The 99125-nt window shown below is 65.5% G+C and carries 91 protein-coding genes and 3 tRNA genes (1 of these 94 only partly in view); 57 read left to right on the forward strand and 37 right to left on the reverse strand.

The window, feature by feature from the left end; all coding sequences use genetic code 11:
* The 11 genes from ACIQXM_RS12020 to murA all read left to right on the forward strand — a co-directional run.
* A protein-coding gene (locus ACIQXM_RS12020) for a hypothetical protein (protein ID WP_400931709.1) crosses the window boundary here: on the forward strand, nucleotides 1–68 show its 3' end. The gene continues 208 nt to the left of window position 1, outside the view; only the last 68 of its 276 coding nucleotides appear in the window; the start codon falls outside the window, past its left edge; the stop codon is at nucleotides 66–68.
* A gap of 85 nt (nucleotides 69–153) precedes the next feature.
* Nucleotides 154–957 carry a F0F1 ATP synthase subunit A gene (atpB, locus tag ACIQXM_RS12025; RefSeq protein WP_400931711.1) on the forward strand — a complete coding sequence of 268 codons (804 nt, stop codon included), beginning with the start codon at nucleotides 154–156 and terminating at the stop codon, nucleotides 955–957.
* 73 nt (nucleotides 958–1030) lie between these two features.
* Complete coding sequence (atpE, locus tag ACIQXM_RS12030) at nucleotides 1031–1246, forward strand: ATP synthase F0 subunit C (protein WP_191807777.1); 216 nt, start codon at nucleotides 1031–1033, stop codon at nucleotides 1244–1246.
* A gap of 45 nt (nucleotides 1247–1291) precedes the next feature.
* Nucleotides 1292–1840 (forward strand): F0F1 ATP synthase subunit B, encoded by a 549-nt coding sequence (locus tag ACIQXM_RS12035; protein WP_400931712.1) that lies wholly within the window; start codon nucleotides 1292–1294, stop codon nucleotides 1838–1840.
* The gene (locus ACIQXM_RS12040) at nucleotides 1840–2655 is read left to right on the forward strand and encodes a F0F1 ATP synthase subunit delta (RefSeq protein ID WP_400931714.1); all 816 of its coding nucleotides are present in this window, start codon (nucleotides 1840–1842) and stop codon (nucleotides 2653–2655) included. Before ACIQXM_RS12035 ends, ACIQXM_RS12040 begins: the two co-directional genes overlap by 1 nt.
* 99 nt (nucleotides 2656–2754) lie before the next feature.
* Nucleotides 2755–4392: a F0F1 ATP synthase subunit alpha gene (atpA, locus tag ACIQXM_RS12045; RefSeq protein WP_400931716.1), complete on the forward strand. Its 1638-nt coding sequence runs from the start codon at nucleotides 2755–2757 to the stop codon at nucleotides 4390–4392.
* A gap of 97 nt (nucleotides 4393–4489) precedes the next feature.
* Nucleotides 4490–5383: a F0F1 ATP synthase subunit gamma gene (locus ACIQXM_RS12050; protein WP_400931718.1), complete on the forward strand. Its 894-nt coding sequence runs from the start codon at nucleotides 4490–4492 to the stop codon at nucleotides 5381–5383.
* A gap of 78 nt (nucleotides 5384–5461) precedes the next feature.
* The gene (gene atpD, locus ACIQXM_RS12055; protein ID WP_400931720.1) at nucleotides 5462–6925 is read left to right on the forward strand and encodes a F0F1 ATP synthase subunit beta; all 1464 of its coding nucleotides are present in this window, start codon (nucleotides 5462–5464) and stop codon (nucleotides 6923–6925) included.
* A gap of 5 nt (nucleotides 6926–6930) precedes the next feature.
* Entirely contained in the window at nucleotides 6931–7224 is a 294-nt protein-coding gene (locus ACIQXM_RS12060) for a F0F1 ATP synthase subunit epsilon (RefSeq protein WP_400931722.1), read from the forward strand.
* A gap of 9 nt (nucleotides 7225–7233) precedes the next feature.
* Nucleotides 7234–7662 (forward strand): DUF2550 domain-containing protein, encoded by a 429-nt coding sequence (locus ACIQXM_RS12065; protein ID WP_400931724.1) that lies wholly within the window; start codon nucleotides 7234–7236, stop codon nucleotides 7660–7662.
* Nucleotides 7663–7699: 37 nt separating this feature from the next.
* Nucleotides 7700–8965 carry a UDP-N-acetylglucosamine 1-carboxyvinyltransferase gene (gene murA, locus ACIQXM_RS12070; RefSeq protein WP_400931726.1) on the forward strand — a complete coding sequence of 422 codons (1266 nt, stop codon included), beginning with the start codon at nucleotides 7700–7702 and terminating at the stop codon, nucleotides 8963–8965.
* 187 nt (nucleotides 8966–9152) lie between these two features.
* Here the strand turns inward: murA and ACIQXM_RS12075 are convergent, their stop codons facing one another.
* Nucleotides 9153–9356 carry a cold-shock protein gene (locus tag ACIQXM_RS12075; RefSeq protein WP_104101230.1) on the reverse strand — a complete coding sequence of 68 codons (204 nt, stop codon included), beginning with the start codon at nucleotides 9354–9356 and terminating at the stop codon, nucleotides 9153–9155.
* Between the two features lie 298 nt (nucleotides 9357–9654).
* Nucleotides 9655–10350, reverse strand: coding sequence for an endonuclease NucS (gene nucS / locus ACIQXM_RS12080; protein ID WP_400931729.1), 696 nt, complete (start codon nucleotides 10348–10350; stop codon nucleotides 9655–9657).
* Between the two features lie 40 nt (nucleotides 10351–10390).
* Between nucS and ACIQXM_RS12085 the strand changes: the two genes are divergently transcribed.
* Nucleotides 10391–10750 (forward strand): hypothetical protein, encoded by a 360-nt coding sequence (locus tag ACIQXM_RS12085; RefSeq protein WP_400931731.1) that lies wholly within the window; start codon nucleotides 10391–10393, stop codon nucleotides 10748–10750.
* On the opposite strand, the gene ACIQXM_RS12090 is transcribed toward ACIQXM_RS12085, so the two are convergent.
* Entirely contained in the window at nucleotides 10747–12057 is a 1311-nt protein-coding gene (locus tag ACIQXM_RS12090) for an AI-2E family transporter (RefSeq protein WP_400931733.1), read from the reverse strand. The genes ACIQXM_RS12085 and ACIQXM_RS12090 overlap by 4 nt on opposite strands.
* Before the next feature lie 236 nt (nucleotides 12058–12293).
* Between ACIQXM_RS12090 and ACIQXM_RS12095 the strand changes: the two genes are divergently transcribed.
* From ACIQXM_RS12095 to ACIQXM_RS12130, 8 genes are all read left to right on the forward strand, one after another.
* A complete protein-coding gene (locus tag ACIQXM_RS12095) occupies nucleotides 12294–14090 on the forward strand; it encodes a hypothetical protein (RefSeq protein WP_400931734.1) in 1797 nt (598 codons plus the stop codon).
* Nucleotides 14091–14156: 66 nt separating this feature from the next.
* Nucleotides 14157–15113 (forward strand): co-chaperone YbbN, encoded by a 957-nt coding sequence (locus ACIQXM_RS12100; RefSeq protein ID WP_400931736.1) that lies wholly within the window; start codon nucleotides 14157–14159, stop codon nucleotides 15111–15113.
* 10 nt (nucleotides 15114–15123) lie between these two features.
* Nucleotides 15124–16233, forward strand: a complete 1110-nt coding sequence (locus ACIQXM_RS12105) for an NADH:flavin oxidoreductase/NADH oxidase (protein ID WP_400931738.1) — start codon at nucleotides 15124–15126, stop codon at nucleotides 16231–16233.
* A 176-nt stretch (nucleotides 16234–16409) separates the two neighbouring features.
* Nucleotides 16410–17204, forward strand: a complete 795-nt coding sequence (locus ACIQXM_RS12110) for an ABC transporter ATP-binding protein (protein WP_400931740.1) — start codon at nucleotides 16410–16412, stop codon at nucleotides 17202–17204.
* Nucleotides 17186–18757: a transporter gene (locus ACIQXM_RS12115; RefSeq protein ID WP_400931742.1), complete on the forward strand. Its 1572-nt coding sequence runs from the start codon at nucleotides 17186–17188 to the stop codon at nucleotides 18755–18757. The genes ACIQXM_RS12110 and ACIQXM_RS12115 overlap by 19 nt, the downstream gene beginning before the upstream one ends.
* An 85-nt stretch (nucleotides 18758–18842) precedes the next feature.
* Entirely contained in the window at nucleotides 18843–19154 is a 312-nt protein-coding gene (locus ACIQXM_RS12120) for a DUF3039 domain-containing protein (protein ID WP_400931744.1), read from the forward strand.
* A gap of 13 nt (nucleotides 19155–19167) precedes the next feature.
* Nucleotides 19168–20589, forward strand: coding sequence for an MFS transporter (locus tag ACIQXM_RS12125; RefSeq protein ID WP_400931746.1), 1422 nt, complete (start codon nucleotides 19168–19170; stop codon nucleotides 20587–20589).
* On the forward strand, nucleotides 20586–22373 hold the full coding sequence (locus tag ACIQXM_RS12130; RefSeq protein WP_400931748.1) for a DEAD/DEAH box helicase: 1788 nt from the start codon (nucleotides 20586–20588) through the stop codon (nucleotides 22371–22373). Before ACIQXM_RS12125 ends, ACIQXM_RS12130 begins: the two co-directional genes overlap by 4 nt.
* Nucleotides 22374–22778: 405 nt before the next feature.
* On the opposite strand, the gene ACIQXM_RS12135 is transcribed toward ACIQXM_RS12130, so the two are convergent.
* Together ACIQXM_RS12135 and ACIQXM_RS12140 are read right to left on the reverse strand one after the other, a co-directional pair.
* Nucleotides 22779–23402, reverse strand: a complete 624-nt coding sequence (locus ACIQXM_RS12135; protein ID WP_400931750.1) for a nicotinamidase — start codon at nucleotides 23400–23402, stop codon at nucleotides 22779–22781.
* Nucleotides 23403–23404: 2 nt separating this feature from the next.
* Nucleotides 23405–24730, reverse strand: coding sequence for a nicotinate phosphoribosyltransferase (locus tag ACIQXM_RS12140; protein ID WP_400931752.1), 1326 nt, complete (start codon nucleotides 24728–24730; stop codon nucleotides 23405–23407).
* An 86-nt stretch (nucleotides 24731–24816) separates the two neighbouring features.
* Here ACIQXM_RS12140 and clpS point away from each other — a divergent pair, with 86 nt between their 5' ends.
* From clpS to ACIQXM_RS12190, 10 genes are all read left to right on the forward strand, one after another.
* Nucleotides 24817–25149 carry an ATP-dependent Clp protease adapter ClpS gene (gene clpS / locus ACIQXM_RS12145; RefSeq protein WP_400931754.1) on the forward strand — a complete coding sequence of 111 codons (333 nt, stop codon included), beginning with the start codon at nucleotides 24817–24819 and terminating at the stop codon, nucleotides 25147–25149.
* 84 nt (nucleotides 25150–25233) lie between these two features.
* Complete coding sequence (locus tag ACIQXM_RS12150; protein ID WP_400931756.1) at nucleotides 25234–25791, forward strand: DUF2017 domain-containing protein; 558 nt, start codon at nucleotides 25234–25236, stop codon at nucleotides 25789–25791.
* A gap of 89 nt (nucleotides 25792–25880) precedes the next feature.
* Nucleotides 25881–26831 (forward strand): glutamate racemase, encoded by a 951-nt coding sequence (gene murI, locus ACIQXM_RS12155; RefSeq protein ID WP_400931758.1) that lies wholly within the window; start codon nucleotides 25881–25883, stop codon nucleotides 26829–26831.
* Nucleotides 26828–27679, forward strand: coding sequence for an MBL fold metallo-hydrolase (locus tag ACIQXM_RS12160; RefSeq protein ID WP_400931760.1), 852 nt, complete (start codon nucleotides 26828–26830; stop codon nucleotides 27677–27679). Before murI ends, ACIQXM_RS12160 begins: the two co-directional genes overlap by 4 nt.
* Before the next feature lie 110 nt (nucleotides 27680–27789).
* Nucleotides 27790–28386 carry a hypothetical protein gene (locus ACIQXM_RS12165; protein ID WP_400931762.1) on the forward strand — a complete coding sequence of 199 codons (597 nt, stop codon included), beginning with the start codon at nucleotides 27790–27792 and terminating at the stop codon, nucleotides 28384–28386.
* On the forward strand, nucleotides 28358–28726 hold the full coding sequence (locus ACIQXM_RS12170) for a hypothetical protein (protein ID WP_400931764.1): 369 nt from the start codon (nucleotides 28358–28360) through the stop codon (nucleotides 28724–28726). The genes ACIQXM_RS12165 and ACIQXM_RS12170 overlap by 29 nt, the downstream gene beginning before the upstream one ends.
* Nucleotides 28727–28941: 215 nt before the next feature.
* Nucleotides 28942–29736 (forward strand): ribonuclease PH, encoded by a 795-nt coding sequence (gene rph, locus ACIQXM_RS12175; RefSeq protein WP_400931766.1) that lies wholly within the window; start codon nucleotides 28942–28944, stop codon nucleotides 29734–29736.
* Nucleotides 29733–30365 carry an RdgB/HAM1 family non-canonical purine NTP pyrophosphatase gene (gene rdgB, locus ACIQXM_RS12180; RefSeq protein ID WP_400931768.1) on the forward strand — a complete coding sequence of 211 codons (633 nt, stop codon included), beginning with the start codon at nucleotides 29733–29735 and terminating at the stop codon, nucleotides 30363–30365. The genes rph and rdgB overlap by 4 nt, the downstream gene beginning before the upstream one ends.
* 149 nt (nucleotides 30366–30514) lie before the next feature.
* Nucleotides 30515–31240 (forward strand): DedA family protein, encoded by a 726-nt coding sequence (locus ACIQXM_RS12185; protein WP_400931770.1) that lies wholly within the window; start codon nucleotides 30515–30517, stop codon nucleotides 31238–31240.
* Nucleotides 31241–31345: 105 nt separating this feature from the next.
* Complete coding sequence (locus ACIQXM_RS12190; protein WP_400931772.1) at nucleotides 31346–32338, forward strand: exonuclease domain-containing protein; 993 nt, start codon at nucleotides 31346–31348, stop codon at nucleotides 32336–32338.
* Here the strand turns inward: ACIQXM_RS12190 and ACIQXM_RS12195 are convergent.
* On the reverse strand, nucleotides 32335–33453 hold the full coding sequence (locus tag ACIQXM_RS12195) for an ADP-ribosylglycohydrolase family protein (RefSeq protein WP_400931774.1): 1119 nt from the start codon (nucleotides 33451–33453) through the stop codon (nucleotides 32335–32337). The two genes, ACIQXM_RS12190 and ACIQXM_RS12195, sit on opposite strands and share 4 nt — an antisense overlap.
* Nucleotides 33454–33566: 113 nt before the next feature.
* On the opposite strand from ACIQXM_RS12195, the gene ACIQXM_RS12200 reads away from it, so the two are divergent.
* The 5 genes from ACIQXM_RS12200 to ACIQXM_RS12220 all read left to right on the forward strand — a co-directional run bounded on the left by ACIQXM_RS12200 (nucleotide 33567) and on the right by ACIQXM_RS12220 (nucleotide 40814).
* The gene (locus ACIQXM_RS12200; RefSeq protein ID WP_400931776.1) at nucleotides 33567–34565 is read left to right on the forward strand and encodes an MIP/aquaporin family protein; all 999 of its coding nucleotides are present in this window, start codon (nucleotides 33567–33569) and stop codon (nucleotides 34563–34565) included.
* Between the two features lie 150 nt (nucleotides 34566–34715).
* Nucleotides 34716–35882: an exonuclease SbcCD subunit D gene (locus ACIQXM_RS12205; RefSeq protein ID WP_400931778.1), complete on the forward strand. Its 1167-nt coding sequence runs from the start codon at nucleotides 34716–34718 to the stop codon at nucleotides 35880–35882.
* Nucleotides 35879–38992, forward strand: a complete 3114-nt coding sequence (locus ACIQXM_RS12210) for an AAA family ATPase (RefSeq protein WP_400931780.1) — start codon at nucleotides 35879–35881, stop codon at nucleotides 38990–38992. Before ACIQXM_RS12205 ends, ACIQXM_RS12210 begins: the two co-directional genes overlap by 4 nt.
* 126 nt (nucleotides 38993–39118) lie before the next feature.
* Entirely contained in the window at nucleotides 39119–40501 is a 1383-nt protein-coding gene (locus ACIQXM_RS12215; RefSeq protein WP_400931782.1) for an MFS transporter, read from the forward strand.
* Between the two features lie 139 nt (nucleotides 40502–40640).
* The gene (locus tag ACIQXM_RS12220; protein ID WP_400931783.1) at nucleotides 40641–40814 is read left to right on the forward strand and encodes a hypothetical protein; all 174 of its coding nucleotides are present in this window, start codon (nucleotides 40641–40643) and stop codon (nucleotides 40812–40814) included.
* Nucleotides 40815–40915: 101 nt separating this feature from the next.
* On the opposite strand, the gene ACIQXM_RS12225 is transcribed toward ACIQXM_RS12220, so the two are convergent.
* From ACIQXM_RS12225 to ACIQXM_RS12245, 5 genes are all read right to left on the reverse strand, one after another.
* The gene (locus ACIQXM_RS12225) at nucleotides 40916–41863 is read right to left on the reverse strand and encodes a serine/threonine-protein kinase (RefSeq protein ID WP_400931785.1); all 948 of its coding nucleotides are present in this window, start codon (nucleotides 41861–41863) and stop codon (nucleotides 40916–40918) included.
* Between the two features lie 227 nt (nucleotides 41864–42090).
* The gene (locus ACIQXM_RS12230) at nucleotides 42091–42891 is read right to left on the reverse strand and encodes an alpha/beta fold hydrolase (protein WP_400931787.1); all 801 of its coding nucleotides are present in this window, start codon (nucleotides 42889–42891) and stop codon (nucleotides 42091–42093) included.
* Nucleotides 42892–42894: 3 nt separating this feature from the next.
* Nucleotides 42895–43224, reverse strand: coding sequence for a biotin/lipoyl-containing protein (locus tag ACIQXM_RS12235; RefSeq protein WP_400931789.1), 330 nt, complete (start codon nucleotides 43222–43224; stop codon nucleotides 42895–42897).
* Nucleotides 43217–44182 (reverse strand): alpha-ketoacid dehydrogenase subunit beta, encoded by a 966-nt coding sequence (locus ACIQXM_RS12240; RefSeq protein WP_400931911.1) that lies wholly within the window; start codon nucleotides 44180–44182, stop codon nucleotides 43217–43219. The genes ACIQXM_RS12235 and ACIQXM_RS12240 overlap by 8 nt, the downstream gene beginning before the upstream one ends.
* 121 nt (nucleotides 44183–44303) lie before the next feature.
* Nucleotides 44304–45353, reverse strand: a complete 1050-nt coding sequence (locus tag ACIQXM_RS12245) for a thiamine pyrophosphate-dependent enzyme (RefSeq protein ID WP_400931791.1) — start codon at nucleotides 45351–45353, stop codon at nucleotides 44304–44306.
* Nucleotides 45354–45743: 390 nt separating this feature from the next.
* On the opposite strand from ACIQXM_RS12245, the gene ACIQXM_RS12250 reads away from it, so the two are divergent.
* On the forward strand, nucleotides 45744–45875 hold the full coding sequence (locus tag ACIQXM_RS12250) for a hypothetical protein (protein WP_400931793.1): 132 nt from the start codon (nucleotides 45744–45746) through the stop codon (nucleotides 45873–45875).
* A gap of 209 nt (nucleotides 45876–46084) precedes the next feature.
* Here ACIQXM_RS12250 and ACIQXM_RS12255 read toward each other — a convergent pair whose 3' ends face one another.
* Nucleotides 46085–47503 (reverse strand): amino acid permease, encoded by a 1419-nt coding sequence (locus tag ACIQXM_RS12255; protein ID WP_400931795.1) that lies wholly within the window; start codon nucleotides 47501–47503, stop codon nucleotides 46085–46087.
* A gap of 168 nt (nucleotides 47504–47671) precedes the next feature.
* Between ACIQXM_RS12255 and ACIQXM_RS12260 the strand changes: the two genes are divergently transcribed.
* From ACIQXM_RS12260 to ACIQXM_RS12285, 6 genes are all read left to right on the forward strand, one after another.
* The gene (locus ACIQXM_RS12260) at nucleotides 47672–48172 is read left to right on the forward strand and encodes an Lrp/AsnC family transcriptional regulator (RefSeq protein ID WP_400931797.1); all 501 of its coding nucleotides are present in this window, start codon (nucleotides 47672–47674) and stop codon (nucleotides 48170–48172) included.
* 116 nt (nucleotides 48173–48288) lie between these two features.
* Nucleotides 48289–49062: an NrtR DNA-binding winged helix domain-containing protein gene (locus ACIQXM_RS12265; protein WP_400931799.1), complete on the forward strand. Its 774-nt coding sequence runs from the start codon at nucleotides 48289–48291 to the stop codon at nucleotides 49060–49062.
* A 3-nt stretch (nucleotides 49063–49065) separates the two neighbouring features.
* The gene (gene nadA / locus ACIQXM_RS12270) at nucleotides 49066–50382 is read left to right on the forward strand and encodes a quinolinate synthase NadA (RefSeq protein WP_400931801.1); all 1317 of its coding nucleotides are present in this window, start codon (nucleotides 49066–49068) and stop codon (nucleotides 50380–50382) included.
* The gene (gene nadB, locus ACIQXM_RS12275) at nucleotides 50379–52043 is read left to right on the forward strand and encodes an L-aspartate oxidase (protein WP_400931803.1); all 1665 of its coding nucleotides are present in this window, start codon (nucleotides 50379–50381) and stop codon (nucleotides 52041–52043) included. The genes nadA and nadB overlap by 4 nt, the downstream gene beginning before the upstream one ends.
* Before the next feature lie 23 nt (nucleotides 52044–52066).
* Entirely contained in the window at nucleotides 52067–52957 is an 891-nt protein-coding gene (nadC, locus tag ACIQXM_RS12280; protein WP_400931805.1) for a carboxylating nicotinate-nucleotide diphosphorylase, read from the forward strand.
* Nucleotides 52954–54156 carry a cysteine desulfurase family protein gene (locus tag ACIQXM_RS12285; protein ID WP_400931807.1) on the forward strand — a complete coding sequence of 401 codons (1203 nt, stop codon included), beginning with the start codon at nucleotides 52954–52956 and terminating at the stop codon, nucleotides 54154–54156. The genes nadC and ACIQXM_RS12285 overlap by 4 nt, the downstream gene beginning before the upstream one ends.
* 34 nt (nucleotides 54157–54190) lie before the next feature.
* On the opposite strand, the gene ACIQXM_RS12290 is transcribed toward ACIQXM_RS12285, so the two are convergent.
* From ACIQXM_RS12290 to ACIQXM_RS12330, 9 genes are all read right to left on the reverse strand, one after another.
* Nucleotides 54191–54925, reverse strand: coding sequence for an MOSC domain-containing protein (locus ACIQXM_RS12290; RefSeq protein WP_400931809.1), 735 nt, complete (start codon nucleotides 54923–54925; stop codon nucleotides 54191–54193).
* A complete protein-coding gene (locus tag ACIQXM_RS12295; protein ID WP_400931811.1) occupies nucleotides 54918–55496 on the reverse strand; it encodes a GNAT family N-acetyltransferase in 579 nt (192 codons plus the stop codon). Before ACIQXM_RS12295 ends, ACIQXM_RS12290 begins: the two co-directional genes overlap by 8 nt.
* Before the next feature lie 107 nt (nucleotides 55497–55603).
* On the reverse strand, nucleotides 55604–56515 hold the full coding sequence (locus ACIQXM_RS12300) for an oxidoreductase (protein WP_400931813.1): 912 nt from the start codon (nucleotides 56513–56515) through the stop codon (nucleotides 55604–55606).
* A 45-nt stretch (nucleotides 56516–56560) separates the two neighbouring features.
* Nucleotides 56561–57028, reverse strand: a complete 468-nt coding sequence (locus tag ACIQXM_RS12305; protein ID WP_400931815.1) for a MarR family winged helix-turn-helix transcriptional regulator — start codon at nucleotides 57026–57028, stop codon at nucleotides 56561–56563.
* Between the two features lie 9 nt (nucleotides 57029–57037).
* Nucleotides 57038–58147 (reverse strand): LLM class flavin-dependent oxidoreductase, encoded by a 1110-nt coding sequence (locus tag ACIQXM_RS12310; RefSeq protein ID WP_400931817.1) that lies wholly within the window; start codon nucleotides 58145–58147, stop codon nucleotides 57038–57040.
* A gap of 107 nt (nucleotides 58148–58254) precedes the next feature.
* Nucleotides 58255–59082 (reverse strand): hypothetical protein, encoded by an 828-nt coding sequence (locus tag ACIQXM_RS12315; RefSeq protein WP_400931819.1) that lies wholly within the window; start codon nucleotides 59080–59082, stop codon nucleotides 58255–58257.
* 80 nt (nucleotides 59083–59162) lie between these two features.
* Nucleotides 59163–62315 (reverse strand): efflux RND transporter permease subunit, encoded by a 3153-nt coding sequence (locus ACIQXM_RS12320; protein WP_400931821.1) that lies wholly within the window; start codon nucleotides 62313–62315, stop codon nucleotides 59163–59165.
* 156 nt (nucleotides 62316–62471) lie between these two features.
* A complete protein-coding gene (locus ACIQXM_RS12325; RefSeq protein WP_400931823.1) occupies nucleotides 62472–63968 on the reverse strand; it encodes a malate:quinone oxidoreductase in 1497 nt (498 codons plus the stop codon).
* A 97-nt stretch (nucleotides 63969–64065) separates the two neighbouring features.
* Nucleotides 64066–65742: an ABC transporter substrate-binding protein gene (locus tag ACIQXM_RS12330; protein WP_400931825.1), complete on the reverse strand. Its 1677-nt coding sequence runs from the start codon at nucleotides 65740–65742 to the stop codon at nucleotides 64066–64068.
* Nucleotides 65743–65888: 146 nt separating this feature from the next.
* Here ACIQXM_RS12330 and ACIQXM_RS12335 point away from each other — a divergent pair, with 146 nt between their 5' ends.
* Nucleotides 65889–67688, forward strand: a complete 1800-nt coding sequence (locus ACIQXM_RS12335) for a dipeptide ABC transporter ATP-binding protein (RefSeq protein ID WP_400931827.1) — start codon at nucleotides 65889–65891, stop codon at nucleotides 67686–67688.
* 76 nt (nucleotides 67689–67764) lie between these two features.
* On the opposite strand, the gene ACIQXM_RS12340 is transcribed toward ACIQXM_RS12335, so the two are convergent.
* From ACIQXM_RS12340 to bcp, 6 genes are all read right to left on the reverse strand, one after another.
* Nucleotides 67765–68715: an ABC transporter permease gene (locus tag ACIQXM_RS12340; RefSeq protein ID WP_400931829.1), complete on the reverse strand. Its 951-nt coding sequence runs from the start codon at nucleotides 68713–68715 to the stop codon at nucleotides 67765–67767.
* Entirely contained in the window at nucleotides 68712–69716 is a 1005-nt protein-coding gene (locus ACIQXM_RS12345; RefSeq protein ID WP_400931831.1) for an ABC transporter permease, read from the reverse strand. The genes ACIQXM_RS12340 and ACIQXM_RS12345 overlap by 4 nt, the downstream gene beginning before the upstream one ends.
* A 94-nt stretch (nucleotides 69717–69810) precedes the next feature.
* The gene (locus ACIQXM_RS12350) at nucleotides 69811–71484 is read right to left on the reverse strand and encodes an ABC transporter substrate-binding protein (RefSeq protein ID WP_400931833.1); all 1674 of its coding nucleotides are present in this window, start codon (nucleotides 71482–71484) and stop codon (nucleotides 69811–69813) included.
* Between the two features lie 278 nt (nucleotides 71485–71762).
* Nucleotides 71763–72461 carry a fasciclin domain-containing protein gene (locus ACIQXM_RS12355; RefSeq protein ID WP_400931835.1) on the reverse strand — a complete coding sequence of 233 codons (699 nt, stop codon included), beginning with the start codon at nucleotides 72459–72461 and terminating at the stop codon, nucleotides 71763–71765.
* 282 nt (nucleotides 72462–72743) lie between these two features.
* A tRNA-Leu gene (locus ACIQXM_RS12360) sits at nucleotides 72744–72828 on the reverse strand.
* A 66-nt stretch (nucleotides 72829–72894) separates the two neighbouring features.
* Complete coding sequence (gene bcp, locus ACIQXM_RS12365; RefSeq protein WP_400931837.1) at nucleotides 72895–73362, reverse strand: thioredoxin-dependent thiol peroxidase; 468 nt, start codon at nucleotides 73360–73362, stop codon at nucleotides 72895–72897.
* Nucleotides 73363–73509: 147 nt separating this feature from the next.
* Between bcp and ACIQXM_RS12370 the strand changes: the two genes are divergently transcribed.
* On the forward strand, nucleotides 73510–74061 hold the full coding sequence (locus ACIQXM_RS12370) for a MarR family winged helix-turn-helix transcriptional regulator (protein ID WP_400931839.1): 552 nt from the start codon (nucleotides 73510–73512) through the stop codon (nucleotides 74059–74061).
* A gap of 156 nt (nucleotides 74062–74217) precedes the next feature.
* Here the strand turns inward: ACIQXM_RS12370 and ACIQXM_RS12375 are convergent.
* The 3 genes from ACIQXM_RS12375 to ACIQXM_RS12385 all read right to left on the reverse strand — a co-directional run bounded on the left by ACIQXM_RS12375 (nucleotide 74218) and on the right by ACIQXM_RS12385 (nucleotide 75068).
* Nucleotides 74218–74293: transfer RNA gene (locus tag ACIQXM_RS12375), tRNA-Lys, on the reverse strand.
* A 240-nt stretch (nucleotides 74294–74533) separates the two neighbouring features.
* Nucleotides 74534–74609 (reverse strand) — tRNA-Lys (locus ACIQXM_RS12380).
* A gap of 105 nt (nucleotides 74610–74714) precedes the next feature.
* The gene (locus tag ACIQXM_RS12385; RefSeq protein WP_400931841.1) at nucleotides 74715–75068 is read right to left on the reverse strand and encodes a hypothetical protein; all 354 of its coding nucleotides are present in this window, start codon (nucleotides 75066–75068) and stop codon (nucleotides 74715–74717) included.
* A 177-nt stretch (nucleotides 75069–75245) separates the two neighbouring features.
* On the opposite strand from ACIQXM_RS12385, the gene ACIQXM_RS12390 reads away from it, so the two are divergent.
* Nucleotides 75246–76202, forward strand: coding sequence for a 2-hydroxyacid dehydrogenase (locus ACIQXM_RS12390; RefSeq protein ID WP_400931843.1), 957 nt, complete (start codon nucleotides 75246–75248; stop codon nucleotides 76200–76202).
* A 59-nt stretch (nucleotides 76203–76261) separates the two neighbouring features.
* On the opposite strand, the gene ACIQXM_RS12395 is transcribed toward ACIQXM_RS12390, so the two are convergent.
* Nucleotides 76262–76702, reverse strand: a complete 441-nt coding sequence (locus ACIQXM_RS12395; protein WP_400931845.1) for a hypothetical protein — start codon at nucleotides 76700–76702, stop codon at nucleotides 76262–76264.
* Nucleotides 76703–76863: 161 nt separating this feature from the next.
* Here ACIQXM_RS12395 and ilvD point away from each other — a divergent pair, with 161 nt between their 5' ends.
* The 9 genes from ilvD (at nucleotide 76864) to metG (ending at nucleotide 89182) form a co-directional block, all read left to right on the forward strand.
* The gene (ilvD, locus tag ACIQXM_RS12400; protein ID WP_400931847.1) at nucleotides 76864–78567 is read left to right on the forward strand and encodes a dihydroxy-acid dehydratase; all 1704 of its coding nucleotides are present in this window, start codon (nucleotides 76864–76866) and stop codon (nucleotides 78565–78567) included.
* Between the two features lie 457 nt (nucleotides 78568–79024).
* Complete coding sequence (locus ACIQXM_RS12405) at nucleotides 79025–80932, forward strand: acetolactate synthase large subunit (protein ID WP_400931849.1); 1908 nt, start codon at nucleotides 79025–79027, stop codon at nucleotides 80930–80932.
* Nucleotides 80933–80936: 4 nt separating this feature from the next.
* Nucleotides 80937–81452, forward strand: a complete 516-nt coding sequence (gene ilvN, locus ACIQXM_RS12410; protein WP_400931851.1) for an acetolactate synthase small subunit — start codon at nucleotides 80937–80939, stop codon at nucleotides 81450–81452.
* Nucleotides 81453–81507: 55 nt separating this feature from the next.
* Nucleotides 81508–82533 (forward strand): ketol-acid reductoisomerase, encoded by a 1026-nt coding sequence (gene ilvC / locus ACIQXM_RS12415; protein ID WP_400931853.1) that lies wholly within the window; start codon nucleotides 81508–81510, stop codon nucleotides 82531–82533.
* Between the two features lie 152 nt (nucleotides 82534–82685).
* The gene (gene serA, locus ACIQXM_RS12420; protein WP_400931855.1) at nucleotides 82686–84281 is read left to right on the forward strand and encodes a phosphoglycerate dehydrogenase; all 1596 of its coding nucleotides are present in this window, start codon (nucleotides 82686–82688) and stop codon (nucleotides 84279–84281) included.
* Nucleotides 84282–84713: 432 nt separating this feature from the next.
* Nucleotides 84714–85445: an ABC transporter ATP-binding protein gene (locus tag ACIQXM_RS12425; protein ID WP_400931857.1), complete on the forward strand. Its 732-nt coding sequence runs from the start codon at nucleotides 84714–84716 to the stop codon at nucleotides 85443–85445.
* Nucleotides 85442–86818, forward strand: a complete 1377-nt coding sequence (locus ACIQXM_RS12430; RefSeq protein WP_400931859.1) for an FtsX-like permease family protein — start codon at nucleotides 85442–85444, stop codon at nucleotides 86816–86818. The genes ACIQXM_RS12425 and ACIQXM_RS12430 overlap by 4 nt, the downstream gene beginning before the upstream one ends.
* A gap of 546 nt (nucleotides 86819–87364) precedes the next feature.
* Complete coding sequence (locus tag ACIQXM_RS12435) at nucleotides 87365–87613, forward strand: hypothetical protein (RefSeq protein ID WP_400931861.1); 249 nt, start codon at nucleotides 87365–87367, stop codon at nucleotides 87611–87613.
* A 9-nt stretch (nucleotides 87614–87622) separates the two neighbouring features.
* Nucleotides 87623–89182 (forward strand): methionine--tRNA ligase, encoded by a 1560-nt coding sequence (gene metG, locus ACIQXM_RS12440; RefSeq protein WP_400931863.1) that lies wholly within the window; start codon nucleotides 87623–87625, stop codon nucleotides 89180–89182.
* Between the two features lie 105 nt (nucleotides 89183–89287).
* Here the strand turns inward: metG and ACIQXM_RS12445 are convergent, their stop codons facing one another.
* The 6 genes from ACIQXM_RS12445 to ACIQXM_RS12470 form a co-directional block, all read right to left on the reverse strand.
* The gene (locus ACIQXM_RS12445) at nucleotides 89288–89818 is read right to left on the reverse strand and encodes a hypothetical protein (RefSeq protein WP_400931865.1); all 531 of its coding nucleotides are present in this window, start codon (nucleotides 89816–89818) and stop codon (nucleotides 89288–89290) included.
* A 132-nt stretch (nucleotides 89819–89950) separates the two neighbouring features.
* Nucleotides 89951–92458, reverse strand: a complete 2508-nt coding sequence (locus tag ACIQXM_RS12450; protein WP_400931867.1) for an FtsX-like permease family protein — start codon at nucleotides 92456–92458, stop codon at nucleotides 89951–89953.
* 2 nt (nucleotides 92459–92460) lie between these two features.
* A complete protein-coding gene (locus ACIQXM_RS12455; RefSeq protein WP_400931869.1) occupies nucleotides 92461–93225 on the reverse strand; it encodes an ABC transporter ATP-binding protein in 765 nt (254 codons plus the stop codon).
* Nucleotides 93226–93294: 69 nt separating this feature from the next.
* Entirely contained in the window at nucleotides 93295–93609 is a 315-nt protein-coding gene (locus ACIQXM_RS12460) for an MmcQ/YjbR family DNA-binding protein (RefSeq protein WP_400931871.1), read from the reverse strand.
* A 39-nt stretch (nucleotides 93610–93648) separates the two neighbouring features.
* Nucleotides 93649–94329 carry a response regulator gene (locus ACIQXM_RS12465; protein ID WP_400931913.1) on the reverse strand — a complete coding sequence of 227 codons (681 nt, stop codon included), beginning with the start codon at nucleotides 94327–94329 and terminating at the stop codon, nucleotides 93649–93651.
* A 67-nt stretch (nucleotides 94330–94396) separates the two neighbouring features.
* A complete protein-coding gene (locus tag ACIQXM_RS12470; protein ID WP_400931872.1) occupies nucleotides 94397–95605 on the reverse strand; it encodes a sensor histidine kinase in 1209 nt (402 codons plus the stop codon).
* A 229-nt stretch (nucleotides 95606–95834) separates the two neighbouring features.
* Here ACIQXM_RS12470 and ACIQXM_RS12475 point away from each other — a divergent pair, with 229 nt between their 5' ends.
* The 3 genes from ACIQXM_RS12475 (at nucleotide 95835) to ACIQXM_RS12485 (ending at nucleotide 98869) form a co-directional block, all read left to right on the forward strand.
* Nucleotides 95835–96896 (forward strand): 3-isopropylmalate dehydrogenase, encoded by a 1062-nt coding sequence (locus ACIQXM_RS12475; RefSeq protein WP_400931874.1) that lies wholly within the window; start codon nucleotides 95835–95837, stop codon nucleotides 96894–96896.
* Between the two features lie 61 nt (nucleotides 96897–96957).
* Nucleotides 96958–98064 carry a branched-chain amino acid aminotransferase gene (locus tag ACIQXM_RS12480; RefSeq protein WP_400931876.1) on the forward strand — a complete coding sequence of 369 codons (1107 nt, stop codon included), beginning with the start codon at nucleotides 96958–96960 and terminating at the stop codon, nucleotides 98062–98064.
* 19 nt (nucleotides 98065–98083) lie between these two features.
* Nucleotides 98084–98869 (forward strand): MBL fold metallo-hydrolase, encoded by a 786-nt coding sequence (locus tag ACIQXM_RS12485; RefSeq protein WP_400931878.1) that lies wholly within the window; start codon nucleotides 98084–98086, stop codon nucleotides 98867–98869.
* Nucleotides 98870–99125 lie beyond the last annotated feature (256 nt).

Raw genomic sequence — 99125 nt, forward strand, 5'->3', positions numbered from 1 at the left:
GGCGCACCTCGGGTGCAGACCGACCCACCAGGGGCGGAAAACAGTCGGATACGGATAAATCGAATTGACTTCACAAAACCGAAATAACGGGCGCACCTCATGCGTGCCCGCCAATGACATGCCCAACGATGGACACAGCAGAGAGGAAACGCGTTGATCGCGCTTGCGCTTCCCGCCTCCAATGACGAGGGATTCGTTCCACCCACCCTCGAAGACATGCACCTCCCTGAGATCCTTCCCTGGGGCGCCCCGAGCGGTGAAGGATTTGGTAAGCAAATGCTGCTTATCCTCATCTCCATCATCATCATCGGGTGGTTTTTCGTAGCCGCAGCCCGCAAGGGGCAGCTGGTCCCCGGACGGTTCCAGTTCCTTGGTGAATTCGGATACAACTTCGTCCGGAACTCGATCGGCCGGGACATCATCGGTGAGAAGGACTTCAAAGCCTTCACTCCGCTGCTGTTCAGCCTGTTCTTCTTCATTCTGATCAACAACCTGTGGGGCACCATCCCGCTGGCGCAGCTGCCCACCACCTCACATGTGGGTGTGGCCTACGCCCTGGCCGGCATTGTGTACTTCACCTGGATCATTCTGGGCATCAAGAAGCACGGCTTGGCCTACTTCAAGTTCGCGACTGTGCCGTCCGGCGTGCCGATGGCCATTCTGCCGCTCGTGGTCCTGATTGAAATCATCTCCACCTTCCTGGTCCGTCCCATCACGCACAGCCTGCGACTCTTCGCGACCATGCTGTCGGGCCACCTCATTATCATGCTGGCGGGTGCCGGAACCTCGTTCCTGCTGGTGCATGCAGAGGGACTGCTGAAGCCGCTGGGTATCCTCACCCTCGCCGGCGGCGTCGCTATGTTCCTCTTCGAAGTTTTGATCCAGGTCCTGCAGGCCTATGTCTTCACCCTGCTGACCGCGATCTACATCCAAGGCTCCCTGGCCGAGGAACACTAAACCTCCCCTTCCGGGGAACCTCCCCTGAACCACACAACCTGCCCTTTCGGGCATCTTGAAAGGAACAAGCCAAATGATTGGTGAAATCAACGGCAACATCAACCTCGTCGGTTACGGCCTGTCGGCCATCGGCGGCGCCATCGGCGTGGGTCTGGTCTTCGCTGCGTACATCAACGGTGTTGCCCGCCAGCCGGAAGCCCAGCGCGTCCTCCAGCCCATCGCCTTCCTTGGCCTTGCACTGACTGAAGCACTGGCTATCCTTGGTCTGGTTTTCGCGTTCGTTCTGTAACTTCAGCGCGAATTTTCCTAACCAAGTAGATAGGACGGATGGTAAATGAACGAGGCACTAATCCTCGCCGCTGAAGAAGGCGCGAATCCGCTGGTCCCAAACATCTGGGAGATCCTCGTAACACTGCTTGGCTTCGCTGTGCTGATGTTCATCGTGGTCAAGTTCGTCGTCCCGATGTTCGAGAAGACGTACGCAGAGCGCACCGAGGCCATCGAAGGCGGACTTAAGAAGGCCGAAGCCGCACAGGCTGAAGCCAGCGCGGCCTTGGATGAATACAAGCAGCAGCTGATCGACGCACGCACCGAAGCCAACCGGATCCGTGAGGAAGCACGCGCCGAAGGCGCCCAGATCCTTGCAGACCTGAAGGCCAAGGCCGGCGCCGAATCCGCCCGCATCATGGAACAGTCCCACATCGCCATTGAGGCGGAGCGCCAGGCAGCTGTCGTTTCCCTCCGCAGCGAAGTGGGAACCCTCGCCACTGAACTGGCTAGCAAGATTGTTGGCGAGTCCCTCGCTGACGATGCGCGTGCCGGCCGTGTGGTTGACCGCTTCCTTGACGATCTGGAAAACCAGAACGCAGGTGCGGTTCAGTAATGGCAGGTATATCGAGCGAGTCACTGGCTGCGGCTCAGGTGAAGCTGGAAGCCCTGCTTCCCGGCGCAACCCTGTCCCTGGCCGAAGAACTCTTTGGAATTCTGGGCCTGCTGGACAGCGATGCTGGACTGCTGCGTGCCCTGACGGATCCGGCTCGTGAAGCCTCTGCCAAGGCGGCCCTGGTCTCCAAGCTGGTTCACGGCAAGGTTTCAACCGACGCCGAACAGTTTGTTGCTTCTCTGGTGGAGTCCCGGTGGCGGACCCCGCGTGACCTCGGCGATGCCCTGGAAACCCTGGGCGCAACAGTGGTTTCCGCTGTTGCGGAAAACAAGGGTCCCGGCCTGGCCGGACTGGAAGAGCTGGAGAACGATTTGTTCCGGTTCAACCAGGTGGTTGCAGCCAATCATGAGGTGCAGCGCGCCCTGCAGGAACCGCAGGCGTCCGCCCGGGCCCGCTCGGAACTGGCACTGAAGCTGGTGCCGGGTGTGGGAGCCGAAGCAAAGGTGCTGATCAAGCAGGCAGTAACCGCCCCGCGCGGACTGCGGCCCTCGGCACTGGTCAAACGCTTCATGGAACTGGTAGCGGCCCGGCAGCAGCGGTGGATTGCAGAAGTGCAGTCAAGCCGTCCGCTGACGCTGGAACAGCAGAAGCGTCTGCAGTCCTCCCTCAACGGACTGTACGGCCGTGAGCTGAAGATCAATGTCAACGTGGACCCGGCCCTTTTGGGCGGCATCCGTGTCACGGTGGGGGATGAAGTAGTTGATTCCACCGTTGTGACGCGACTGACTGAACTTCGCCGAAAGCTCGCTGTCTAGTCACCTTCGTGGCCGGAAACGGCCAGAGAAACAATTGAGAACCAATCACGGTCATCGGCAACAAGCGATGATCACAACATAGGAGAGCAGGGACTGCAGATGGCCGATTTGACCATCAACGCCGACGACGTCCGTAATGCGTTGAACGAATTCGCGGCGTCCTACGAACCCGGAAACGCAGAGCGCGTTGAAGTTGGCCGCGTAACAACTGCCAGCGACGGCATTGCCCGTGTGGAGGGCCTGCCCTCCGTCATGGCAAATGAGCTGCTTCGGTTTGAGGACGGCACGCTGGGCCTCGCCCAGAACCTCGACACCCGTGAAATCGGTGTTGTTGTACTCGGCGATTTCGCCGGGATCGAAGAAGGCCAGGAAGTTCACCGCACCGGTGAAGTCCTGTCCGTACCCGTAGGCGACGCCTTCCTGGGCCGCGTTGTTGACCCGCTGGGCGAGCCCATGGATGACCTGGGCCCGATCCAGGCCGAGGCACGCCGTGCACTGGAACTCCAGGCACCCGGCGTTACCCAGCGCAAGTCGGTTCACGAACCGCTTCAGACCGGACTCAAGGCAATCGACGCCATGATTCCGATCGGCCGCGGCCAGCGCCAGCTGATCATTGGCGACCGCAAGACGGGTAAGACCGCCATTGCCGTTGACGCCATTCTGAACCAGAAGGCCAACTGGGAGTCCGGCGATGTTGAGAAGCAGGTGCGCTGCATTTATGTAGCCATCGGCCAGAAGGCATCCACGGTCGCCGAGATCAAGCGCACCCTCGAAGACAAGGGCGCAATGGCGTACACCACCATTGTTGCTTCCCCTGCTTCGGACCCCGCAGGCTTCAAGTACCTGGCACCGTACGCCGGTTCGGCCATTGGCCAGCACTGGATGTACGGCGGCAAGCACGTTCTGATCATCTTTGATGACCTGTCCAAGCAGGCCGAAGCCTACCGCGCCGTCTCACTGCTGCTCCGGCGCCCGCCGGGACGCGAGGCATACCCGGGCGACGTGTTCTACTTGCACTCCCGCCTGCTGGAGCGTTGCGCCAAGCTGTCCGACGAGCTCGGTGCCGGTTCGATGACGGGCCTGCCCATCATCGAAACCAAGGCAAACGACGTCTCGGCGTACATCCCGACCAACGTCATCTCCATCACCGACGGTCAGATCTTCCTGCAGTCGGACCTCTTCAACGCCAACCAGCGCCCCGCCGTCGACGTCGGTATTTCCGTCTCGCGCGTCGGTGGTGCTGCACAGCAGAAGGCCATGAAGAAGGTCTCCGGTACGTTGAAGCTGGAACTGGCCCAGTACCGCGACATGCAGGCATTCTCCATGTTTGCTTCGGACCTGGACGCAGCCACCCGTCAGCAGCTCACCCGCGGTGCGCGTCTGATGGAACTCCTCAAGCAGGGTCAGTACGCTCCGTACCCCGTTGAAGAGCAGGTTGTCTCGATTTGGGCCGGCACCAACGGCTACCTGGACGATGTTCCCGTGGAAGATGTGCTCCGCTTTGAAGGCGAGTTCATCGACCACCTGAAGCACTCCACGTCCGTCCTGACCACCCTGGCCCAGACGGGCAAGCTTGAGGACTCCACTGTGGATGAACTCAAGTCCCGCGTTGTTGCGTTCAAGCAGGGCTTCTTCGGAGAAGGTGACAACCACATGGTTGCCGCCGGCAATGAAGAGCACTCCGCCTTGGGCGAAGACGCTGTTGACCAGGAAAAGATCGTCAAGCAGAAGCGCTAGCAGCTTTGCGTTCCGTGCCCGGGTTTTTGATCCGGGCACGGAACTCTAGGCCTATGCCTTAGCCCCTAGTAGAACGCTAGGAACTGAAAGGAAAAGTATGGGAGCCCAAATTCGGGTCTACCGTCAGAAGATCGCCTCGACGACGTCGATGCAGAAGATCTTCAAGGCGATGGAGCTGATTGCTGCCTCTCGCATTGGAAAGGCACGCACCCGTGTGGCTGCGTCATTGCCGTATTCCAATGCGATCACCCGTGCCGTTTCTGCTGTGGCGTCCCAGTCGGAAATCGACCACCCGCTGACTACCGAGCCGGAGCAAATCCGTCGGGCAGCCATGGTTGTTATGACATCCGACCGCGGTCTTGCTGGTTCGTACTCCGCCAGTGTGCTTAAGCAAAGCGAATCCTTGGCCGAATTGCTCCGTGAAGAGGGCAAAGAGGTCAAGACCTACCTGGTGGGACGTAAGGCGCAGGCGTACTACGATTTCCGGAGCCGCGAAACTGCGCGTGTCTGGACCGGAAACACCGATGCACCGGACTTCGAAACCGCCCGAGAAATCGGCCGCGCTCTTCTTGATGACTTCAACACAGACTACGAAGACGGCGGCGTGGATGAAATCCACATTGTCTACACGCGGTTCAAGTCGATGGTTGTCCAGGAACCCACGGTCATCCGTCTGCTTCCGCTGGAGGTAGTCGAGGAAGAAGCGCAGTCTGAGACTGAGCTGCTTCCCCTGTACGAGTACGAGCCCGAACCCGAAATGGTTCTTGACGCACTGCTGCCGCGCTACATCGAGTCGCGCATCTTCGCAGCCATGCTTCAGGCAGCCGCTTCCGAGCTCGCCGCCCGCCAGCGTGCAATGAAGTCCGCAGGGGACAACGCCACTGACCTTATTAAGAAGTACACGCGACTTCGCAATAACGCCCGTCAGGCCGAGATCACCCAGGAACTGTCCGAGATTGTGGCCGGTGCCGACGCGCTCAGCGCGTCCTAGCCCGGCTCTCAACAGGACCCGTTCCACCAAGAAGCAAACTTTAGTCCACACGCCATCTAACTGAGTGAAGTGAGAGAGATGACTGCCCAAACTGTCGAGCACGGATCTGATTCCGTAGCCTCGGGTGCCACCGGCCGTATCGCCCGTGTCATCGGCCCGGTTGTCGACGTCGAATTCCCGGCTGACGCAATCCCTACCATCTACAACGCGCTGACCACCGAGCTGACGCTCAACGGTGAAACCCGCACCATTACGTTCGAAACGTCCCAGCACCTCGGTGACAACCTCGTGCGCGCCATTTCCATGCAGGCCACCGACGGCCTGGTCCGCGGCGCAGCCGTCAAGGATACCGGCGCTCCGATTTCTGTCCCCGTGGGCGACGGCGTCAAGGGCCACATCTTCAACGTCCTGGGCAAGCCCCTGGACGTTACCGAAGAGCAGCTTGAGATCACCGAGCGCTGGCCCATCCACCGCAAGGCCCCTAACTTTGCGGACCTCGAAGGCTCCACCGAGATGCTGGAAACCGGCATCAAGGTCATCGACCTTCTGACCCCGTACATCAAGGGTGGAAAGATCGGCCTGTTCGGCGGCGCCGGCGTCGGCAAGACCGTGCTGATCCAGGAAATGATCACCCGTGTTGCCCGTAACTTCGGTGGTACTTCGGTATTCGCCGGTGTTGGCGAGCGTACCCGTGAAGGAAATGACCTCTGGGTTGAAATGGAAGAGGCAGGCGTCCTGAAGGACACCGCCCTTGTATTCGGCCAGATGGATGAGCCGCCGGGAACGCGTCTGCGCGTGGCCCTGTCCGGGCTGACCATGGCGGAGTACTTCCGCGATGTGCAGAACCAGGACGTGCTGCTGTTCATTGACAACATCTTCCGCTTCACGCAGGCAGGTTCGGAAGTTTCAACGCTTCTGGGCCGCATGCCGTCCGCTGTGGGTTACCAGCCGAACCTTGCCGATGAGATGGGTCTCCTCCAGGAACGCATCACGTCCACCAAGGGTCACTCGATTACGTCAATGCAGGCCATTTACGTGCCTGCTGATGACTACACCGACCCGGCCCCGGCCACCACGTTCGCGCACCTGGACGCCACCACGGAACTTTCCCGTGAAATCGCCTCGCGCGGCCTGTACCCGGCCGTGGATCCGCTGACCTCCACGTCGCGCATCCTCGACCCGCAGTACGTGGGCCAGGAGCACTACGACACGGCTGTCCGCGTCAAGCAGATCCTTCAGAAGAACAAGGAACTGCAGGACATCATCGCCATCCTCGGTATTGACGAGCTGGGCGAAGAGGACAAGATCGTTGTGGCACGTGCCCGCCGCATCCAGCAGTTCCTGTCTCAGAACACCTACACCGCCAAGCAGTTCACCGGCGTCGAGGGCTCCACGGTCACCATCAAGGAAACCGTTGAAGGCTTCAAGGCCATCTGCGACGGCGACGTTGACCACATTGCCGAGCAGGCCTTCTTCAACGTTGGCAGCATGGACGATGTCATGGCCAACTGGGCGAAGATCCAAGAGCAGACCGGGAAGTAAGCCCCATGGCGAACACTGCTGAACTCGAAGTTGAGATTGTCGCAGCGGACCACTTTGTGTGGTCCGGCGCGGCAACGACGGTCAATGCACGCACCAGCGAGGGCAGCGTCGGGATCCTTCCCGGCCACGCTCCGCTGCTGGCCATCCTGGCTGCAGGCGAAATGGCCATCGAGCCGGTCTCCGGTGCACGCTTCACGGTCACTGTTGACGGCGGATTCTTCTCCGTTGACAGCAACCGCGTGGTAATTGTCGCTGACAACGCTCAGTTGAACGACGCAGCCAACGCTGGGACTCGCTGACCCTTCCCAATGAGCAGCTCCTATGTGTTCATTGCGCTGGCAGGGCTCCTGTTCCTGCTGGTACTGGCAGTAGTTCTGTTCGGAGTGCGCCGCAGCCAGCTGCGGCGCACCCTGGGTACATTTGACGCCTCCATTTGCCTTCCGCCCCGCGGTTGGCAGATGGGGGTTTGTCGTTATACGGACACCCGTCTGGAGTGGCTGAGGCTCATCTCGCTCAGCCCGCGTCCGCCCCACAGCTTCCTCCGCAGTTCCCTGGAAATCGGGAGCTGGAGGGAGCCGACCGAAGCTGAGCGTGCCCGGATCCAGCCCGGCGCCATTATCGTCACCCTGTGTCACGAGGACAGCGAGTTCCTCCTGGCAATGAAGTACGAGGTCTACACCGGCCTCTCCTCATGGCTGGAAGCCGGCCCGGTCATCGGCATCGGCACCTGGCGCTGAGTCCGGGACCAGCCGTCGGCCACCTTAGTATTGAGGCATGGAAGACGTCATTGTTGTTACCGGCCCGGCCTCGCTCAACGGAGCAGTCAGTGTCCCCGGAGCCAAAAACAGCGTCCTGAAACTCATGGCGGCAACACTGCTTGCCCAAGGACGCTCCACCATCACCAACGTGCCCAACATCCAGGATGTCTGGATCATGGCCGAGCTGCTGCGCCGGCTGGGCTGCACCGTTGATTACGACGTCGACGCGGGCTCTGTCTCGATCGACGTTCCCGAGCTGCCCGGACACCAGGCGGACTATGACCTGGTGCGGGCCATGCGTGCCTCCATCTCCGTGCTGGGCCCGCTTGTGGCGCGCTGCCGGCAGGCCGAGGTGGCGCTCCCGGGCGGCGACGCCATCGGTTCCCGCGGTTTGGACATGCACCGCGCCGGGCTTGAGCTGATGGGAACCACCATCACCATTGACCACGGCTATTTGGTGGCGTCCGTTCCGGAAGGGCTGATCGGCGCCCGCCATCTGCTGGACTTCCCCTCCGTCGGTGCCACCGAAAACCTGATGATGGCCGCAACCCTGGCCGCCGGCACCACCGTGATTGACAACGCCGCGCGCGAACCGGAAATCACCGACATTGCCGAGATGCTCAACGAGATGGGTGCACGGATCTCCGGCATAGGCACCAACACCCTGGTGATCGAGGGGGTGGAGCGGTTGAACCCGGTGGTCCACCGGGTAGTGCCTGACCGGATCGTCGCGGGAACCTGGGCGTTTGCCGCTGCCATTACCGGCGGCTGCATCGAAGTCCGCAACGCCGATGCCTCCGCCTTGAGCGTTGTCCTGGACAAGCTCTCCCAGGCCGGCTGCACCGTCACGGTGGGGGAGGACAGCTTCACGGTCAAGGGCAATGACCGCCCGGAGCCCATCAATGTGTCGACGCTGCCCTACCCGGGCTTTCCCACCGACCTGCAGCCCTTTGTCGTGGCTATGAACGCAGTGTCCACCGGATCCGGGATGGTAACCGAAAACGTCTTTGAAGCGCGCTGGGGATTCACTTCGGAGCTGGCCCGGCTGGGGGCAGTGATTCGGCTCGACGGCCACCACGCCCTGATCCAGGGCGTTCCCCGGCTGTCCGGTGCACCGGTGGAAGCCAACGACATCCGTGCAGGAGCTGCACTGGTGATTGCCGGGCTTGCGGCGGAGGGCACCACGGAGGTCCGCGGGGTGGACCATATTGACCGCGGCTATGAGAACTTCATGGAGAACCTGCGCGGACTCGGGGCGCGGGTCGTGCGCCGGCGGAGCTGATTGCTGGTCCTTCGTTGCTGTCCCTGAGCCCGGGCCCCTGACCCGTTCCCCTGGCCCGTTGGACACCCCCGGACCGCACAAACTTCCCCCGGACCGCATAAACAAAGGAAGTCCCCGGCAGATGCCGGGGACTTCCTTTGTTTATCCGGGAACCCCCGGACAGGTAATGCTGAGTTTGTGGCGAAGCTTAGAGGGCGGTGACGCCGGTGGCCTGGGGGCCCTTGGCGCCCTGGCCGATTTCGAACTCAACGCGCTGGTTCTCATCAAGCGTCTTGAAGCCACCGGTCTGAATTTCAGAGTAGTGAACAAAGACGTCTCCGTCTGAATCATCGGGAGTGATGAAGCCGAAGCCCTTTTCAGCGTTGAACCATTTGACGGTACCCTGTGCCATTTTGTTTCTCCTCATAAGTGGAACTACCGGCCGCCACACCCCGCGGCGGCCTATTGTTACTGAAACGGGAAGGCTCAAGTTCCTTGCCATTCAGCAGTTCCTTGAGGAGCTTCACGCTCGCAACGGTCTTGCGAGCATGAATAACACCTACACAAAGACTGGTTATAGGATTACACACCCGTAATGGCTGGTCAACGAATTGGTCCGAAAAATTTCCCAGTATTTCGTCGAGTATTCTTCGGGGCCGTTTCAGGTGTTCCGATCACGGGCGAGGATTCCGCCGGTGAGCTAAAACAGCCTAAAAGAGGCGGGACTCCGAATCGTCCACGCCGCGCATGGCGTCGTAATCCAATGTCAGGCATTCGATGCCGCGGTCATTTGCCAGCACCCGCGCCTGCGGCTTGATCTGCTGCGCGGCAAACACGCCCTTAACGGGGGCGAGGAGCGGATCGCGGTTGAGCAGTTCCAGATACCGTGTCAGCTGCTCCACGCCGTCAATATCTCCCCGGCGCTTGAGCTCCACGGCCACGGTGGCCCCGGAGGCGTCACGGGCAAGAATGTCCACGGGTCCGATCGCCGTCATGTATTCCCGGCGGATCAGGGTGTAGCCCGCCCCCAGCTTGGTGATCTGCTCGGCAAGGAGCCGCTGCAGGTCAGCCTCCACTCCGTCCTTGATCAGGCCGGGGTCAACACCCAGGTCATGGTTGGTCTCGGAGAACCGTTCATAGATGCTGATGACCAGTTTGTCGTCGGTCTTGGCGCTCTGAACGTTCCAGGTTTCGATCACGCCCGTTTCGGCGTCGTCCTCGCCGGGCGCGGTGATGCGCAGGGTGGCCGGAGGGCTCATCCAGTTCAGGGGTTTGTAGGAGCCGCCGTCGGAATGGATCAGGACGGAACCGTCGGCTTTTACCATCAGCAGACGGACGGCGAGCGGAAGATGGGCACGGAGGCGGCCGATGTAGTCAACAGAGCAGCGGGCTATTACTAAACGCACAGTTGCACTTTACCGGCTCTGCTCGGGCAAAATGATCTATATGCCCCGTTCCAACCGACCCCGCCGCCCGCCGGGCGCAGCCAACGCCAATCTGGGCCGGAGTGCCCGCAGCAAGTGGGCAGTGCCTGCCGTGGAGCTGGACCTGGAGCGGACCCGCGCCGGCATTCCGCAGCGTGAAAGTGCGCCTGACGGTGAATGGTCAGTGCGGCAAATCACGGCACGCAATGCGGCAAAAGAGTACAAATGCCCCGGATGCGGCATGATCATCCCCCCGGGAATCCCGCACCTGGTGGTGTGGCAGGAGGATTCGCTCCTGGGCCGTGAAACCGCCGTCGCAGACCGCCGGCACTGGCACGAGCGGTGCTGGCGGACGCGGCGAACCGGCGGCCGGCGCCGCTAGAGCCGGTCCTGGCGCGAAATAAACACTTCCTTGAGCAGCAGCAGCACCGCGGCCGCGGTGGGAATGGCAATCAGGGCACCGAGGACGCCCAGCAGCGTTCCGCCTGCGATAACTGCGATGACGGCTACGGCGCCGGGTACCGCCACGGCGCGCTGCATGATGCGCGGGGATACAAAGTAAGCCTCGAACTGCAGGTAGGCCACATAGAACAGGGCAAACACCACGGCCGTCTGCCAGCTGACGGTAAGCGCCACCAGGGAAACCAGGACCAGTGCGATGGGCGGTCCCACCAGCGGAATGAAGGCCAGCAGGGCGACCACAAACGCCAGCAGGACCGAGAACGGCACTCCCGTGATGGACATGACGATAAAGGCGTACGTGGCGTCCAGCAGGGCCACCAGCCCCTGGCCGATGACATAATTGCCCACGCTGCTGGTGATTTCTTCTGACAATACCTCCACCCGGCGCCGCCGGCTGCGCGGTGCCAGCCGATAAGCCCATTTCTTCATGGAGGGCAGGGATGAGAGGAAATAGAGAGTCAGCACCAGGATGATCAGCGCACCGAAAAGTCCGTTGGCAATGACGGTGCCCACGGAGAGCACTCCGCCGAAAACTCCGCCGAGGGCGTCGGCATTGGTGAAGAATTTGTTGACCTCGTCTTCGATTCTCTCGCGCACATGGAACTGGTCTTCAATGCTGACGAAGAAATCGGATTCCAGGAACTTGTCCACGTACCCCGGCGCATTGGTGACGATTTCCGAGGTTTGCCGGACGATGGTGGGGATCAGGGTTGCGAAGAAACCAATAACGATGGCGGCCAGGCCCAAGACGGTGATGGCAATTCCGGCAGGCCGGGGTATGTGCCGTGCCCCCAGCCACCGGACCACCGGGTCCAGGCCCAGGGCAATGAACAGTGCTGCGCCAATCCACACCAGCAGTTCACCGACGTTGGTGAGGATGAAATATCCCAGCAGGGCAATTCCCACGCCCACCGAAAACATGAAGCCAAAGTGAATCGGATGGCCGTTCATGCCGCGGGGCTGATCATCGGTGCCCGCGCGGTCCACGCCGCCGGCCCGGGTTCCGGCTTTCCCGGGGGCTTCATCGGCTGCAGCGGCGGCTTCGGGCGGGATCTCAAACCGGGGCCGGGGGAGGGGTCCGGGAACACCGCGGGGCACCGCGTGCCGGATCCGCTCCGAAGCTCCGGTCAGGAACCGCCTTCCCGGGCGTTCCGGCGGAGCCGGTTCCCCTGCCTGCTGCGGCCCGGAAGGAGGCTGCTCAGCCGGCTGGTCCTGGTTCTCGGCCATAATTTTCCAAGTCTCCTAGCTCTGGCGAACGCCCGCCGTACGAAGCGTCACATTATCAGCAGGAGCCATGACGGGAGGGGGCCGCCGTCCGACACGGGGCCCCGAATGTGCCCCCAACATGTATTTCGTTACCATTGGGTTATAAACCGGTTACCGCCCCGACAGCCATGAGGCCACGTCCCGTTCCGCCTGCCCGCAGGTGAGGCGATTGCACCGAGACTGAAGATAGGTAAGTTGTGCGAAACAAAATTGCAGTTCCGCTGATTGTGATCGGCGTGCTCCTGATGCTCGTCGGCATCGGCCAGCGCACCATCTGGGCTCCTCCCACCACCCTCACCGCCGCAGCACCGTCCCAAGACCGCGAAGCACCTCTGACCGTCATCGGCTCGGACGTCCTCACCGAACATTCCGGGGGCGTGGACCTGACTGTTGCCGGGGACGGCACCTTCCTGATGGCCGTGGGCCGGGCCGACGACGTCGATGCCTGGGTGGGGGATGCCTCCGCGCTGCGGATTGGAGCCGACGGCGACTCCCTGACCTCGGAGATTGCGGACGGGACTGCGACAGTGCCCAACCCCGCCGGTTCCGACCTGTGGGTCTCGGAACAGGACATCGACGGTGAAACCACCTTCACCTGGGAAGCTCCAGCGGAAGGGGACTGGCAGATCCTGCTGGCCACTGACGGCACCGGCGCCGCTCCTGCGGATGTCTCCGTCACCTACGCCAATGATGCGTCCACCCCGTTCGCCATCCCGCTGATCGTTGCGGGCGCGCTCGTCGCCGTTCTCGGCCTGGCCCTGGCCTTTACCTCCGGGCGGGGCAGCAACGGACGCCCCTCCGGCGGCAACGGTCCGGCAAACGCCGGCCCGGAGACCAGGACCCCGGCGGGGGCCGCCCACCCGGCCACCGGAACCACCACGTCGCATCCGGCTGCCGACAAGCCGGCCACCGATAAGGCAGGCGCCGGCAAGCATGCCGGAAACTCCGGTTCCGTTTCCTCCTTTGCAGTCCTTCCCGCCCTTCGCCGCCGCGGCACGGCCTTCAGCGCCGTCCTGGTTGCTTCCCTCTCACTGGGCGCGGTGCCCGCGGTCGCGGCCCTGCCGCTGACAGCCAGCCCCACAGCGGAGGCGAACAGCGAGGCCACCCCTCCCGTGGTTCTGGACTCGCAGCTGGAGCGCATCCTCACCGAGGTGGCAGGCGCGGTCAACGAGGCAGATGCCGCCAAGGACGCCAAACTCCTGGCAACGCGGGCCGGCGGTGCCGCCGCCACCCTGCGGGAGGCCAACTACGCCACCGCGGCAAAGGTGCCGGAGAACGCGGCGCCGGAACCGGTGGTTGCTGATCCCCTGAAGACCGACCTGATCATGGGCGGGACCGAGTTCCCGCGCAGCATTGTTGCCGTCACCCAGGGAACGGACAACGAGGTTCCGCAGGCACTCCTGATGGTGCAGGAATCCGCCCGTGAAAACTACAAGCTGGTTTCGGCTATCAAGATGCTGCCCGGAACCACGTTCCCCGCCCGCCCGGCGGCCAACACGGGCGTCAGTCCCGCGCCGGCCGAGTCCTCCGACGGCCTGGCCGCGGCCCCGAAGACCGCTGTCGATTGCCTGGCGGACGCCCTGACCAACCCCGAGGGCTCCAACAAGGACACGTTCTCCGCCAACACCTTTACAGAGGCAGTCACCAAGTTCCAGGCCGATGTCCTGGCCAGCCCGGACAACAAGTTCGCCAAAATTGCGTTCAAGCACACCGCCAACCCGAGCGATACCCGTGCCCTGCGAACCCCGGACGGAGGTGCCATTGTCTTTGGCTACATGGACAGCACCTACACCAGCATTCCGCGCGAGGCCGGTGACTCCATCAATCTGGAGGGCACGATCTACGAGAAGCTGACGGGCAAGGCGAACACTGAAGCAGGAATCGACGTCAAATACGGCGAAGGTGTCATGCTCTACGTTCCGCCGGCCGGCAGCACGGACCAGGCTCAGGTCATTGGTGCCGTCCAGGAACTGCTGTCCGCAAACCTGAAGTAAGCCCACCCTCCGTCAGGGAGAGCCGGGGGATGCCGGTGACCCGAGACTGCGTATTAAGGTAAAGCCATGAGCACTCCGAATCACCGTCCCGCCCCGGCCGCTTCCTCGATGAACCTGCGGGGAGCCGTTGACCTTTCCGCCCTGAAGGCAAAGGCCACGGCACCCCCGGCAGCGGCTCCCGGACCGGCCGGCGCAGCGCCGGCAGCCTCCAGCCCCTACATTGTGGAGGTCTCCGAACAGTCCTTCCCGCAGGTGGTCCAGCTCTCCGCGCAGGTGCCCGTCATCATCGACCTGTATTCCCCGCGCAGCCCGGAGTCCGCCGAGGTCAGTGCCGTGCTCCAGAACGTGGTCACGGAGGCTGACGGCAAGCTGCTCCTGGCCCGCGTGGATGTTGACGCGCATCCGCAGATTGCCCAGGCCTTCCAAGCCGTTGCTGTTCCCACCGTCGCGGCGGTCCTCAAGGGCCAGCCCGTGCCGCTCTTTGACCGGGCGGTTCCCGAGGAACAGATCCGCGCCCTGGTTGCCGAGCTGCTCCAGGTGGCCGCAGCCAACGGCGTTACCGGAAGCCTGAACGAGGCCGGAGCGTCGGAACCGGCTGAAGAGGCGCCGCTGTCTCCGCTGCACCAGGAAGCGTATGACGCCATTGTTGAAGGGGATTACGACGGCGCCGCCGCCGCCTACCGGCGGGCGCTGGCGGAAATGCCCGCCGACGCCGAAGCCAAGGCCGGGCTCGCCCAGGTGGAGCTGATGGCCCGGCTCAAGGGAGTTGACGCGGAGAAGCTCCGCACCGCCGCTGCGGAAAACCCGAACGACGTCGACGCGCAGCTGGCAGTCGCGGACCTGGATATTTCCGGCGGCCATGTGGAGGACGCCTTCAACCGGGTGGTCCGACTGATTGCCCGCGTCTTCGGAGACGACCGGGAAAAGGCACGCCTTCGGCTGCTTGATCTGTTCGAGGTGGTGGGCGTGGCCGATCCGCGGGTAAACAAGGCGCGCTCCGCCCTCGCCCGGGCACTGTTCTAGGCGGGCCGGCATGACTGACTCTCCACAGAACCTGTTCCCCGGCCTGTTTGACCCGTTTGCACTCCGCGGCCTCGAGCTCGCCCACCGGGGCTGGGTGGCAGCAATGTGCCAGTACTCCGCCGATGAGGTCAACGCGCCCGGTGTGCCGAATGACTGGCACCTGATGCACCTGGGCTCCTTTGCCGCCGGGGGAGCGGCCCTGATCATTACCGAGGCTACGGCCGTCAGCCCCGAGGGCCGGATCAGTCCGCAGGACACCGGAATCTACACCCAGGAGCAGACGGACGCCTGGCGCCGGATCAACGACTTTGTCCACCGGTACGGCGCGGTGGACACAAAGATCGGCGTCCAGCTCGCGCACGCCGGACGGAAGGCCTCCACCTACGCTCCCTTTGCCGCCGGCCGCGGCAGTGTCCCGGCGGACCAGGGCGGCTGGGACACGGTTGGCCCCACCTCCGAACCCTTCGGCCATTACGAAGCACCGCGCGAACTTGATGAGGCGGGCATCGCCAGGGTTATCGAAGACTTTGCCCGCGGAGCCGAGCGGGCCGTGGAAGCGGGCTTTGACACCATAGAAATCCACGCCGCCCACGGTTACCTGCTGCACCAGTTCATGACCCCGCTGGTCAATACGCGCACCGACGGCTGGGGCGGTTCGGAGGAGGCCCGCAACCGCCTCACCCTTGAAGTCATTGATGCTGTGCGAGCCGTGATCCCGGAGTCCATGCCCCTGCTGCTGCGCATCTCGGCAACCGACTGGACCCCCGGCGGCCTGGACGAACACACCTCCGCCCGGCTGGCGGCCCGGGCACGGGAACGGGGTGTTGACTTCGTGGACGTCTCCACCGGCGGAGCCGTTCCGGCTGCTTCCATCCCGGTGGCACCGGGATACCAGACCGGATTCGCTGAGCACGTCCGCACGCACGCGGGGGTGCCGACGGGCGCCGTCGGCCTCATCCGTACCGCCGCCGAAGCGGAGGAAACGCTGCGCGCCGGCCGCGCCGATGCGGTGCTGATTGCCCGCGCCGCGCTGAGCGATCCGCACTGGTGGCTGCATGCCGCGGCCGAGCTGGACGCGAAGCTGCCCTGGGCGCCGCAGTATGAAAGGGCCCACCCCTGACGCCTGCCCCGGTGGACGCGCACGGCGCGGCTGAACGACCGCCGTTAACCGGCGCCGGAGGAGGGGAACGCTCTGGTCCGGAGGGCGGGTACGGGCCGGGCGGAAATGGTCCCTGCGGATGATCCCTGCCGGGCCGGTCGACGGTACGTTGGAGCCATGATGATCGTGGTGATGACATGACCGAGACCATGCCCGGGGAATCTCCCGCCGTCCCCTCCGCCCCGGCTCTGGCCGTGCGGGCACTGGGCAAGCGTTTTGGGGAAAAGATCGCAGTCAACGGGATCAGCCTGGACGTTCCGGCCGGGTCCTTCTATGGCCTGGTGGGGCCCAACGGTGCCGGCAAGACCACTTTGCTGTCCATGGCCACTGGCCTGCTGCGCCCGGGGCACGGCCAGGTGTGGGTGCACGGCACGGATGTCTGGGCCGAGCCGCTGAAAGCCAAACGCCTGATGGGCGTCCTCCCGGACGGGGTCCGGCTCTTCGACCGGCTCACCGGTGAGCAGCTGGTGACCTACGCGGGCCTGCTGCGCGGCATGGACCGCGCCACGGTGGCCAGCCGCGTGCAGGACCTGCTGGAAGCAATGGACCTCACCCGGGATGCCGGCACCCTGGTGGTTGACTACTCCGCCGGGATGACCAAGAAAATTGCCCTCGCCTCGGCACTGATCCATGCGCCGCGGCTGCTCGTTCTGGACGAGCCGTTCGAAGCAGTGGACCCGGTGTCCGCTGCCAACATCCGGGATATCCTGTCCGGCTACGTCTCCTCCGGCGGCACGGTCATTGTTTCCAGCCATGTCATGGACCTGGTCCAGCGCATGTGTGACCACGTCGCCGTCGTCTCCGGCGGCAACCTCCTGGCAGCCGGAACCGTGGACGAGGTCCGCGGCGGTGAAAGCCTGGAAGAGCGTTTTGTGCAGCTGGTCGGCGGACGCACCCACTCGGAGGGACTGCCGTGGTTGCGCACCTTCTGAGGCTCAAGCTCACGCTGCTGCGCAACTCCCTCCGGCGAAGCCCCTGGCAGATTGTGGGCATTGTCCTCGGTGCCCTGTACGGGCTCTTTGTCCTGACCGGGCTGTTCGCGGGCCTGTTCTTCCTGAGTACGACCGACCAGGAGCTGGCGCGCACCGCGATCGTCCTGGTGGGGGCGGCTGCTGTACTGGGCTGGGCCCTGATTCCGGTCCTGGCCACCGGGGTGGACCTGACCCTGGATCCGGCCCGGTTTGTCACCTTCACCGTTCCGCTGCCCAAACTGCTGGCAGGGCTGGCCATCGGCGGGCTCATCGGCATTCCCGGTGCCGTCACCCTGCTGGCAGCACTGGCAAGTGCAGCCGTCTGGTGGCGTTCTCCGGCCGCTGTTGCCGCAGGTGTGGTGAGCGCCCTCATTGCGGTGTTCACCTGCGTCATCGCGGCGCGGGTGACAGTGGCGGCGAGTACTTCGCTGTCCTCTTCCCGCAGGTTCAAGGACATCTCCGGGTTGGTGGCCATCATTCCGCTGGTGCTGCTGGGCCCTCTCATTGCCGGAATTGCCTCCGGCGTCAGCAGTGCCTCCGACTACCTGCCGTCCCTGGCCCGCACCGTGTCCTGGACCCCGCTCGGTGCCGTGTGGGCCGTGCCGGCAGACCTGGCGCTGGGACAGACGGGATCCGCGGCCGCCAAGCTGGGCATCGCCGTCGTCTTCATGGGACTGCTCGCCTGGGCCTGGAAGGTCCTCCTGGTGCGGGCGCTGGTGACGCCTCCGCACAACGCAGGAGCCAGACGCAAGGGTGGAAAGCTTGGATTTTTTGGAGTGTTCCCGGGCACCCCCACCGGCGCCGTGGCCGCCCGCGCACTGACCTACTGGATCCGCGATCCCCGGTACGGCGCCTCACTGCTGATCATTCCGCTGCTGGTGGTGGTGCTGTTGTTCCTGAACCGTACCGACGGGGAGCCGGTGCTGCCCCTGTTCCTGGGACCGCTGGTGGCTTTCCTGCTCGCCTACGGACTGTCGGCCGACGTCGCTTATGACAACACCGCCTTCACCCTGCATGTCAGCACCGGAGTCTCCGGTGCCGCCGACCGTGCAGGACGTGTCCTCGCGTGCGCCGTTTTCGCCGTTCCGGTGGTGCTCATCGCAAGCGTGCTGCCGTGCCTGCTGCTGGGACGGGCGGAACTGCTGCCGGTGGTGCTCGGTGTCTCGCTGGGGATGCTGCTGAGCGGGTTTGGCCTGTCCAGCGTGGTGTCCGCCCGTTACACCTACAACGTTCCGCTGCCGGGGGAGAACGCCTTTAAGACACCTCCGGGTTCCGGCGCGCGGACCTTCCTGGTGCAGGGGCTCGGCATGACGGCGCAGCTGGTGATTGTGCTGCCCGTCCTGGCTTTGGCCCTGGCAGCGGTCCTGACCGGGAGCGCGCTGTTGAGCTGGCTGACCCTGGCGGCCGGCCTGCTCCTCGGGGCCGGGCTGCTGCTGGCCGGGATCCGGATCGGCGGCCGCTGGATGGACCGGCGGGGACCGGAGCTGCTGCAGGCAGTGTCGGTCAACAAATGACGCGCCGGCGCCGGGCAGACGGGGCCGATGCCCCGCCCCTGCCCGGCGGCGGGGCATCGGCTCGCACAGGCCCCCTCGTACTAAGATGGAAACCATGAGTCTTCCTCCCGATCCTTTCGAAAATGACCCTGCCCGCCGCCTCGACGACGGCGGCGGCTCCACTGCAGTCATCGAGCGCGAAGAGCAGCGCGAGTACACCGAGCCCGGTGACAGCGAGCGGTTTGCCCACTACGTCCGCAAGGAAAAGATCATGGAGTCCGCGCTTTCCGGCGAGCCCGTGATTGCGTTGTGCGGCAAGGTCTGGACCCCGGGCCGGGATCCGAAGAAATTCCCGGTGTGCCCCACCTGCAAGGAAATCTACGAAGGGCTGAGCGCGCCCAAGGACGGCAAGAAGTAATTCCGGTGCAGGCATGAGCGGTTCGGCTGCGCAGCCGCGCCCCGCGGGCGCCATGTCCGCCCCCTACCGCGCGCTGACCCTGGGGATCCTGGCGATCATCACCTGTTCTGCCTTCGAAGCCATGGCGGTAACGACGGCGATGCCCGTGGTGGCGCAGGAGCTTTCAGCAGGTGCCGGGTACGGGCTGGCCTTCTCCATGTTCCTCACGGCATCGTTGCTGGGCACCGTGGTGGCCGGCAGCAGATGTGACCGGGACGGCCCGCTGCCGTCGCTGGGAGCGGGGATGGCACTGATGACCGCCGGGCTGCTGTTGTCCGCCCTGGCCGGTGAGTTCTGGATGGTCACCGCGGGCAGGGCCGTCTCCGGCCTCGGCGGCGGGGCCATGATCGTGGCGGTGTACGTCATCATCGGCGAGATCTATCCTTCAGCGCTGCAGCCCGTGGTGTTCGGCTGGCTGGCGGCCGCCTGGATCCTGCCGTCCATGGTGGGTCCGCTCGCTGCCGGCCTGCTGGCACAGTTCGTGAGCTGGCGCTGGGTCTTTGCTGCAGTCATTCCGATTGTGCTGGCCGCAGGGCTGCTGGTCTGGCCGCGGATCCGCAGACTCGGTCCGCCGGAAAACCCTGCACTGGATGCAGCGGCCGGGCGCCGCCGGGCACTGTGGGGCACCGTTCTGGCGGTTGCCGTGTTCGTTGCCCAGTGGGCGGGCAGTGCCGCTGCCTCCTCGCCGTCGGCCGCCGTGCCGGTCTGGGCCGCTGCCGTGCTGGGGACCGGAGCCGCCGTCGTCGCCGTGATCCGCCTGCTGCCTGCCGGCACTTTGCGCCTGGCCCGCGGGCTGCCCAGCGTGGTTGCCACCCGCGGACTGCTCAGCGCCGGATTCGTGGCGGCTGAAGCCTTCCTGCCGCTGATGCTGCTGGCCGCCTACGGTGTGGACCCCGCCACTGCCGGACTGGCCCTGACCGCAGGAGCGGTAGGCTGGGCTGTAGGTTCCTTCCTGCAGGCACGTGCCTCCGGTCGCCGCCACCGCCTCCTGGTGATTGGCGCAACCATGCTGGCCGCAGCCGTGGGAGGAATCGGGCTGCTAGCCTCACCGGCCGTCCCCTTCTGGGTGATCGTGGCGGTGTGGTCCTTCGCGGGAGCAGCCATGGGCCTGGCCCTCTCCAGTACCTCCGTGATGGTGCTGGCCCTGTCCACTTCCGCGGACCGGGGACGCAACTCCGCGTCCCTCCAAATTTCGGACCAGCTGGGAGCCGTTGCGGGAACCACAGTGGCGGGAATTCTTTTCGCCATCCTGCAGGACCCCGCTGCTTCCGGGCAAACCGGCGTGTTTCGCGTCATGTGGCTTGTTCTGGCCGTTTTCGCGTGCCTGGGGATTGTCTCCGGTGCCCGCAGTGCAATTGTTACCCCAAACACAGGAAAGGTGCCGTTCACAGCGTGAGCCCAGACACCCTCTTCGGCGGACCGGCCCTGCCGCCCGCCTACCCGGAACGAGCCGCGTGGGGCACAGCCCCGAAGCTTCGCCAGTGGCAGGCCGAAGCCCTCGAAAAGTTCTTTGCCGCCGACGCCGATGACTTCCTCGCCGTCGCCACCCCCGGCGCAGGTAAGACCACCTTCGCCCTGCGCGTCGCCACCGAGCTGGTGGACCGCGGGATCGTCAAGCGGATCACCGTCGTCGCGCCGACCGACCACCTCAAACGCCAGTGGGCCGATGCCGCCGCCAAGGTGGGACTGGCACTGGACCCCAACTTCAAGAACGCCGACGGCCGCCACGGCGACGGTTTCATCGGCGTGGCCGTGACCTATGCACAGGTGGCCTCCAAGCCCATGCTGCACCGGGCCAAGACCGAAGCTGCCCGCACCCTCGTGATCCTGGATGAGATCCACCACGGCGGCGATGCCCTGTCCTGGGGCGACGGCATCCGCGAGGCCTTCGAACCGGCCGTCAAGCGGCTGTCCCTGACCGGTACGCCGTTCCGTTCGGACACCGCGGCCATTCCCTTTGTGGAGTATGAGAAGGACCGTGACGGGATCCGCCGCTCCAAGGCGGACTACACCTACGGCTACGGACAGGCACTGAAGGACCACGTGGTGCGTCCGGTGATGTTCATGGCCTACTCCGGCACCATGCGCTGGCGGACCAGCGCCGGCGATGAAATGGCCGCCTCCCTCGGCGAAGCCGCCGTCACCAAGGACATCACCGCCCAGGCCTGGCGCACGGCGCTGAATCCCGCGGGGGAATGGATTCCTGCGGTGCTGGCCGCCGCTGACCGCCGGCTTTCCGAGGTGCGCCGGGCAGTGCCCGACGCCGGCGGGTTGGTGATCGCCACGGACCACGACGACGCGCGTGCCTATGCAGGCCAGCTCAAGAAGATCACCGGCGAGTCACCCACCGTCATCCTCTCCGATGACGCCAAGGCCTCGGACAAGATCGATGAGTTCTCCGCCGGGGACCGCCGCTGGATGGTGGCGGTGCGCATGGTGTCCGAAGGCGTGGACGTTCCGCGCCTGGCCGTGGGCGTGTACGCCACCTCCACAGCGACGCCGCTGTTCTTTGCGCAGGCTGTGGGCCGGTTTGTCCGTGCCCGGAAGCGGGGTGAGACGGCGTCGGTGTTCCTGCCGTCGGTGCCCAACCTGATGGCCCTGGCCAACCAGCTGGAACTGGAACGCGACCACGCCCTGGACCGGCCGGAGAACCACCTTGAGGAAGAAGGGTTCGCGCTGGAGGACAGCCTCATGGAGGCCGCCAACCGCGAGGAAAAAGCCTCCGATTCCCTCACCAAGCAGAAGTTCGAGGCACTGGAATCGCAGGCGTCCTTTGACCGCGTGTTGTTCGACGGCGGCGAGTTCGGGACCGGCGGAGAGCTGGGCAGCGAAGAGGAACAGGACTTCCTGGGAATCCCCGGCCTGCTGGACGCAGATCAGGTGGGCATGCTGCTGCGCCAGCGCCAGCATGAGCAGCAGTCCCGGCGCGGGCGCAAAGCAGCGGCCTCATCCGAGCCCGAGCCTGCCCCCGCGGTCATGGACCACCGCCAGCTCACCGAACTGCGCGGCCAGCTGGCAAAGAATGTGTCCGCATGGGCTGCCCGGTCGGGAATGCCCCACGGCATGGTGCACAGCGAACTGCGCCGTATCTGCGGCGGGCCGCCCGTGGCGCAGGCAAACGAGGAACAGCTCAATCAGCGGCTCAAGAAGCTGCAGGACTGGTTCATCGGGCGCAAGTAGGGGTTTCGCTGGAACCTTCGTGCAGCTGACGGGCCTTGAAGGGTCTGGCGCGGATCCTTCGTGCAGCTGACGGGCCTTCGTGGGTTCGGCGCAGATCCTTCGTGCAGCTGACGGGCCTTCGTGGGTTCGGCGCAGATCCTTCGTGCAGCTGACGGGCTCAAATCCGCAAATTGGGGCCGAATAAGCCCGGCATCTGTACGAGGGATTTTCTGAAGCCCCGTGACCTGCACGAAGGAATCCGGTAGGCAGCTCCGGGGCTCCGGAAGTCGGAGCACCATCCGGCACACCTAAGATGCTCAGCCCCGAATGCAGGCCCCGGAAGACGCAGAAGAGGTGCCGGAGCAACACGCTCCGGCACCTCTTCTGTCTTTGTGTTCTGCTCCGCGTATCCCGCCCGAACCGGTGTTACAGGTCCAGCAGCTCCACGCCGGCGTCCTCGAGCTCGGCCAGGGCCGCCCGGGTGTCCGCGCGGTCAATGCCGGCGCACAGGTCCGGAATGACGTAGGTGTCATAGCCGGCCCCGATGGCGTCCAGTGCGGTGGCCCGGACGCAGTAATCGGTGGCCAGGCCCACGATGACCACCTCGTCGACGTCGTTGTCCCGAAGCCAGTCATCCAGGCTCACCGTTTCGGCGGGGTCCACCGGTGCGGCGGCCGCGTCCAAATCGCCGGTGGGCACCTCATCCTCGGGTGCGAGGACGCCTTCAAAGCCCGAGTAGGCTGCCTCGTACTGTCCCTTGCGGAAGAAGGCATCAATGTGTTCGGTGTCCAGATCCGGATGCAGACTGGCACCGGTCGTGCCGGCGACGCAGTGCACCGGCCAGGACTCCTTGTAATCGGGAGTGTCGGAGAAGTGGGCGCCGGGCTCGATGTGCCAGTCCTGGGTGGCGGCGACGACGTCGTAGCGGCCCAGCGTCGTCTCGATGTAGTCGGTGATTTCGGACGCTGTGTCGGCTCCGCCGGAAACGGCGAGGGAACCCCCTTCACAGAAGTCGTTCTGGACGTCTACAACAATCAGGGCACGCGTCATTCTTACTCCTCGTATTCAGTGGGGATCACCGGTTCGCCGCGCTGCAGGCGGTTCACCGAACTGGGAAGTTCTGCCAGGGAGGCGGCATGGCGCTTGGCCGCCCGCTCCACGGCTCCGGCCCCGGTCCAGCCGGGAAGGATTTCACCGTCCGCAACAAACTGCTCCAGCAGCGGCCGGTCATTGCCGTCATCCACCGGGCGGTGGCCAATGCCAATGACCTCCGCTGTGGCGGTTCCGCGCTCGTTGAGCCGGCGCAGCGCGTACTTGCGTCCGCCCCGCGAGGCTTTGTTCTTGGCGGCCTTGGCCACGGAGACAAACTCGTGGTCGTCCCCTTCCCTGCTGACCAGCTTGTAGACCATGCCGGCAGTGGGTGCGCCGGAACCGGTCACCAGCGACGTCCCAACACCATAGGCGTCCACGGGAGCGGAGGCCAGGGCCGCAATGGCGTACTCGTCCAGATCGGAGGTCACCATGATGCGGGTTTCCGTGTTCCCCAGATCATCAAGGAGTTCGCGGACCCACCGTGCCTGCGCCACCAGGTCGCCGGAATCCAGCCGCACGCCGCCCAGCTTCTGCCCGGCGACGGCGACGGCGTTGCGCACGCCGGTTTCGACGTCGTACGTGTCCACCAGCAGCGAGGTGTTGGCACCGAGCGAGTCCACCTGCGCCTGGAAGGCGGCCTGCTCCGTGTCATGCAGCAGCGTGAAGGAATGCGCTGCGGTGCCTACCGTCTTCAATCCGTAGCGCCGGCCGGCCTCCAGATTGGAGGTGCTGTCGAAACCGGCAATGATGGCGGCACGTGCTGCAGCCACGGCTGCTTCCTCATGCGTGCGGCGCGATCCCATCTCGATGCAGGGGCGCCCGCCGGCGGCAGAAACCATGCGGGACGCCGCGGAGGCGATGGCACTGTCATGGTTCAGCACGGACAGGAACAGGGTCTCCAGGATGCAGGCCTCGGCGAAGCTGGACTCCACGGTGAGAATGGGCGAATTGGGGAAGTACGCCTCGCCCTCGGCATAGCCGAAAATGTTGCCGGAGAACCGGAAATCGGCCAGCCACTCGAGAGTGCGTGCGTCCACCACGGAGGTGCGCCCCAGGAACTCCAGCTGCTCATCGTCGAACCTGAAGGCCGCGAGGGCTTCGAGGATTCGGCCGGTTCCGGCCACGACGCCGTAGCGGCGTCCGTCCGGCAGCCTGCGGCCGAAGACCTCGAAGACTGAACGGCGGGAGGCGGTGCCCGAGTGCAGGGCAGCCTGCAGCATGGTCAATTCGTAATGGTCGGTATAGAGGGCGGCATTCGGCTGGCGCCACACGGTAGGACTGTTCACAGTCAAAACTCTATCCCCCGTTCGCTTATTGAGTAGAAGGCATCCGCTGGCGGTTCGGGAACCTCGTCCAACCTACAATTGGACTCATGACTTTGAGCACTGCAGCCGGCGCTGTGCTGGGCACGTCGCCCGGCACCGATACCCTCGAGCGCACCGGGACGGAGTCCCTGGTGGACAATGACGTGCCCTGGGTGGTCATTGTGTGGAATGACCCCGTCAACCTGATGAGCTACGTCAGCTACGTGTTCCGCAGCTATTTCGGCTACTCGGAAGCCAAGGCCAACAAGCTCATGCTGGAAGTCCACGAGCAGGGAAAGTCCGTGGTGGCAGCCGGCTCGCGGGAATCAGCGGAGCGCGACACGACGGCGATGCATTCCTTTGGGCTCTGGGCCACCTTCCAGAAGACGGACGAGCCGTAGGCCGCACCGCCGGCCCGGCATTCCAGCACCGAGCAGCACCAATGCGCAGCACAGACCGGCCCCTGGCCGGCGGATAGGACAAACGTGGCAACCGGATTCAAGGTCACCCGCAAGGGAATCTCAGCATCGCTGGAGGCGGGGGAGCGGGAGCTGCTGCGCAGCCTTTTTGCCGATGTGCTCGGGATGCTGGAGCCGGATACCCCTGCGGACACCGACCCGCTCGCCGCGATGGTGGGGTTGGACACCAGTGCACGTGTCCCGTCAGACTCCGCACTGCGCCGGCTGCTGCCGGACGGCGTGGTGGGCGACGACGACGAAGCCCTCGAATTCCGCCGCCTGACCGAGCGCTCGCTGCGGGAGAGCAAGACCGGTGCGCTGCGCGCATCTGCTCTGCTCCTGGAATCCAAGCCGCTGCTGCTGAACCCCGAACAGGCCCAGTATTTTGCCCGTGCACTCAACGATGTACGGCTGGTCCTCGCAGACCGGCTGGAACTGGAAACGGACGAAGATGCCGAGCGCCTGCACGGCATCACGGACCCGTCGAAGGCCCAGGACGTGGACGGTTACCTGGCCCTCGTGTACAACTTTGTCACCTGGCTCCAGGAGACACTCATGCAGGCAATGACCCGCTCCCTGCTGTGATCAAGAGCACTCCGGCCTAAGTGTGCGGCGGGCCGACCGGGGGCTATTGTCGTTACATTATGAGCTCTGACCCGGGTAGTTCCACGCTGATGACCGAATCGCCGAATGCACAGCGCCAGGACGCTCCCATTGGTATTTTCGACTCCGGCGTGGGCGGCCTGACGGTTGCCCGCGCGGTGATCGACCAGCTGCCCAATGAGTCGATTCTTTACGTGGGGGACACCGCCAAGGGGCCGTACGGTCCTCTTCCCATTGCCGAAGTCCGGGCCAATGCGCTGGGCGTGATGGATGAACTGGTGGATTCCGGCGTCAAGCTTTTGGTGATCGCCTGCAACACCGCCTCCGCTGCCGTCCTCCGGGATGCCCGTGAGCGCTACACCCGCCGCTACGGCATCCCCGTCATCGAAGTCATCCAGCCCGCAGTGCGCCGAGCCGTCTCCGCCACGCGCTCCGGCCGCGTGGGCGTGATCGGCACCGAAGCCACCGTTGGGTCGAGGGCTTACAACGACACGTTTGCCGCCGCTCCGCACCTGGAAATCTCCTCCGTCGCCTGCCCGGCCTTCGTGGAATTCGTGGAAGCCGGTGTCACTGCCGGACCCGATCTGCTGGCCACGGCCGAAGAGTACCTGGCCCCGCTGAAGGCTCAGGACGTGGACACCCTGGTCCTGGGCTGCACGCACTACCCGCTGCTGACCGGTGTGATCTCCTACGTCATGGGCGACGGCGTCACGCTGGTTTCCAGCGCCGAAGAAACCGCCAAGGACGTCTACCGCGCACTGATTTCCCACAATCTGCAGCGCACGGCTCAAACCGCTCCGGAGCATCATTTCGTGGCCACCGGGGATTCGACGTCGTTTGAACTGCTGGCGCGGCGCTTCCTCGGCCCCGAAGTCCTCAGCGTCGAGCATGTGGACAACGTGGCCGCCCACTATCCCACCGGCAGCATGGCCCGGATCACTCCGGACATGGTCGCCGCAGACCGCTCCACTCACCGCAACCACGGAAGGCCGCCCGGCGCCCTTCGGAACGGCACCTTATGAAACTGACCATTGTGGGTTGCAGCGGCTCCTTCCCGGGCCCGGCCTCACCTGCCAGCTGCTACCTCGTGACCGCCAACGACGGCGAACGCGACTGGCGCATCCTCCTGGACCTGGGCAACGGCTCCATGGGCGCACTGCAGCGCTACATGGACCTGCGCGACATCGACGCAGTCCTGCTCACACACCTGCATCCGGACCACTGCATGGACCTGTGCGGCCTGCATGTGGCGGTGCACTGGGACCCTGAGGGCTGGAACCGCGACCGCATCGCGGTGTGGGGTCCCAAGGACACTGCGGACCGGATGGCCACGGCCTACGGCCTGCCCGCCGATCCGGGCATGCATGAGGACTTCGAGTTCCAGCACTGGACCAGCCGCGAAGCCGTCACCATCGGGCCGTTCACGGTCACGCCGTACCCGGTCCGGCATCCCGCCGAGGAGGCGTACGCGCTGCGTGTGGAGGCGCCCGGCTTCGACGCGGAGGGCCTCCCCGTAGTGCACACTTTGGCCTACTCGGGGGACACGGACTCCTGCGACGGCTTGGAAGAGGCCGCCCGCGAAAGCGACGTCTTCCTGTGCGAGGCAGCCTTCCACGAAGGCCGCGACGACGCGATTGAAGGGGTGCACCTGACCGGAAAGCGTGCCGGCGCAGCCGCCTCGGCCGCCAGCGCCCGCCGCCTGCTGCTCACCCACCTGCCGGTGTGGAATGACGCGAACGCCTCCGTATCCGAGGCACGGGAAACCTACGCCGGAGACCTCGCAGTGGCCGTCGCCGGCGTCTCCTACGACGTCGGCAGCCCGTTTACCGCGGGACTGGCAGCTACCCGGGGCATCCTGCCCGCGGGCTGACCGCCCCGCAGCGGCCGGCCAGTTGGATCGCGGGGCGGCAGAGAGGGCATGCCCAGTACGTGTGCGGCGCTCACCCGTAGCGGGCAGGACAGCAGCTAGGCTGACCCGCAATGGATGAGGAACAGCTCGAAGAGATCGCCCGTCAGGCTGCGGAACTAGCCCGTGCCGATTCGGCCTGGTGGGAAATCGCCGCTGCCCTGAGCCCATTGGCCGTCCTGATTGGCGCTGGGATTACGTTGTGGATCGGGTTGGCCTCGGTCCGCCGGCAGAGGATCAATGCGGAAAATCAGTCTGAGGATAACCGGGAAGCCATGGCTGAACGCCGCCGGGCCGATGACCGGGCAGAATGGTGGAAGAGGGTTCAGTGGGCCCTGGACGCTTCCCTGTCCGATCAGGTCAAGCGGCAGGACCTTGGATTCAAGATGCTGGATCGGCTCACTGCGGCCGGCAAGGTCGATGATGAGGATCTGACACTGCTGGACCCGGCATGGCGTCCGACGGCAGCATCAAGCGCCGCCCAGGCAGAGGAGACCATGGATACAGCGTCAAGTGCGCTCCATGCCATGGCTGCCCAGGGCATCATAGGCGATGACTACTTGGCGGCGTACCAGCGGGTCATGGACGAGGCAGGCAGGGAAGAGCACAATGGGAACGACGCAGACGACCGAGAGGACGGCAATGAGCGAAGCGCACAAGCTGAGCCGTAATGAGGCAGCTGAATTCTTGGCCGAACTGGGCCGGGATATCTCGGCTGCGCGGTTGCGTGTCTCCCTCGACGGAAAGCTGGGCCGTGAGACCCCGGCTCCGGTGAAGAAGCTTGCCAGCTTGCCTGACCCGCCCTCCATCGACGTGTCGGGAGCAGAGGCTTCACCCGACAGGCAGGCCGCGGCATTCCGCCTGGCCACCGAGGCGGTACTGGAGAAACTGATGGTCGATGTCCCAGTACGGGCGGCAGGTGCCGTGTTGTTTTTCCCCATGGATGATGACGATGAGCCAGTGGTCGCATCCGGTGAAGCCGCGACGATCCGCAGCCGGCTCAAACAGTAGTCAGCTCCGTCGGACAGCCTGAACGTGTGGAGAAAATCGGCCGGTTGCATCTGACGAGGCCTTCCTGTTGGGTGGCCCTGAACAGGCGGCAGCAGATCCGTGTGACGGCACAACTTCAAAGGGATGTGCCCGGCAGGGAAGGCCGCAGGCGGTTATCAGCGACGCAGGGAAGCCGGGGCCCGCGGCTCCGAGGGGCCGGCCGATAGACTGGGCGCATGACTACAGCCGCAAACAGTTCTTCTTCCACGCCCTCCGCAGGCACCGCCGTCGTCCGATCCGACGGCCGCAGCCCCGACCAGCTGCGCGACATCACCATCACCCGCGGCTGGTCCAAGCAGGCCGAAGGGTCCGCGCTGATCGAATTCGGCAACACCAAGGTACTGTGCACGGCGTCCCTGACGGCCGGCGTTCCGCGCTGGCTCAAGGGCGAAGGCAAAGGCTGGGTCACGGCCGAGTACGCCATGCTGCCGCGCGCCACGAACACCCGCAACGCCCGCGAATCCGTGAAGGGCAAGCTGGGCGGCCGCACGCATGAAATTTCCCGGCTGATCGGGCGCTCCCTGCGCTCCATCATCGACACCAAGGCGCTGGGCGAAAACACCATTGTCCTGGACTGCGATGTACTGCAGGCCGACGGCGGCACCCGCACCGCCGCGATCACCGGCGCCTACGTGGCCCTCGCTGACGCCCTCGCCTGGGCCAAGGAGAACAAGCTCATTGCGAAGAACGCCTCGCCGCTGCTGGACACGGTCGCGGCCATCAGCGTGGGCATCATCGACGGGGTGCCCATGCTGGACCTGCCGTACGTGGAAGACGTCCGCGCCGAAACCGATATGAACGTTGTGGTGACCGGATCCGGAAAGTTCGTGGAGGTCCAGGGCACCGCCGAAGGTGCACCGTTTGACCGCGACGAGCTGAACGCCCTCCTCGACCTGGCCCTGCTGGGCACCTCGGAACTGGCTGAGATCCAGCGCCGGACCCTCGGCGAGGCCCTGGCGGAACGGGCATGACCGCCGTCGTTCCCGCGGAGGCCCGCCTGGTCCTGGCCACGCGCAACGCCGGCAAGCTGCGGGAGCTGCGCGAGCTGCTGCGCGGCCGGATCGAGGGGCTCGACGTCGACACGCAGGTGATTGACGCGGCCGCCGCAGGCGTTCCGGACGTCCCCGAAACCGGCGTCACTTTCGAGGCCAACTCGCTGCTGAAGGCGCGCGCGGTCGCTGAGGCGACCGGGCTGGCCGCCATCGCTGATGATTCCGGGCTGGCCGTGGATGTCCTGGGCGGGGCTCCGGGCATCTTCTCCGCCCGCTGGTCCGGCCGGCACGGCGACGACGCCGCCAACCTGGACCTCCTGCTCGCCCAGCTGTCGGATATTGCCGAGGAGCACAGAGGCGCAGCTTTTGTCTGCGCCGCAGCCTTGGCGCTGCCCGGTGGAGCCACCACGGTGGAGCGTGCAGAGCTCCGCGGGACGCTCCTGGCCGCGCCGCGCGGAGACGGGGGATTCGGCTATGACCCCATCCTGCAGCCCGAGGGACTGGACCGCAGCTGTGCCGAGCTGAGCTCCGAGGAGAAAAACGCCATCAGCCACCGCGGGCAGGCCTTCAGGGCGCTGCTGCCCGCCATCGTCGACGCCCTGGCCTGAGTGTCTCAGTGGGAGCCTGCGCGCACCGGCCACCGCGTGCCCGCAGGCTTCCGCCCCTTCTTCCCACAGCAGGGAAGAGGGGCCAAATGGCGCGCCCGGCGGTGCCGGGTTTCCGCCCCAGCCGCTCCTAAGGCAGAATTGAGGGCAATATGACTACACAGATTCTTGCCTCAGTTGCCACCGCCAATTCCGACGGATCGGCGCTGGGAGGGGTCGCCGACTGGGCCGTGAGCGTCATGGAGACCATCGGTGCTCCGGGCGCCGGTTTGGCCATCGCCCTGGAAAACCTCTTTCCGCCGCTGCCCAGCGAGGTCATCCTGCCGCTGGCGGGCTTCACCGCCAGCCAGGGCAACTTTTCCCTCGTCGCGGCCCTGATCTGGACAACGCTGGGTTCCGTTATCGGCGCCTGGGCGCTGTACGGACTCGGTGCCTGGCTTGGCCGGCGCCGCATGCGGGCACTGGTGTCCAAGGTTCCCCTGGTGGACCTTGAGGACGTGGACAAGGTGGAAGCCTGGTTCAACCGCCACGGAGCCAAAGCCGTGTTCTTCGGCCGCATGATTCCCATCTTCCGGAGCCTGATCTCCATTCCCGCCGGCATCGAACGGATGCCCATCTGGAAGTTCCTGGGCCTGACGACCGCAGGCAGCCTCATCTGGAACGCCATCTTCGTCTTTTCCGGCTACTACCTGGGCGAGAGCTGGCACGTGGTGGAGGAATACGCCGGCGTCTTCCAGAAGATCGTCATTGTCGCGTGTGTCCTGGTGGCAGCGTGGTTTGTGATCAGCAAGGTCCGCTCGCACCGCCGCAAGAAGTCGGCCGCGGCGCAGCAGCAGGACCGGCCGGTCCAGCCGGCCGAGCCGGTCGACGGCGAATAGTCCGGACCGGCCTTCACCCTCCGTTTCACCAACACCCCGGCACGTACAAAAACCGCATCACCGCAGCAGTGTCTGCAGGCAGAAATCTAAGGAACCGAACACCGCGTGGGAATTGAATTCACGGCCATTGACTTCGAAACGGCCAACGGATTCCGGGGTTCCCCCTGTTCGGTGGGACTGGTCAAGGTGCGGGACGGCGTCGTCGTCGATGAGGCGTCCTGGCTGATGCGCCCGCCCGCCGGCCACGACTTCTTTGACCGCCGCAACATCCGCATCCACGGCATCGAAGCGGAGATGGTGGCCGGGGCGCCACGCTTCGGCGAGCTGTTTCCGGAGATCGGTGCATTCATCGGCGAGGACCTTTTGGTGGCCCATAACGCCGCCTTTGACATGGGGGTGATCCGCTCCGCTCTGGAGGTCTCCGATCTGCCCGGCCCGGCCTATGACTACACGTGCTCGGTAGTCCACTCCCGCCGGACCTATTCCCTGGTGTCGCACTCGCTGCCGTTCGCGGCCGAGGCAGCCGGGGTGCCGCTGCAGAACCACCACGACGCCGTCGAGGACGCCCGTGCGTGCGCCGGCATCATGCTGGACATTGTGCGCCGCAGCGGTGCGGCGGACATGCCGGAGTTCTTCACGCGGCAGGGCATGGTGCCGTCCCGGCTGCCCGCCTACATCCCCGGTGTGGATGCCCTCTCCAAGGCAACCCGGGCAGCGCTGCAACGCGGAACCGGAACCGAAGCCAAGGCAGCGGCCACCGGCTGGGCGGGGTGGCCGTCCGAGGGGGAGAACCCGGCCCCGAACCCGGCGGCCGATCCGCACCACCCGCTCTACGGGCAGACAGTGGTGTTCAGCGGCAACCTCGGCATGTCCCGTCAGTCGGCCAAGAACCGGGCAGCCGATCTCGGTGCCCGGCCTGCTTCCAACGTCACCCGTGCCACCACCGTACTGGTGATGGGGGACGGTTTTGAGGCCGGGGACCTGCGCAACGGTGTCCTGACGGGCAAGGCCCGCCGGGTCCTGGACCTGCACGGCAAAGGACAGCGCATCGAGGTGCTTTCCGAGCCGGAATTCCTCCAGCTGCTGGGCGGCGTCTAGCCCGCAGTGGCGGCGGTGAACTGCCGCGCCAGCTCCTCGATGACGTCCCGCCCGTCCAGGGCCGCCACCCAGGATGCAGGCAGCGCACCGGTCCCGTAGAGGGTGCCCAGGATGTTTCCGGTGACGGAGCCCGTGGAGTCGCTGTCGCCGTCGTGGTTCACGGACAGAGCCAGAGCAGTCCGGAAGTGCTCCTGCGGCGAGCCTGCCGAAACCGTGGCCAGCGCCGAGTACAGCGCGATGGCCAGCGCTTCTTCAGCCACCCATCCCTCACCCAGCGCGGCCGTCAGTGCCTCCGGGGCAACCGGTCCGGACCGGGCCAGATCCACGGCTGCGGTGAGCCGGGCGGACAGTTCCGGCACCCCGCTGTCCGCGGCCCGGCGCACCGCCTCATCCGCAGCCTCCTGCAGGGAAGCATCCGGTGCGAGCAGGTCATGGATCAGGGCGGAAAAAACAGCTGCGGAATGCAGGGCGGACGGATGCCCATGCGTCAGCGCCGCGGCATCCTCGCTGAGCCGGTACACCATCTCGGACTCCACATAGGGGAGCAGGCCGAAGGGTGCTGAGCGCATCACCGTTCCGCATCCCTTGGAATCCGGGTTGACCGGGCGGAACTTGGTGCCCATATCCGGTCCTGACAAACCGGAGATGCAGGCGTTGCCGGGCGCCCGGCGCTGGTGCAGGACCGTTTGCGAATCAATCCAGCGCAGCGGCGGGCTCGGAGCGCCCGGATCCAGGGGCACTCCCTGTGTCTTCAGCCAGCGCAGGTATGCCAGCCAGATGCAGGCCGTTTCGTCGGCACCCAAACCCTGATTGGCCCATTCCAGCGCCTCCAGCAGTCCGTCCAGCGTGTAGAGGGTCATCTGGGTGTCATCGGAAAACGGAACGGGCGACGGCAGCGCCGCAAAGTCCCGCAGCCCGTCAGGGCCGAAGGCTGCCCGGATCTCGGAGAGTTTGGAAAACTCCACGGCATATCCCAGGGCATCGCCCAGCGCGCCGCCCAGCAGGCAGCCAAGTACTTTGCCTGCCTGCCCATTGGGCGCAAGATGGAAGGATGCCTCGCCGGGTTCCGTAGGGGATGGCTCGGGTGCAGGGAAATTCTCAGGGTTAGGGCTCACCGCTCCAGCATATCGAGGCAGCCCGCGCCGGTGCGTCTCCAGCAACTTCACAGCACGGGATGGAAGGCTGGGGGAGTTTGCCATCACAACTAGGAAGAGGACATCTTTTGTCAATGAATGCTGATCCCGTCTCCGCAGGCGGCGCACGTGCTGCGCACCCTGCCGCCCGAGCCGGACACCGCAGGCCCCTGCACAACTACGGGCTGCTGGGTCGCAGCGCCGCGGAGTGCATCGGTTCCTTCCTGCTGGTCTTTGCAACGGCCGCTGCCATCTTCAGCTCCACCGGCGGCGTCTCGGCGCCCCTGGCTGTCGGACTGGCCGCCGCCGCCGGCATGGTGGCCTTCGGCTACGTCTCCGGGGGCCACTTCAACCCCGCCGTCAGCCTGGGCAGCGCCGCAGCCGGCCGCACGTCATGGAAGGTTCTTCCCGTCTACGTAGTGGCACAGCTTATCGGTGCGCTCCTGGCCTTCCTGATCCTGTGGGTGGTGTTCCAGGGTGTCCCGCCCGAAATTGCACAGCCCTCGGACATCTTCAACGCGCTTGCCAACGGCTACGGCCCCGACTACCAGCTTGGTCTTCCGCTGGCCAGCGCCCTGCTCGCAGAGGTAGTGGGCTCCGCACTGCTGGTGGCCGTGTTCCTCGGCGCCTCCAAGGGCCGGATCCCCGCCGTTTCGGCCGCATTCGCCGTGGGCGTGACCTACGCCGTCCTGCTGACCTTCCTGGCCCCGATCACCGGCGGTTCCCTCAACCCGGCGCGTTCAACGGCCGCGGCACTCTTTGCCGGCACCGACGCCCTGGAACAGCTGTGGCTCTTCTGGGTGGCACCGATCCTGGGCGCGCTGATCACCGGCCTGATCTACCGCAGCATCGACCTGACGGTTTCCGCCCGTGAGCGCACGGGTGACGACGCCGAGATCGAAACCGAAGCCGATCACGCCGATCACGCAGCAGACACTGCACCTGCCGCCGCTGCCTCCGCTCCCGCAGCCCCTGCCGGCACCTCCGCTCCCGCGGCGCCGCGCGTGGTCTCACCCGAGAAGAAGGACGACGCCCGCGGGTTCTTTGACGACGGCGACGACGACGGCGACCGTCCGGGCAGCGCCAAGGCCTAGCAAATACCCTGGCCCGGGCCGCCAGCCAGGCACCGGCGTCGAGCATTACACCGCCCGCCCCCTTCCGCAGCAGGACCCGCGGAAGGGGGTGGGCGTTCTCATGTTCCCGGTGGCCGGGGAGTGTCGGTGCCTCGGGGTAGTTTTGTTGGTATGCGATTACTGCACACTTCCGACTGGCATTTGGGCCGCTCCTTCCATGGCGTGGGGATGCTCGGCGCCCAGCAGCAGTTCATCGACCGCCTAGTGGAGACAGTCCGTGAGAAGGACGTGGATGCCGTCCTGATCGCCGGTGACGTGTACGACCGCGCGCTGCCCGGAGTCGACGTCGTGCGCCTGCTCGACTCGGCCCTGGAACGCATCACGGCCGCGGGAGCCAAGGTCATCCTCTCCAGCGGCAACCACGACTCCGCGGCCAGGCTGGGCTTCGGCAGCAAAATCTTCGAGCGCGGAGGCGTCTACCTGCGGACCCGGATCAGCGAGATCGCGGAACCGGTCCTGCTGTCGCAGGACGGCGGTGCTCCCGTGGCCGTCTACGGCATTGCCTATCTTGAGCCGCGGCTGGCCGCCCCGGAGCTCGGCGTTGACGTTCCGCACCATGCCAGTGTGGTGGGCGAGGCCGTCCGCCGGATCCGGGCGGATGTTGAGCGCCGGGCTGCGGAGGGGCAGCCGGTCATCCCCGTGGCGATGGCCCATGTCTTTGCCAGCGGCGGCATCACCTCGGACAGCGAACGTGACCTGACGGTAGGCGGTGTCGGTGCTGTTCCCCTGGACCTCTTTGACGACTTTGCCTACACCGCGCTGGGGCATCTGCACGGGCGGCAGGAACTGAGCCCCTCCGTCCGTTACAGCGGTTCTCCGCTGCCGTATTCCTTCTCCGAAGCGCGGCAGCAAAAGGGCGGGCTGCTGGTGGAATTCGACGGCGGCGGGCTGGCATCTGTGGAACCGGTCCTCTGGCCGGCGCCTCGCCGGCTCGCCGTGCTCAAGGGGACGCTGGAGCACCTGCTCGCCGATCCGGGGCTCACCGACGCTGAAGACGCCTACTGCCAGGTCACGCTCACCGACGACGAGCGGCCGGCAAAAGCCATGGAACGGCTGCGCACCCGCTTCCCGGACACCCTCGTGCTCACGTTCGAGCCGGCGTCGGGCCCGCGGACCGCCACCCAGACCTACAGCCAGCGGCTGGCGCGGGCCACTGATGATCTGGACATCTGCTGTGGCTTCCTGGACCACGTGCGGTCCCGCCGCGCCGATGAACAGGAGAAACAGCTCTTCGCCGAGGTCCTGTCCAAAGTCCAGTCAGCGGAGGCGGCCCAGTGAGGATCCACCGGCTTGAAATACAGGCGTTCGGTCCGTTTGCCGACCGCCAGGTCATCGATTTCGATGAACTCGGAGCACACGGGCTCTTTCTCCTCAACGGCCCCACCGGAGCAGGAAAAACCAGCATCCTGGATGCCATCTGTTATGCCCTGTACGGATCCGTTCCCGGTGCCCGGCAAACCTCCAAGCGGTTGCGCAGTGACCACGCCGCCCCGGACGCCGTGCCGGAAGTCCTGTGCGAATTCAGTTCCGGCGACCGCCGCTTTGAAGTGGTGCGCAATCCCGCGTGGAACCGGCCGGCCAAGCGCGGCACCGGAAAAACGGTGCTCGAACAGGCCAAAACCACGCTCCGCGAGTTTGTGAACGGGGAATGGATCCAGAAGACTGCCCGCAATGATGAGGCAGGTGCGGAGATCCAGGCCCTCATGGGCATGGACAAGGAGCAGTTCACCCGCGTGGTGATGCTGCCGCAGGGCGATTTTGCCGCCTTCCTGCGAGCTGATGCACTCACCCGGGCCGCCCTGCTGCAGAAACTGTTTGGCACCACGCGGTTCGAGAATATTGAGGCGCAGCTGCGGGATGACCTCGCTGCCGCCGCCAGTGAGCTGGACGCCGCCCGGGCCGAGAGCGAGCACGTGCTGCGCAGGGCACGCGATGAAATGGACAGGTGGGCGGGCAGCGGCGAGGACGGAGAAGCTTCTGCCGATGCCGATGCCGATCTGCTGCCCGATCCGGCAGGGGATGCCGCAGCAGCCGACATTGGATCCGTGGAAGAATTCCGCCGCCGGCTGGCGGAACGCACCGCGCAGGAAAGGGAAAAGCACACCGCCCTGGAAGCGGCGCTTCGGGACGCCGAGGGCCTGCGGCAGGACGTGGAGCACCGCCGTACCCGCGGCATTGCACGTGAACAGCTCGAACACGATGAACAGGCCCACCTCCGGCACCGCGAAGAAGTGGAGCCGGTGCGCCAGGCCTTGGCCCGCCACCTGCAGGCAGAGGTGCTCAGCGGCTATGTCCGGGCTGTCGACACGGCTCAGGAACGGCTGGAAAGCCGGGAACGCGCTGCGGAGCAGGCCTGTCAGGACCTGGCCGGACATCCGTTGGCGGCTGGTTTTGGCATCAGGCAGGAAACGGCTGCAGACAACGATCCGGCGCGGGAAGCCCTGCTGCCGGTGCTGTTGGCCGCTGACGCCCGCCTGACCAGCGAACGCGGATCAGCGGAAGCCGCACTGGCCGAGGAACAGCGTATAGGCAAGCTCGAAGCGGATTGTGCGGATGCCTCTACACGGGCTGCAGCAAGCCGTGCTGCAGCGGGGGCTGCGGAAGCTGCCGCCGGGGAGCTTCGCACCGAAGAAGACGGCCTTGCCCGGGAGCTGGAAACCCTGCGCGAACAGGCCGCCAATCAGGAACCAGCACGCAGGGAGCTGGAACAGGCCCGCTCCCTCGCCCGCGCCATCGAAGAGTTCAGCGAAGCGTCCCGGGCAGCAGCGGCGTCCGAAGCCGAGGCAGCACGGCTGCGCGGCGCCTACCAGGACCGGCGCCAGGAATGGCAGGACAAGCTCCAGCGCCGGCTGGAGCAGGCAGCAGCTGAACTGGCCGGACGGCTTGTTGACGGACAGGGATGCCCGGTCTGCGGAAGCGCCGAGCACCCCGCACCTGCAACCCTGCCTGACGGGGAGAGCGCCGTCACCAAAGAGGACGAGGACAAGGCCCGCCAGGGAACCGAAACCGCGGAGAAGGAGTTCGAGGCTGCGCGGCTGCAGGCAGACCGGGACAGCCGCCGGGTTGCCGAGCTTAAGGCCCAGGGCGGTGACGGCGACGCCGGTGCTGCCACGGCCCGCGAAGAAGCAGCCGGCGAGGAACTCGCCGCGGCTGCAGCGGCCGCCGGCAAGCTGGCCGAGGCAACGGCCCGACGCGCCGAGCTGTCCCGGCAGCTCGAGCAGCTCACCGAAGATGAATCTTCCGCGCTGCTTGCCGCAGCGCAGGCCGATGAGCAGCGACTGTCAGCTGAACGGCAGATCGAACAGCTCAGCGGCCGGGTGGAAGCTGCCCGGGACGGCTTCGCTTCCCTGCGTGAGCGGGTTGACTGCCTGTCTGAACTGCACCTCCTGCTGACGGCCGCTCGCGGCAGCCTGGCGGAGCTGCAGACAGCACGGGAAAACGAGGCTGCAGCCCGCGGGGATCTCGCGGCCAGGCTTCTCGGATCGGACTTCGCCACGGTGCAGGATGTGCGTGATGCCCTCCTGGATTCCGCAGCTGCCGCTGATTTTCAGCTCACCGTGGCCCGATACGACGAGGAAGGGCAGCGGCTTGCCCTGCGCCGTGAGGGCGAGGACGTGTCCGCGTCACTGGACGGACACGGGGAACCGCTCCCGGTTCCCGAAGAGGAAGACGTGGTCCTGGCATCCGAGGCAGCTGCGGCGGCACGGGCGCAACTGACCCGGTGCTCGGTGCGGCTGGGTCTCCTTGAAGCCTCCACCCAGGCGCTGGAGTCCTACAGCCGTGAGCTGGCCGGCGCCGCGGAACGCATCCAGCCCCTGGAGCAGAGGCATGAGCTTCTCCGTTCAGTGGCTGACACCGCGCGGGGTCTTGGGGAGAACGGCTACAAGATGACGCTGAGCACCTACGTGCTCGCCGCCCGGTTGGAACAGGTTGCGGCGGCAGCCACCGAACGGCTCTCCGCCATGACCGGCGGACGCTACGCCCTGGTGCACAGCGACTCCACGTCGGGCAACAGGAAAGCGGGCCTGGGGCTGCACGTCACGGATGCCTGGACCGGTCAGCACCGGGACACGTCAACCCTGTCCGGCGGCGAGAGCTTCATGGCCTCCCTGGCACTGGCCCTCGGCCTGGCTGACGTGGTCCAGCAGGAGGCCGGCGGGGTCAGCATCGAGACACTGTTTGTGGACGAGGGCTTCGGGAGCCTGGACGACGCCTCCCTGGAACAGGTGATGGACGCGCTGGAGGGACTGCGCGACGGCGGCCGCGTGGTGGGGCTGGTGAGCCACGTGGCGGAAATGAAACAGCGGATCGGTGCCCAGCTGCAGATCTCCAAGGGTCGCAACGGATCCACCGTGCGCTTCACTGCGGGAGACCCGGTGGGGGTTTAACCGCGGTTCGGCGGGCGGGCTCCGGAACTCGATCGGCACCACGGATAAAGGGTAAGGTTGCTGGGTAGCCGGGTTGGGCGCATCGGGAGGGGGGACGATGCGCGATGCAACGTATCTGGATATCGCATGAACAATCAACAAACCCCCATTTCTGCCTCTTCCCGCCCACCGCAGCCGCAGGATCCCCGGGAGCCGCATCCGCAGGAGCCGGGCCAGGCTGCCGCAGGCACCGCCGGCCGTTACGCGCGGATCTTTGCGCTCGCAGGCCGTGGTTTCATTCCGGTCGCCTTCCTTGCCCGGCTTCCCCTGGCCATGCTGACGGTGGGCGCCCTGACCCTGGTCACCAGCGTCACCGGTTCCTACGCCACCGGCGGACTGGCGGCCGGCGCCGTCGGCATCGGTTCGGCCCTTGGTGCTCCAATCCTCGGCTTTGCGGCAGACCGCGTGGGTCAGCGTCCGATTCTGCTGTCCGCTGCCATCGTGAACCCGCTGGCCACGGCACTGGTGCTCTACATGGCCTACCTTCTGTCCGACGGTTCCAGCGCGGCCGGAATCCTGGCGGCAGCGTTCCTCATGGGGGCCACCTGCCCGCAGGTCGGTCCGCTGGCCCGCGTGCGCTGGATGTCCATGACGTCTCGGCGTCCTGCCGGCCCCGCCACCGGCACCGAAGGTGCCCGGGACCTGGATACCGCCATGTCTTACGAAGGAACGGCGGACGAACTGAGCTTCGTTCTCGGCCCGGCTCTCGTCGGCCTGCTGGCTGCCGCCGTCGCACCCTGGCTTCCGCTGGCGCTCGCTGCCGTCCTGACACTGACCATGGTTGCCGCCTTCGCCGTGCACCCCACGGTGAAAACGGTCATTCCGGCCCGCGCCGCCAAGGCCGCCCGGAGTGCCGCAGCGGCCTCCGGCCAGCCGGAACCGGCGGCAACCGCAGAGCCGCGTGCCGATTGGCTGCTGATCGCCCTTCCCGTGCTGGGCATGGTGGCCATGGGAACGTTCTTCGGGGGAACCCAGACCAGCCTCACTGCCTTCGGCGGTGTCTTTGGCATCTCCTCTGCAGCCGGTCTGCTGTACGCGGTCATGGGCATCAGTTCCGCAGCCGCAGCACTGTCGGTGGCCTTCTGGCCGGAGCGGTTCGGTCCGGCGGCACGGTGGATGGCTGCCGCGGCTGCCATGACGGCGTTCTCCGTGCTCCTGCTGTTCCCCACCAACATTCCCACCATGCTGGCAGCACTGTTTATCCTGGGCATTCCGGTGGGTCCCACCATGGTGAGCATCTTCGGCATTGGTGCCGTGGTTGCCCCCGGCCACCTGATGGGAACCGTCATGACCATGCTGGCCAGCGGCGTCGTCACCGGAACCGCCCTCGGTGCGGCCCTGGCCGGGCGGCTGGCGGACAGCCACGGGCATCAGGCAGCATTCCTGGTAACCGTGGGAGCGGCTGCTGCGCTGCTGCTCCTGAGCCTGTGCACCAGGTGGGCCGTTGCTGCCCGCCGCCGTCGCGCCTAGGCATCCGGGGATACGGAACAAGCCCCCCGGCAGCGGCGGCAAATCCGCGTCAGCTGTCGGCGGGGTGAACAGGTGGCTTAGTATCGAAGGTAAGCGCCGGAACAATCGGCGGGAGCCGCAGCGGATGAGGAGACCCACCATGGGCAGCGAAAAGAACGCCAACGAGAGTTCCTCGAAGGACGGCGAGAAGACCACCGGACCCGAGGGGACCATTCCCGACACTGAAGACGGTGTGGCCGCCGCGTCCACCGATGAAGCCTCGAACTTTGAGCCCGAGGAAGACCAGGAGTCTGCTGAGGGCGGATCCAAGTAACGCTTGGTAACCCATAGAAGCGGAGCCGGCAGCACATCAGCCGGAACGCAAAAGCCCGGACCGGAGAGTTTCTTCCGGCCCGGGCTTTTGTTTGCGCTGGTTCAGCCGAGGCTGGGGGCGTGTGCCGGAGGCAGCGGAATGTAGATGTTGCCGGTGGTGATTCCCCCGGTAACGGCGTCGTCCGCACCGGAATCTGTGGGGAACCCCAGATGCTGCAGGACCTCAGGCTCCACGGCAAGGGCACGAAGGGCCTCGGCCGCCTGATGTGCGTCCGGCCGGGCATCAACGGTCCGGGCGGTCATGGAGCGCAGCAGCTCCACCCAGTCCGCGCCCAGTTCGGCGGGGATCTCGGGATCCCGGACCAGGCGCGCAACAGCGGACTCAACAATGGGTCCCGGGAATGCCTTCTCACCGGTAAGGCATTCGAGCAGTACCAGGCCCAGGGAGTAAATGTCCGTGCGCGGATCAACAGTGCTGCCCTGCGCCTGCTCGGGGCTGAGGTAATTCGCGGTTCCGATGGTGGCGCCGTGGGCGGTGGCCAGGGTTGCGTCGGTCATGCGGGCGATGCCGAAGTCAGTCAGTTTGGGGTATAGCCGCGTGTCATTTTCTGCCTGCGGATACAGCAGGATATTTGCCGGTTTGACGTCGCGGTGAATCACGCCGTTGGAATGCACGTAATTCAGGGCGTCCGCCAGATCGGCCCCCAGCGAGCCGGTGCCCGCCGGCGTCAGCGGCCCGGACTTCAGGGTTCCGCGCAGGTCCGGCCCGTCCACGAGTTCCATGACCAGATAGGTGGAGGTGCGTCCGTCTTCTTCCTCGAAGGTTCCGGCATCCAGCAGCGTCACCAGCCCGGGATGGTTCAGCGTGGCCAGGAGAAGGGTTTCCTGCTGCTGCCGGCGGTTTGCGTCTTCGTCGGCGCTCTCCGGGCGGAAGCGTTTGACCGCCACTTCCCGGCCGAGGTTTTGGTCCAGTGCGCGGTAGACCGACGCAGCGCCGCCGGAACCGATGAGTTCAATGGTGCGGTATCGCTGCCCAAGGAGTACATCCACGGTTGTCCTCCCTGAGGGTCTGTCGAAGAAATGAAGAAGCGGCAGCGATTTCCCAGGGTTCCTGTTTGGCACCGGAAATACATTTAATCAGCAGCCTGACTAAATGAATCCTACTCTGCTATTCGTTTAACCCTATCGCGGCGGGCTCCCGGCGATTCGCGCCTCAAGGCCGGGGGGACCAACTATTAATATGCCGCTTCTCACCCGGGCGTGACCCGGGCCGCAGGTTAGGACAGGAATTCCAGGGCTGCCTGCTTAAAGGCCCGCGAGGTCACTGCATTGGCATGGGTCCGGGCCGGCAGCTGAAGGACTTCCGCGTTCCCGGACAAGCCCGCCAGCTCAGCCGCACCCTCGGCAAAGGAATCGCGGTCTCCGGCCACCAGCAGCAGAGGCATCCCGGGAACGGCTTCACCCGGAATGAAAGGCTCGTCCTTTACTGCTTCCACCATGGTCAGCAGCGCAGCCACATCATTGTCCGGAACCAGCTGGGCCATGCGGATCAGCTCGGCGGTGGTTTGGTCGTGAATCTCTCCGTTGCCGGCCAGAGCTGCCCGTGCCGCGGACAGGTCAAAGCCCGTCAGGGGATCGGAAGTGCCCGGACCCCCGCCGAGGACCATGCGGTGCACCATCTCCGGCTGGGTGGCTCCGAATTCCCACGCCAGGCGCGATCCCAGCGAATAACCGATGATGTCCACGCCCGACGCCGGATTCTCGCCTTCGAGGGGAAGCACCCCGGCATCCATCAGCAGCTGCAGCAGGTCTGCGCGGATGCGGCTGGGACGATATGCCTGCGGATCAGCAGGGGTGGCGCTGCGCCCGTGGCCGGGCAGATCCACGGTAATCACGGTTTTTCCGGCGGACGTCAGGGCGCTCACCCAGCCGGTGTTGTGCCAGTTCAGCTGCGAGGAGGAAGCAAAGCCGTGCAGCAGCAGCACCGGCCGCGACGCGGGGGCACCGCCGTCGGGCGCTATGACCTCGGCAAACAGGCCCGGATCGGTGCCTTCCACGGCATGGGTGTTCAGCTGCATGGCCTAGTCCTCGTCCAGGGCTGCGGTGAGGCGGACCCGCCGGCGTGCAGGGGCTTCGGCCGGCACGGTTCCCACAATGCCTGCTGTGTTGTCCGGTACTTCAAAGACGATGAGCGGCTCACCCACGTTGATTTTCTCGCCAGGCTGGCCGTAGGTGCGTGCCACGCGGCCGGCCTGCGGGGACGGAAGCTCCACGGCGGATTTGGAGGTCTCCACCTCCACCAGCGGCTGGTTGCGTTCCACCTGTTCGCCCTCCGAGACCAGCCATTCCAGCACGGTTGCTTCAATCAGGCCTTCACCGAGGTCGGGAAGGGGAAAGGGGATTTCAGCCACGCCGGTACTCCAATACTCGCTGGATTCCGAACAGGATGCGGTCAATGTTCGGAATGTATTCATCTTCAAGATCGCCTGAGGGATACGGTACGTCGAAACCGGTGACCCGCTCAACGGGGGCACGCAGGGTGTCAAAGCAGCGCTCGGTCACCAGGGCGGCCACTTCCGCCCCCAGCCCGGAGGTCAGCGGAGCTTCGTGCACGACGACGGCGCGCCGGGTGCGGCTGACGGACGCCGCCAGGCCCTCGGCATCGATCGGCTTGAGCCAGCGCAAGTCCAGGACCTCCACCTCGATGCCGTCCTCGGCGGCAAGTTCGGCAACCTGCAGGCAGCGCGCCACCATGGCACCCCAGGCGATCAGGGTGACGTGCTTGCCGCTGCGGACCACCTTGGAGCCCAGGGGATTGCCGCCGTCGGCCGTGTCCACCTCGCCCTTTTGCCAGTAGCGGGACTTCGGTTCCATGAAGATCACCGGGTCCGGGCGTGCGGCGGCATATTTGAGCAGGTGGTACGCCTCGTGCGGCGAGGAGGGGGAAACCACCAACAGGCCGGGGACGTGGGCAAACAGCGCCTCAAGGGATTCGCCGTGGTGTTCGGGGGCGCGGATCCCGCCGAAGCTGGGCACCCGCAGGGTCACCGGCATCGGCAGGGTGCCGCGGCTGCGGTAATTCATGCGGGCCAGCTGCGTGACGATCTGATTCACGGCCGGATAGGCGAAACCGTCGAACTGTACTTCGGGAATCGGATGGAAGCCGGCCATTGCCAGGCCCACGGACAGGCCCAGGATTCCGGATTCAGCCAGCGGCGTGTCAAAGACCCGGTCCGCGCCGAAACGCTGCTGCAGGCCGTCCGTTATGCGGAAGACCCCGCCAAGACGGCCAACATCCTCACCTAGGATCACTGCCTTTGGATTGTCCGCGAGGGTTTCCGCCAAGGCTCGGTTCAGGGCGGCCTGCATGGACAGCGTCTCGGTGGGTCCGGCAACAGCAGGAGCGGGCGGGGTGAGGGACTGCTGCTGGGCGGCAGTGTCTCCGGTGTTGGCCTGCGCCGCGGCGAGGTCCGAGCTGCCGGTCATCTGGTCAGTCATGTTCGGATTCCTTCCGCCAGGTGAGTGCCTGGTTCTTCAACTGCTCAGTGGGTTCGGCGAACACAAAGTCGAACATTTCCGCGCCGGGGCGCGGTGTCAGGGCCTGCACTCCTTCGCGGATCTTGTCTGCGCCGGATATCGCGTCGGTCTTGGCCGCGGCCAGGAAGTCCTGGTCGGCGTGGCCTTCGGCGAGCAGCCGGGCTGCCAGCAGCTCCACCGGGTCGGAGCCGGCGTCGCGCCGTTCTTCCTCCAGGGTGCGGTAGCGCCCGGGATCATCACTGGTGGAGTGCGGCCCGCGCCGGTACGTCATTGCTTCGATCAGCACCGGACCGTGCCCGGCGCGGGTGTGGGCCAGCGCTTCGCGGGTGGCCGTCACGACGGCGGGGGCATCGTTGCCGTCCACCGTCAGGGACTTCATGCCGTACCCGGCGGCGCGTGCGGCGACGGTGCCGCCGGCCACCTGGGCTTCAGTGGGCAGCGAAATGGCCCACCCGTTGTTCTGGACAAAGAAGATCACCGGCGCCTTGAGCACCGCTGCAAAGTTCATCGCTTCGTGGACGTCGCCCTGGGAACTGGCGCCGTCGCCGAAGTAGGTGAGCGCCGCGGGCAAACCCTCGGCGGGAATGCCGCCGCCTGCCTGGGCCTCCAGCCGCTGCCCGTGGGACCAGCCCACCGCGTGGAGCACTGAACCGCCCACGACTGCCTGAATGGGCGCAAGGCGGGTGGCAACCGGATCGTACAGTCCGCCGTGCCAGGACGCCTTATGCGTGGCCATGTACTGGACCATGTCCACCCCGAGGGTCAGGGCCGTGCCCATTTCGCGGTAGGTGGGGAAGATGAAATCCCGGCTCCGGTCCATGGCGAAGGCGCTGCCCACCTGGGCTGCCTCCTGCCCGAGTTCCGGCGCATAACCTGGAATGATGCCCTGGCGCTGCCAGGCAACCGCCGCGAGATCGAGCTGCCGCACTGCTGTGAGCAACCGATACAGCCGGCGCAGTTCGTCTCCGGAAAGCTCCGGGACCTGTGGTGTGACTGGGATCATAGTGGCAACCTAACCCGGCTGTGCCGAGCAGGCAATTCGCGCGCGGAAGCCTGGACACAGTGTGCGGTTTCAGGCTCGTGTCGAGTGGGCGACTGTACAACTTGTACAGTGCCCGCGTGGTGTGTCTTTCGGCCCTCCGGTGGTTTGCCTCGTCGAGTGTCGCGTACGTGACCTTTTCAGCGTCGCGAAGGGTCATCTTTTCTACTCTCGACGGGAAAGAGTGGCGTCCTCTCGACACTGGAAGATGTTCCGTCCGGCGACGGTGTCGGCGCGGCACGCACCGCGGGGCATCCCGGACGGGAATCAGGGCAAAACGGCGCAGGACTGGCTTTTATTTATATACAGCGTATGGTCGGGACTATCCGTATTTGTTCTTCAAGAGGAGCCTAAATGTCAGGTAAATCCCCGCAGGGTTCAAATGAGAAAAAGCCGGGCAAGTCCATCAAGGATAAGCGGGCAGAAAAACGAGCCAAGAGTGCCAGCGAAGCAGAAATGGCACCCAAGAAGCGCAAGGGTCTCTAGCCCGCAGCAGTAGGCCGGTGACCGCCGGCCAGCCGGCAGCAGCAGAAAGGGCCGCGGATTTCCGCGGCCCTTTTTTGCTGCCCGTATTCAACAGCGGGAAAAACACTTTATCGACATTCCCACGTAGTGCCGGTAAAAATCTTGGCAGGCTACTCAAAACCGGTGGAAAACGCCTGCATTGACGCCGGCACCCGAATTTCGGCGCCGGGTCAGCCCAACTGGCGGCCCGAACGCACCGCGCTGCGGTCCAGGAGCCAGGCTGCGAAGCCCAGGACGGCCGTCAGCGCAAGGGTGGCCACCAGCTGGATCCGGACTGCGGAGTCCTGGAAGCCAAGGACCACAATGCCGGCCAGCAGGGCCAGGGCAAAGTAGGAGAGCCAGGGGAAGGCCCACATCTTGAAGCTCAGCTTCACCCCGGCGGCCTCGGCACGGCGCCGCAGGATGATCTGGGAAACAATCGAAACGCCCCAAACCACCAGGCAGGTGGACCCGACCAGGTTCAGCAGGATCATCAGGACGGTTTCGGGGTAGAGGTAGTTCAGTACCACGGTCAGGAAACCGAAGGTCACCGAGGCGATGACGGCGGCACGCGGCACGCCGCTGGTGCCCTTGCGCGCCAGGACTCTGGGAGCGCGGCCCCGCTCGGCCAGCGAAAATACCATCCTCGAGGCGCCGTACAGGTTGGCGTTCAGGGCTGAAAGCAGGGCCACCACAATCACGACCGCCATGACGACGTCGGCGCCCGGAACGCGGGCTGCGGCGAGGGCCGCGACAAAGGGCCCGGTGCTCAGCGACTCGCTGTTCCACGGCAGGATGGTAACGATGACCAGGACGGATCCGATGTAGAAGACGATGATGCGCCACACCACCGAGGTGATGGCTTTGGCGATGTTGGTGCCGGGATCCTCAGTGTCGGCAGCTGCAACGGCAACAATTTCGGTTCCGCCAAAGGCAAAGACCACCAGCAGCAGGCCGGCGCCCACACCGCTCCAACCATGGGGCATGAAACCGCCGTTGCCGGTGAGGTTGCTCAGCCCGGGCGCATCGACGTCGGGCAGCCAGCCGGCAATGAAGGCGATGCCGACGGCGAGGAAGGCCACGATGGCCACTATCTTGAGCAGGGCAAACCAGTACTCGAACTCTCCGAAGCTGGCGACGCCGCCCAAGTTGATCGCCGTGAACAGGCTGATGAACACCAGCGCCAGCAGCCACTGCTGCGAGCCGGGCCACATGGAGGCAACAATTGCCGCTGCCGCAGTTGCTTCCGCAGCAATCACGATGACCAGCTGCAGCCACCACAGCCATCCGATGGTGGTTCCCACCGGCCGGCCCAGCGCCTTCTCCGCGTACACCGAGAAGGCTCCGCTGGTGGGATCTGCTGCTGCCATTTCGCCCATCATGCGCATGACGAGGATAACCATGGTGCCCGCAATCAGGAAGGACAGCAGGACGGCGGGGCCGGCTGCCTCGATGCCGGCGCCGGACCCGACAAACAGCCCGGTTCCGATGGCGCTGCCCAGGCTCATGAACACCAAGTGGCGCGGCTGCATTTTCCGTGCGGCGGGCGGTCCTGCCGGGCCGGGGGCTGCCGGGCCGGTGGAGCCGGCCGCGGAGGTTCGGGTACTCATGGAAAAGGAGCCTTAGATGTTGGGGATTCCGGTGAAGGGCGGGCGGGAATGAGCCGGCCCGGACCTAGCTAACTATCTTATGCCGCCTGGGGTGTTATCCACACTGTTCATGATCCATGCCACAATGCTTACAGTTTGCACAGCAGAGGCGGTGCCGGAGAGGAAAACATGTCAAAGGATGCCCTGGATGCCCAGATCATTGCGCTGTTCACCGACGAACCGCGGATGTCCGTCCTGGAAGCGTCACGTGCCCTGAAGGTCGCGCGCGCCACCGTACAGGCCCGGTTGGACCGCATGCAGCGCACGGGGGTCATATCCGGCTGGGGGCCGCGGATAGACCCCGCGGCCCTGGGTTACGCGGTCCTTGCCTACTGTTCCCTGACCATCAGCCAGGACACCGGACATGACGCGGTGGTGAAAGCTCTGGCTGAAATCCCGGAAATCCAGGAGATCCACACCGTCTCCGGTGAGAGCGATCTCCTGGCCCGGGTGGCGGCACGCTCCAACTCCGACCTGCAGCGGGTGATCGACTCCATCGTGGCTACCCGCACCATTGTCAGGTCCTCGTCCGTGATTGTCCTGAACACGCACTTTGACGGCCGGACCCTGCCGCTGCTGCACACCGCTTCCGGTGCGGACCCGGAGGCAAGCCCGGCCGCTGCGGGCTAATCCTGAACCTGTGACGCAGGTCGCCCTGCAAAGCCGGAAAATGAGTTAGAGTCATCCTGACTTTTACTCTTCCCGCCGGGCTTCACCGCCGCGGCGGCCGGCAGGGAAGGGCCTTTATGGTTCCCCGGCAGGTACCCCACGGGTACGCCAACGTCTCCGAACGTGCCCGGCAGCCGCCGGCACTGGCCATCTCCACCGTCATCTTTGCCCTGCGCCCGGACCCGGACACCGGCCGCCCCGCCCTCTGGCTGCCCCTGGTCCGCCGCATTCGAGAGCCGTTCCGCGGTCTCTGGGCACTGCCCGGCGGCCCGCTCGGGGCCCGCGAGTCGCTGCAGGAGGCCGCCGCCGGCAACCTCGCCTCCACCACCGGGCTGGCGCCGAAGCACCTGGAGCAGCTCTATGCCTTCGGCGGGACCGACCGGTCGCCGTCGCCCCGGGTGGTGTCCATCGTGTACTGGGCCCTGGTCCAGCCCGATGAAGCCGCGCTGTCACGGCAGGACGACAACGTCCGCTGGTTTCCGGCCACCGCACCGGGGCAGCTGGCCTTCGACCACAACGAGATTGTGGAGTACGCCCTGTGGCGCCTGCGCAACCGGATGGAATACGGGTCCATCGCCTACGCCTTTCTGGGGGACACGTTCACCCTGGCGCAGCTGCGGGAAGTCCATGAAGCAGTGCTGGGCCGCGAACTGGAACCGGCCAACTTCCGCCGCCAGCTGCGCGCAGCACGGGACATCGAGCCCACAGACCAGTATCAGCAGGGCGGCAGGCACCGCCCGCCGCGCCTCTACCGCTACACCGGAGAGCTCCTGCCCGGCCGGGAAACACCTGCCGGCCCGGGAAGCGCCGCCGGGTCCCCAACATCCACCACCCCAGCAACGGAGCAATGAACCATGAGCAACATCCCCGGCACCTCCGCCCCCAGCGTTGCCACCGCCGTCGCATTGATTTCAGCCGCCGGCGCCGCCGCCGGAAAAGCCTCCTCCGCCGGAACCTGCACGCCGGACCTGGCGATGCCGCCGTGGGAATTCGACGGCGCCCGGCTGCCGGACTACGGGCCCGGAGCCTCCATGCATGACGCCGCACCGCCCGCCACGCCCCGGCAGGGCAGCCTCCCGGAGGAATACCGGCAGGCGCCGGACGAAGAACTCCACCTGCGCATCACCGCCGCCAAGGAGAAGCTGGGGGACCGCGCCGTCATCCTGGGCCACTTTTACCAGCGCGACGAAGTGATCCGGCACGCGGACTTTGTGGGCGATTCCTTTCAGCTGGCCAAAGCAGCCAAGTCCAAGCCCGACGCCGAGGCCATCATCTTCTGCGGGGTCCACTTCATGGCAGAAACCGCTGACCTGCTCTCCGGCCCGAATCAGGCCGTAGTGCTGCCCAACCTGGCCGCAGGCTGCTCCATGGCGGACATGGCGGACATCGAATCGGTGGCTGCGTGCTGGGAACAGCTCACCGTGCTCTTCGGCTCAGAGCCCGACGACGACGGCCGGGTACCGGTCATTCCGGTCACTTACATGAACTCCTCGGCCGCGCTGAAGGGATTCTGCGGCGAGAACGGCGGCATTGTCTGCACGTCCTCCAACGCCCCAGCGGTGCTGGAGTGGGCCTTTGAGCGCGGGCGGCGGGTCCTGTTCTTCCCGGACCAGCACCTGGGCCGGAACACCGCCAAAGCGATGGGCATACCGCTGGAGGCCATGCCCATGTGGAACCCGCGGCTGCCGCTGGGCGGAAACACGGCGGAGGAGCTGCGGGACTCACAGGTGCTGCTCTGGAACGGCTTCTGCTCGGTGCACAAACGCTTTACCGTCGCCCAAATCGAAAAGGCCCGGGCCGAGCATCCAGGGGTCCGGGTGATCGTGCACCCGGAATGCCCCATGCCCGTGGTGGACGCCGCCGATGAGGCAGGGTCCACCGATTACATCCTCAAGGCCATCGATGCCGCTGAAGACGGCAGCATCTTTGCCGTCGGCACCGAGATCAACATGGTCAACCGGCTGGCGGCCCAGTACCCCCAGCACACCATCTTCTGTTTGGATCCCGTCATCTGCCCCTGCTCCACCATGTACCGGATCCATCCCGGCTACCTGGCCTGGGTGCTGGAGGGCCTGGTCCGGGGCGAAGTCCTGAACCGCATCACGGTTCCCGCCGCCGTTGCCGTTCCTGCCCGCACCGCGCTGGAACGGATGCTGGCGGCGCACCCGTGATCGCCGTCGTCGGAGCCGGCATTGCGGGGCTGACGGCTGCGCTGAGTGCGGTCCGGGCGGACCCTGCCGTGGAAGTGACCGTGCTGGCCAAGGGTGCGGTGAAGCAGTCCAACACCTGGCTGGCCCAGGGCGGAATTGCCGCCGTCGTACCGGGCGGGGCGGCGCCCGGCGACACGGCCGAAGCGCACGCTGCGGATACGCTGGCCGCCGGCGCCGGACAGGCGGACGCTGAAGCGGTGCAGGTTCTCTGCACGGCCGCCGGCGGACAGATCCGGCGGCTGCTGGAACTGGGCACGCCCTTTGACCGGGATCCGTCGGGTGCGCTGGCACTGGGGCGGGAGGCCGCACATTCGGCCCGGCGGATCCTGCACGTCAACGGCGACAGCACCGGAGCCGGCATTGCCGCCGCCCTGCTGCGGGCCGTGGCGGCGGAACCGCGGATTACCGTTGCCGAGCACACCTTCGCGGCCGGCCTGCTGCAGGAGAACGGCCGGGTCACCGGCGTGAAGCTGCTCCGGAACGGCGAGATCACTGCGCTGGCGGCCGACGCCGTGATCCTCGCCGCCGGGGGAGCCGGCGGCCTGTACGCGCACACCACCAACCCGCAGTCGGCAACCGGCGACGGCGTGGCGCTGGCGGCGGGCGCCGGTGCGGCGATGCGAGACCTTGAGTTCTTCCAGTTCCATCCCACCTCCCTGCACGTGCCGGGGAACCCGCTGATTTCCGAGGCGGTCCGCGGTGAGGGAGCCGTGCTGCGCAACGCCGCGGGGGAACGATTCCTGCTGGCAGACCGGACAGCCCGGACCGCCCACCCGGAGGCCGAACTGGCTCCGCGCGACGTCGTCTCCCGGGCCGTCAGCGCCTATCTGCTGGACAGCGGGGAACCATGTGTCTGGCTGGATGCCACCGGTGTTGCGGCCGCCCGCGGACCCGGATACCTGGGCCGGCGCTTTCCCGGCCTGGACGCCCTGACCCGCCGGCACGGGCTGGACTGGGAGCAGGACCTGCTGCCCGTGGTTCCGGCCGCCCATTACTGGATGGGCGGAGTGGCCACCGATCTGTGGGGCCGCACCACGGTGCCCGGGCTGTACGCTGCCGGCGAGTGTGCCTGCACCGGTGTGCACGGCGCAAACCGGTTGGCCTCCAATTCCCTGCTGGAAGGACTGGTGTTCGGCGCCCGGGCCGGCGCCGCTGCCGTCTCGGACGGTCGTGCCGGTGGACTTTCCGGCCTCTCGCTCGCGGCTTTCCCCCCAGCTGTTCCGGCCGCCGTTCTCGCCGCCGTGCCAGAGCCCGAACGGGCACTTTCCCTGCCGGCGGAGTCTGGCCGAAAGGGACCCGCTTTTGACCGTGCTGTCCTTCAGGCCCTCATGTCCGCCCGGGCCGGGGTGCTGCGCAGCGCCGGGGGGCTGGCCGCTGCCTCCGGCCAGGTCGCCCGCTGGCAGCGGGAAGCGGCGGGGAACGCAGGAACGACGCTGCCGGCGCCGGAGATACGGGAGCTGGAAGACGCGAACCTGCTGACCTGCGCACAGCTGCTCCTGGCCGCCGCACTGCGGCGCACCGAATCCGTGGGCGCCCACTACCGAACCGACGGCGGGATCCGCCCGGCCGGTGAAGCCGCCGGCACCGGGCCCGCCGAGCACGCCCTGAACCGCACCGCATGAGCTCCCCGAAGGGAAACACCGTTATGACCACCAGCACCGCGCCTCCCCGTTCCACCCAGGTGCCGACGCCTGTTCCGCAGGATGCCGTGGACCGCATCGTTGGCGCAGCGCTCGCCGAGGACGCACCGTGGGGCGACATCACCTCCGAACTCCTGGTTCCGCTGGAAGCCCGGGCCTCGGCCCTCCTTACCGCCCGTGAACCCGGCATCTTCTGCGGAGCGCAGGTCATCGAGGCTGCGTTCCGGCTTACCTCTGCGGAAACAGCCGTTCACTTCCCGATCCGGGACGGAGAATCCTTCGAAGCCGGAACCGTTCTGGCGGAAATCAGCGGCCCCGCCCGCGCGGTGCTTACCGGTGAACGGGTGGCCCTTAATCTGGCGCAGCGGCTCAGCGGCATCGCCACCCTCACCGCAGCCTTTGTGGCGCAGGCCGCCGGGACCTCCGCCCGGATTACGGATACCCGCAAGACGACGCCGGGGCTGCGCATCCTGGAACGCCATGCCGTCCGGTGCGGCGGCGGGAACAACCACCGGTTCAGCCTCTCCGATGCCGTGATGGCCAAGGACAACCATCTGGCGCTGCTGGCCGCGGGCACTGGCGATTTGGCACAGGCACTGGCGGCGGCCAAGGCACGGCTGCCGCACACCGTGCACTTCGAGGTGGAAGTGGACCGGCTGGACCAGATCGAAGCAGCACTGGCCGGCGGTGCGGACACCGTGCTGCTGGATAACTTCTCTCCGGCGGACTTGCGCCGGGGCGTGGAACTGATCGCCGGACGGGCGCTTACCGAAGCCAGCGGCAATGTCCGCTTGGAAACGGTCGCCGAGATCGCCGCCACCGGGGTGGACCTGATTTCCGCGGGAGCGCTCACCCACAGCGTTCGGGCCCTGGACCTGGGGTTGGACCTGGTGTGATGTACCTGGATGCAGCCGCCACCGCCCCGCCGCGGCGTGAAGTGCTGGAGGCTATGTGGCCGTACCTCACCACGGAGTTCGGCAATCCTTCCAGCTCGCACTCGGCCGGAGAATCGGCCGCCCGCGCCCTCGCGGCAGCCCGGGAGACAGCGGCCGGGGTGCTCGGCTGCCGCCCCGGGGACATCATCTTCACCTCCGGCGGCACCGAGTCGGACAACCTCGCGGTGAAGGGCCTGGCCCTGGCGGGGATGGACCGCCTGGCCGGGGGAGGCCGTCCGGCGCAGGACGGTCCAGGTGCCGCTCCGCACCTGGTCTCCACCGCCGTCGAACATCCCGCGGTGCTGGAATCCCTGGACTACCTGCAGCGCCGCCACGGCTTCCGCGTGACACTGCTTGCCGTGGACGCCGCGGGAAGGGTGGACCCGGAAGCGGCCGCCGCAGCCCTGACACCCCGGACGGTGCTCTGCTCGGTGATGTACGCCAACAACGAAGTCGGCACCGTCCAGCCCGTGCGGGACATTGCTGCCCGCTGCCGTGAGGCGGGCGTGCCGTTCCACACGGACGCGGTTCAGGCCGGCGGCTGGCTGGACCTGAACGTGACTCGCCTGGGCGCAGACGCGCTGAGCCTGTCCGGACACAAGCTGGGTACGCCCAAGGGGATCGGGCTGCTGTACCTGCGCGGAGCTCCGGCACTTGAGCCGGTAATGCACGGGGGAGGGCAGGAGCGCGGCCGGCGTTCGGGTACGGAGAACGTGGCCGGCGCCGTCGGGATGGCTGCAGCGCTGGCGCTGGCCGCCGCGGAGCACGAGGACACCGTCCGGCGGGCGGAGATGCTGCGGAACCGGCTGATTGACGCCGTGCTGCGCGGAGTTCCCGGTGCCCTGCTGACCGGGCACCGCAGCGAACGGCTGCCGGGCCACGCCTCGTTTTGCTTTCCGGGGACCTCGGGGGAAGCGGTGCTGCTGGAACTGGAACGGGCCGGTGTGCTGTGCTCCAGCGGCTCGGCCTGTGCCGCCGGATCCGACGAGCCGTCGGCTGTACTGACGGCGATGGGGCTGGACCGGGCTACTGCGCAGACGGCCGTGCGCTTCACGTTTACTGCTGCGCTTCGGGAGGACGACGTCGACCGGGCCGCGCGGGCGGTGAAGGAAGCCGTGGCGGCCGTGGGAGGACTCGCCCCGGCACGGTTGCGGGCCTGACGGGCTTCCGGGAAGGGCCGGGAGAACCTGGCACTTACATGCCCGCAGGGCCGCGCCGGAGGACAACGCTGTCGCCCGCCCGAACCACTCCGCCGCGGACGGTATGGGCCTGCAGCCCGAGCTTCGTGTTGTTGTGTGCACCCAGGAGTTTGAGGATTTTCGGTTCGGCGGCGAGCCCATGCTGGGACTGGTCGACCATGACACAACGCGGCATTCCGGACCCAAGGCGGATGCGGACTCCGTCCCCGATGACCAGCTCCGAGCCGATCCACTGATCTTCCGGAAAACCGGGTACGGGTCCGGTGTCGATAATGAGGTTGGCGCGGAACCGGCCCTCGTCCACCGGCACGCCTGACAGGTTGGCAAGGGCCGCCAGGGAAGACGTTGTCAGCAGGTGCAGCGGCGTTTCGTCATGGTGCGGGGTTGCTGTTTCCCGGTGCAGCTCCAGATGCTGATCAAAGGCTTCGGACAGGGCCCGCGAGGCAGCGGGCTCATCGGCACGGTACGCGCTGCCATCCGGACTGAACAGCATCGGGACTTCCGGATGCGGAAGGTCAGAGCTTGACGACCAGTGCATTAGTCCTGGCACGGGCCGGAAACGGTGTGTGCGTTTTCCGCTGGCGATGCCCCCGTCGGCGGTGTAGATGGCCCACTTTCGGTCATGCTCGAGCCCGCTGTCCGTAACGAAGGCTTTGCTCAGGGCCTGGCCTGCGGTCGACTTCACGGGATAGCGGTACAGCGCCCGGACGGTTCCGATGATGTCAGCCACCAAGGTCAGTCCGTGGCTCAGGCTTCCCCAGCTGGCGGCTGTGGCGGCGCTCCGGCACCGGTGGATCAAACCGGGTGTCCTGGAGGGTCCCGCCGTCGTCCAGCCACCCCCGGTTGGTGTAAAAATCAATGGCCCGTTTGTTGGTTGCTTCAACCCACAGGAATGCCCGGTGATATCCCAGCGACGTGAGTTTTTCCTCCGCAGCGGCGAACAGGGCTGAACCGACGCCCCGGGTCCAGGCGTCCGGATGCACATTGATGGCATACAGCTGTCCCGTTGCAGACGCTGTGCCGCCCTCCGGTCCAGCATCGGCGGTACCTTCCGCGGGCCCGAAAACACAGAATCCGGCGACGCCGCTGTCCGTCTCCGCGACCAAATGGAAGGTTCCGGGCCTGGGCTCACGAATGTTCCGCCGCCACCCTGTGGCGGACGCCTCGTGGTTGAGGCCGGCCAGATACTCGTCGGACATGACATTCCGATAGGCGGCCCGCCACGCCGAAATATGGATGTCGGCAAGCCGGGGTGCATCGCTTTCAACCGGTGGCCTCACAAGGACCGTGGAGCTGGCCATTTATCCTCCTGAAACGGAAACGGCGGATGCCGGGGTGTGGCAGCAAGGCTACCTCGACTGCGGAGGACCGGAGGACCGGACGGCCAAGAGCCCGGCTCCCGGTGGCGTTAGTCCAACCCGGCGAACCGAACACCGGTGAGTTCGGTGCTGACGTCCCAGAGCCGACGGGCCGTGGCGGGGTCCGACGCCTGCGGAGCCGGGGTCACCCGCACCGGCCGCCCGCGGAGCTGCCCGGGCCCGCCGGGACCGTAAAACTCCCCGCCCAGGACCTCCGGTGCGGTGGCCGCATACAGTGTGGGCAGCGCCCCCGCCGCTCCGCTTTGGCCCAGCAGGCGGAAGAAGGAGCCCAGGATGTCCAGTGTTGCCGGATGGTTCATGCCGGAGGTGAGGTTGGTGTTGGCGAAACCGGGGTGGGCTGCCACCGCCAGCAGCCTCTCGCCGTGCGCCTCGAGCCGCCGCTGGAGTTCGAACGTAAACAGCAGGTTGGCCAGCTTGCTCTGGTTGTACCGGCTCCACGGGCGGTAGCGGCGCTGCGCGGCCAGGTCCTCAAAGTCAATCCGCCCGCCGCGGTGGGCCAGGCTGGAAACGGTGACCACGCGCGCAGCCGGAGCCTGCCGCAGCGCCGGCAGCAGCAGGCCGGTCAGGGCAAAATGTCCCAGATGGTTGACCCCGAACTGAAGCTCAAAGCCGTCAGAGGTGGTCCGGTGCGGCGTGGCCATCACCCCGGCATTATTGATCAGCAGGTCCACCGGTAAATCCTGCCCGGCGGCGAACCGGTGCACGGATTCCAGCGAACCGAGATCGAGCCGGCGCAGCCGTACGTCGTCGTTCCCGGTTTGGGAGCGGATCCGGTCCTGCGCGGCCGCCCCGCGCGTAAGGTCGCGGCAGGCCAGATCCACCCGGGCACCCTTCGCAGCGAGGACCATGGCGGTTTCCAGGCCCAGGCCGCTGTTGGCGCCGGTAACGACGGCGTTAATGCCGGACAGGTCCGGGATGCTCTCAGCGCTGAAATTCTCCACGTGGCTCCCGCCGTCGTTCCGGATTCAGGGCTGTCCCGGCGGGACTCAGCCGTCGTTCGCGGGCAGGCTGGCGAGCACTTTGTCCGTCAGCGACTTCAGTTCCTGCATCTCGGTTTCGCTGAGGGCGGGGGTGAGCAGCTCATAGATGCCGCGGACGTGGGCGCTGCCCAGCTTCCGCTGCAGCGCACGCCCCTCCTCGGTCAGGGACACTTCGACGCCCCGCTGGTCGTTCTCTGCAGGCCGGCGCTGGACCAGGCCCTTGGATTCCATCCGCTCCACCATCCGGCTCAGACTGGGCTGGCTGATGAGCAGATGCACATTGAGCTCATTCAGCCTGATCCAGCCGGTGGGGCAGCGGGTGAGATTGAACAGGACGTCATATTCCCGCATGGACAGTTCCTTGAACGCCGGATCCTTTTGAAGCCGGCGCATCACGCCCACCTGGGTCCGGAACAGGGACTCCCAAGTCTCTGCTGCCTGTCGAACGGGTGCGCTGCTGGTATCCAAGGACATGCCTCTAGCCTACTGAAGAGAAGGAGCAGCAGTTGAACGTGACGACATCTGGGCCTCGGCCACCCGGGCGGCATGCGTCGGGCCCTCGGGAACGTCTGCCGGCCGGCGGGCATCGAATTCACGCCGCAGCTCCGGCAGCACATATTCGCCGAACAGATCCAGCTGCTCCAGGACTGTCTTCAGCGGAAGCCCCGCATGGTCGATCAGGAACAGCTGGCGCTGGTAATCACCGAAGTACTCCTGGAAGGAAAGAGTCTTCTCGATGACTTCCTGAGGGCTGCCAACCGTGAGCGGGGTCTGCGCGGTGAAGTCCTCCATGGAGGGGCCGTGCCCGTAAACGGGAGCGTTGTCAAAGTACGGCCGGAACTCGTTGACCGCATCCTGGGAGTTTTTCCGCATGAAGAACTGCCCGCCGAGGCCCACGATCGCCTGGTCGGCCCGGCCGTGGCCGTAGTGCTCGTAGCGTTCGCGGTAGAGGCTGATGAGCTGCATGTAGTGCTCTTTCGGCCAGAAAATGTTGTTGGCAAAGAAGCCGTCGCCAAAGTAGGCAGCGATCTCGGCCACCTGCGGAGTGCGGATGGAGCCGTGCCACACGAAGGGGGCAACGCCGTCGAGCGGGCGCGGGGTGGCAGTGAAGTTTCTCAGCGGAGTGCGGAACTTCCCCTCCCAGTTCACGGTGTCTTTGTCCCAGAGCTGGCGCAGCAGGTTGTAGTTCTCCACCGTCAGCTCCACCGAGTCCTGCATGTTCTTGCCGAACCACGGGTACACGGGTGCGGTGTTGCCGCGGCCCAGCACCAGGTCCACCCGGCCGTCGGAGAGATGCTGGAGGGTGGCGAAGTCCTCGGCAATCTTTACCGGGTCATTGGTGGTGATCAGAGTGGTGGCCGTGGAGAGGATGATCCGTTCGGTCTGCGCGGCAATGTAGCCCAGCAGGGTGGTGGGGGAGGAAGCATAAAACGGCGGATTGTGGTGCTCGCCGGTGGCGTACACGTCCATGCCGATTTCTTCCACCTTCTTGGCGATGGCGACGGCGGCCTTGATCCGTTCGCCCTCGGTAGGGATCCGTCCGGTGACGGGATCGCGGGTGATGTCGCTGACGCTGAATACGCCGATCTGCATGGTGTCCTCCGATGTCGCTGGTGCAGCTACAAGTATATGCATTTGCATCTACATAGGGCGACAACGGCGCTTACCGGCGTTTCATTCCCGCTGGACCGCCGTGGCGCCTATTGGGGTTCCTGGCTCCCGGACTGCAGCCCGGAGAACGTGGCCGTGTTTCCGGAGCCGGGAAAGACGATGTGTTTCACGACGCCGTCCCCCACTGCACGGTCCGCAGCGTAGTAGGACATCAAATCCGGGACAGCGGGATCATACGGCGCGTAGAGCCGCGGAGCCAGCGCCACAACCTGTCCTGCAGCAAGCCTGTCCCCAAACCAGGCACCAACACGGTAGTCGAGGGACGCGGCGTCCACGACCAAGGGATAACCGGGGAAGGCTGCGCCGGCCTGGGCGGCCGGCTCCGGGGCTGCGGGGGAGGCAGCTGCTGCATCGCCCGCGCCGTCCTCATAGGGTGCGCAGCGGGTCAGGAGCTCCGCGACGGCGTCCTGCCAGGTCTCGAAGTCGGCAACCCAGGGCGAGCCCGGGTTCTCCGCCGTCTGCATGGCGCCCTCCATGGGGGACGCCAGCGCAGCCAGTGCAGCGCCCATGTCCTGCGGAGCGTCCTGGGCTATTCCATCCAGTGCGTCGTTGAGGGTCCGGGCGCTTTCCGCACTTCCCAGGAAAGTGCTCGTGCCGAAGTCATCAACCCGGTAGATGTACATGGCCTGGTACAGGGGGCCCGCACCATTGGTCTTGAGGAGCTTGGAGCAGGTCTGCTCTTCGGAGTCCTCTACCGACGCCTGGATCGACGGCGGGGCGGCGGCGGCAGGAGCGGAATTGTCGGATGCGGAGGCAACCGGATCGGAAGGATGCTGTGCGCCCGGATCAGCGGTTGCGGCACTGCACCCGGTAATGAACAGCAGGGCGATGGCAGGGACGGCGACGGCTTTTCTCATGGTTCCCCCGGGAGATGTTGACAGTGGTATCACCCTAGCGGCTGATACGTCCGGCGGACGGGGGGGAACCCCGTCGTGTTTTATTGTGCCGAGCGGACCTCCGCAGTGTGGGCCGTGTGATTCGCCGAGTGGCGGCGTCGTCCTGCCCGCTTTTCCCGGGCGCCTTCCACCAGCCGGTACAACACCGGGACCAGGATCAGGGTCAGGACGGTGGAGGACACCAGGCCGCCGATCACCACAATTGCCAGCGGCCGGGAAATGAAGCCGCCTTCACCGGTCACTCCCAGTGCCATCGGGGTCAGGGCAAACACGGTGGCCAGCGCGGTCATGAGGATGGGCCGCAGGCGCTGCCGGGCGCCGCGGTTAATGGCATCGGCCACGTTCATGCCGGGCTGCCCGTTGTGCGGCCGCCGGTACTGGTTGATCAGGTCCACCAGCACAATGGCGTTGGTGACGACAATGCCCACCAGCATCAGCATGCCCACCAGGGACGGAAGCCCCAGCGGCACTCCGGTGACCAGCAGCAGCACGATGGCGCCCGTGGCGGCGAACGGCACGGACACCAGCAGGATCAGGGGCTGGATAAGGGACTTGAAGGTGGCCACCATGATTACGTAGACAATGGCGATGGCTGCCAGCAGCGCCAGTCCCAGCTGGGTAAAGGATTCATTCTGCTGGGTAGCGGCACCGGAGAGCGTGGCCGTCACGCTGGCCGGCAGGTCCAGTTCCGCGAGCTTGGCCTGCACTTCGGAGATGGCTGCGCCCAGGTTCTCGCCCGCCGGGGATACGGAGACGACGGCGGTGCGCTCGCCGCCGGAGGCGGAGATGGACGTGGGAGTGTCCACTTCCTCAACGGTGGCCAGCGAACTCAGCGGCACGGTGCCGGACCCTGCGGGTACGGGAACCTGGCTGAGCTGCTCCACGCTGGTGATCTGCGTTCCTTCACCAATGAGCACGGGGAAGTCATCGGTGCCGATGCGGATGGTGCCGGCGGGCAGCGGGCTCAGCGTGGAGGCCACCAGGCCGGCAATCTGCTGTTCGTTCAGTCCGGCGGCCACTGCTTTGGCACGGTCGATCGATACTTGGACCACGGGGGAGGAGGATGACAGGTTGCTGGTGACCTCCCCGGCTGAAGCCAGCGAGGACATCGCTTCCACCACCTGCTCGGAGGCAGGCTGCAGCTCGTTGGGATCCCCGGCGGACAAGCTGATGTCCACCGTGTTGGACGTGCCGAACCCGCCGCCGGTGCTGCCCAGGGTGATGTTCCCGGCGTCGTCGTCCAGTGCGTCCAGTTCATTGCTGACGGTCTCCCGCAGCGCCACCTGGTCCACGCCCGGCTCGGTGATGACGGTGTAGGAGGCCACCGAGGATCCGCCGGAAGCGAAGGCGGCGAAACCGGAGGCTGAGGTGCCCATGGTGACCTGGACGTCCTTGACGCCCTCGGTCCCGCGCAGCGCGTCCTCCACGTTTTTGGCTGCAGCGGAGGTGGTCTCCAGCGAGGTGCCCGGCGGGAGCTCCTGCCGGACGCTGAACGTGTTCTGCCCGGTGTCGCCCAGGAGATTGGTCTGCAGCAGCGGGGTCAGGGCGGCAGTTCCCGCCAGGACAATGAGTCCGGCCACCACCGTGTAGACCGGATGCCGCTGGGTGGTCCGCAGGACGGGCACATAACCGCGCTGCAGGAACGTATTGGACTCTTTGGCTTCCACTTCGGCGCGGTAGGCGGCGGGGTCGGCCACCGGCGTGCCGGACTTCAGGAACCAGTACGCCAGCACCGGAACAATCGTCAGGGAGACCAGCAGCGAGGCCAGGAGGGCCAGGGAAGTGGTGATGGCAAAGGGCCGGAAAAGTTCTCCGGCCAGGCCGCCCACGAAGGCGATCGGGGCGAAGACGGCAACCGTGGTCAGCGTCGAGGCGGTAATGGCGCCGGCCACTTCGCGCACGGCAGTCAGGATGGCCGTCCGCTTGTCGGTGCCGTATCCCAGATGCCGTTTGATGTTCTCGATCACCACGATGGAGTCATCCACCACGCGGCCGATCGCGATGGTCAGGGCGCCCAGGGTCAGGATGTTCAGCGAGTAGCCGAACGCCAGCAGGCCAATGAACGTCACCAGCAGCGACAGGGGGATGGACACCGCAGTGACGAGGGTGGAACGGACGGAGAGCAGGAACACCAGGATGACCAGGACAGCGAATCCCAGGCCGAGGATGCCTTCGGTGGTCAGGTTGGAGATGGATTCTTCGATGAACGGGGCCTGGTCGAAGACCACCGTGAACTTGGCGCCGTTGCCCAGTTCGGATTCCAGCGACGGCAGCAGGTCCGTGACCTGGTGCGAAATGCCCACCGTGTCACCGGCCGGAGTCTTGGTGATGGACACGGCCAGCGTGGGCTGCCCGTTGGTCCGGGTGATGGAGGTGTTCTCATCTTCGACGATTTCCACCGAGGCCACGTCGCCGATGGTCACGGGAGCGGCACCGGAGGCGAAGCCGCTGCCCGTGGATTCAACCGGCAGGGCGGAGACCTTCTCGAGGCTGTCCAGCGGGCTGCCGATTTGGATGGGCAGGGTGCGGGTGTCTTCGGTGACGGTGCCGGCCGGAACCAGGGCGCCGCTGTTTTCCAGTGCTGTGGAAATGGCCGACGGCGTCACACCCCGGGCAGCGAGGGCCGCCTGATCGGGGAGGATGGAAATGCTCCGGGTGGATCCGCCGGTGACTTCCGCGGTCCGCACCCCTTCGATTTTTTGCAACCGCGGAACGGTGAGGCGCTGCAGGTCGGCGTTCAGCTCCGCGAGCGGCTGGTCCGAGGACACGGCCAGATACACAATCGGGAAGTCGCTGATGCTGCCGGCCAGGGACTGCGGATTCGCATCGTCAGGCAGCAACTGCCGGGCGTTGGAGATGGCACGGTCGACCTGGCCGCGGGCGCGGTCCAGATCCGTTCCGTACGCGAAGGTCAGGCTGATGGTGGAGAGCGAGTTGCGGGACGTGGCGGAGGAATCTTCCAATCCCTCGACGGCGGTCAGGGCGCCCTCCAGCGGCTCGCTGATCTGCTTGTCCACAACTTCCGGGGAGGCTCCCGGCAGCGCAGTGATCACGGTGATCTGGGGGAATTCCAGCGACGGAATGAGCTCCTGCTTGAGCGAGCCCATGGAAATCACGCCGAACACGGCAATGAACACCGTGATCAGGGCGATGAGCGCCCGGTTGGAGAGGGAAAACTTGGCCAAACGGTCCATGAGCCTGCCTTTAGGAGAAGCTGAACTGAGGTACATCGGCAAAAAACTCCGGACCAAAGCAGGATCCGGCATTTAACGTTCGTTGGACCGGGCCGACCGGATGGGTCAGCCCGGTCCAACGGGTAAAAAAACTTTCTGCGGGGAAGAAGTGCCGGGTTAGTTCAGGCCCAGGACACGGTTGGTGTCGTTGGTGAGTTCTTCCAGCAGGGATTCGTTTTCATTGAGCTTGACGCCGTAACCCGGAATCATTTCCTTGATCTTCGGCTCCCAGCCGTCGAACTGGCGGGGGAAGGCACGCTTGAGCAGGTTGATCATGATCGGGGTGGCCGTGGAAGCGCCCGGCGAAGCACCCAGCAGGGCGCCGATGGATCCGTCCGAGGCGGTGATCAGCTCGGTGCCGAACTGCAGCACGCCGCCCTTCTTCGGATCCTTCTTGATGACCTGCACGCGCTGGCCGGCCGTGATGAGCTCCCAGCCTTCGGTGACCGCGCGGGGCATGAATTCCTGCAGCGCCTCGGTTTTGCCTTCGCGGGTCTTCAGCACCTCGGTGACCAGGTACTTGACCAGGGACATGTTGTCCTTGGCGACGGCCAGCATCGGCACCAGGTTGCCCGGGCGGACGGACGCCGGCAGGTCCAGGAACGATCCCGTTTTCAGGAACTTGGGAGAGAAGCCGCCGTACGGGCCGAACAGCAGCGACTTCTTGCCGTTGACAAACCGGGTGTCCAGGTGCGGAACGGACATGGGCGGTGCGCCGACGGAGGCCTGGCCGTACACCTTGGCGTTGTGCCGGGAAATGATGGACTCGTCAGTGGAGCGCAGGAACTGGCCGGAGACGGGGAAGCCGCCGAAGCCCTTGCCCTCGGGGATCCCGGAGGCCTGCAGCAGGTGCAGGGCGCCGCCGCCGCCGCCAATGAAGACAAAGCGGGCCGAAACGGTGCGGGAAGCGCCGGTGGCACGGTTCTTGACGGACACGTCCCAGCCGCCGGTGGAGGAACGCGAAACGTTGCTGACTTCGTGGCCAAAGTTCATTTCCACGCCGTTGGCGGCAAGGTAACCGGTCAGCTCACGGGTCAGGGCGCCGAAGTCGACGTCGGTGCCTCCGACGACGCGGGAGCCGGCCACGCGCTGGGAGGAGTCGCGGCCCTCCATGATCAGGGGAGCCCACTCCGCCAGCTTGGCGTGGTCCTCGGAGAATTCCATGGACTTGAACAACGGCTGTGCGCTCAGCGACTCGTAGCGGCGGCGGAGGTACTCGGAGTGCGCGTCACCCCAGACAAAGCTCATATGCGGCAGCGGGTTGATGAAGTTGTTCGTAATATGGCCGGAGGAGACCATGTGCGACCAGAACTGGCGGGACACCTGGAACTGTTCGTTGATGCCCACCGCCTTGGCCGGGTCAACGGAGCCGTCGGCCGCGGCGGGGCTGTAGTTCAATTCGCACAGCGCGGCGTGGCCGGTTCCGGCGTTGTTCCAGGGGTCGGAGCTTTCCAGTCCGGCGCGATCGAGGCGCTCAAACAGGGAAATATCCCAATCGGGCTGGAGCTGCTTCACGAACGCCCCGAGGGTCGCGCTCATGATGCCGCCGCCGATCAGCAGTACATCGGTTTTAGTTGCGGACTTATCCGCCGGGCTATTAGCAGTCAACTTCATATCTCCAGTCGCGAGGGCGCTAGCTCTAGAAGCGTATCGCCCCAAGCGTCCTTACTAAAATCACCTGCGCCCTGCAAGTTGCCTGTGAGGAGAACGGCTACTGCTTCCGGAGCTCGATCCGGTTAAAGACTTCGTTGAGCAGCGGAGACGTGGGGTAGCTGGCCACCCGGGGTGAAAGTGCGAGCGCGGAGATGGGGAAGGCCAGCGGAATGGCCGGCACCCGGGTGGAAATGCGGTCGGCGATCGCCTCATATGCCTCCGCCTGTTCCGGTCCGGCCTTCAGGGTCCGTGCCCGGTCAATCTTGCTCAGCAGCTGTGCGTCGTCGTAGGCGAGCTCTTCGGTGTAGCTGCCAAAGAGGGTGCCCACGAAGTTGTCCGGGTCGTCATAGGTTCCGCTGACGCCGAGCAGGTGGAAGGCGCGGTCCCCGCTGCTCTGCACCTTGTGCAGGTAGTCATCGGACCATTCCACCGGCACGGGCTTGATGTTGAATCCCGCCGCGGTGAGCTGCCGGCTGAGTTCAGCGTAGACACGCTCGGGAGTCGGCAGGTAGGCCCGCGTGACGTGGCGCGGGTAATAGAAGGGGAGCTCGGCGCCGTCGTACCCTGCTTCCTTGAGCAGGTCCGCAGCCTTCTCCGGATCGTATCCGTAGCTGGTGACGGTTCCCGAGCTGACGCCGAGCTTTTCCGGCACAAACTGGTTGGCCTGCTTGGTGCCGTTGAGGAACAGCCCGTCCAGGAGCGCGTCCTTATCAATGGCGTGGGCAACGGCCTGGCGCATCTTGACGTTATCCAGGCCGGGGAAAGCTTCGTTGATGCCCAGGTACAGCACCGAATACGGATCCCGCTGCAGGATCTGCAGGCCGTTGCGGGCAAGGTCGTCCACGTCGGCCACGGTCACCAGGTCATAACCGTCCACGTCGCCGGTCTTCAGGGCGCGGAGGCGGGTCTGGGGGTTGGCCATGGTGGTGAAAACCACGGTGGAGATCTGCCCCTGCCGGCCCCAGTAACCCGGGTAGGCGGCCAGCCGAACCTCATCACCCTCCCAGGACTCCAAGGTGAACGGACCGGTTCCCACGGGGTGCAGGCCGTAGGCGGAAATCTTCTGGCCGTCCTTTTCCACGCTGAGTGCGTCGGCAGCGTGCTGCTTCAGGGCGGCCGGTGAGGCCATGGCAAATTCCGGCGCGGCCAGGGCGGGAATGAACCCGGTCAGGCGCGTGGCCAGCTCCACCTGGACGGTGTATTCATCCACAGCGGTGCAGGCTTTGTAGACGGCGAGCTCCGGGCTGTCGGAAAAGGCGTTGAAGACGGCCTTGTAGGCAAGGTTGCCTGATCCGCGGGCGGACACCGGGAGGTTGTACCAGCGGTCAAAGTTGGCACAGACGGCGTCGGCATTAAAGGGTTCGCCGTCCTGGAACGTGACGTCCCTGCGCAGCGTGAACGTGTAGGTGCGTCCGTCCTCTGACTCCGTCCAGCTTTCTGCCAGCAGGGGAGCGGGCGCGGAGGTCAGCGGGTCCACGCCCACCAGGCCCTCCATGATCTGCCGGCTGACCCGGTGGCTTTCGGTGTCCGTCGCCAGGAAGGGGTCCAGAGTGGACGGGCGGGCCGCAGTGGCGAAGGTGAAGGTGGCCTGCGGCGCTGATGCGGAGGGGCTGCCGGTGGGCGAGGCCGTGGCAATGCCGTCGGGAGGGGTTGCCGTGCATCCGGCGAGAGCCAACGCACCAAGCAGTGCACCGGCCCGAAGGAAGGAGCGGCGGCCCATGCCGGAATCTGTCACAGCGGTTATTCTCCTACGCTCCGTCAATGGGCGCGTCTGGTTCTCTTGGTTTTGTGCGTGGATTGCCAGTCTAAATGATAAAAAAACAGGCACCCGCTGGTGAGACCCTGCTCACATTGCCGCTGTAAGTAAGGCAGGATAGGGAAATGACTGAAATCAGCCTTGATTCACCCCTGCTTGAGGTGACCGATCTCGCGGTTAATTTCCGCACCACCGACGGTGAAGTCCAAGCCGTTAAGAATGCTTCCTTTAGCCTTCCGCGCGGAGGAACGCTGGCGATTGTGGGTGAGTCCGGTTCCGGTAAATCCACCACGGCCATGGCGGTAATTGGTTTGCTCCCGGGAAACGGCAAAGTGGCGGCCGGAAGCATCCGCTTCGACGGCACCGAGCTGGTGGGGATGCCGGAATCCAAGATGCGCGCCATCCGGGGCCGGTCCATCGGACTGGTGCCGCAGGATCCCATGTCCAACCTGAACCCCGTCACGAAGATCGGCACCCAGGTTGCGGAAACCCTGCTCGTCCACGGCATGGCCACTTCCAAGGACGTGGACCGCAAAGTCATTGAGGTCCTGACTGCCGCCGGGCTGCCGGACGCCGCCGAGCGGGCAAAGCAGTATCCGCACGAGTTCTCCGGCGGCATGCGCCAGCGGGCACTGATCGCCATTGGACTGGCCTGCCGGCCGCGGCTGCTGATCGCAGATGAGCCCACGTCTGCCCTGGACGTGACTGTGCAGCGGACCATCCTGGACCAGATCGGAAACATGACGGAGGAGCTGGGCACCTCGGTCCTGCTCATCACGCATGACCTCGGGCTGGCAGCGGAGCGCGCCTCCGAGCTCGTGGTGATGCACCGGGGTCTTGTCGTGGAGCACGGGCCGGCCCGGCAGCTGCTGGAGGATCCGCAGCATCCCTACACCCAGTCCCTGGTGGCCGCAGCTCCCAGCGTTGCCGCGGTGCGGCTGAGCCCGGGCGCGTTCAAGGCCCCGGCCGCTCAGCGTTTGCGGCTGGCGGAGCAGGTGTATGCCGAGCATGAGGGCGGAACGGGGACGGCGGCGGACGACGGCGGCACGGCGGCTGCGGCGGCCGCCTCACCTCAGCAGACCGCCGGGGGAGACGGTACCGGCCTGTCCGGAGCTGACGTGCCGGACAACATCGTGGAAATCCGGGACCTGACCAAGGTCTACAAGATCCGCGGCCGCTCCGAAGACTTTTACGCCGCACGCAACGTCACGCTGGATATTCCCCGCGGCCGGACCGTCGCCATTGTGGGTGAATCCGGTTCCGGTAAGACCACTACCGCCCGGATGCTGCTCAAACTGGTTGATCCGACCAGCGGCACCATCACCTTTGACGGGACGGACGTTGCCTCCTTGGAAAAGGCGAAGCTGCGGGACTTCCGGCAGCGTGTGCAGCCGATTTTCCAGGATCCGTATTCGTCCCTGGACCCGATGTTCACCATTGCGCGGATTCTTGATGAACCGCTCAAAACCTACAAGCGGGGCTCCAAGAGCGAGCGTGCCGAAAGAGTCCGGGAGCTGATGGACCAGGTGGCACTGCCGCACTCCATGCTGGGCAGGTATCCCGCAGAGCTGTCCGGCGGCCAACGCCAGCGCGTGGCAATTGCCCGTGCCCTGGCGCTGAAGCCCGAGTTGATTGTTTGTGACGAGCCGGTCTCGGCATTGGACGTGCTGGTGCAGGCTCAAATCCTCAAACTCCTTGGAGATCTGCAGGCTGAACTGGGCCTGAGCTACCTCTTCATTTCCCACGACTTGGCTGTGGTCCGGCTGATCTCCGACTACGTGTGCGTCATGAAGGACGGCGAGTTGGTGGAAGCGGCCACCTCGGAGGAAGTCTTCTCCAACCCGCGCCACCCGTACACCCGGAAACTGCTTGCTTCCATTCCGGGCAATGAGCTGAACATCGGCGAGGGTGAAATGGCCTCCTAGAAGGAGACCGGCACCAAAGAGACAAAAGAGGTGGCGCCCGCAACGGGCGCCACCTCTTTTGCCGTGTTGATCCGGGCTACTTCTTCCGGGTCTTGGGATCCAGTGCTTCGCGCAGGGACTCGCCCAGAAGGGTGAATCCGAGTGCGGTGACCGCAATGCAGATGCCGGGAAGGAACGCGAGCTGCGGTGCCACGGCCAGTTCATTCTGTGCGTAGGTCAGCATCCGCCCCCACTCCGCCGTCTGCGGCTTGCCGCCGCCGAGGCCGAGGAAGGACAGGGCGGCGGCGTCAATGACAGCCGTCGCCAGGGTCAGGGTGCCCTGCACGATCACCGGACCCATGCTGTTGGGCAGCAGATGGCTCATGGTGATGGTGCGCCGGCTCAGGCCCAGGGACTGCGCCGAAAGGATGTAGTCGGCGCTGCGCTGGGAAATCATGGACGAGCGCAGCAGGCGGGCGAAGATCGGGATCTGGGAAACACCAATGGCGATCATGATGGCGTAGGTGTTCTGCCCCAGGATGGCGGCAATGCTCACCGCCAGCAGCAGGTTCGGGACGGAGAGCAGGATGTCCACGAAGCGCATGATGACGTTGTCCACCCAGCCGCCGATTCCGCCGGCGATGATGCCCAGGAGCATGCCACCCGCCAGTCCCAGCGCTGTGGAAATGACACCGATGATGAGTGAGGCGCGGGCGCCCCAGATGAGTTTGGACAGGACGTCGCCGCCGAACCGGTCCAGTCCCAGCGGGTAGGCGTCAATTTCGCCGGGTCCGGGGATGGACGTGGGGGTGATGTCCGTCCGTCCCGGAAGATCGTCACCGCCGAACGGTGCCAGCACCGGTGCCAGAATGGCCACCAGGATGAACAGGCCGATAATCACGGCCCCGGCAATGGCCGCCGGATTGCGGCGCAGCCGCTTGAAGGCGGAACGCCACATACCCGTTCCGCGGGTGTCGGCCTGGGCCGGTGTTGCGGGCTCGTCGGGGCGGATGGCGCCGCCGGGAGCCGGTGGGAGAACTGTACTCATTGCACCCTCACCCTCGGGTCGATGAAGCCATAGGACACGTCAACGATCAGATTGATCAATGAATAGGCGATGGCGATGAAAATGATGAATCCCTGCAGCACGGGATAGTCGAGGTTGAAGATGGCATCACGCAGGAATCTGCCGATACCGCTGAAGGCAAACACCGTTTCCGTCAGTACGGCACCGGAGATCAGCAGGCCGGTCTGCAGTCCAATGGTGGTGGTCACCGGAAGCATGGCGTTGCGGAGGACGAACCGGCCGCGGATGGTTTTCTCCATCAGGCCCTTGGCGCGTGCGGTGCGCACATAATCAGCGCCCTGAACCTCCAGGACGGAGGCGCGGGTGATGCGCACAATGATCGCCAGCGGGATGGTGCCCAGGGCAATTCCGGGCAGGACCAGGTGCATCAGCGCGTCCCAGGACGCGTCCCATTCCCGGGTTAGCAACCCGTCGAGGATGTAAAAGTCCGTGATGTGGGTGGCATCAATGCGCGGATTCTGCCTGCCGTCCGGGGGAAACCAGGGGAGCTGGATGGCAAAGAGCCACTTCAGGATGAAGGCCAGGAAGAACACCGGGATGGTGATTCCCACGAGCGAAAGCACCACCGAGGAATGATCCCAGAAGCGTCCGTAGTGGGTTGCCGCGAGGTAGCCAAGCGGGATCCCGATGCCGATGGCAAAGATGAGCGCCACCAGGGACAGTTCCAGTGTCGCGGGGAAACGGGTCGCGAACTCCTCCAGCACGGGCCGGCCGGTGACCGTGGAAACGCCGAAGTCGCCCTGCAGGAGCTTGCCGACGTATACGAAGTACTGCTCCAGAAGGGGGCGGTCAAAGCCGTAGGCGGCGTTGATCCTTGCGATCGCTTCCGGCGTTGCTTTGTCGCCGAGCAGAGCAGTGGCCGGGCCGCCGGGAAGGCTGCGGACCCAGACGAACAACAGGATGGACAAACCGATGAGTGTGGGAATCAGCATGAGAAGACGTTTGCCGATGACTTGCAGCACAGGTGTCCTTTCTCAGCGTGGTAGAGGCGCTGTATGAAGGAAGGGAAACAGTGAAAGGGCCGGGATCTCCGAAGAGACCCCGGCCCTGTGCTGCTTACTTGTTGAGTTCGATCTTGTTGAACACTTCGTCATTCACCGGGCTGGCGGGGTAGGAAACCACGCGCTCGTTGAAGGCGAGTGAGGGAGCCGGGTGTGCCAGCGGTATGGCCGGCACAAACTCAGCGATGTCCTCGTTGATCTGCTCGTAGAGCGGAGTCTGCTCCTCGAGGCTGCTGACCTGGCGGGCTTCCTCCAGCGCGCCGAAGATCTCCGGGTTGTTGAACCCGAACTCGGGCTTTTCGCCGCCGAAGAACACACCGACAAAGTTGTCGGTGTCGTTGTAGTCGCCGGTCCAGCCCAGCAGGTGGATGCCGTGGTCTTCGGAGGCCTGGACACGGTCCAGGTAATCCGGGGACCACTTGTTCGGCTGCGGATTGACCGTGATGCCCACTTCTTCGAGCTGGGCAGTGATGTTGGTGTAGACCTGCTCCGGCGTCGGCATGTACGGGCGGGAAACGCCGGTCGGGTAATTGAAGTCCACGGAGAAGCCGTCCGGGTAGCCGGCCTCGGCCAGCAGGGACTTGGCCTTCTCCGGATCGTAGTCGTACTCGGTCACGTCCTCGTTGTAGCCGTTGACCACGTCGGGGATGAACTGGGTGGCCACCTTGGTGCCCTCGGGCAGGGTCTGGTCCACCAGGGCCTGCTTATCGATCGCGTGAGCGATCGCCTGGCGCACCAGCGGGTTCGCCAGCTCCTCAACCTTCTGGTTCATGCCGAGGTAGAGGATGGTGAACGGCTCGCGGGCCATCACGTTGTACCCGGCGTCGGCCAGCGACTTTGTGTCAGCCGGAGCCACGAGGTCGTAACCGTCGATGGTGCCGGCCTCGAGGGACTGGCGGCGGGAGTTGGGATCGTCGATGACGCGGAAGATGATGTCCGTGACCTGGCCCTGATCGCCCCAGTAGTCCTCATTGGCGGAGAGGGTGATCTGGTTGCCGACTTCCCAGTTCTCGAACTTGAAGGGGCCGGTTCCGGTGGGATGGCTCTTGGCGTACTCGGTCAGCGTGGGGGCCTCGGCCGTGCCGGAAGCTTCGTTGGCCGCGTACTGGTCCATCGCCGTCGGGCTCTGCATGGAGAAGGCCGGGAGTGAGAGCGCCGCGATGAATCCCGCAAACGGCTTGGCGAGGGTCACTACCGCTTCGGTGTCACCGGTGGCTTCGCAGGACTTGTAGGTTGCGGTCTCCGGGGTATCGGAGAAGCCCTTGAACAGCTTGCTGTAGTAGTAGGCAAGGCTTTCAGCCTGCTGGATGCCGGTGAAGTTGTACCAGCGGTCAAAGTTGGCGCAAACGGCTTCAGCGTTGAACTCAGTGCCGTCGTGGAAGGTGACGCCGTCCTGCAGCTCGAAGGTGTAGGTCAGTGCGTCCTCGGAAGTCTCCCAGGACTTGGCCAGCAGCGGTTCCGGATCCGCGGTTCCCGGCTTGACGCCAACCAGGCCCTCGAAGATCTGGCGGCTGACGCGGAAGGATTCGCCGTCGGAGGCGAAAGCCGGGTCCAGGGACTTGGGATCCGACGACGCTGCGAAGACGAAGGTTCCGTCAACGTCCGACGCAGCGGCGTCGCCCGTTCCCTCCTCGCGCTCGCTCTGGGCGCAACCGGAGAGAATCAGGGCGCTGAGGGCTATTCCGGTGGTGATGGCAGCGGCGCGCCGCCTTGGGCGGGAGCCGCTCATAGTTCGGCCAACAGGTGACATGGTCTTACTCCTCTGGGGCGAAAGATACCCGTGCAATACGGCGGGTGCCGTGCGGTGCGTGGTGTCGAAGTGTGTCGTGTGACACAAACGTATGGACCGAGCCTAATGGGTGACGGAGATTACAAAGGTATTTGGACCCTTGGCAGGGTCACAATTTGGTCACGCAAAAAGGCGGACACCCCAGAGGGGTGTCCGCCTTTGGTTTTGGCTGCAAAGGCCTGCTTGCCGGTGCCTTTGGCCTGTGCCGTCCGCGGGGATTACATCGGCGGCATCAGCACGGTGTCGAGCAGGTACACGGTGGCGTTCTTGGTTTGGACGCCGCCGCAGACCACAGCCGAATCATTGACCATGAGGCTGTCGCCGGAGCCGGTGACCTCAACTTCTTCACCGTTGACGGTGGCGTAGCTGCCGGACAGCTCATCCGGCGTCATCTGGCCGGGAACCACATGGTAGGTCAGGATGCTGGAGAGCAGGTCCGGATCGGTCTTCAGCGTCTCGATGGTGGCCGGATCCAGTTTGGCGAAGGCATCATCGGTGGGAGCGAAAACGGTGAACTCGGAGCCGTTGAGCGTATCCACAAGGTTGACGTCCGGGTTCAGCTGGCCGGAGACCGCAGCGGTCAGCGTGGTCAGCATGGGGTTGTTGGAGGCTGCGGTGGCCACCGGGTCAAGGGACATGCCCTCGATGGAGCCGGCGCCCTCGGGAACAGCCGCCGCGTAGTCGGCGCAGCTGCCGCCTACGAGGTTGGCTGCCGGGTCGGCGCTCATGGACTCACTGGACATGGGATCGGAGCTCATGGATTCCGACGGTGAGGGGGACATGGACTCGGATGCCATTCCCGATTCTGAGCTTGTGGACGAGCTGTCGGTGGAGTCGGTGCTGCAGGCGGCCATGCCCAGCATGGAGACAGCGGCGATTCCGAGGATGGACATGTTCCGGCGGGTCTTGAAAGCCATTGTTTTTCTCCTTCTGGCGAGGGCTCCCGGTGGTGGAACCCCTGGTTGGTATGAACACCTCTTGGTGCGAGGTCTCAGAAGGTCTTCGGCCCGGCTCCGGAACCGGATGGGTGGACGGCCGGAAAAGTTTTTGGGTCTGCCGCCGGGAACTGCGGATCCGGCTGGAAGGCCGGTTGCCGCTTGCGCAGGACAGCGGAGGAAAAGAAAAATACCCCGGTCCGAAGACCGGGGTATTTCATATATTCGCGACTCGCCAGCGACCGAAGTCCTGACTCATTCCAATGGTGCGCGAGGAGGGACTTGAACCCACACGTCCGAAGACACTGGAACCTAAATCCAGCGCGTCTACCAATTCCGCCACTCGCGCCCGGGATTACGCCTCAGCAATATTTAATGCGCAGAGCCGCAAAACCAGCCTCCAGTGTACCCGAGGTTAGGCGAGTCCGAGATCGCGCGACAGCTTGGCCACATGGCCGGTGGCCTTGACGTTGTACTGGGCCAGCGAAACCTTGCCGTTCGGGTCCACAACCACAGTGGAACGGATCAGGCCTTCGTAGGTCTTGCCATAGTTTTTCTTCTCGCCCCAGGCTCCGTACGCTTCGGCCACGGCATGGTCCGGGTCTGAGAGCAGGGGAAAGTTGAGGTTCTCAGCTTCCGCAAACTTCTCCAGTTTCGGCACCGGATCGGGAGAAACTCCGACGACGGCGTACCCGGCATCCTGCAGGCTGTTCAGATTATCCCGGAAGTCACAGGCTTCCTTGGTGCAGCCCGGAGTGGCTGCCGCCGGGTAGAAGTAGATGATTGTGCTGCGGCCGCGGAAACCCTCGAGCGAGACGGAAGCAGGGTCCGTTGCCGGAAGGGTGAAATCGGGGGCAGTATCACCGGGGGACAGGCGGGGCATGGGGGCACTCCTTGCTATTAATGGAAGGTCCGGCTGTGTCACAGGGCGACAGTGCACGGCCAAGGTGGCTATCCTAGTATGTGGTGGGTTTTGCAGGTTATCCGATTGGCCATTGAATCCTCACCCTGAAAGGAAGAGTTCTGTTTTATGCCCGATATGGAGCACTGGCCCACAGGTCGTCTGTTGTCAACGGCGGCACGCCTGGTTGAACACGCCTGGAACGAGAGGCTTGTCCGAATCGGCGTGACCCACGCGGGAGTCATCGCGCTGGGAGTTCTTGACTCCCAGGGACCCATGACCCAAGCGCAACTGGCTCAGATCGTCCGCGTCCAGGCACAGACAATGGGTAAAACCCTCTCCCGGCTGGAAACTCACGGGCACGTGGTCCGCGTCCGCAATGATCTGGACCGGCGCAGCCACATGGTGTCCATCACCCCGCAGGGCATTGAAGTTTTGCGCGAGGCACAGGACATCGAGAGCACGCTGACCGACGGCGGGGAGCTCATGTCCGAACAGCTGCGCGGCCAGCTCCGCAATGTCATCAGGGAGCTCGGAAACCCGCGCTGGCAGGTGGCTGTGGACGTTCCCGGCCTGCCAATTCCCGTGGTTACGCCGGAAGCCGATGCCACTGCGGCACAGGAACCTGCCTCCGATGAAGCCGCTGACGGTGCGGAGGCGAAAGCGTCCGGGACCGCTTAAGGATTTTTGCGCAAAAGGCACGTCCCGCAGCGGGGCGTGCCTTTTGCTTTGTCCAGCGGCGGGCGCTGCCGGTGCTGGAGCCTGAAACAGCAGAGCCCGCAAACAACAAAAGAGCGGCCCCGCCGGTTTTCACCGAGCTGAGCCGCTCCTTGCTTTTGGTGCACCCCCCGGGACTTGAACCCGGAACCCTCTGATTAAGAGTCAGATGCTCTGCCAATTGAGCTAGAGGTGCATTTGCTGCCTTGCCGCCTCACCGGTAAAACCGGCGATTTGTCATCCGCAACGACAAACAACATTACCAGCCTTTTACCGTTTCCGCGAACGCAGGGAGCCGCAAATCGCACAGTGAGATGCAGGTCATAGGTTGCAGTCCTGCTGCGGGCCCACGGCAATGGGGCGGCTGGGCTGCGGATGGTCGGGCACAAAAAAACCCCGACCGATCGGCGTGCTGCCGATGAGTCGGGGTTTAGATTGGTGCACCCCCCGGGACTTGAACCCGGAACCCTCTGATTAAGAGTCAGATGCTCTGCCAATTGAGCTAGAGGTGCATTTTGTTTTGGTGGTGCAAGCCGAACTTTTTTGCTCGATTTGCTCTCCGCAACGACATGAAACACTACCAGTACTTCTCCCCAAAAGAAAAATCGATGTGAAAATCAGGGCAGCGGCGCCCCCGGTTCTGCTTCCTGCGGTCCTGATCCAGGGGGAACCACGAGCTCCACCGGACTGCCGTCCCAGTCCTCGCTGTTATCCACCAGCCAGGTCCGCGACGGCAGCCCCGCACTGCCGCCGCCTGCGGCTGCAGGATTCCCGGGGCCGGAATCTGTTTCCGCGGGCGTTTGGGCAGCTGTGGCTGTTACGGAATCTCGGGGTACAGGCGTAACCGGCATCGCCGGGTGCAGGGCTTTCGTTACAACGCCGTGCTGCAGCAGCCGGCGCAGCACCGACGACGCCGCGGTGAGGACCGCTGCAGAAACGGCGGCGGATGCAATCAGGGACGAACGTTTCACGTATCTGCTCTTCCGGACTCTCCCGCAGCTGGCACCACCGCGGGAACAAAGGGGACAAGGCGACAACGAAGGGGAGACGGGGAGGCCATACCGGCCCGGTCTTTGACGTTACGGTGGGTTTCCGTCCCCTGTCCAGAGGTCGGCGGACAGTTTGCCGTCGGCGCTAGGCTGTCAGGCATGAGTGAGCAACTTCGTCCCGTGCAGACCATTACCGTTCCCAGCGAAGACCTCCTTGAGTCACTGCGCCCCCTGCCGGAAGGCATCCGGGCCGGTGTCTGGGACCTGGCAGGTGAACCGCAGGGGCTGGACTACGGTGAGATCGACGCCGTCGTGCTGCCGTACGCTGCCGGCCGCAATTGGCGCCAGGCCTTGGACCGGGTACCTGGGCTGAAAATGATCCAGGCCCAGACCACCGGTTATGACGGGCTCCCGGAGCTGGTGGCACCCGGCGTCGCCATTGCCAGTGCGGCGGGGGTGCACGCTGCGGGCACTGCGGAGCTGGCACTTACGCTGATGCTTGCCAGCCTGCGGGGCATTGACGACGCCGTGCGAAACGCGCAGAGCGGAACCTGGAGCAGCAGTCGTTACCCCGGTTTGGCGGACCGCCGTGTGCTGATGGTCGGCGTGGGCGGCATCGGCGCCGCGATCGCCCGGCGGCTCGAGCCCTTCGAAGTGGAGCTGACCCGGGTGGGAACCAGGGCACGGACCGATGAGCACGGAACGGTGCACGGAACCGAGGAACTCGTGGAGCTTGCCCGGACCGCGGAGGTTCTCGTGGTCATCACTCCGCTGACCGGCGAGACCCGGCACCTCATCGGCAGGGAGGTCCTGGCGGCGCTGCCGGACGGCTCCCTCGTGGTGAACGTCGCCCGGGGCCCGGTGGTGGACACGGACGCGCTCACCGCGGAAGTGCTTTCCGGCCGGCTGCATGCGGCGCTCGACGTCGTGGAACCCGAGCCGCTGCCGGCCGATCACCCCCTGTGGAAGGCGCCCAACGCCATCATCACCCCGCACGTCGGAGGAAACACCGAAGCCTTTGTGCCGCGCATCCAAAAGCTGCTGAAGGAGCAGGTGGGCCGCCTGGCCCGCGGTGAGGAACCCGAGAACCTCGTCCGGCGAGGTCCCTGGGCCTGAGCAGCCATCCTGCCTGACGGCCGTACTGGCCTGACCCGCCGCGCTGGCCTGACCGGCCGTCAGGCCAGGGTCAGGAAATGCTCCAGGAAGGACTCAAAGTCCTCCAGGTCCAGATCTTGTTCAATGACCCTGCCGGCCTGGCCGTCATCGGGAAGCGGGGCGCTGCCCTGAACCTGGAAACGGAAGATGCGGCCGGTGTTCGTCCCCACCTCGTAGTCTCCGGCCTCCACTTCCTCGGTGTGTGAAAGGTTGGTCGAATTGACTGCCGTGGGTGCTTCAAGGCCGGCCAGGGTGCCGGTGGAGAAGGGTGCGAAGACCAGCTCGGCGGGGCGCCAGCGGTAGCCCACGACATAGTAGGTGTCGGCTCCGTCGCCGCCGGGACCTGCGCACACGAGGTTGTAATCGCCGTAATTGGGAATCTGCGACTCGAACACATGCCGGAGCACAGCCTTGATCTCATCGCTGGAGGGCCGGTTGCGGGGTTCTGGTGCCGAGGTCATGCCTCCAGTCTATGAACACCGGGCCCGATGGACGGAAGCCCGGGGCGGCAACACCTGCATGGACATCCACTTGTCATGCGTCCTTAACCCGCCGTAACAACCGCGAAGCGCGTCCGTCACATGCCCCCGGGAAACATCGCGATGGTCCTAAGATCGGGAATATGAGTGTGGATAATACCCCTGACATCAAACCCCGAAGCCGAGTCGTCACCGATGGGATCCATGCCGCCCCGGCCCGCGGCATGTTCCGCGCCGTCGGCATGGGAGACGATGATTTCGCCAAGCCGCAGATCGGCGTTGCCAGTTCCTGGAACGAAATCACCCCCTGCAACCTGTCCCTGAACCGCCTGGCCCAGGGTGCAAAGGAAGGCGTTCATGCCGGCGGGGGATTCCCGATGCAGTTCGGCACCATTTCCGTTTCTGACGGCATCTCCATGGGCCATGAGGGCATGCACTTCTCGCTGGTTTCCCGTGAAGTCATTGCCGACTCGGTGGAAACCGTCATGATGGCCGAGCGCCTGGACGGATCGATCCTGCTGGCCGGCTGCGACAAGTCCCTGCCCGGCATGCTGATGGCTGCCGCCCGGCTGGACCTCGCGAGCGTGTTCCTCTACGCCGGTTCCATCATGCCCGGGTTCGCCAAGATGGAAGACGGCACCGAGCGCGAAGTGACCCTCATCGACGCTTTTGAAGCGGTGGGTGCGTGCGCCGCCGGCAAGATGAGCCTCAAGGACCTCGACACCATCGAACGTGCCATCTGCCCGGGAGAAGGCGCCTGCGGCGGTATGTACACCGCCAACACCATGGCCTGCATCGGTGAGGCCCTGGGCATGTCCCTCCCCGGTTCCGCTGCGCCGCCCTCGGCAGACCGCCGCCGCGACGACTTTGCCCGCAAGTCCGGCGAAGCCGTGGTCAACCTGCTGCGCAAGGGCATCACTGCCCGCGACATCATGACCAAGAAGGCCTTCGAGAACGCCATTGCCGTGACCATGGCCTTCGGCGGCTCCACCAACGCCGTCCTGCACCTGCTGGCCATTGCCCGCGAAGCGCAGGTGGACCTCACGCTGGAGGACTTCAACCGCATCGGTGACCGGATTCCGCACCTGGGTGACCTGAAGCCCTTCGGCCGGTATGTGATGCACGACGTCGACAAGATCGGCGGCGTACCCGTGATCATGAAGGCACTGCTCGACGCCGGCCTGATTCACGGCGACTGCCTCACCGTCACCGGCAAGACCGTGGCCGAGAACCTGGCAAAGATCGATCCGCCGGACCCCGACGGCAAGGTCCTGCGCGCCATGGACAACCCCATCCACAAGACCGGCGGCATCACCATCCTGCACGGCTCCATGGCGCCGGAAGGCGCCGTGGTGAAGAGCGCCGGCTTCGACGCCGACGTCTTCGAGGGCACCGCCCGCGTGTTTGAACGCGAACAGGGCGCCCTGGATGCCCTCGACAACGGAGACATCCACGCCGGCGACGTCGTCGTCATCCGCTACGAAGGTCCCAAGGGCGGGCCGGGCATGCGTGAAATGCTCGCCATCACCGGCGCCATCAAGGGTGCAGGCCTGGGCAAGGACGTCCTGCTGCTCACTGACGGCCGGTTCTCCGGCGGCACCACCGGCCTGTGCATCGGCCACGTTGCCCCGGAAGCGGTCGACGGCGGCCCCATCGCCTTCGTAAAGGACGGCGACCGGATCCGCGTGGACATCGCCGCCCGCAGCTTCGACCTGCTGGTGGACGAGGCCGAGCTGGAAACGCGGAAGGTGGGCTGGAAGCCCCTGCCGGGCAAGTTCACCACCGGCGTCCTGGGCAAGTACACCAAGCTGGTCAACTCCGCCTCCACCGGGGCCTACTGCGGTTAAAACCCTGTCTGAAGCGCGGGGCGCCGGAGCGCCCCGCGCTTCGTTCCACCGGTCGAGTGTAGGAACGACGCGGTTTTCCGGCGGTCTGTGCGGCATCTCTGCGTCACTCGACGGGGGAATCCGGCAGCACTACGGCACTCGATCAGAGACCAGGGGGAACTGGGCGTCCACAAAGCGGACAAGATGTCCATATACTGAGACGTGAGTCTCAAAAGTTTGACACCTCCGTAGCGGGACGGGAAGACTGAAAGGCATGCAGATCGTCCCCGTCGTCCTTATCAAGCGCGTGGCCTAACCGCCGGCTTGCAAGAACGTCACGCGCGAACCCCTACGGAGCCAACCGGCACGAGGGGTTTTTTTATTGGCTTCAGACAAAAGCAGAAAAGCCGGCCCGGGCTAACCGTCCGAACGGCCGCCGCAGCAGATCACATGAATAAGTATCCGTAAGGAAGTCTTTATGAGTAAGGGATCGCCAATCAGCCCGTCGCTGATGGCCAACAAAGTCAGTGTTGCTGCGAAGGCAGCCACGGCAAAGACACGTGATGTTGCCTCCTCCGTATCAATACCGTCAGAAGCCGCGGACAACCGGGTTCAGGGCCCCAACAATGTGGTTCCCCCCACCGAGATGACCGGGTCCAAGGCCATTGTGCGGGCGCTGGAGGAACTCGGAGTTGAGGACATCTTCGGCCTGCCGGGCGGCGCGATCCTCCCCACGTATGACCCGCTCATGGACTCCACCAAGCTGCGGCATATCCTGGTCCGCCACGAACAGGGAGCGGGTCACGCCGCAGAAGGTTATGCCATGGTCACCGGCAAGGCCGGGGTCTGCATTGCCACCTCCGGTCCCGGAGCCACCAATCTGGTCACCGCAATTGCCGACGCCCACATGGACTCGGTCCCCATGGTGGCCATCACCGGCCAGGTCTCCAGTGCGTTCATCGGCACCGACGCTTTCCAGGAAGCCGACATCGTGGGCATCACCATGCCCATCACCAAGCACTCCTACCTGGTCACCAACCCGGATGACATTCCCCGGGTCCTGGCTGAGGCCTTCCACATTGCCACCACCGGCCGCCCCGGCCCGGTGCTCGTGGACATTTCCAAGGACGCCCAGCAGGCCAAGACGCTGTTCTCCTGGCCTCCTAAGATCGATCTGCCCGGCTACCGGATTGTGGTCCGCGGCCACTCCAAGCAGGTCCGTGAAGCCGCCCGCCTGATCGCTGCCTCGCAGCGTCCCGTGTTCTACGTGGGCGGGGGAGTGCTCAAGGCCGACGCGTCGGCAGAACTGCTGGAGCTCGCCGAACTGGTGGGCGCGCCTGTGGTCACTACCCTGCAGGCCCGCGGCGTTTTCCCCGATTCCCACCGCCAGCACGCCGGCATGCCCGGCATGCACGGCTCGGTGTCGGCTGTTGCGGCCCTGCAGCAGTCGGACCTGCTCATCACACTTGGTGCGCGCTTCGATGACCGCGTCACGGGTGTGCTGTCCTCCTTTGCCCCCGGTGCCAAGGTCATCCACGCGGACATCGATCCCGCCGAGATCTCCAAGAATCGCCCGGCGGACGTGCCGATTGTCGGCTCGGTCAAGGAGATCATGCCGGAACTGACGGAGGCGGTCCGCGCCGCATTCGCCGTCGAACGCCCGGACATTGCACCGTGGTGGGAAGTCATCAACCGGCTGCGCGATATCTACCCCGTGGGTTACAGCGAGCCCGAAGACGGCCACATTGCTCCCCAGAAGGTCATCGAGCGCATCGGAGCCCTCACCGGCCCCGACGGCGTCTACGTGGCCGGTGTGGGGCAGCACCAGATGTGGGCCGCCCAGTTCATCAAGTACGAACGTCCCCGCGCCTGGCTCAACTCCGGCGGCCTCGGCACCATGGGCTACTCGGTGCCCGCAGCCATGGGCGCCAAGGTGGGCAACCCGGACCGCGTCGTCTGGGCGATCGACGGCGACGGCTGCTTCCAGATGACCAACCAGGAACTGGCCACCTGCCTGATCAACAAGATCCCGATCAAGGTGGCCATCATCAACAACTCTTCCCTGGGCATGGTGCGGCAGTGGCAGACCCTCTTCTATGAGTCCCGCTACTCCAACACGGACCTGAACACCGGACATGACACCGTCCGCGTCCCGGACTTCGTGAAGCTTGCCGACGCCTACGGCTGTGCGGGCCTGCGCTGCGAGCGGGAGGAGGACATCGATGACACCATCCGCCAGGCGCTGGCGATCAACGACCGCCCCGTGGTCATCGACTTCGTGGTCAGCCGCGACTCGATGGTCTGGCCGATGGTTCCCTCCGGTGTTTCCAACGACCTGATCCAGATTGCCCGCAACATGACACCCAAATGGGAAGAGGAGGACTAGGGCCATGGCACGCCACACCCTTTCCGTACTGGTCGAAGACGTTCCCGGTGTCCTGACCCGGGTAGCGTCGCTGTTTGCCCGCCGGGCATTCAACATCAATTCTTTGGCCGTGGGCCCCTCGGAGGTGCCGGGGCTGTCCCGCATCACCGTGGTGGTCGAGGCCGAGGGTGACCTGCTGGAGCAGGTCACCAAACAACTGAACAAGCTCATCAATGTCATCAAGATTGTTGAACTGGTTCCCGAGTCTTCCGTGCAACGCGACCACATCTTGGTCAAGGTTCGCGCGGATGCCGCAACCCGGCTGCAGGTAACCCAGGCCGCCGAGCTGTTCCGTTCTTCAGTGGTTGACGTGTCCACCGACTCGCTGATCGTTGAAGCCACAGGCACCGCCGAAAAACTCAACGCGCTCCTTGCAGTGCTTGAACCCTTTGGCATCCGCGAAATAGTTCAATCCGGAACGCTGGCCATCGGCCGCGGCGCCAAGTCCATGGGGGACCGCGCACACCTGCGCACCGCCTAGCTTCGCCGCTTTCCGTTCCAAACCTTTATCCAAGAAACTTCAGTAGGAGAACACTGTGACTGACATGTATTACGACGACGACGCCGACCTGTCCATCATCCAGGGACGCACCGTCGCGGTCATCGGCTACGGCAGCCAGGGCCACGCCCACGCCCTCAGCCTGCGTGATTCCGGCGTCGACGTCCGCGTTGGCCTCAAGGAAGGCTCCAAGTCCCGCGCCAAGGCCGAGGCCGAGGGGCTGCGCGTGCTGAACGTGGCCGACGCCGTCGCCGAAGCGGACCTGATCATGGTCCTCACGCCGGACCAGATCCAGCGCTTCGTCTACGCCGAGGAAATCGCCCCGAACCTGCAGGCCGGCGACGCCCTGTTCTTCGGCCACGGCTTCAACATCCGCTACGGCTACATCCAGCCGCCGGCCGACGTCGACGTCGCCCTCGTGGCACCCAAGGGCCCGGGCCACATCGTCCGCCGCGAATTTGAAGCCGGCCGCGGCGTTCCCGACCTGATCGCCGTCGAGCAGAACCCCTCCGGCAAGGCCAAGGAACTGGCGCTGTCCTACGCCAAGGCCATTGGCGGTACCCGCGCCGGCGTCATCGAAACCACCTTCACGGAAGAGACCGAAACTGATCTCTTCGGCGAGCAGGCAGTGCTCTGCGGCGGTGCTTCACAGCTGATCCAGTACGGTTTCGAAACCCTGACCGAGGCCGGCTACAAGCCGGAGGTGGCGTACTTCGAGGTGCTGCACGAGCTCAAGCTGATCGTTGACCTGATGGTCGAAGGCGGCATCGCCAAGCAGCGCTGGAGCGTCTCCGACACCGCCGAATACGGCGACTACGTCTCCGGACCCCGCGTCATTGACGAGAGCGTGAAGGAAAACATGAAGGCAGTCCTCGCGGACATCCAGAGCGGTGCCTTCGCCAAGCGCTTCATCGATGACCAGGACGCCGACGCTCCGGAGTTCAAGGCACTGCGCCAGAAGGGTGAAGACCACCCGATCGAGGCCACGGGCCGCGAACTGCGCAAGCTCTTCTCCTGGATCAAGTCCGATGACGACTACACCGAGGGCTCCGTTTCCCGGTAGCCGGCCGTAACAGAAGCACCGATTCACGTCTGCCCGGGAGGCAGGCGCTAGGCTCGAAAGGCAAGCCGAATCGGCAAGGAGGCCGGACCCGTTGGGTCCGGCCTCCTGTGCGAAAACCCCACCTGAATCTTCCACAGCTAAAGAGGTCACCGGTGTCTGCCACCAAACCAGTCGTACTCCTCGCGGAGGAACTCTCGCCCGCCACAGTCGAGGCCCTTGGCCCCGACTTTGAAATCCGCTCCACGGACGGCGCCGACCGCTCCCAGCTCCTCTCCGCGATCGCCGACGTCGACGCCATCCTGATGCGTTCGGCCACCCAGGTGGATGCCGAGGCCATTGCCGCCGCGAAGAACCTGAAGGTCATTGCCCGAGCCGGCGTGGGCCTGGACAACGTGGACATTAAGGCCGCAACCCAGGCCGGAGTCATGGTGGTCAACGCCCCGACGTCCAACATCATCTCCGCAGCGGAACTGACCGTGGGTCACATCCTGTCCCTGGCCCGCCACATCCCGCAGGCCAGTGCGGCGCTCAAGGGCGGGGAATGGAAGCGTTCCAAGTACACCGGCACCGAGCTGTTCGAAAAGAAGATCGGCATCATCGGGCTGGGCCGCATCGGCGCGCTGGTGGCTGCCCGGCTGCAGGGCTTCGGCACCGAAATCCTCGCCTATGACCCGTACATCACCCCGGCCCGCGCCGCCCAGCTGAATGTCCGCCTGGTGACCCTGGACGAGCTCCTGGAACAGGCCGACTTTGTCACCATCCACATGCCCAAGACTCCGGAAACGCTGGGCATGCTCGGAGCCGAGGCCTTCGAAAAGATGAAGGACAGCGCGTATGTGGTGAACGTGGCCCGGGGCGGTCTCGTGGATGAAGACGCGCTCTACACCGCGCTGACCGAGGGAAAGATTGCCGGCGCCGGCGTGGATGTCTTCGTCAAGGAGCCTTCCACGGACCTGCCGTTCCAGTCCCTGGACAACGTTATTGTCACCCCGCACCTGGGCGCCTCCACAGACGAGGCCCAGGAAAAGGCCGGTGTCTCCGTAGCGAAGTCCGTCCGTCTGGCGCTGGCCGGCGAGCTGGTGCCGGACGCCGTCAACGTTGCCGGCGGCGTCATCGCCGAGGAGGTCCGCCCGGGCATCCCGCTGATCGAAAAGCTGGGCCGGATCTTCACTGCGCTTTCGGCTGACTCCGTGACCGCCATCGACATTGAGGTGGCCGGCGAGATTGCCGCGATGGACGTCAAGGCGCTGGAACTGGCGGCACTCAAGGGCATCTTCACGGACATCGTTTCCGAACAGGTCTCCTACGTGAACGCTCCGGTCCTGGCCGAGCAGCGCGGCATTGAGGTGCGCCTGCTGACCACCCCCGATGTTGATGACTACCGCAACCTGCTCACCATCCGCGGCGCCCTTTCCGACGGCACCCGCCTGGAGGTGTCCGGGACCCTGACGGGTCCGAAGCAGATCCAGAAGCTTGTGGGCGTCAACGGCTACGACCTGGAAATTCCCATCAGTGAGCACCTCATCGTGCTCATTTACCAGGACCGCCCGGGCGTTATCGGCTCCCTGGGCCGGATCCTGGGCGAGAAGGACATCAACATTGCCGGCATGCAGGTGGCCCGCAACACCGAGGGCGGCCAGGCGTTGTCGCTGCTGACCGTGGATTCCTCCGTGCCACAGGACGTCCTCGAAGAACTGAAGGTCGAAATCGGGGCATCGGTGGCCCGCGAAGTGGACCTGCAGGACTGATTCCGCACGCAGCGCAGCAGCACTGGCACCAGCACCGCCAGCAGGAACCGGTCCGCTTCGGCAGGCCGGTTCCTGCTGGTTTACCCGCGGTTTGTCCCGTCGTGCTGTTTGACGGACATCCAGCTTGTCCTTCGTGCAGGTAAGGGGCCACTGGCGCCGTCGGGCTGTTCCTTCGTGCAGATAACGGGGAGTCAGCGCCGTCGAACCAGTCTTTCGTGCAGGTAACGGGCCCAAAAGCCCCGGAAACACCGTTTTGAGGCCGTCATCTGTACGAAGGATTTCGGGAAGGCCCTTGATCTGTACGAGAGATCCAGGTTGGACCCGTTGGACCGGTAAGCGACCTCACCCTCCACCCGGGGTAGGAGGCAGCCCGGCCCCGGGTTCATGCCCTCCTCCGAGGCGCAGTCCGGCCGGCGGGGACACCATGGAGGTATGACTGCATCCGTGCCCGGTATGCCGCCCCTGCTGGCAGCCGACAACCTTGTAAAGACGTACAACAGCAACGCACCGGCCCTCGCCGGTGTCAGCCTTTCCGTTCGGCCCGGTGAAGCCATTGCCGTGATGGGAGCTTCGGGATCGGGCAAAACCACCCTGCTGCATTGCCTGGCCGGCATCATTGAGCCCGACGCGGGAAGCGTTCGGCTCTTCCACGGCTCCGGCGCTCCCGTTGAGGTCACTGCCCTGGACGACGACGCCCGGTCCGCCCTGCGCCGCCGGGACTTCGGTTTCGTGTTCCAGCAGGGACTGCTCATTCCCGAACTCACCGCGGGGGAGAACGTGGCCCTGGCCCTGATGCTTGACGGCACGGACCGGGTCCGTGCGGAACAGGCTGCAGCAGATGCCCTGTCCGCCCTGGGGCTGGCCGGCATGGAGGGCCGCCGGATCGGTGAGCTGTCCGGCGGGCAGGCACAGCGGGTGGCGATTGCCCGGGCGCAGGTCACGGGAGCCCGGGTACTGTTCGCGGATGAGCCCACCGGTGCCCTCGACTCCCGGACCTCAGCGGACGTGATGCGGCTGCTGCTGGGCACAGTGCAGGGCACCGGCCGGTCGCTGGTCGTAGTCACGCATGATCCCGAGGTTGCCCGCTGGTGCGCGCGGATCATCACCCTTGCCGACGGCCGGGTCGTGGCCGATACTGCCGGTGCCGCGGGAGTGATTCGATGAGCACCGCCGTATCCTCCGCTTTCGGCCGCGCGGCCGGCACCTCAGGTCTGGCGGTCCCGGTGCGCATCGCCTGGCTCCTGAACAGGCCGGGCACCTCGGGGCACAGGGCAGGACTGCTGCCGGCGGCCTCCTTTGCCGTGGTCACCACGCTTCTGCTGACGGTGCTTGCCGGCGCCCTGTCCTTCCTGCAGTGGGGGGATGAGGAAGGCGATCTGTACCTGCTGCTCGCATCTTTCGCGCTGATTCTGCTGGTGCTTCCCCTGATCACGCTTGGCGGTTCGGCCGCACGGCTCTCCGCCCGCCGGCGGGACGAGCACCTCTCGACGCTGCGTCTGCTGGGTGCTTCCGCGAAGACTGTCCGCCGCGTCACGGTCCTGGAAGCCGGAGCGCAGGCGCTCGCCGGCGCACTGGGCGGAGTGGTCGGTTACGCGGTGCTCGCCCCGTTCGTCCAGTTGATCCATTTCCGGGGCGCCCCGCTGGGAGCGGCGTATTGGCTGCACCCCGCCGCAGGCCTGGCCACCGTGACAGCCGTAGTGCTCCTGGCAGCAGGAAGTTCCGCCGTCGGCCTCCGCAAGGTCATCATCTCGCCCTTGGGTGTGCGGACGAGGGCCCTGGCCCAAAAGGTCCACTGGAGCCGGGCAGGAATCGGTGTTGCCGTTCTGGGAATCTGCATCCTGGCACTGATCATCCCCGGCGCCGGAGCGGCGCTGGCCCTGATCATCATTTTTGGCGTGTTCGCAGCCGGGCTGGCTGTGCTGAACCTGGTCGGGCCGTGGCTGGTGGCAGTTTCCGCCCGGCGGCGGCTGCACCGGGCCGCGACGCCGCAGGCGCTGATGTCCGCACGGATCGTCCTGGACGCACCGAAAGCGGCGTGGCGGCAGGTGAGTGCTCTCTCAATGGTCTGCTTCACGGCCGTTATTGCCGGCGCCGGTGCAGCAGCCCTGCAGGGAGCTCAGTCCGAGGGTCCGGAGGATTTCCTGCTGCAGGACATCATGACGGGTGTCCTGATTACGGTCATTGCCGGCTTTCTCATGGTGGCCTGCTCGGCGGGAATCAACCAGGCAGCCACGGTGCTGGACCGGGCGGACCTGTACCGCAGCCTGGATCGGATGGGCATGCCCCGCAAAGTCATCGACGCCGCACGCATCGGAGCGGTGATGCAGCCGCTGCTGCTGGTCAGCATCGTGTCCACCGTGGTGCCTGCGGTGCTGCTGTTCCCCTTGACCGGGGCGGCGCTGCTGATTGCACCGGTGTCCGTGGCCTTCTTGGCGGGGTCGATCGCCGTCGGAGTGGCACTGGTGCGGGCCGGACTGGCCGCTACCGGACCGGTGCTGTCGGCAGTGCTGGAAGCCGAGTCGGTGACGGGACGCTAGGCCGGTCCCAGCTACACTGACTCGAAATCCTGTGGCTGTCTTTCAGCCTGGGGAGGGGGGAGTCCACATGGAGGAAGCGCGGGCGAGCAGCGGCGCCGGGAAACTCCGCCTTGCCGAACCGACACCCCTGGAACGCAGCTGGGCCGCTCCCGCAGCGCTGGTGGTGTGGCTTGGCACCTTTGCTGCGGTCTCCTTCGCCGGCGGTAACGGTAACGGTTCCTACGACGGCGTCAGCGGCTGGGTCCGGGTGGGACCGGCGGTGACCTATGCGGCAAGCGCGGCGTTGGTCGGAGTCCTGGGATTTGTTCTGCTGCTGCTCACGCAACCGGGGATCTACAGCGGGCTAGCCGTCGCGCTCCTGCCGCCCTGGGCGCTCTTCACTGCGCTGTACGGACTGCGGGGCGGTCTGCCCGCCGGCGGGCGCTACCTCATGATGTACGCAGCTTCAGCCCTCGCGGCGGCGGGGGCGGGGTATCTCGCCTGCCGCTGCTCCCGCTTCTCCTCCTGCTGTGGCCCCGCTACCGGCGGAACCGGCGTCGGACCACCGTGGAGATCATCCTGTCCGCGCTCGCCGCCGGCTGCGGCACGGCGTGGTGGGGGCTTCTGGGCTACGGGCCCGGCTGGTCACCGGACCTGGGCGTCCTGGTTGCGCTTCCGGCCTGGATTGTTGCGGTCATTCCCACCGGAGTTCTGCTGGGGCTGGGTTACCTCGAACGGTTCGATACTGCCGAATACCAGTCACGGGTCGAACAGCGCACTTCGGCCGAAGCGACACCGGAGGGCAAAACAGGGTAATTTTCTTATGTGACTTCTTCCGATTCCCAGACCCCGTTCTACATCACCACTGCTATCTCCTACCCCAACGGCGAACCCCACATTGGGCACGCCTATGAGCACATCGCCACCGACGCCATGGCCCGCTTCAAGCGCCTGGACGGCTACGACGTGTTCTTCATGACGGGTACGGACGAGCACGGCCTGAAGATGCAGCAGTCCGCGGATAAGGAAGGCATTACCGCCAAGGAACTCGCGGACCGCAACTCGGCCGCCTTCCAGCAGATGGAAGCGGACATGGGCACCTCGCCCGACCGTTTCATCCGCACCACCGATCCGGACCACTATGCCGCCGCCCAGGCCATCTGGAAGCGCATGGAGGACAACGGGGACATCTACCTCTCCAAGTACGCCGGCTGGTACTCCGTGCGGGACGAGGCGTACTACACCGAGGATGAAACCGAAGTCCGTGAAGACGGCATCCGGTACTCCAAGGAGACCGACACCGAGGTGACCTGGACCGAGGAGGAAAGCTACTTCTTCCGCCTCTCCGCCTATCAGGACAAGCTGCTGGCACTTTATGAGTCCCAGCCCGCCTTCGCCGCACCGCAGTCCAAGTTCAACGAGGTCATCAGCTTCGTCAAGGGCGGCCTGGAGGACCTGTCCATTTCCCGGACCACCTTCAACTGGGGCGTTCCGGTTCCGGGCAACCCGGACCACGTGATGTACGTGTGGGTGGATGCACTGACCAACTACCTCACCGGCGTCGGCTTCCCCGACACCGAGAGTGAAACCTTTAAGAAGTACTGGCCGGCCGATGTGCACGTGATCGGCAAGGACATCTCCCGCTTCCACGCTATTTTCTGGCCGGCCTTCCTGATGTCCGCCAAGATTGAGCTGCCCAAGCGGATCATGATCCACGGCTTCCTGCACAATAAGGGCGTCAAGATGTCCAAGTCGCTGGGCAACGTTGTGGCGCCGAAACAGTGGGCGGACCAGTACGGCCTGGATTCCGTGCGTTTCTTCCTGCTGCGCGAGGTTCCTTTCGGCGGCGACGGCTCCTACAGCCACGAGGCCGTGGTGGGCCGGATGAACTCGGATCTGGCCAACAACCTGGGCAACCTTGCCCAGCGGTCCCTGTCCATGGTGGCCAAGAACTGCGGCGCCGCCGTTCCGCAGCCCGGAGAGTTCACCGAGGAGGACCGGTCCATCATGGCAGCGGCCGGGGAGCTGCTGGAAATCTCCCGCAAAGCCTATGACGTCCAGGACTTCCACGGTGCACTCGAAGCCACGTGGAAGGTCCTCGGTGACACGAATGCCTACTTTGCTGAGCAGGCACCGTGGGTACTGCGGAAGACCGACGTCGAACGCATGAACACGGTGCTCTACGTGACACTGGAGGTGCTGCGCATTGTTGCCATCCTCATTCAGCCGGTGATGCCGGAGAGCGCCGCCAAGCTGCTGACCGTCCTGGGCCAGTCCGACGACGACGCCCGCCGGTTCAGCGCGATCGCCACCCCGCTGGTGCCCGGCACCCCGCTGCCGGCTCCGGCGCCGATCTTCCCGCGGTACGAAGAACCCGCCGAGTAGGCCTCTCCTCCGCCCCGCCAGCGAAAACACCCCCGAAATAGCAGAAAGTGCTCTTCTGAACGCTCAGAAGGGCACTTTCTGCTATTTCGGGGGAAGGGTGGGGGGCTAGGATCCCTGGCTGAGGGAACCGGTGAGGAACCTGGCCGGCGCCGTTTCCACCATCACCTTTGCCACTGCATCCTGCTGCCGGCCGGCCATCTCGATCAACTCCTGGAGCCGGGACGGATTGAAGCGGTGGTCGTGTGCGGACAAAGCCAGCAGGGTGCGCCACAGGCATTCCTTGGCGCGGACAATGGACTGCAGGCTCTCCAGCTCAAACTGGCCGGTGGTGCCGCCTCCGGTGCTCAGGGGGTTGGCGGGGCCGAGTTTTCCGGCTGCTGCGCCCACCATGGCCATGGCTTTCTTAACTTTGCTGCGACGGTAGCCCAGAGTCACAATCAGCTGTTCCAGCTCATCGCGCTCGCCGGAAATTTCAGATTCCAGATCAGCGAAGGTCTGCTCGTAGCCGGACCCTTCCCAGGTTCGGCGGGCTGCTCCGAAAAGCCGAACCCCGGTTTCAGCGCCCAGCAGGTGGTCATCCAGATATGCGGACAGGGATGCATGCTGGGGTTTCCAGGCGGCTCCGGGGTTGGACATCTCGTACTCCTTCGACTTGGGCTGATCAGGTTGCTTACTATCCTGTCAGATCACCGGACCGGCCGCGAGCGCACCGCCGCGGGGTCTCCCCGCAGAGGTGCGCTGGCGGTTCAACCGCTGCTCAGGCGCAGGTTAGTCGGCGGCCAGCCCGGCCACCGGAGAAAGACGTGCCGCGCGTCGCGCCGGCAGCACCGAGGCGGCCAAGCCGGCGAGCAGCGCTACGGCCAGAACCACGCCGAGCTGTTCCCACGGGATGGATACAGCCACCGGGCTGAAGGCACCCAGCGCGGACTGCGCGCCCAGCCATCCGTACAGCGCTCCGAGCACCGTGCCCAAGAGGGCGGCGACGCCGGCTATGAGCAGCGCTTCCAGCGCCAGCATTCCGCGCAGCTGGCCCCGGGTCAGTCCAAGCGCCCGCAGCAGGGATGATTCCCGCGTGCGTTCCAGGACGGAAAGCGAGAGGGTATTGGCCACTCCCACCAGGGCAATCACCACGGCCACGCCCAGCAGCCCGGTCACCACCATCAGCAGGACATCGATGACCTGTTCAAAGGACGCGCGCACAATGGCAGCCCCGGAAACCATGTAGTCCTCCACGCCTACGGCTTCGGCGAGGTCTGACTGCAGGTTCAGCAGTTCGTTGCTGGTCAGGGAGTCGTCAACGGAGAGCCACAGCTGCGGCCCGGACAGATAGACGTCCGGATCTGCGGTCTTTGGAACACCGCCCAGTTCGTCTGCGGTTGAACCCGCCACCAGCGGCTGCATGGCGCCGCTTTCGCTCAGGATTACGTCCAGTGTCATGTCACCCTTGGCACCGTTGACCGTGACGGTCTTTTCCTTGGTGCCTTGGGGCATGAGGATGCTGCCGGGGGCGACGTCCACCGTGGTGTCCTGCAACACCCCTCGATCCGCCGGATCCAGCGCGTAAACCTCCGTCGGGTAACCGTCCATATCCGTGGTGCCGGCCACCGGCAGCAGTGCAGCCTGGTTCACGCCGGGAACGGCCCGGGCTGTATCGGCGTCGTCCCCGGTGAAGGGCGAGCCGTCCGACAGGCCGCCGCTGATGGCCACGTCCACCGGGAACTCCTGGGACAGGAGGGTGCTCAGCGAATCCCTGGCGGTTGCAGCGCCGGTCATCATCATGGCCACCAGGGTCACGCCGATGAGCAGGGCCGACGACGTTGCCGAGGTCCGCTGCGGGTTGCGCACGGCGTTGACTGCCGCCAGTTTGCCCGGCACTCCGAGCGGAGCCGCCAGGGAACCAACGGCACGGACCAGGGAAGGAATGAAGAGAGTTGCGCACATCAGCACGCCCACAAAACTCAGCATGCCGCCGGGAAGGGCCAGGAGCAGATCGGCACGGACCGCTCCGGCTGCCAGCAGGGCTGCCCCCGCGGCCAGCAGGACCAGTCCGCTCACCAGCCGGACCTTGCCTTGGCGCGTACCGGCACGCACGTCATCGGCAGGACGCAGTGCGGCCAGAGGTGCCACAGCTGTGGCGGCCCGCGCCGGAACCAGAGCAGCCAACACGGTCATCACCACACCGACACCCAGGCCAACAATGACGGAAAGCGGGGAAACGGACAGCGTTGCGAAGCCGCTCTCCGGAATGTTTTGGAGATAGGCCACGATCGCACCCACCAGGGCCACGGCAACCAGCACACCGGCAATGGACGCGACGACGCCCACCAGCAGGGCTTCAACGATTACCGAGCGGCGGATCTGCGAGCGGGCCGCTCCGATGCAGCGCAGCAGGGCCAGTTCCCGGGTGCGCTGGGCGACCAGTACGGAGAAGGTATTGGAGACCACCAGGGCGCAGACCAGCACGGCCACGGCCGCGAAGGCCAGCAGGATCACTGTGAGCTGGTCTTCTCCGCCCGTGAATGATGCCACTGTTGCCTCGGTCTGTTCGGCCACCGTGCGCACCGTAAGGCCGGTGAATCCGGCGTCGGCCAGCTTCTGCCCCACTGCTGCCTGGACATCCTCCAGATTGGCGCCCGGTGCCAGGCTTGCCTGGACGCTGCGGAACCCCTGTTCAGCGGAGGCGAACTGTTCCACTGTTGCCGTGGGGGCGTAGAGCTGCGCCGCGCCCATCTTCATGGGGTCCCGGGAGGTGGAAACTATGGCGCTCGTGGTGAGACCGGTGGCCTCAGCGTTCAGTTCACCGCTGGCTGTGAGGGACAGGACCGAACCCGGGGCGAGGCCCAGACGGTCTGCAGTGTCCTGGTCCACGGCAACCTCCCCGGCGGCGGGCAGGTCACCTTCCACAATGTCGACCGGAAACAGGGCGCGGTCTTCGGCCGTGTTGTTCAACTCGGCGAAGGAGGTTTTCTTCCCTTCTCCCATGTTGACGTAGGACGAAATGACCGCGTATGTTCCGGCAATCCCGTCAGTGTCCCGGATGGCGTCCGCCATTTGCTGGGTGATGACGGTGGGGGGAGCGTCGTAAGACACTTCGGGCATGACCACCAGATCCGCGTTCCGGTACCCCTCGCCGATGCTCTGCGTCAGGGAGGCCTTGGAGGAGGAATTGATGATCAGCGTTGCAGTCAGGAACCCGACGGCAATCATTACGGCAAGGGAAACGGCGATGAAGCGGCGGGCGTTAAGCCGCACCTGAGCCAGCGCTACCTGCAGCATGCTCAGGCCCCCAGCTTGGTCAGGGCTGCGAGCACGGTCTCCGGAGTGGGCCGGGACAACTCGCCCACCAGGGCGCCGTCGTTCATCAGGACCACGCGGTCCGCGTAGGAAGCAGCCACCGGATCGTGGGTGACCATGATGATGCTCTGGCCCATCTCCCGGGTGGAGCGGCGCAGCAGGGAGAGCACCTCGGCGCCGGACTTGGAATCCAGGTTGCCGGTGGGCTCGTCGCCGAAGACCACATGCGGGCGGGTCAGCAGGGCGCGGGCGACGGCGACGCGCTGCTGCTGTCCGCCGGAGAGCTCGTGGGGGCGGTGCTTGAGCCGGCCGGTCAGGCCCAGAATGCCGGTGATTTCTTCCAGCCACTTCCGGTCCACCTTGCCGTTCGCCAGGGCCACGGGCAGCGTGATGTTCTGTTCAGCCGTAAGGGTGGGCACCAGGTTGAAGGACTGGAAGACAAAGCCCACGCTGTCGCGGCGCAGGCGGGTCAGTTCGGCGTCCTTGAGGGAGGTAATCTCCGTGTCCCCGATCCAAATCCTGCCCGAGTCGGCGGTGTCCAGTCCGGCAAGGCAGTGCATGAGGGTGGATTTGCCGGATCCGGACGGCCCCATGATGGCTGTGAAGGTGCCGGTGTCAAAGGTGACGTCAACGTCGGACAGGGCGTGGACCGCGGTATCCCCGGAACCGTAGGTCTTGTTCAGGGATCGGGCGGCAGCGGCGGCCGTGGTGCCGCCGGGCACGGAAGATTTCTCAGTAAGGGTTGTCATACCACTACGTTATGCCGCGGCCCGTTGCCGCAGCATCGGAGGAGGGGCGGGGATCAGCCCGGCTCCGTCTCATACCGTGGGTGGAAGCGGGCCTGCCAATTGGTAGGACTCCAGCAGCAGTTCCCCGAGTTCGCCGCGGTCCACCCGGTCCAGCCGGACCAGCAGCAAAAGCGGGGAACGGTCGTGGTGCGGCGTCCAAGAGAATGTGTCCGGGTTGGTGCCCGCCAGTGCCTCCCGTTCGGCAGACTTGACGGTCAGAATCCCGTCCTCCCAGATCCGCGCCATGAGGGTCCGGGCAAACCATGCGGGCTGCTGCCAGCTGAGACGTTCGGTCACGCCGGGCAGCCCAAGGCAGAAGGAACGGACGTCGGCTTCAGCGGACACGGCAGCCTCCCTGGCTCCGGAGCGCCGGAGCGCCCCTGTCTACGGTGCGACGATACCGGTCTCGTAGGCGATCACCACAGCCTGCACGCGGTCCCGGGCGCCGAGCTTGGCCAGGATGTGGCCCACGTGCGTTTTCACTGTGGCGTCGGAGAGGAACAAATGTGCGGCGATCTCGGGATTGGAGAGCCCCTGCGCGATCAGCCCGAAGACTTCGCGCTCGCGGGGGGTGAGGCGTTCGATGTCGGCGGCGTGCCGGCTCACCTCGGCGGTGGGCTCGCGCAGCAGGGGTGCCACATGGTCCAGCAGCCTGCGGGTGGTCGACGGCGCAATCACCGCGTCGCCGCGGTACACGGTGCGGATGGCGTCGAGCAGTTCTTCCGGCGGGGCGTCCTTGAGCAGGAAACCGCTGGCTCCGGCGCGGATGGCGGACAGCGCATACTCGTCCAGGTCGAAGGTCGTCAGCACCACCACCTTGAGCTCGGCGTCGCTGGATCCCCTGGGCTGCGCAGCCGCCCGCTCCAGCAGCCGGGCGGTGGCCTCGATGCCGTCCATGCCGGGCATGCGCACATCCATCAGGACGACGTCGGCGCGCACCGCGGAGAGCGCGTGCAGCGCTTCGGCTCCGTTTCCGGCCTCGGCCACCACCGTCAGGTCCGGCTGGGAGTTGATGAGCATCTTGAAACCGCCGCGCACCAGCTGCTGATCATCAACCAAAGCCACGCGGATGGGGGCGGCGGAGGTGTCGGCGGAATCGGACTCAGGGGTCCAGGGGGATTGGGGCACGTGCCTAGGCCTCCGTGTAGGGAATGAATGCTTCAACGCGGAATCCTCCGCCGGGCGCAGGGGCCGCTTTCAATCTTCCATCGTAGAGGGCCACCCGCTCGGCCATGCCGTTGATGCCCTGCCCGGAACCGGCAGCCGGGGAAGCCGGCCCGCTGTCGGCCCCGGCGCCGCGGCCGTCGTCAGCGACGCTGATCTCCACTCCGCGGGAGGTCCATTCCAGATCGACTGCTGCCCGTGCCGCAGACCCGGCATGTTTCAGGACATTGGTCAGGGATTCCTGGATGACCCGGTACGCGGTCAGCTCGGCCCCGGCGGGAAGCTGCCGGCGCATCGTTCCCGTTTCGGTCAACACCACCTCCAGGCCGGCGCGTTTGACCGCGTCCACGAGGGAGCCGACGTCGGACAGTGAGGGCAGCGGACGGGTGGAGGCCAGCTCGTCTCCGCGGAGCACTCCGAGCAGGCGCCGCATTTCGCGCAGTGAGCCGCGGCCGGTTTCCGCAATGGTGGCCAGGGTCTTCGCTGCAATCTCCGGATCCGAGGCGCTCGCATACCTGGCGCCGTCGGCCTGGGTGATGATGACCGAGAGTGAATGGGCCACAATGTCGTGCATTTCGCGGGCAATGTGCGTGCGTTCGTCGGCGGCCGCCAGGTCCCGTTCCTGCTGGCGCTCGGTTTCCAGCCGCCGGGCCCTGTCCTCCAGTGCCTGGATGGCGAGCCTGCGGGTGCGGGCCAGGTCGCCGAAGGTCCAGGCGACCAGGATGACGGCTTCAAAGGCCACCAAGCTGAAAAAGTACATCGCCAGTTCAACCGGGGATGAGGCTGCATACGGGAAACCGAAGTACCGGAAGACGAACAGTGCGCCGCCCGCCAGGGCCAGGGCCAGCCCGCCCAGGCTCGCCCAGCGCGGCCCGTACGCAGCCAGCGTATAGACGGTAACCAGCGGCAGGATATCCGCTGGCAGGGGGAACCCGCTGAAGATAATCTGCACCAGGCAGAAGAAGGCGGTAATGCTTCCTGACAGCACCGGACGGGTCCGGCGCCAGGCCAGGGGCACCACGATGCCCAGGGATACGGCGACGTCGAAGACCGGATGGGTGCTTCCAACAGCAGCCGCCGACAGCACGAAGAACAGGACGCCGAAAAGCATCAGGGTGAGGTCGACCTTGAACGGGTTGGCCTGGAGCCAGGCTTGAATTCGGCGGTGCACGAGCATGAACAACAACTTTAGGGCCAGCAGGCACGCCCGCGCCTCATGCCACGGTCTGATACCCGACGGGGCACGGCGGGCGGGGCGCCGTCGTCGCCCGCCCCTCCCGCGAGATGGCAGAAAGTGCACGTCTCAGCCCTGGGACGTGCACTTTCTGCCATCTCGGCGGCCCGCAGTGTGTCCAGCATGTGGGATGGTTTGCCCGGGATATGGACTGCCTTCCTAGAATGGCCGAATGAGCGAACAGTCCTCCACCGTTTCCCTGGCCGTCATTCCCGGCGACGGCATTGGCCCGGAAGTCACTGCCGAGGCCGTCAAGGTGCTTCTTGCCGTGACCGAAGGCGGTCCCGTGCAGTTTGAACTGACGGAGTATCCGCTCGGAGCCGAGCACTGGCTCGCCACCGGTGAAACGCTGCCGGACAGCACGCTGGAGGCACTCAAGGGACATGACGCCATTCTTTTCGGAGCCGTCGGGGCTGCTCCTGGAGACACAAAGATTCCGTCCGGACTCATCGAACGGGAAATGCTGCTCAAGCTGCGCTTCAGCCTGGACCACTATGTAAACCTGCGTCCGTCACGGCTGTACCCCGGAGTGGAAAGCCCGCTGGCCAACCCCGGCACGGTGGATTTCATTGTGGTCCGCGAAGGCACCGAAGGCCCGTACACCGGCAACGGAGGGGTGCTCCGCGAGGGAACCCCGCAGGAGGTGGCCACCGAGGTGTCCCTTAACACCGCCTACGGTGTTGAGCGCGTGGTCCGCGATGCCTTCCGGCGTGCCAATGACCGGCCCCGCAAAAAGCTCACCCTGGTCCACAAGCACAATGTGCTGGTCTACGCCGGCCGGCTGTGGAAGCGCACGGTGGAGCGCGTCGCCGTCGAATTCCCCGAAGTGAGCCACGACTACCTGCATGTGGATGCGGCAACCATCTTCATGGTGACTGATCCGTCACGCTTTGACGTCATCGTCACGGACAACCTCTTCGGCGACATCATCACGGATCTGGCCGCCGCGGTGACCGGCGGCATCGGGCTGGCGGCCTCGGGCAACATCAACATGGACGGCACCTTCCCCTCCATGTTTGAACCGGTGCACGGCTCCGCCCCTGACATTGCGGGCCAGCAGAAAGCCGACCCCACTGCCGCCATCCTCTCGGCCGCGCTGCTGCTGCGCCACCTTGGCAGGGAAAAGGAGGCCGCCCGCGTGGAGCAGGCGGTGGCCGACGACGTCGCTGTGCGCACCGGTGAACCGCGGACGACGGCGGAAGTCGGCAATGCGATTGCCGCAGCGGTGTCATAAGCTCGGGAAGTACCAATAACCAATTCGTCGGGCGGCCTGCGCCGCCCACCGTGGAGGAAAAATGTCTGTCAGCGCTCTGGAATTTTCCCAGCAGCTCTCTGCCCACCCGAAGCCGGACGAGGAGCGTGCAGCCATTCTGGCGGACCCCGGATTCGGAGACTACTTCACGGACCACACGGCCGTCATTGACTACAAGGTCGATGAAACCGGCACCGGTGTCTGGCAGAACGCCCGCATCGAACCGTACGGCCCCATCGCCATGGACCCCGCCGCTGCCGTGCTGCACTACGGCCAGGAAATCTTCGAAGGTCTGAAGGCCTACCGGCACGCCGACGGTTCCGTATGGACCTTCCGGCCCGAAGCCAATGCCGCGCGCATGAATCTCTCCGCCCGCCGCCTGGCCCTGCCGGAACTTCCCGAAGAGCTGTTCATGGAGTCGCTGCGCCAGCTGGTCTCCGTGGATGCGGACTGGATCCCCGAGGGCGACGGCGCCGCGCTGTACCTGCGCCCGTTCATGATCGCCACCGAGGCCTTCCTGGGTGTCCGCCCCGCCCGTGAGGTTTCCTATCGGGTTATTGCTTCCCCGGCCGGCAACTACTTCGGCGGCGAGCTGAAGCCCGTTTCCATCTGGCTGTCCACCAAGTACGCCCGCGCAGGCATCGGCGGCACGGGCGAAGCCAAATGCGGCGGCAATTACGCCGCTTCCCTCATCGCCCAGATGGAAGGCGAGGCGCACGGCTGCAAGCAGGTGCTCTTCCTGGACGCGGCCAATGACAACGCCGTGGAGGAACTCGGCGGCATGAACGTCTTCTTCGTCTTCAAGGACGGCACGCTGGTTACTCCGGCACTGTCCGGCACCATCCTGCACGGTGTCACCCGTTCCTCGGTGCTGCAGCTGGGCCGGGACCGCGGCCTGAACGTCCAGGAACGCAAAATCACCCTGGACGAATGGCGCGACGGCGTTGCCTCCGGCGACATCACTGAGGTCTTCGCCTGCGGAACCGCAGCCGTCATCACGCCCGTGGGCGAACTGAAGACTGAAACCGAGACCATCGGTTCGGCGGACGCCGTTGCCGGCCCGGTCACCATGTCCATCCGTGAACAGCTCCTGGGCGTCCAGACCGGCACCGTGGAAGATACCCACGGCTGGCTGACCCGCCTGGCCTAAGGCTTAACAAAGGAACCCGATGTCCGCCACTACCCTGACCCGCAGCAGCCCGCTGACCCGCTTTGCCCTGGCACCGAACCCCGGTCCCATGAGCTTGGAGGGGACCAACAGCTATGTCATTGCCGCTGAGGGATCAAGCCATGTGGTGGTGGTGGACCCGGGGCCTCTGGATGAAGACCACCTGCAGCTCCTGGCATCGGCCGGGACGGTGGACCTGGTCCTCATTACGCACCGCCACCCCGATCACACCGAGGCCAGCGAACGTTTCGCAGAGCTGACGGGCGCTCCAGTCCGCGCCTTCCATCCGGATTACTGCGTGGGCGGGGATCCGCTAACCGACGGAGAGAAGCTGCAGGCCGGGGGAGTGGACATCACCGTGCTGGCAACACCCGGCCACACCTCGGACTCCGTCTGCTTTCACCTTCCGGACGACGGTCCGGGCGGATCCGTGCTGACCGGTGACACCATACTGGGGCGCGGCACCACGGTGCTGGACTATCCGGACGGAACCCTGGGCGACTACCTCGCATCGCTTGACCGGCTTTCCGAGCTGGGGCACGCCACAGTGCTTCCGGCCCACGGCCCGGTGCTGCCTGATCTGAGCACGGTGGTCCTCACCTACCGTGACCACCGCCAGGAACGGCTCGAACAAATCCGCTCGGCGCTGCATAGTGCAGGAGCTGATGCTTCTGTCTCAGCGGTCGCGGATCTGGTGTACGCCGATGTGCCGGCCAATGTGCGCCGGGCGGCGGAACTGTCAGTGGCGGCGCAGCTGCAGTATCTGCGGGGCGGCGCACTGCTGTAGCCGGCCTTGCTGTGAGGGAGGCAACGGACCGGAGACTTGCAGGGCGCCGAAGCCCTGTTGCACACTATTAATCGCTGGTTTCCAGCAGAGCTCGGCTCCCCGGGGACCCCGGTTCGGCATAGTGCAGGAGGTCACACTCCTGCGGTTTGCACGGTCCGGCAACTCTGTGTAAAGTTGAGTGAGTTGCCCCGGAGAGCGCCCAGCGGACATGGTCTGCAAGCGAGACTCCCGGATCCGGCAACATCCCACAACACAG

It is taken from the genome of Arthrobacter sp. NPDC097144, assembly GCF_044762205.1.
Lineage (GTDB): Bacteria > Actinomycetota > Actinomycetes > Actinomycetales > Micrococcaceae > Arthrobacter_B.

Bases quoted from the DNA above. Each gene is read 5' to 3' on its own strand.
- atpE (WP_191807777.1), top strand. From the start codon at position 1,031: ATGATTGGTGAAATCAACGGCAACATCAACCTCGTCGGTTACGGCCTG.
- ACIQXM_RS12035 (WP_400931712.1), top strand. From the start codon at position 1,292: ATGAACGAGGCACTAATCCTCGCCGCTGAAGAAGGCGCGAATCCGCTG.
- ACIQXM_RS12040 (WP_400931714.1), top strand. From the start codon at position 1,840: ATGGCAGGTATATCGAGCGAGTCACTGGCTGCGGCTCAGGTGAAGCTG.
- atpA (WP_400931716.1), top strand. From the start codon at position 2,755: ATGGCCGATTTGACCATCAACGCCGACGACGTCCGTAATGCGTTGAAC.
- ACIQXM_RS12050 (WP_400931718.1), top strand. From the start codon at position 4,490: ATGGGAGCCCAAATTCGGGTCTACCGTCAGAAGATCGCCTCGACGACG.
- atpD (WP_400931720.1), top strand. From the start codon at position 5,462: ATGACTGCCCAAACTGTCGAGCACGGATCTGATTCCGTAGCCTCGGGT.
- ACIQXM_RS12060 (WP_400931722.1), top strand. From the start codon at position 6,931: ATGGCGAACACTGCTGAACTCGAAGTTGAGATTGTCGCAGCGGACCAC.
- ACIQXM_RS12065 (WP_400931724.1), top strand. From the start codon at position 7,234: ATGAGCAGCTCCTATGTGTTCATTGCGCTGGCAGGGCTCCTGTTCCTG.
- murA (WP_400931726.1), top strand. From the start codon at position 7,700: ATGGAAGACGTCATTGTTGTTACCGGCCCGGCCTCGCTCAACGGAGCA.
- ACIQXM_RS12075 (WP_104101230.1), bottom strand. From the start codon at position 9,356: ATGGCACAGGGTACCGTCAAATGGTTCAACGCTGAAAAGGGCTTCGGC.
- ACIQXM_RS12085 (WP_400931731.1), top strand. From the start codon at position 10,391: ATGCCCCGTTCCAACCGACCCCGCCGCCCGCCGGGCGCAGCCAACGCC.
- ACIQXM_RS12090 (WP_400931733.1), bottom strand. From the start codon at position 12,057: ATGGCCGAGAACCAGGACCAGCCGGCTGAGCAGCCTCCTTCCGGGCCG.
- ACIQXM_RS12100 (WP_400931736.1), top strand. From the start codon at position 14,157: ATGAGCACTCCGAATCACCGTCCCGCCCCGGCCGCTTCCTCGATGAAC.
- ACIQXM_RS12105 (WP_400931738.1), top strand. From the start codon at position 15,124: ATGACTGACTCTCCACAGAACCTGTTCCCCGGCCTGTTTGACCCGTTT.
- ACIQXM_RS12110 (WP_400931740.1), top strand. From the start codon at position 16,410: ATGACCGAGACCATGCCCGGGGAATCTCCCGCCGTCCCCTCCGCCCCG.
- ACIQXM_RS12120 (WP_400931744.1), top strand. From the start codon at position 18,843: ATGGAAACCATGAGTCTTCCTCCCGATCCTTTCGAAAATGACCCTGCC.
- ACIQXM_RS12125 (WP_400931746.1), top strand. From the start codon at position 19,168: ATGAGCGGTTCGGCTGCGCAGCCGCGCCCCGCGGGCGCCATGTCCGCC.
- ACIQXM_RS12135 (WP_400931750.1), bottom strand. From the start codon at position 23,402: ATGACGCGTGCCCTGATTGTTGTAGACGTCCAGAACGACTTCTGTGAA.
- clpS (WP_400931754.1), top strand. From the start codon at position 24,817: ATGACTTTGAGCACTGCAGCCGGCGCTGTGCTGGGCACGTCGCCCGGC.
- murI (WP_400931758.1), top strand. From the start codon at position 25,881: ATGACCGAATCGCCGAATGCACAGCGCCAGGACGCTCCCATTGGTATT.
- ACIQXM_RS12160 (WP_400931760.1), top strand. From the start codon at position 26,828: ATGAAACTGACCATTGTGGGTTGCAGCGGCTCCTTCCCGGGCCCGGCC.
- ACIQXM_RS12165 (WP_400931762.1), top strand. From the start codon at position 27,790: ATGGATGAGGAACAGCTCGAAGAGATCGCCCGTCAGGCTGCGGAACTA.
- ACIQXM_RS12170 (WP_400931764.1), top strand. From the start codon at position 28,358: ATGAGCGAAGCGCACAAGCTGAGCCGTAATGAGGCAGCTGAATTCTTG.
- rph (WP_400931766.1), top strand. From the start codon at position 28,942: ATGACTACAGCCGCAAACAGTTCTTCTTCCACGCCCTCCGCAGGCACC.
- rdgB (WP_400931768.1), top strand. From the start codon at position 29,733: ATGACCGCCGTCGTTCCCGCGGAGGCCCGCCTGGTCCTGGCCACGCGC.
- ACIQXM_RS12185 (WP_400931770.1), top strand. From the start codon at position 30,515: ATGACTACACAGATTCTTGCCTCAGTTGCCACCGCCAATTCCGACGGA.
- ACIQXM_RS12200 (WP_400931776.1), top strand. From the start codon at position 33,567: ATGAATGCTGATCCCGTCTCCGCAGGCGGCGCACGTGCTGCGCACCCT.
- ACIQXM_RS12205 (WP_400931778.1), top strand. From the start codon at position 34,716: ATGCGATTACTGCACACTTCCGACTGGCATTTGGGCCGCTCCTTCCAT.
- ACIQXM_RS12215 (WP_400931782.1), top strand. From the start codon at position 39,119: ATGAACAATCAACAAACCCCCATTTCTGCCTCTTCCCGCCCACCGCAG.
- ACIQXM_RS12220 (WP_400931783.1), top strand. From the start codon at position 40,641: ATGGGCAGCGAAAAGAACGCCAACGAGAGTTCCTCGAAGGACGGCGAG.
- ACIQXM_RS12230 (WP_400931787.1), bottom strand. From the start codon at position 42,891: ATGCAGCTGAACACCCATGCCGTGGAAGGCACCGATCCGGGCCTGTTT.
- ACIQXM_RS12240 (WP_400931911.1), bottom strand. From the start codon at position 44,182: ATGCAGGCCGCCCTGAACCGAGCCTTGGCGGAAACCCTCGCGGACAAT.
- ACIQXM_RS12245 (WP_400931791.1), bottom strand. From the start codon at position 45,353: ATGATCCCAGTCACACCACAGGTCCCGGAGCTTTCCGGAGACGAACTG.
- ACIQXM_RS12250 (WP_400931793.1), top strand. From the start codon at position 45,744: ATGTCAGGTAAATCCCCGCAGGGTTCAAATGAGAAAAAGCCGGGCAAG.
- ACIQXM_RS12255 (WP_400931795.1), bottom strand. From the start codon at position 47,503: ATGAGTACCCGAACCTCCGCGGCCGGCTCCACCGGCCCGGCAGCCCCC.
- ACIQXM_RS12260 (WP_400931797.1), top strand. From the start codon at position 47,672: ATGTCAAAGGATGCCCTGGATGCCCAGATCATTGCGCTGTTCACCGAC.
- ACIQXM_RS12265 (WP_400931799.1), top strand. From the start codon at position 48,289: ATGGTTCCCCGGCAGGTACCCCACGGGTACGCCAACGTCTCCGAACGT.
- nadA (WP_400931801.1), top strand. From the start codon at position 49,066: ATGAGCAACATCCCCGGCACCTCCGCCCCCAGCGTTGCCACCGCCGTC.
- nadC (WP_400931805.1), top strand. From the start codon at position 52,067: ATGACCACCAGCACCGCGCCTCCCCGTTCCACCCAGGTGCCGACGCCT.
- ACIQXM_RS12295 (WP_400931811.1), bottom strand. From the start codon at position 55,496: ATGGCCAGCTCCACGGTCCTTGTGAGGCCACCGGTTGAAAGCGATGCA.
- ACIQXM_RS12305 (WP_400931815.1), bottom strand. From the start codon at position 57,028: ATGTCCTTGGATACCAGCAGCGCACCCGTTCGACAGGCAGCAGAGACT.
- ACIQXM_RS12310 (WP_400931817.1), bottom strand. From the start codon at position 58,147: ATGCAGATCGGCGTATTCAGCGTCAGCGACATCACCCGCGATCCCGTC.
- ACIQXM_RS12315 (WP_400931819.1), bottom strand. From the start codon at position 59,082: ATGAGAAAAGCCGTCGCCGTCCCTGCCATCGCCCTGCTGTTCATTACC.
- ACIQXM_RS12320 (WP_400931821.1), bottom strand. From the start codon at position 62,315: ATGGACCGTTTGGCCAAGTTTTCCCTCTCCAACCGGGCGCTCATCGCC.
- ACIQXM_RS12325 (WP_400931823.1), bottom strand. From the start codon at position 63,968: ATGAAGTTGACTGCTAATAGCCCGGCGGATAAGTCCGCAACTAAAACC.
- ACIQXM_RS12335 (WP_400931827.1), top strand. From the start codon at position 65,889: ATGACTGAAATCAGCCTTGATTCACCCCTGCTTGAGGTGACCGATCTC.
- ACIQXM_RS12340 (WP_400931829.1), bottom strand. From the start codon at position 68,715: ATGAGTACAGTTCTCCCACCGGCTCCCGGCGGCGCCATCCGCCCCGAC.
- ACIQXM_RS12350 (WP_400931833.1), bottom strand. From the start codon at position 71,484: ATGAGCGGCTCCCGCCCAAGGCGGCGCGCCGCTGCCATCACCACCGGA.
- ACIQXM_RS12355 (WP_400931835.1), bottom strand. From the start codon at position 72,461: ATGGCTTTCAAGACCCGCCGGAACATGTCCATCCTCGGAATCGCCGCT.
- bcp (WP_400931837.1), bottom strand. From the start codon at position 73,362: ATGCCCCGCCTGTCCCCCGGTGATACTGCCCCCGATTTCACCCTTCCG.
- ACIQXM_RS12370 (WP_400931839.1), top strand. From the start codon at position 73,510: ATGCCCGATATGGAGCACTGGCCCACAGGTCGTCTGTTGTCAACGGCG.
- ACIQXM_RS12390 (WP_400931843.1), top strand. From the start codon at position 75,246: ATGAGTGAGCAACTTCGTCCCGTGCAGACCATTACCGTTCCCAGCGAA.
- ACIQXM_RS12395 (WP_400931845.1), bottom strand. From the start codon at position 76,702: ATGACCTCGGCACCAGAACCCCGCAACCGGCCCTCCAGCGATGAGATC.
- ilvD (WP_400931847.1), top strand. From the start codon at position 76,864: ATGAGTGTGGATAATACCCCTGACATCAAACCCCGAAGCCGAGTCGTC.
- ACIQXM_RS12405 (WP_400931849.1), top strand. From the start codon at position 79,025: ATGAGTAAGGGATCGCCAATCAGCCCGTCGCTGATGGCCAACAAAGTC.
- ilvN (WP_400931851.1), top strand. From the start codon at position 80,937: ATGGCACGCCACACCCTTTCCGTACTGGTCGAAGACGTTCCCGGTGTC.
- ACIQXM_RS12425 (WP_400931857.1), top strand. From the start codon at position 84,714: ATGACTGCATCCGTGCCCGGTATGCCGCCCCTGCTGGCAGCCGACAAC.
- ACIQXM_RS12430 (WP_400931859.1), top strand. From the start codon at position 85,442: ATGAGCACCGCCGTATCCTCCGCTTTCGGCCGCGCGGCCGGCACCTCA.
- ACIQXM_RS12445 (WP_400931865.1), bottom strand. From the start codon at position 89,818: ATGTCCAACCCCGGAGCCGCCTGGAAACCCCAGCATGCATCCCTGTCC.
- ACIQXM_RS12450 (WP_400931867.1), bottom strand. From the start codon at position 92,458: ATGCTGCAGGTAGCGCTGGCTCAGGTGCGGCTTAACGCCCGCCGCTTC.
- ACIQXM_RS12455 (WP_400931869.1), bottom strand. From the start codon at position 93,225: ATGACAACCCTTACTGAGAAATCTTCCGTGCCCGGCGGCACCACGGCC.
- ACIQXM_RS12470 (WP_400931872.1), bottom strand. From the start codon at position 95,605: ATGCTCGTGCACCGCCGAATTCAAGCCTGGCTCCAGGCCAACCCGTTC.
- ACIQXM_RS12475 (WP_400931874.1), top strand. From the start codon at position 95,835: ATGAGCGAACAGTCCTCCACCGTTTCCCTGGCCGTCATTCCCGGCGAC.
- ACIQXM_RS12480 (WP_400931876.1), top strand. From the start codon at position 96,958: ATGTCTGTCAGCGCTCTGGAATTTTCCCAGCAGCTCTCTGCCCACCCG.
- ACIQXM_RS12485 (WP_400931878.1), top strand. From the start codon at position 98,084: ATGTCCGCCACTACCCTGACCCGCAGCAGCCCGCTGACCCGCTTTGCC.